Source organism: Streptomyces sp. NPDC001135 (genome assembly GCF_053598395.1).
The window spans coordinates 169185-261139 of the sequence record NZ_JBSFKD010000004.1 but is presented as its reverse complement, the minus strand read 5'-3'; the positions used below and the strand labels follow the sequence as shown (position 1 = coordinate 261139).

Sequence of the window (91955 nt, the reverse complement as noted above, 5' to 3'; positions counted from 1 at the left end):
CCTTGTCCGGCCCGGCGTCCCCTACCCGGGGGGGGGGGGGCGGGGCCCCCCCCCCGGCCCCCCCCACCGCGGTCTGGCGGGCGAACACGACGAAACGCGTCGCCGGTGGTCACCGGCGCGGGGCTGACGGGTGTGGTGGTGTGTCGTCTTCTTTCTTCCCGGTGACCCTCCGCGGGGTTGCCGGCTCGGGCAGGGTGCGCAGCAGCAGCCAGCTGAGCGCCGGCATCAGGACGAGCGGGGCGAGGGCGGTCCGCAGGGACGTGGCGTCGGCGAGCCGGCCGATGAGCGGGCTCACGAGACCGCCGACGCTGACGGCCAGACCGAGGGTGATTCCGCCGGCCGTGCCGACCCGTGTGGGCAGGTAGTCCTGGGCGAGGGTGACCTGGAGGGAGAACGGCACGTACAGACCGGCGGACGTGAGTGCCACGCACGCGTACAGAGCGGGGCCGGGGACGCACACCACGCCCGCGACCGCCGGTACCGAGACCAGGTACGACCAGCGGCACACCGTCACGCGGTCCCACCGCTCGGCCAGCGCACCGCCCAGCACGGAGCCCACCGCACCTCCGAGATAGAGCACGAACAGCGCGACGGTGCCGGATGCCCGGCTACCTCCCACACGGTGCGCGGCGTACAGGGGGAGAAACGTGCTCAACCCGATGAACACGACCGAGCGGCACACCACGGCCAGCGACAGCTTCACGAAGGACGCCGTGTCGTCGGCCCCGGCCATCGGTTCCGTACCGGCCTCGACGGACGGCCGTCGCCCAGGTGCGCGCAGGACGGCCGCACCCGACGCGGTCCCGATGAGGGCCGGCAGCACCAGCAGCGGCGTCCGGTGCAGCCCGCCCGTGCCCACGACGGCGCCGACCAGGAGCGGGGCCAGGGCGAAGCCCACGTTGCCGCCGAGCGAGAACCAGCCCATGGCGCTGTGTGCGCCCGCGGCCGCCTGCCGGGCGACCCGGGCGGACTCGGGATGGTAGGCGGCCACTCCGATCCCGGACAGCGCCGCGCACCCCAGGGTGAGGGCGTAGGCGCCGGCGAGCCCGCTCAGCGCGATACCGACGCCGGCCAGCAGCGTGCTGACCGGCAGCAGCCAGGGGACGGCCCGGCGGTCGGTGAGAGCCCCGAAGAACGGCTGCGCCACGGACGACAGCAGGGAGGCGGCGAGTACGACACCGGAGGCCGCGGCGTAGCCGTAGCCGCGCTCGGCGACGAGAAAGGGGATCAGGGACGCGACGGCGCCCTGGTAGACGTCGACGCAGGCGTGCCCGGCGGACAGCAGGGTGATCGATGTGTTCCTTCGCACCCCGCCATGCTCCGGCCAGGCCGGACTGTCGAACTTCCGATAATCTGCCAGGCGATGACGGAAATCCGCCACCATCCGACGGCTCCGACGCGCACCCGGCGCCTGGCGTCCCGTGCGGCGATCGGGGCCCACCGGCACGACGACCACCAGATCGTCTACGCGGGCCGGGGCGTTGTTGCCGTCACCACCGACGCGGGTTCCTGGGTCGCCCCGGCCACCCGTGCCATCTGGGTGCCGGCCGGCACGGTCCACGCCCACGAGGCGCATGGCGAGCTGGAGCTGCACCTGGTGGGGCTGCCGGCGACCGAGAACCCGCTGGCCCTGCACACGCCGACCGTCCTCGCCGTGGACCCCCTGCTGCGCGAGCTGATCATCGAGTACACCCGTGCGCCGGACGACGGCAGCGCCGAACGGGCCCGGTTGCGCGCGGTGTTGCTCGACCGGCTGAGGGCCTCGCCGCAGCAGCCCCTGCACCTGCCCACGCCCTCCTCCCCCCTGCTGCGCACGCTGTGCGACATCCTGCGCGCCGATCCGGCCGACGGCCGCACCCTGGCCGAGCTGGGCCGGGAGGTCGGGGCGAGCGACCGTACGCTGTCGCGGCTGTTCCGCGGCGACCTCGGCATGACGTTCCCGCAGTGGCGCACCCAGTTGCGGCTGCACCACGCGCTGGTCCTGCTGGCCGAGCAGACTCCGGTGACCACGGTGGCGCACCGGTGCGGCTGGTCCTCGGCCAGCGCCTTCATTGACGTCTTCCGCCGCACCTTCGGCCACACACCGGGCTTGCGCCCGAGGGGCACCGGCGGGTCGGTCGGCTGACGCCGGCGCGACGTCACAGGCATGACGAGGCCGCCGGACGCCGCTCGGTCCGGTGGCGGAGGCTGAGGCGGGCGGAGATCCCGCCGTGCGCGGCCCCGTGCCCCGGCCCGCGGCACAGCGCGCCGAAGGAGCACCGCGCACCGTTCATGGCGGAGACCCTCCCGTGGCCGTCTCCACCGTGCGCAGGTGCGCGGGCGCCGCTGCCCAGGGAGCCGCCCGCGTGGCGCGGGCCGCGCGGGAGCGGTGCGCGGGCGAGGATGGCGAAGGGGAACAGCCGGCTGGGAGGCGGATATGACGGTGAACCGTGTCGGCCTGGTGGTGCACGGCGGCCGCACCGAGGCCGTGGCCGCCGCACGCGCGGTGCGGGCGTGGTGCGCGGAGCACGCCGTGGGGTGTGCCGACATCGACGTGTGGCAGGAGGGAGCGCGGCACAGCGCCCGGGAGGAGGTCGACGCGGCGGGCGATCCGGACCTCATCGTCACCCTCGGCGGCGACGGCACGTTCCTGCGCGGTGCCCGGCTGGCGGCCGAGAACGACGCCCTGGTCCTGGGCGTCGACCTCGGCCGGGTCGGCTTCCTCACCGAGGTCCCGGCCCCGGCGGTGCGCGCGGCGCTGGACGCGGTCCTTGCCGGACGGATCAGTGTCGAGAGCCGGATGCTCCTCACCCTGCGGGCGTCGTGCCGGCTGGAGGTGCCCGCGCAGATGGAGGCGCTGCTGCGGTACGGCCGCGGGCCGATGCTGCCGCCGCCCCGGGTGCGGACGGAGTGCGTGGCGGGTGACGACTGGGGCGTCGCGCTGAACGTCACGGCGCTGAACGACGTCGTCGTGGAGAAGCTCGCCAGGGACCGGCAGGTGTCGGTCGGTGTCTATCTGGCCGGCCGGCTCCTGGCCTGCTACTCCGCCGACGCGCTCCTGGTGGCGACGCCCACGGGCTCGACCGCGTACAGTTTCGCCGCCGGCGGTCCGGTGGTCTCGCCGCGCGCGGAGGGGCTGGTGTTCACGCCGGTCGCCCCGCACATGGTGTTCAACCGCTCGGTCGTCGCCGCCCCCGACGAACCGATCGCCCTGCGGATCCTCGAACGGTCCGGCCAGGCCGCCGTCAGCATCGACGGCCAGCTGCGCGGGGTGCTGAGCCCCGGGGACTGGATCGGCGTGTATGCCGCGCCCCGCAGGCTGAAGGCGGTCCGGCTGGGCCCGACGGACTTCTACGGCCGGCTGCGCGAGCGTATGAACCTGACCGACGCGCCGGCCGCGCTCGCCGACGGCGAGGCCGCTCCCCTGTGGCCGGTCACCACGCCCCCACCGGACGACCTCGCCCACCTGGCGCTGCCTCCGACTCCCGGGAACGGCGCACGGCCGTCTTGAGGCCGATGGGTGTGTGCGGGCCTCTCGGACCACGTGGGCGCTGGAGAGAGCCCACGTCGCCGTGACCGGTCAACGGTGTCCGCACCGGGGCACGGGTGATCCGCGCCCTCGGACGCCGTGACAGGTCCAAGGGCGCGGACGAGCGCCGGTGGCAGGACCGCGCCCGCCCCGGCCACGCGGTGCTGCTGGGGCGGGCGTCCCCGGCGGCCTTCCGGCCGGGCCTGGACCCCAGCGGCCGGACGGCCGGACCTCCGTGCCCGCTCGGCTCAGTTCGTCGTGGACGACCCCCTGCGCGGGAGCTTCCAGTTCGGCCGCGGGAAGTGGCACGTGTAGCCATTGGGATAGCGCTCCAGGTAGTCCTGGTGCTCGGGTTCCGCCTCCCAGAAGTCACCCAGGGGTTCCACCTCCGTGACCACCTTTCCCGGCCACAGCCCGCTCGCCTCGACGTCCGCGATCGTGTCCACGGCGACGCGGTGCTGCTCTTCGTCGGCGTAGAAGATGGCGGACCGGTAGCTGCGCCCGATGTCGTTGCCCTGGCGGTCCCTGGTGGTGGGGTCGTGGATCTGGAAGAAGAACTCCAGGATGTCGCGGTAGCTGGTGGTCGTGGGATCGAAGAGGATCTCGATGGCCTCGGCGTGGTCGCCGTGATGGCGGTACGTCGCGTTCGGGGTGTCACCGCCGCTGTAGCCGACGCGCGTGGAGACCACGCCCGGCTGCTTCCGGATCAGATCCTGCATGCCCCAGAAACAACCCCCTGCGAGTACGGCCCGCTGGTTTTCCACGGTCATCGGTCACTCCTGACGCTCGAGCCCGGCACCGCTGTCGGCGCGCCGGTGTACACGATCACCCTAATACCGGCTGCGCACTTAGCTGGTCTAGTCCTCTTGACGAGGCGATGCGCGTCCAGGCCGGCGGTCCGCTGCATCCCCCAGGGCAACGGGCCGCACGCGTCGCTTCGCCGGGACCGGGCGTCGCGGATCAGCTGGTGTCCCGGGTCCGGTGTGCGTCAGGACGCCCGCCGGACCCGGGGTCGGGCAGATAGCTCGCCAGGCCGCGCAGGATGATCTCCAGGCCGACGTCGAACCTCTCGTCGGACGAGTCCGACACGATCAGCCCGGCCAGGGCACGCAGATGGGGGAATTCCGCCGCGGGCAGGGACGCGAAGTAGTCCCGCATCTCGTCGGCCATCTCACGCCAGTCGGGGCGGGCCAGGGAGGAGTCGGCACCGCCGTGCCGAGCGGCCCGGTCCTGCCACATGCCCTCCTCCAGGACGAACCCGTCGATGTAGGTGGAGATGAGGTCACCGGCCTCCGCCGCGATGTGGTCGGGCAGCCCCGCGGTGCGGAAGATGGCCAGCAACGCCTCGACGTGCGGCAGCAGTTCGGCCGTGAAGGGGACGTGGGCCATGGAGATCCGGGCCATGTCCCGGTGCGCCAGCAGGCGCCGCCGCCCCGAGCGGGCGTAGTCCCGCACCTGTTCCCGCCACCGTTCCGGGTCGGGTTCGGGCAGGGTGAAGCCGTCGAAGAGCCGCGTGTACATCAGCTCCAGGAGGTCGTCCTTGGAGCTGACGTGGACGTAGAGGGCGGAGACCGTGACGCCCAGCTCGGACGCCACCTGACGCATCGACAGGCCGTCGAGCCCCTGGCGGTCCAGCACGGTGAAGGCGGCCTCGACGACCCGTTCGCGCGACAGCGGCTCGCGCCTGCGCATCACGTGGGTGCGCGCCCGCCGCTCGCGGTCCCAGGGGGACGCCGGAGGGGAGTTGCGGGCGTCGGAGGCCTCGTCGGTCATGCGGCCAGTCTAGGTCTCGGGGAGAACAGTGTTCTCCGGCACTGAGCGGCGTTCAGTGCCAGACGCGATATAGCTTGTCGCTGCCCGCAGATTGCGCTATATCTTGATGAACGCCGTTCTCTCATTGAACACTGTTCTGCCCAGGGGGTTCCGATGTCCACCACCGGTGTCGCGTCCGTCGAGACGCCCGCCGACTCTCCAGCGCCCTACCGATGGCGCTGGGCTGCTCTCTTCGTCATCCTCGCGGCCGAGGTGATGGACCTCCTCGACGCCGTCGTCACGAACATCGCCGGCCCGTCCATGCGGGCCGACCTCGGCGGCGGCGCCTCCACACTGCAGTGGCTCGCCGCCGCGTACACGCTCTCGATGGCCGTCGGGCTCGTCACCGGCGGACGGCTCGGGGACATTCACGGGCGCCACCGGATGTTCCTGGTGGGAGCCGCCGGCTTCACCGTGGGATCGCTGCTGTGCGCGCTGTCCGTGTCACCCGAGATGCTGATCGCCGCACGCGTCGTACAGGGACTGTTCGGCGCGGTGATGCTGCCGCAGGGCCTCGGCATGATCAAGGAGATGTTCCCGCCGCAGGAGTCGCAGAAGGCCTTCGGCATGTTCGGCCCGGTCATGGGACTGTCCTCGGTGTGCGGGCCGGTCCTGGCGGGCTGGCTCGTGGACGCCGACTACCTCGGCACCGGCTGGCGGATGATCTTCCTGATCAACCTGCCGCTGGGCGTCGCCGCCTTCCTCGGTGCCCTGCGCTATCTGCCGAGGAGCCTGTCCGGCACCAAGCCGCGCCTCGACATCCCCGGCATGCTCCTGGTCTCCCTGGCCGCGCTGCTCATCATCTTCCCGCTGGTCCAAGGCCGTGAGTACGACTGGTCCGGGTGGACGTTCCTGATGATGGCCGCCTCGGTGGTCGTCTTCATCGCCTTCGGCGTCTACGAGGTACGCCGCAGCAAGGCGGGCCGGGACCCGCTGGTCGTCCCCGGCCTGTTCCGCAAGCGGGGTTTCAGCGGCGGCATGACCCTCGGGCTGGTGTTCTTCTCGACCATGCAGGGCTTCATGCTGGTGTTCAACCTCTACACCCAGATCGGTCTCGGTTACTCGCCGCTGAAGGCGGGACTCGTGATGGTGCCCTGCTCGGGCGGCATGATCGTCGGGTTCGGGGCCGCTCAGGGTGTCGCCCGGTTCGGACGGGCCGTCCTGCAGGCCGGCACGCTGGTCATGGCGGCCGGTGTGTTCGGGGTGTGGCTGACCCTCGACAGGGTGGGGTCCGACGTCGGCCCCTGGCAGCTCGTGCCGTCGCTGCTCGTCACCGGCGTCGGGATGGGCCTGCTCATGGCGCCGTTCTTCGACATCGTGCTCGCCAGCGTCGAGCAGCACGAGACGGGTTCGGCGTCCGGCACGATGACCGCGATGCAGCAGCTCGGCGGCGCTTTCGGGGTGGCCCTCCTCGGCACCGTGTTCTTCGGTCTGCTGGGCGGTGGGATCGCCACCGCCGTCGGCCACCACTCCGGCGCGCTGCGCGGACAGCTCGCCGCCGCGCACGTCACGCCCGCCGCTCAGGAGCGCCTCGTGGCCGACCTGCGCACATGCGCCTCGGACCGCGCCGTGGCCAAGGACCCCGCCACGGCCCCGGCGTCCTGCGCGCGCCTGGAGCGGGACACCCGCGCGGCCGTCACCTCACCCCAGGCCGCCGCCCGGATACCCGGCGCGCTGCGGACCACCACGTCGTCGGCCTTCCGGAGCGGTTTCGGCTCCGTCATGAAGACGGTGCTGTGGATCGTCGACGGCATGCTCGCCCTGACCTTCCTGCTCGCGTTCCTGCTGCCGCGCCACGCGCGCCCCGAAGGGTCCGCCGGGCACTGATGCGGGCCTGCCGGCACCGGATCCAACGGGGCGGGCGGGCCCCTGGGGAGAAACGCCGGGCCACCCCGGCTCCATGGGGTGGGGCCGGCCCGGTGTCCGCCCGCGTGAGGAGGGCCGACGGGCCGGCCCGTGCGCCGACGTCGGCCGTCGGACCGGGCCACGCCTCCGGGACCGTCCGGGGACACCGGTCCGCCCTCGGCGGGATACGGTGGCCGCCGCCGCGCGAACAGCGGAGCGTTCCGCCCGCTCCGGCCACGGCTCCGTGCACGGCCCGTTGCGCGGAAGGACCCCGGGCGGCACGCCGCGCTCGGGCACCCGCACGCCCGGCCCGCCGGCCACCTCGCACGCGACGCGCCGCCGTCACCTGCACCGGCGCGCCGGATACGACGGGCCCGGTACGGGCGGTCGCGTGCACGGAGGAGGATCGAGCTGCCTCCTGACACGCGGACTGACACGCGCGGAAGGCGGGGCGCCGCGTCAGCCCTTCAACGCCTCGGGGTTGGCGCAGTGGGCCAGTGGCGCGCCGCGGAGGAAACGGGCGGCGTCCGCGGCGACGATCCGGGCGGCCTTGTGGGCGACCTCACGGCTCGCGCCGGCGATGTGCGGGGTGAGGATCACGCCCGGGGTGGACAGCAGGCGCGAACCGGCCGGTACCGGTTCGACGGGGAACACGTCGAAGCCGGCGGCTGCCAGATGTCCCGAGTCGAGCGCGTCGCACACCGCGTCGTAGTCGACCAGGGCACCCCGGGCGCAGTTGACGAGGACGGAGCCGCGCGGCATCGCCGCGATCTGGGCCTGTCCGATCATGCCGCGGGTCTCGTCCGTCACGCGCGCGTGCAGGGAGACGATCCGGGAGCGGCTCAGCAGTTCGTCCAGGGACACGAGCCGTGCGACGCCCCGCACCGCCTCCGGCGGCACATAGGGGTCGTGGACGAGGACCGTGGCCCCCATCGCGGTCAGGACCCGGGCGACGCGCGAGCCGATGGCGCCGAAGCCCACCAGGCCCACGACCGAGCCGTCGATCTCGGCACCGCAGCGCGTGTAGTCGTAGTAGTCGCCACGCCAGGTGCCCTGCTTCAGGTCGGTGTGGACGTCGCCGATCCCGCGGGCCGCGGCGAGGACGAGCGCCAGGGTGTGCTCCGCCGTGGCGACGGCGTTGCGGCCCGGGGCGTAGCAGACGGCGACGCCGTGGCGGGTGGCGGCCTCCAGGTTGGCGTTGACCGGTCCGCCCCGGCTGACGCAGAACAGCTCCAGATCGGGGCAGGCGGCCAGCACCCGTTCGGTGAGCGGTGCCATCTGGGTGACACAGATCCGTACGCCGCGCAGCGCCTCGATCATCTCCTCCTCGGTTCCGGACGCCTCGTCGACCTCGGCGACCTGCACGAACGGGGTGTGCGGCCACGGCAGTTGGAGCTGCCGGATGTCCAGGTCGAGGCCGGCGGGCGCGGCGGCGCGCAGTTCCTGTGCGAGCAGCCCGGGCAGGACGAAGTGGTCGCCGGCGGCGAGGACGGTGGTGGGCACGGTGGTTCTCCCGGAGAGCGAGGGATCAGCGAACGGGGGCGTTGAGGCGGAGCAGGGACGCCTGGCCGTCGCGCAGCCGCAGTTCGGTCAGGGCGCCGTTGTGCAGGGCGGGGAAGACCTGGCGGTAGCGCGCGAGGGGAATGCCGAGCAGCCGGCACAGCACCAGGCGCAGCAGAGTGGAGTGGGCCACGACGAGGACACGCCCGTCGGGAAGCTTGTGCGCGGCCTCCTGAAGGCAGTCGACCGCACGGTCCGCCGCGGTGGCGGGGTGCTCTCCGCCGGGCAGATGGTGGGCGACCGGGTCGGCGAGGAAGGCGGCGAGTGCCTCGGGGAAGGCCTCGGCCATCTCGGCGCGGGTGAGACCGTCGCCGCGGCCGAAGTCCACCTCGTAGAGGCGCTCGTCGACCCAGGGCGTGAGGCCGAGGGCGGTCGCCGCGGGCTCGGCGGTCTGCCGGGCCCGGGACAGCGGTGAGCAGAGTACGGCGTCCAGGTGCTGTCCGGCGGCCCACATCCCCAGCTCGGCGGCCTGCCGGCGGCCGAGCTCGGTGAGCGGCACGTCGGTGCGGCCCGCGTAGCGGTTCTCCGCGTGCCAGACGGTCTCCCCATGGCGGACGAGGACGAAGTCGGTCACGGGAGGGCCCTTCCGCGCGCGTGGTCGGCCACGGCCGGTGCCAGCCAGCCGCGGCGGACCAGCGCGTCGACGAAATCGAGGTAGACGGGGAGCAGGCGGGCGGTACGGGCGGGGTCGGGGCGGAGTTCGTCGCGCAGCCGCACCATGGCGCCGGCGGCCTCCTCCAGCGTGGCACCCGAGGCGGTGGCGGCGAGCACCGCCATGCCGAGGGCGCTCTCGGCCTGCTCCGGCAGCCGGGCGGGGCGGCCGAGCACGTCGGCGCGCAGCTGCGCCCAGTAGCGGTTGCGGGCCCCGCCGCCGGTGAACGTGAGCGGGCCGTCGACCGGGGCGCCGAGGTGGTCGAGGTAGTCGAAGCAGAGCCGTTCGAGCAACGCCACGCCCAGCAGGCAGGCGTGGAACTCCTCCGCGTCGCCCGAGGGTTCGCCCAGGACGAAGGATTCGGCGCCGGGAGCGCGGAACGGGAAGCGCTCTCCGCCGGAGCCGACCAGCGGATAGACGACGGCGGTGGAGCCGGTCGCGGCGGCCCGCGCGGTCAGCGTGTCGAGGTCGGCGGGGCTCGCCGCGGGGAAGCGGTGCGCGAGGACGCCGGCGCCGCTGCTGGAGGCCCCGCCGGGCAGCCAGGTGCCGCCGGGGCCGCGGTGGCAGTACACCACACCACCGGGATCGCGGACGAGGTGGGGGCTCGCGCCCTTGCACACCAGGGTGGTGCCCAGCACGGAGTTCCAGGAGCCGGGGGTGAGCGCGCCGGCTCCGATCTGTGCCGCGCAGCCGTCGGTCATGCCCGCGGTGATGGGGGTGCCGGCGGGGATGCCGGTGGTCTCGGCGGCCTCGGTGCACACCGTGCCCAGGACCGTTCCGGGCCGTACGACGTCGGGCAGCAGGCCGCTCGGGACGCCGAGCGCGTCCAGTTCGGCGTCGGGCCACCGCTCGGCGACCAGGTCGTAGCCCGTCTTCAGGGCGTGGCTGGCGTCGCTGGGGACCTGGTGTCCGGCGAGGCGCCAGGTGATCAGATCGGCCTGGTGCAGCAGCCGGGCCCCTGCCGGGAGGCGCCGGTCGCCCCACCGGCTCGGGTCGTCCAGCAGCCAGAGCAGTTTGGGCAGTGCCCAGGACGGCTGCATGGCGCGGTAGCCGAGCTTCTCCCACACCCGCGCGCCGCGGGCGTTGACGCGGTCGGCGTACGCGTCGGCCCGGCGGTCGTCGTACATGAGGCCCGGGGTGAGGGGGATGCCCGCGGAGTCGGCCAGGAGCACGGTCCCGGACGTGGCGTCCACGGCCAGGCCCCGCACCCGGCGCGGTTCGATGCCGGTCAGGGCCTCGCGGCCGGCGGCGGCGAGTGCGGACCACCACTGCTCGGGGTCCTGCTCGTGGCGTACGCCGTCACGGCGGCCGGTCAGCGGTCGGGAGGCTGCCCCCAGCAGCCGGCCGGTGCCGTCCACGGCGACCGCGCGGGCGCTCTGGGTGCCGAGGTCGAGTCCGAGGTGGACGGCATCGGGTGACAGGGCGTCAGACATGCGGAGTCTCCGGGGTGCGGGCCGGGGAGGCGGCCGGTACGGCAGCGGGCGACGGGGCGGACACAGCCGCGGGCACGGGGGCCCAGCCGAGGGAGCGGGCGGCGTCGCGCCAGGTCAGGTATGTGTCGTAGAGGCCGTCGTAGAACGCGGCACGTCCGGGGTCCGGTTCCCAGCTCGCGCGCATGCGGACGTACTTGGCTGCGGCGCTGTGCATGCTGGTCTCCGCCCCCGTGAGGACGAGACCGGTCAGGAACGCGCCCTTGGCGCCCAGTTCGGTGTCGGCGCCGCGGGCCGTCGGCACGCCGGTGACGTCCGCGATGAGTCCGCACCAGGCGTCGCTGGCGGAGCCGCCGCCGCACAGGCGTAGTTCGTGGACGTCGGTCCCGGACGCGGCCAGGCAGTCGCGGACGACGAGGGACAGTCCCTCGAAGACGGCGCGGGCGACATGGGCGGGGGTGTGGTCGAGGGACAGGCCCCAGAAGGCGCCGCGGGCGTGCGGGTCCAGGAACGGGGCGCGCTCACCGGCGGGCGAGAGGTACGGCAGGAACGCCAGTCCGGCCGCCCCCGGTTCGGTGCCGAAGGCGAGCCTGCCGAGGGCGGCGGGGTCCTCGACGGCGAGGGTGCGGCAGGCCCAGTCGAGGACCTCGGTGCCGGAGAGGGTGGGGAAGGCGCGCAGGATGCGTTCGCGACCGCGATAGGCGATGTTGATGCCGCACGGCTCCCCGCTCGTGTCCGGCTCGCGGGTGACGATCTCGGTGCACAGGGTGGTGCCGAGGATGGCGCACGCCTGGCCGGGGTTGACGGCTCCGGCACCGCGGGCGGTGGCGGCGATGTCGTAGGGGGCCATGACGACGGGCAGCCCGGCGGGCAGGCCGAGTTCGGCGGCGGTGTGGTGGGTGATCTCGGCGATGCGCTCGTGCTCGCCGAGGATCCGTGGCAGCAGCGGCTCGGCCCACTTCATCGCGAAGAGGTCGAGGATCACGGGGTCGTACGCGCCGGTGGTGTGGTCGAGGAAGGGTGCCGAGGCGTCGGACTCGTCGATGGCGGTGACCCCGGTGAGCTTCAGGAACAGCCAGCCGGCCGCCGTCAGCGCGGTCCGGGAGCGCCGCAGTCTCTCCGGGTCGTGCTCGGCGAACCAGCTGAGCACCGCGTTCGGCATGCCGCCGCAGGTGAGCGAGCCGTTGCGGCGGAACGCCTGCTCCAGGACTCCGTCGGCCTGCCACCGGGTGAGCAGGTCGCCGGCGCGCCCGTCGGACCACAGGATCGCCGGGCCGGTGGGACGTCCGTCGCCGTCCACGAGCCAGCACCCGTCGCCCTGGGCGGTGAAGCTCACCAGCCAGACCGGGTCCTGGGCGGGGCCGGGCTGGGACAGGACGCCGCGCACGGTGTGCACGACCCCGTTCCACACCGCGTCCATGTCCTGCTCGGCCCAGCCGGGACGGGGCCGCAGCACCTCGGTGCCGATGCGGGAGACCGCCAGCTCCCGGCCCTGGTCGTCGAACACGACGGATTTGATGACCGAGGTTCCGACGTCGATGGTGAGAACCGACATGACTGCAATACCTGCCCCTTCGCAAAGGCCCGCGCCCGCGGAACGGATCTGTCGGATCGAACGGTCCGGCCCCGGGCGGCTCGCAGAAATCAGGAAACGCGGATCGGAAGAGGCCGTCAATCGGCACCGCGACTTATCCCGCGGCCGGCCCCGCGCGCCGTGTTAATTTCCCTGCCGGATCCGGCGCGCCACCCTGCGCGTACGCCGCTCACCGGGGCACCGCCCAGGCCAGGGCCCGCCCGGCCCGTGTTACGTTCATGTGGGAATCTCATGAGCCTCTTCGCAGGAAGGAGCCGCTGCCATGGCCGGTCCGGACGCCCGGACGGACGCCCAGGAGGGGCGTCGGAGCCAGATGCGCGAACTCGTCACGAGCAAGGGGTTCGTCCGCACCACCGACCTCGCGGCCGAGTTCGGCGTGAGCGTCATGACCATCCACCGTGATCTGGACGCCCTGCAGGCCCAGGGGTGGCTGCGCAAAGTGCGCGGCGGGGCGAGCTGTCTGCCCTCGACACAGTTCCACGGCAGCGCCGGCGAACGCCTGTCGACAATGGTGCACACCAAGCAGCTGCTGGCGCGCGCCGCCGCCGAGGAACTCGCGCCCGGCCAGGTCGTGATGATCGACGACTCCACGACCTGTCTGCACCTGGTCCGGCACCTGCCGGAGCACACCCCGATCACGGCGATCAGCAACTCGCTGCCGGCCATCTCGGCGCTGGCCCGCGAACCCGGCGTGGCACTGGTCGCGCTGGGCGGCACCTACTTCCCGGCCTACGACGCCTTCATGGGTGTGCACACCGCGCACAGCGTGGAGGCGTTCCGGGCGGACGTGCTGTTCATGTCCACGACGGCGGTGACCGGCGGCCGCTGCTACCACATGTCGCCCGAGACGGTGCAGGTCAAACGGGCCATGATGGCCGCCGCCTCGCGCCGGGTGCTGATCATCGACCACACCAAGTTCGCCAACCAGGGTCTGTACGCGCTCGCCCCGCTCACCGACTTCGACCTGGTCCTCGTCGACGACGCCGCTCCCGCGGGAGAGGTACGGCGACTGCGCGACAACGGAGTTCACGTCCGCACCGTCTCCCCGGCACCCGGAACACCCCGGCCGCACCTCGCCACGTGAACATCACACGGTTCTCACTCGGCGCACCACAGTCCGCGGCAGCCCGCACACCGTTCTGATCTGCGGCGACGCGCTCGGTCCCGGACTGTCCGCACAGCGACGGACGGGCGACTTAACACCACGGGTCACACGGCCGGCGAGGTCTTTCCGATGACGGATTGACCCCGCCCCGGACCGGACTTTTCATCGGTCCCACGCCGTACGGCACTCCGCTCTCCCCATTTCCCAAGAAGGTGGCCGCCGTGACCGTCCCCCTGAATTCCGCTGCCAGAGCCACAGAAAGCGGACCCCGCACATTCCTGGACCGAATAGGCATTCCGAAGGCCCTGTCCTGGGGTTTTCTCGGTGTTCTGATCTTCATGATCGGCGATGGTGTGGAATCGGGATTTCTCTCGCCCTATCTGCTGGACGAGGGCATCTCCAAGGAACGCGTGGCACTGCTGTTCACCGTCTACGGTGTCACGGCGAGCATCTCCGCCTGGTTCTCCGGGGCGCTCTCCGACCTGTGGGGCCCGCGCCGTGTGATGATGCTGGGCCTCGCCGTCTGGGCCGCGCTGCAGGTGGCCTTTCTCGGCCTCGCCGTCCCGACGCACCACTACTGGCTGCTGCTGACCACCTATGGTCTGCGCGGATTCGGGTATCCGCTGTTCGCCTACGGGTTCCTGGTCTGGGTGACGGCGGTGACGCCCCGGCACCGGCTCGGCTCCGCCGTGGGCTGGTTCTGGTTCGCCTTCACCGGCGGGCTGCCCACGCTCGGCTCACTGGTCGCCAGCTTCACGGTGCCGTGGATGGGCACGTACCGCACCCTGTGGTTCGCACTGGCCCTGGTGGTCGCGGGCGGTCTGATCACGCTGCTCCTGGTGCGCGAGCCGACGGGCGGGAACCGGCTGGCGCCCACCGGTGAGCGTCCGGTGGCCACGCTGCTCGGCTCGCTCTCCATCATCTGGCGCAACCCGCGCATCGGGGTCGGCGCGGTGGTGCGCACCGTCAACACCGCGGCACAGTTCGGGTTCCTGGTCTTCCTGCCCGTGTTCTTCACCGACACGCTGGGCTTCTCCCTGACCGAGTGGCTGCGGCTGCTGTCGGCGATGTTCGCCACCAACATCTTCTTCAACCTGCTCTTCGGTCTGGTCGGCGACCGCCTCGGCTGGCAGCGCACCGTCGCCTGGTTCGGCGGGGTGGGCTGCGCGGTCACCACGCTGCTGCTCTACTACGGCACCGTGGCCTCCGGCGACAGCTTCCCGCTGGCCATGGTCCTGGTGAGCCTCTTCGGCGCGACGCTCGCCGGTTACGTACCGCTGTCCGCGCTCATGCCCTCGCTGGCACCGGAGCACAAGGGGCAGGCGATGTCGGCACTCAACCTCGGCGCCGGGGCCAGCACGTTCGTCGGCCCGGCGGTGGTCGCCCTCTTCCTCGGGCCGCTCGGCGTCCAGGGGGTGATGTGGATCTTCGCCGGGCTCTATCTGGCGAGCGCCGGCATGACCCTCTTCCTCACCCTGCCCGGACAGTCTGCCGCGGCCGGCGCGTCCGTGGTGCCGGCACCGGGCGGTGCCGAGAGGGTGTAGCCGCCCGCCGACGCGCCGCTCCCCACAGCTGAGTGTGGGGAGCGGCGCGCGTGGAGGTCCTGCCCCGGGCGCCGCAGGTGCGGCGGGGCGGGACGCCGTGTCAGCGCAGGACCCTGGCCCACGCCCCCGGCGCCAGGTCCACGGTGGGCAGCACCGTCCGGGGCAGCGCCGTCGCCGAGTGGGACTCGGCGGGCGGGGTCGCCGGACACAGGGCGCGTACGACCTGGCGGTCGAGGGCGTCGTCGATCGGGCTGTCTTCAAACCCGGAACCGTCGGACTTGAGGCGCTCGTACTTCATGAGGTTCCAGCCCAGGGCCGCCTGGCGCCTGCCGTCCGGGCTGGAGAGGACGAGGGTGCCGGCGCCGAAGACCGCGCCGTCGTGACCCCAGAAGCGCCCGCAGCCAGGGAAGTCGACGCTGAAGATACCCAGACCGTAGTTCGTGCCGTCGCCCGTCGGGACGGTGCGCTGCATCTCCCGCAGGGCGGCCGGGCCGATCAGCTTGCCGCCCAGCAGGGCGCGGTAGAAACGGTTGAGGTCGTCGGTGGTGGAGACCAGCGCACCCGCGGTGTACGCCCAGGACATGTCGTAGTCGCTGTAGTCGCGCGGCGGGTTGATCAGGCCGTAGAACGACTCGTACATGCGGGCGTGCGGCCCCTGGATGTGGGGGGTGCGCGGGAACGAGGTGTGGCGCAGGCCGGCCCGGGCGATGACGTGGCGGGTGATGTAGGCCTCGGCGTCCTGGCCGGTCAGCTTCTCCAAGAGGAGCCCGGCGATGACGTAGTTGGTGTTGGAGTACGACCACTTCTCGCCGGGCTTGCCGGTGGCCGGGGCCTCGAGTCCGAGGCGGACCAGTTCCTCGGGACGGATGGAGCGGAAGCGGTCCTCGTCGAGGCTGGCCGTCGAACCGCGGGCGAGCGACGGGAAGGCGCCGACGATGTAGTCGCCGATGCCGCTCGTGTGGTTCAGGAGCATGCGGACCGTGATCTCGTGGCCGCGCTCGCCCGGGACCAGGTCGGGGAGGTAGTCGCCGATGGGCGCGTCGAGGCGCAGGCGGCCGCGCTCCACCTGCTGGAGGAGGGCGACGGACGTGAAGGCCTTGCTGACGCTGCCCACCCGGTGGAGCATGCCCGGCCGGACGGGGCGCCCGGTGTTCACGTCGGCGACGCCGGCCGCGCCGGTCCACCGCTGGGAGCCGTCACGTACGGAGGAGTAGATGCCGTACATGCCCGCGTCATGGACGGCGCGGAGGCCGGAGTCGAGCGCCGCGTCGTCCAACTTCCCGCTGCGTAAAGGGGATTCGGACGCCTTCGTGGCCGGTCTGGCGTCCGCCAGTGCGACCGGTGCCGTGGCGGTCAGCGCAAGTGTCGTACCCAGGACGGTTCCGACGAGCCGGACGATGCGCAAGGGGTGTCCCTTCCCTGCGGTCCGGACCCCGTGTCCGGACCTCGCCCGGTCATCGTCGTCGACCATGGGTGTGCCCTACATCCTTCCTGCGGAGGATCACGGGCAGCCCACCGTACGACTTGAGACGTGGTGCGACCGAGACTGCCGGGGATCAGCCGGCGGGCCGGAACCGGAGGGCCGACCAGGTGTCGTCGATGGCCACCTGCCGCACGGGCCGCACGCCCCGCTCGGAGAGCGCGGCGGCCAGGGTGTCGCGGTTCAGATCGGTGCCGAGCTTCCCGCCCTTCGGATAGGCCACCCAGGCGAGGGCATCGCGCTGCGCGGCGGCGAGCGCCGCCCGCGCACCCGCCCCGAGAAGGTCACCGGACGTGGTCACGAAGGCGAGCACCGCGTCGGCGGAAGCCGCGTCGTCCGTGGCCTCGACCTCCAGGTGGACGTCGCCGGGCCTGCCCAGTACCACGACACTCTGACCCGGCTTGATCTGCAGCTTGCTCACGAGGGACATCCCCTGATGCTCCCACCCGGGGTCCGGCTCGGCACACCGGAGTGGCCGACGAGTCGGTCCGGGTGGAAACAGAGTCGCATTCCGGCCGCATATCGGCGGACCTTCCCAACCGCTTTCCATAAGGCGTCCTTCACCAGCCTTCAACAAACGGTTATGCATGACCAGGTGAGTGTGATCACCGTCTCGGCGCTTGAAGGAACCGAAACGCTCCGCGATACATCCACGAGGCGTCAAACCCCTTGTACGCGTGGCCGGTTAACGCAAGTCCGTCCCGCATAGTGAGATATCCTGGTGCACCGGACGCCCCGTTCGTCATGGGCGCGCCGCATTTTCACACCCTCAGCGACACGGTCCACGCCCACCCTGGGTGACCGCCTCCGTCGCACCTCGCCGGTGCTGTGCCGTGCCGGCGGTCCACGCCTTTGAGCAGGAATTGATGCCCGTTCAACCTTTTGCGGAACTCATATGTTTCGCCCGCGCCCACTCGCCTTTCTACCGTGAGCTCTACTCCGGGCTGCCCGAGCACGTCACTCGGCTCACGGACCTTCCGGTGGTACCCCAGGCCGATTTCTGGCGGGCCAATTCGCCCCGTGACAACCGGCTGCTGACCGCCCCGCTGGACGAAGCGGTCGTCTTCCGCAGCGGCGGGACCACCGGGTCGCCGAAGTTCTCCTACTACACCCGCACGGAGTGGCGGGAGTTCACGACCGCCTTCGGTGCCGGGCTGGTCCGTGCGGGACTGCGCCCCGGTCACCGCGTGGCGGACCTCTTCTACGCGGGTGACCTGTACGCCAGCTTCAGCTTCGTCCTCGACTCGCTGCACCGCTCCCCCGTGGCCAACGTCCGCCTGCCCATCGGCGGCGCGGCACCCTGGGAGTCCACCGCGGCGACCCTGGAGGAGTTCCGGGTCCAGGTGGTCGCCGGTACCCCGACCACGCTGTGCTCGCTCGCCGAGCGCCTCGGCTCGGCCGGCCGGACACTGCCGGACGTGGAACTGCTGTTCTTCGGCGGGGAATGCCTCTTCGGCGACCAACTCCCCCTCCTGCGGGCCGCGTTCCCGAACGCACAGCCGCGCTCCCTCGGGTATGCGAGCGTGGACGCCGGGCTCCTCGGCGAGGCCGTGCCCGGCGACGACCCGCGCGTGCACCGCACGTTCACCCCGTACACGGTGGTCGAGATCCTCTGCGACGAGACCGACCGCCCCGTCGAGGCGAACGGTGTGCCCGGGCGGCTCGTCGTCACCGACCTGCGCAGGCGGCTCATGCCGGTGCTCCGCTACCCGGCGGGCGACCGGGCCGAGTGGGTCGACCGGGACGCCGGTGTCTTCCGCATCCTCGGCCGCGCCGAGGAGGGCGTGCGGGTCGGTCCCGTCTCCCTGTACACCGAGGACGTCCATCACGTCGTCACAGCCGCCGACCTCTCGGGCGAGGTGACCGGGCTGCAGCTCGTCGTGCGGCGGTGGGACGGCCGCGACGGGCTCGTCCTGCGGCTCGCGGTCGCCGATCCGGGCAAGGACCACACCGGGCTGGGCGAGTCCGTCGTGGCCGCGCTCCTCGCGCAACGCCCCCTGTACACGACCGCGACCGCCGCCGGTCACGTGAACCCGCTGACCGTCGAATGGGTGCGGCACCGGGACCTCGCGGTCAACTCCCGCTCGGGCAAGCTCATCCGCGTCGTCGACGAACGGCCGCACTCATGAGCCCGACCCCCACGCGTGTGCGGCGTCCGCCCCTCGTCCTGCGCAATCCGTCCTTCGGCAGGGTCTGGGCCGGTCAGCTCCTCACCCAGGCGGCGAGCAGAATGTTCCAGGTCGGCGCCGTCTGGTGGCTCGTCGGCTTCGCGGGCGGCGAGCACCGCGGCCTCGCCTCGGGCCTGTTCCTCATGGTGAGCACGCTGCCCGCGGTCGCGTTCGCTCCGGTGGTCGCGGGCATCGTGGCCCGCCGCGCACACCGCGCGGTGCTGGCCGGCGCGGCGGCCGTGGCGGGGGCGGTGGCGGGCACGGCGGCCGTCGTGGCGTACGCCGGACTGCTGCCCGTGGCGGCCGCCTACGCGGTCGGGCTGGCGCTGGCCGCCTGTCAGGCGGTGTTCGATCCGTGCCTGACCACCTCGGTACCGGAACTCGTCGAGGACGCCGACATCGAGTCGGCCACCGGATTCGAGCTGTCCACCCAGTCCGTCGCCGGGCTGTGCGGAGGACTGCTCGGCCCGCTCGTCGTCGACGCGGGCTCGCTGGCCGCCGTCGTCGCCGCTTGTGCCGCGGCGTACCTGCTCGCCGCCCTGCTGGTCGGCTCCACCCGCTTCCCGCGGACCGGGGCGGGGTCCGGAGAGGGAGACGAGGCCTCCGGAAGGCGGCGCACGCTGCGCCAGATCCTGGCCGGTCTGCCCTTCATCCGCCGGGTGCTGGTCTGTTTCGCCGCCGCCAACGTCTTCACCACCGCCGTCTACGTCGTCATGCCGCTGTACACCCGGGAGGTGCTGCACGCCACCGGCTCGACCGTGGCCTCCCTGGAGGCGGCCCTCGGCGCGGGCACCCTGGTCGGATCCTTCAGCGGCGGGCGACTGCCCGGTCGCCCGGTCGCCGTCGGCAGTGCGTGCCTCGCGGTCATGGCCACGGCCCTGGGCCTTCCGGGGCTGTTCGCCGGGCATGCGGCGGCGGTCGTCTCGATGGCCGTCGCCGGCTGGTGCGTCGGTGTGATCGGCGTGCGGTTCGTCGCGCTGTTCCAGCGGCTGGTGCCCGCCGCCGACAAGCCGGGGTTCTTCGCGGTCATGCAGGCGCTGCTCGGTGCCACCTTCCCCGTCTCCTCGCTCGTCTTCGGCGCGCTGGGCGACCATCTGGCCGCCCGCACCCTCTGCCTGGTCCAGGGCGCGGGTCTGGTGCCGGTGGCGCTGGCGCTGTGGTGGCTGGGCCGCCGGTCCGACGCCGAAGCCGAGCGGACTCCCGTCGTACAGGAGCCGGCGGGAGCGGCGTCGTGACCGCCGCCCTCTCCCCCGCCCGCGCCCAGGACATCGCCGAACTGCGGCAGTTGTACTTCGAGGTGTACGGGCACGGTTATCCGGTGCCGCTCGGCAGCGACCCGGTCGTCATGCGCCGGCTGATCACCGGCGGCACCGCGCACTGGCTCACCGCCCGCACCGCCGGCGGTGCCCTGGTGGGTTCCGCCGTCGTGGTGACCGACCCGGGCAGCCGCATCGGAAAGCTGGTCGGTCTCGCCGTGCACCCCGGCCATCGCGGCGGCGGGCTCGCCTCCCGGTTGACCGGGGCGGTCTGCGCCGAGGCCTTCGGCGCCGGCGGCCTCGACTCGGTGTACGCCACCGTCCGCCTGGTCACCGAGGGACCGCAACAGGTGGCCGTGCGCAACGGCTTCCGGCCCCTCGGCCTGCTGCCGAACGCCGTCGAGGTCGAGGGGTGCGAAACCCTGGCGCTGTTCGCCCGCTACGCCGACGGTGTGCTGGAACACCGCGAACCGGTGGCGAGCGTGCCCGAACGGCTGTCGCCGCTGCTGGCCGCCGTGTCCGCCGGCGTGGGCATCGACTGCGCCGGCATCCGGCGCGTCCCCTCCCGCCCCGCGGTGGACGCGGCCACCGGCGCCGAGCCGATCGAGCTGATCACCGCCCCGGCCTTCGTGCGGCGCCGCTTCCTGGAGCTGTTCCCGGAGGCCGGCGACCGCTTCTTCCCGCTGCACACACCCAACGCGGTCCTGGTCGCCGCCGACGGCAGCTTCGAGGCGTACGCGGACCTCGACGCCGTGGCGGGAAGCTGTGCCCTCGTCGCCGTCCATCCCCGGCCGGCCGCGGTGGCCGGCGCCCTGGAGGCGCTGATGGCCGCGGTCACCCGGGCCGGCGCGGACTACGCGGAGGCGTTGCTGCCGCTGGCCGACACCGAGGCCCTGGAGGTGTTCGTCGCGTCGGGGTTCGTGCCGAGCGCGGTCTACCCGGCGATGCGCCGCATCCGCGACCGCCTCCACGACTACGTGGTGCTGTCGCGGACCAGCCGTCAGATCGACTTCCGCACCACCGCGGTCAGCCCCCTGCTCCAGCCGTACCTCGGCGCCTACCTGAGTGCCTGGACCGCCACCTATCTGCCCCTTCACGAGGTGTCCCGATGAAACCCCATCTCGCTCCCGTCGAGGTTCCCGACCCGGCGGCGCTCGGCCATGTACAGCGGCTCTGCGACCTGACGGAGCCGTACGCCCACGGCCCCGCCGCCGACGAACTGTTCGCCGCCGCCATGGCGCAGACCCACGCCTGGCACGCGCGCCGCTCCTCCTTCTTCGCCGCCCTGCTCCAGGACCCGGCGGAGACACCCGCGCCCACCGTCGGCGACGGAGTGCGCGCCCCCCTGGTGCCCGCCGCCTTCTTCAAGCGTCACGAGGTCCTCTCGATCCCGCGCGAGGAGGTGTTCCTGCATCTGACCTCCTCGGGCACCACCGGCCAGAAGTCGCAGATGTTCTTCGACGAGTGGACCATCCGCTCGGCCCAGCGCATGGTGGCCCGGATCTTCGACCACTACGGCTGGATCACCCCCGAACAGCCGGTGAACTACCTGCTGTACAGCTACGAGCCGGCGCCGTCGCTGAAGCTGGGCACGTCCTTCACGGACAACTACCTGTGCGACTTCGCCCCGGCCCGGCACACCACGCACGCCCTGCGGCACACCGGCACCGGCCACGAGTTCGACGTGCACGGCTGCATCGCGGCCCTCCAGCGCTACGCCGAGGACGGCGTACCGGTCCGCATCCTGGGCTTCCCGGCGTTCCTCTACTTCACCCTGGAGCGGATGCGGGCGATGGGCCTGCCGCCGCTCACCCTGCCCGAGGGATCGCTGGTGGTGCTCGGCGGCGGCTGGAAGGGCCACGCCGACCGGCAGATCGCCAAGGAGGCGTTCTACGCCGAGGTCACCGAGCTTCTCGGTGTGCCGGGGGACCGCGTGCGCGACACCTTCGGCTCGGTCGAGCACTGTGTGCCGTACGTGGAGTGCGCGCACCACCGGCTGCACGTGCCCGTGTGGTCGCGGGCGGCTGTTCGCGACACCGGGACGCTGCGCCCCCTGCCGTACGGCGAACGCGGTTTTCTGCACCTGGTCAGTCCCTACATCACCTCCGTGCCCGCGCACAGCGTGGTGATGGGCGACCTCGCGTCGCTGCACCCGGGCGAGGAGTGTCCCTGCCCGCTGTCCACCGACTGGTTCACCGTGCACGGCCGGGCCGGGGTGAGCCGCAACCGCAGCTGTGCGGTGGCCGCCGCCGAACTGATGAAGGGAATGTCGTGACCGCCTCCGTACTCCACCCCGTACCCCACCCCGAACTCCACCTGTGGCAGGGCGAGTTCATCGACGAGGCCGAGGCCGGCCGGCGGCTCGCCGGGCTGCCGGAGCTGGCCGGGCGGGTCCTGACGCGTCCCCTGCCCACCGACGTGGTGCTCGGCGCCTGCGCCACGGTCGGCCGCGACCTGGCCGATCCGGCCTCCGCCCTGTACGGCCGCCTCGCCGGGCACCTGCCGGCCGACGAGGCCGCGGCCGTCCTGGCCGAGCTGGCCGCCGTGCTCTCCCGGGAGGCGCTGGAACGCAAGCTGCGGCGGGAACTGGGCGGCCTGCGCCCGGAGCGGCTGACCCGGCCGGACGCCCGCGAGACGGTGTACGAGGCGTGGGCGCCCGTCGGCCTGCTGGTGCACATCGCGCCGGGCAACGCCGCGGCCGTGGCACCGCTGAGCGTCGTGGAGGGACTGCTGGCGGGCAACGTGAACGTGCTCAAGACCAGCAGCTCGGATTCGGCTCTCGCCCTCGACCTGCTCGCCGCGATCGGTGCCGCCGACCCCTCGGGGCTGACCGCCGAACGCGTCATCGCCCTGCGCTTCCCGTCCTCGCGCCGCGACTGGCTGGAGGCACTGTGCGGGCAGGCCGACGCGATCGCGGTGTGGGGCGGCGAGGACGCGGTGCGCGCGGCGGGCGAACTGGCGCCGCCCGGCTGCCGGGTGGTCGAGTGGGGCCACCGCATCTCCTTCGCCTATCTGACCGGGCGGGCCGCGTCCGACGACGGTGTCCTCGACGCGCTCGCCGAGGACGTCTGCCGGCTCGAACAGCAGGCGTGTTCCAGCCCCCAGGTGGTGTACCTCGACACCGACGACAGCGAGGAGCTGTTCGCCGTCGCCGGACGGTTCGCCGAGCGGCTCGCGAAGGCGTCCGCCGCACGGCCGGCGTCCACCCCGCCCGGCACGGCCGAGCAGGCGGAGATCACCACCGTGGAGCGGCTCGCCCGGCTCGAACAACACCTGGGTCTGACCCGGGTGTTCCGCGCCGAGGACGGTTCCTGGCGGGTGCTGGCCGACACCCGGCCCGCGCTCGACGCCTCCCCGCTGCACCGCAGTGTCTGGGTCAAGCCCCTGCCCCGGCACGCGGTCACCGCGACCCTCCGTCCCATGCGCCGCTACCTGCAGACCGCGGCGGTCGGGGGCGACCGCGCGGACGTGGCCGTGCTGTCCCGCGCGCTGTTCGCGGCGGGCGTCACCCGCGTCACCCCGGTCGGCTCCATGCTGGAGGGCTACGAGGGGGAACCGCACGACGGTGTCTACGCGTTGCAGCGCTACAGCCGCCGGGTGAGCGTGCGCGCCGCTGACGCGCGGTTCGGTACGGTGGCCTGCCTGGACGACCTGGTGGCGCCACCGGTCCTGCCCCCGGCGCCGGACGCGCCGCTGCTCGGCAAGGAGGGCGTGCAGCGCGCACTCGCCGCCCTGGACCCACGCCATGCGCAGCTGTACTTCCGCAGCGGAGGCTCCACGGGCGCGCCCGCGCTGTCGGTGTTCACCTGCGACGACTACGACAACCAGATGCGCGCCGCGGCGGACGGACTGCTCACGGCCGGCTTCGACCCGGCCCGTGACCGGGCGGCCAACCTGTTCTACTGCGGCGGGATGTACGGCAGCTTCATCAGCTTCTTCTCCATCCTGGAACGGCTGAACGCCACCCAGCTCCCGATCGCCGCGGGCCCCGACCACGCCGCGGTGGCCGAGGCGCTGGTCACGCACCGGGCGGACACCGTCTTCGGTATGCCGTCCTACCTGTGGCAGCTCTTCCACGCCGAGGCGGACCGGTTCCGCGCCTACGGCGGCGTCCGGAAGGTCTTCTACGGCGGCGAGCACTTCACCACCGAGCAACGCAGGGTGCTGCGCGAGGAGTTCGGGGTCGAGGTGATCCGCTCCGCGGCGTACGGCAGCACCGACCTGGGGCCGTTGGGCTACCAGTGCGCGTCCGGCGACGGCTCGGTCCATCACGTGCTGACCGACCTGCACACGCTGGAGATCCTCGACCCGCACGAGGACCGGACGGTGGCGCCGGGCGAACCCGGACGGCTGGTGTTCACCTCCCTGGCGCGGTCCGGCCAGCGACTGGAGCGCTACGAGATCGGTGACCTGGGACGGGCGGTGCAGGGCCCGTGCGCGTGCGGCAGCCACGTGCCCCGCCTGGAACTGCTCGGACGCTACGGCGACGTCGTCCGCGTGGGCACGTACTTCGTCAACTACCGGCGCGTCGTGCGGGCACTGGAGGAACGGCTCGGCTATCACGGCGAAGCGCAGCTGGTGGTGGCGCCGGGTGCCGGCCGGGAGCGGCTGACGGTCCGGCTCGACGAGGAGTACGCGCCCGACCCCGAGGCCGCCCGGGCCGCCCTCACCGCCGAGGTGGCGGAACTCGCCTCGGCGGAGACGGAGGGACTGCTGTCGCTGTCCGTGCAGAACGCCCGGCGGGAGGAGTTCGAGCGCACGGCGACCAGCGGCAAACTGCGCACGGTCGTCGACCTGCGCTAGCGGCGATGCCCGCGGGCGGCGGCCCTGCGCGCCGCCGCCCCGCAGGGCCGCCGCCGTACTCACGACGTGAGTGGTGGTCAGTCGGCCGGCCAGGCTCCGCCGAGCCGGCTGAGCCTGGCCGCCGCGGTGATGGTGGCGTGGACATACCGCTGGGGGGCTTCCGGCATGACGTCGACGGGCTTGAGCAGCAGGACCGCCCCCCAGATGGCACCGTCCCAGATGACGGGGGCGGCGACGGAGTTCCACTTCGCCATGCACTCCTCGCGCCCGAGGGCGTAACCCTGGTCACGGATCTCGGCGAGTGAGGCGAGCAGCTCGTCGCCGTCCCGGATGACGCCGGGGCCCGCCTCCTGCGGGACCGGGTCGGCGGCGACGCGCTCCTGGATCCGGGCGGGCAGGTAGGCGAGGATCGTCCGGCCCGAGGCACCGGTGCGCAGCGACCGTGTGACGGACAGGACGTCGCGCGGTGTCATGCCGAGTTCGACCAGGTCGGAATCCCCCACCGCCATGTCCAGGCACTGCCTGCCCGCTATCCCGAACGGGGCTCTCATGTACAGGAAGACCAGACCGCTGTCGGTCGCCTCCCGCAGGCCCCGCAGCACGTGGGTGGCCTCGTCACCGGAGAGTTTGTCCTCGGAGAGCGCGTGGAGCCCCAGGTCGGCGACCGTGCTGCCGAGCTGGTACAGGCCTCGGTCGACCCGGACGAAGGTGCTGTTGTAGGTGCCGGCGGTCAGCATGCGGCCGGTGGTGGAGTCATCGAGATCGGCGGCCTTGGCGATCGCGGACAGCCGGTGGGCACCGGGCCCCAGAGTGATGAACGCCTGCTGCACTCGCATGAAACGGTCGGCGTAACCGGTCCCGCTGCCACGCTGCCCACTCATCGGCCGTACCCCCTTCGTCCCGCCCGCGCGCCCTTCCGTGGGCGCACCCGTACCGGTGCCGGTGTCACCCGTACACGCTGGGCACCAAGACTATGGTGTGACCGTATCGAGGCTGAACTTGCCCATGCCGGTCCTGTTGTTGAGCATGCTGTGCGCCTTGGCCGCGTCGGCCAGCGGGAAGGTGCCACCGCCGACGATCTTCAGCGTGCCGTTGCCGACGGCGTCGAAGAGCAGCCTCATGGACGCCGTCAGCGGGAGCGTCCGGTCGGTGTACAGGTGGGGGAGCCAGAACCCGGCGGCGGTGACGGACTTCTGGAGCAGTGTGTGCGCGGGGACGTCGGCCAGCTCTCCGCCGGCGAAGCCGTACACGGCGAGGCGGCCGCGCGGGGCCAGTACGTCGAGAGTCTGCTGCAGCGTCCTGCCGCCGGTCATCTCCAGCGCGGCGTGCACCGGCCCTCCTGCCGCGTCCAGGATCCGTTCCGCCAGCCCGTCCTCGTCGGAGGAGTCGACGGCTGCCGCCGCCCCGAGTTCCAGGGCCAGCCGACGCTTCTCGGCGGTGCTGGCGAGAGCCACGACGCGGGCGCCCGCGGCGTGCGCGAGCTGGACGGCCAGCGAGCCCACGCCCCCGGCCGCGGCGGGGATGACGACCGTCTCCCCCTTGGTGATCCCGGCGACGGTGAACAGGAGGTGGTACGCGCTGTTCCCCTGCAGAGCCAGGGGAACCGCCTGTTCGTCGGTGAGGTCGTCCGGGATCTCCCAGTGCAGCCTGCGGTGCACGGCGGCCTTCTCCGCATAGCCGCCGCCCTGCGTCAGCGCCACGACACGCCTGCCGTCCGGCGTGGTGCCGACCACCTCGTTGCCGGGGATGTACGGCAGTTCGACCGGCGCGAGGTAGGTATTTCCACGAACGTGGACATCCGCGTAATTAACACCCGCGAGTCTCACGTCGAGCAGGGTCTGTCCACGCGCGGGCTCGGGGTCGGGAACCTCTTCCAGCCGCAGAACCTCAGGGCCGCCGAATTCCCTCATGACAATCGCGCGCACGGTACTCCTATCAACACGGGCCGGATGCGTACGCCGACAGGCTAGGGCATCCGGGTGCCCATTCCGACCCCGGAACCATGCCCTGTACACATTTCTCACGAGCCGAGAAAGAGCCATTCTCTTCTCATTCACCGAGAAGATTTAACCTAGAACTTCTCGCGAGATGAGAAAGGGAATGGGCGAGTTGCATTCGCCCTTTCGAACAGAGATAGTGATGCCGCCCTCCTTCCTGCCGGCCCGTTTCCGACGGGGGATACGACGGTACGGCCGGCAGCACGGGGGAGGAGGGCAACTCATCGTCCGGTCAGGTGCCGCTGCAACCAGTCGGCGGCGGCACGGCGGAAGAGCCGCCGGTTGTCGGCCCGCAGAAAGTCATGTCCCTCGTCGCGCAGCGTGAGCACTTCGGCGGTCAGACCGCGCTCGCGTGCCGCCCGTACGAACTGTTCCGACTCCCCCGGCGGCACATTGGTGTCGTGCTCACCGTGCACGGCGAGGACCGGCACGCGCAGTGCGTCGATGCGGCTCATGGGTGACAGGGCGTGCAGCAGTTCGCGGTCGGCCACCGGGTGGCCGTACTTGTTGGCCGCCGACTGGGCGATCCAGGGTTCGGTGCCCTCGAAGAACGTCGCGAAGTCGGACATGCCGCACACCGCCACGCCGGTGCGGAACAGGTCCGGGTGCCAGACCAGAGAGGCGAAGGTGAGATAGCCGCCGTACGAGCGGCCCATGACCGCCAGCCGGGCGGGATCGGCCGGGCCGGCGAGCACCGCGTGGGCGGCGCAGTCCGCCACGTCGTCGAGCGCCGCGAACCGGCCCCTTCCCAGGTCGGCGTCGACGAACGACCGGCCGTATCCGGACGACCCGCGTACGTCGGGGGCGAAGACGTCCAGTCCTCGGCCGAGGATCTCGTGGTACAGCGGGGACAGGACCGGGCGCTCCTGCTCCTCGGGGCCGCCGTGCAGATGGATGACGCAGGGGGCCGGTTCGCCCGGGCCGCGCCCCGGTGCGCGGTAGTACCAGCCGTTCAGCTGCAGCCCGTCACGCGCGGTGGGCCGGAGCGGGACCGGCCGTACCGGCGGGCGGCCCGGGGGAACGGCGTCCTCGTCCCGGGACGACCACGGGGTGCGCACCGAGGTCACTCCCTCGGGAAACCACCAGATGCCGGGGCGCCGCCGCGACCCGGACAGGGCCAGCAGCAGCCCGGGGCCAGCGTTGGCGATGCGGGTGACCACTTCGTGGGGCAGGGGCACCGGCCGGGACGGACCGGTGGCGGCCCCGGCCGCACCGGACGGGTCCGTGTCGAGGACCTCCAGCTCGCTCAGGCCCCGGACGTTCCAGGCCAGCACGGCGGCACTGCCGTCGTGGGCGCAGCGCAGCAGCTCCAGGTCGCAGTCCTCGCGCGAAGCCCCGACGGACCAGCCGCACGGCTCCCCTTCCGCGTCGAGGCCGGCGGCGAGCAGGACCGCGAACTCCCGGTGGGCGTTGCTGCGCAGCCACAGGGTGTCCGCGCGGGGTGAGAAGCTGCCGATCCACGGGTCGCCGTCGGCCACCGGCACCACACAGGTCGTCACGTGGTCGGCGGTGCGCAGCACGACGGCCTCGCGCCGCCCGCGCGGTCCCCGGCGCAGCAGCGCCAGTCCGCCGTCACGGCTGAGATCGCACACGCGGAGCGTCGCCGCGTCCTGTTCGGTCGCGAGCAGGACGGCGGCGGCCACGCCGTCGGGGTCGATGAGATAGGCCGACAGTCCGTCGCCGAACCCGGCCGACGGGGCGATGTGCGCCTCCCCCGGAGCGCCCATGACCCGCGTCTCGACCGTCACGGGGGGTGACGCCAGTGCGAGCCCGGGGTCGGTGTGGGGCGCCGCACCGAGGAGTTCCGCATCTCCCATCCGCCCCTGCCAGTGCTCCGGCAGGCGACCGGCCGCCGGACCGGGGCCGGCCGTTCCGGGCTCCGCCGTGGTGTCCAGGGCGGGTACGGCGGTGGGGACCGCGACGGTGACCGCGACCGCCGATCCGTCGTGCGCCCAGCAGCCCAGGTGGGCGGAGCTGCCCGGCTCGGCTCCGGCCAGGATGTGCCGACCTGTGCCGTCGGGGCGTACGCACAGCACCCTCGTGTGCTCACCGCCGCCGGGGGCCGTCGTATAGGCGATCCAGCGGCCGTCGGGCGACCAGGACACCTCCCGGACGGGATCGGGTCCGTCGTCGAGCAGACGCACCGCGTCGCCGTCGACGGGGCCCGCCCACAGCTGGGGCACACCGCCTCGGTCGCAGATGAAGGCGACCTGTGTTCCGGCCGGGTCGGCCGAGGGGTACCAGCAGCCGTGCGCGATGAGCCGCGTCGTCGGGTCGCGCGGCCCGGAGGCGTCCGGCAGGGGGACGGGTGCGGGGGCGGCGAAGGCGCTGCCATGGCCGTCCGGGGCCGGCGGCGGCGAGTCGGCGGTCCGCGTCGGCTGCGTGGTGGCGGGCCGCTCGACAGCGGTGCCGTCCGTGTCGAACGTGCTCTCCGTGAGGGGTTCCCCGGTCAGATGCCGTGCGTCTGCAGCCATATCTCCAGCAAAGCCACTTGCCACAGCGCGTTCGCTCCGCGCTTGGTGCGGTGTCGGTCGGGGGCCGCCAGGAGTTCGGCGACGTAGGAGTCCTGGAAGAGCCCGCGCCGCTTGGCCTCCGGGGCGGTGAGTGCCTCGCGCACCCTTTCCAGGACCGGTCCGGCCAGGTGGGTGATCGCCGGCACCGGGAAGTAACCCTTGGGGCGGTCGACCACCTCGTGGGGCAGGAGTTTGCGGCCGGCCTCCTTCAGGACACCCTTGCCGCCGTCGGCCAGCTTGAGTTCCGGCGGGCACGCGGCCGCCAGCTCCACCAGCTCGTGGTCCAGGAACGGCACACGGGCCTCCAGGCCCGAGTCCATGGTCATGTTGTCGACCCGTTTGACCGGATCATCCACCAGCATGACATGCGTGTCGAGCCGCAGGGCGGCGTCCAGAGCGGTCTCGGCCCCCGGCACCGCCATGTGCTCCCGGACGAACCGCCCGGAGACGTCCTCCCGCGGCAGCATGTGCGGTTGCACCATCGCCGCGAGGTCGGCGTGCGGCCGGTCGAAGTACGTCTCGGCATACCTCTCCGGTTCCTCCTCGCGGGCCACGGCGGCGAGGCGGGGATACCAGTGGTAGCCGGCGAAGACCTCGTCGGCGCCCTGCCCGCTCTGGACGACCTTCACGTGCCGGGCCACCTCCTCGGACAGCAGATGGAACGCGACCACGTCGTGGCTCATCATCGGCTCGCTCATCGCCAGGACCGCCGCGTCCAGGGCCGTCGACACCCGCCGTGAGGGAACCACCAGCTGGTGGTGATCGGTGGCGAACTCCCTGGCGACCAGATCGGAGTAGCGGAACTCGTCCCCCTCGTCGCCGCCCTCCGACTCGAAGCCCACGCTGAACGTCGCCAGGTCCCGCTGTCCCTCGTCGGCCAGCAGTGCCACGATCAGGCTGGAATCCAGCCCGCCGGAGAGCAGGACACCGACCGGCACATCAGCCACCATCCGCCGGCGTACGGCGGTGCGCAGGGCGTCCAGCACCGCGTCCCGCCACTCGGTGGGGCCCATGCCCGCGTGCTCGGGGCGGCGCGTGTACGACGGCTGCCAGTAGCAGTGTTCCTCGCTGGTGCCGTCCGGCTCGACCACCCGCACGGTGGCCGGGGGGAGCTTGCGCACCCCGGCCAGGACGGTGCGGGGTGCGGCCACGGTGGCGTGCCAGCTGAGGTACTGGTGCACGGCGACCGGGTCCAGCGAGGTGTCGACGCCCCCGGCCGCGAGCAGGGCGGGAAGCGTGGAGGCGAAGCGCAGCCGTCCGGGGGCCTCGGCCAGGTACAGGGGCTTGATGCCGAGCCGGTCGCGTCCCAGGATCAGCCGGCCGGTCCGGTGCTCGACCAGGGCGAAGGCGAACATGCCGTAGAACCGGTCGACGCAGGCGGTCCCCCACTCCTGGTACGCCTTGAGGACGACCTCGGTGTCGGAAGTGGACCGGAACCGGTGGCCGAGGGCCTTGAGTTCCCGGCGCAGCTCCCCGTAGTTGTAGATGCACCCGTTGAAGACGCCGGTCAGCTGCTGCCGGCCGTCGGTCATCGGCTGCGCGCCGCGCTCGGAGAGGTCGATGATCTTCAGCCTGCGGTGCCCCAGGGCCACTGCCTCCCTCGACCAGGTCCCGTGGCCGTCGGGACCGCGGGCGGCGAGCCGTTCACTCATGCGCTCGACGGCCGCCAGGTCGGGCGGCGTGCCGTCGAAGCGCATCTCCCCGCTCAAGCCGCACATCCGCGACCACCTCCCCGCTGCGCGTACGGGTCGCGTGGGTCGCGCGGCGGTGCGGTGAGCGCGGGCCCGCCCGTCGGTGTGCCGGTCGGTATGTGCTCGGGGCTGGTGGACACGGTGCTGTTTCCTTCGCGACGAGAACGGTACGGGGGCGGGTCGGTGAGGCGGCTGAGGTCCTCGGCACGCCTCAGCGGCCGACGATGCGTGCCGGACGGGCCGGGGAGGATTCCGCGGCGGGCCGTCCCGGGGAGGTGACGTGCCGGGCGGGGGCGGCACCGGGCCGGGGAGTCGGGTGGTCGTCGCCTCTGGTTTCCGCGATCGCCAGATCCGTGCATGCCAGCAGGTCCTCCGCCACGGCCGTACGGCGCAGGCGGTGCGCGGCGCTGCCGGCCGCGAGTGCCCTGTCCGTCAGGTCCCGGACCGTGTGCCAGTCCCCAGCGGCCTCGAGCGCCGGGCGCGCCCGTGCCAGCAGGCTGCGGACCACCTGGGCCGCGGGCGCCTCGTGCAGGCTTGCGGGGTCGATCAGGTTTCCTTCCAGGCCCGAGCGTGCGGCCCGCCAGGCAGCGGCACGCAGCCACTCGTGTCGGCCGGCGCAGGCGGGGACGCCCCCCGCTTCCAGCCGCTCATGGGCTTCGGTCACCAGGGCGCGGAAGAGTCCGGCGATCAGCACGACCGTTTCCGCGCGGGGGCAGGCGTCGCAGATCCGCAGTTCAAGGGTCCGCTGGTGGTCGGAGGGCCGGATGTCGTAGTAGATCATTCCCGGGTCGCTGATGACGCCGGAGTCGACGAGGCACTGTACGGCCGCGTCGTACTCAGCGGCGCCGGCGAAGCATCCCGGAGGCCCCGCGGTGGGCCAGCGCTGCCACACCATGGTCCGCCAGCTGGCATAGCCGGTGTCGGCGCCCAGCCAGAAGGGAGAGCTGGCGGACAGGGCCAGCAGCACGTGCAGCCACGGCGACAGCTCGCACATGACGCGTACGGCCAGGTCACGGTCGACGGCGTCGACGTGGACGTGGGTTCCGCAGATCAGCTGCTCGTCGGCGATCATGCGGTACTCGTCGACCATGCGCCGGTAGCGGTGACCGGGAGTGGGGCGGATGTCCGCGGTGCGGGCCAGCGGCACCGTTCCGGCGGCCACCACGGCGAGCCCGTGCGCGGTCGCCGCGGTGTCGAGCCGTCGCCTGGTGCCGACGACATCGCCGTACACGCCGTCCAGAGACGTGTGCACCTCGCTGTTCGACTCCACCGTCGCCTGCTGCAACTCGGTCGTGAAGGTCCGTCCGGGCAGCTCCTTGAGCACGGTGTCGGCTCGGGGCACGAGCAGACCCGTCTCCACCTCGACGATGTGGAACTCCTCTTCCACTCCGATACGAAGGGTCACGGCACTCCTCAGGTGACGAGCGGGCACCCGCCCCACCGGTCCGCCGGCAGCGGGCTGTGCACCTCCGACTTCCCACCCTGCCCATTACTAAGCAGACGACGCTCTATAGAGCCACAGGTATCACAGATGAGCGTCGGCCACATCTGCAAGGATGCCGGACAGCCCAGGGAGGGCGCCGTTCGTCCGGGGCGTGCGCATGCCATGGATCCCGGCCCCGGTGGAACTGGCGGGACCTGGAGGGCCGGCACCTCACAGAGGGCGCCAACTCGGCCCGGAAGGGAGCGAGTCGGAGAGGCGCCGGCCGTTCCACCGTCGCGTGGGGCCGGTTCAGCAGGAAGCCCACTGGGTCACCCTGACCGTGGCGTCGTAGACGCCCGGTTCATAGGTGCCGTTCGCCGTCCAGGGTGAAGTCGGTCCAGGCCCGCGCGCTGAACGTGAGGCGGCCGTCCGCGTACAACCGCAGGTCCCCACCGGTCTGTTGACAGTCACCGACCTTCAGGTCCCCCAGCTGAACCACTTGTACGCGACGTCGGCGAGTCCGGGCCGGGACTCGGTCGACAGGCCCGAGCGGACGGCGGGGCTCGACCGCCCCGGCCGCGAGGGGAGCCCAACGCCTGGACGCCGGTGGGCGCGTCCCAGGTGGCGCCGACCCCGACCAGCGCCCACCCTCCGTCGGCACGGAAGCCCTGCCCGGCCGCCGTGACGTACGTGTAGCTTCCGCCGGCCGCTTGCGGGCTGCCGGGCACCGCGACGAGCAGCGCGAGCGCGAAGCCGGCCGCCAGCTGCCCACCCGCCAAATGGGCTATCGCTGAGTACGCGTACTCAGGCAGTGCCAGCCGGGTACCGACAGAATCTCCGCCATGAACAGACCTGTGAAGATCGGCATGGAGGACGGCACGTGCAGGTGACATATCGGCGCGCGGTGATACCGGCACTGCTCGGAGCCCTGCTGATCACACTGCTGCTGTGGTGGGCCGGGGCGAGCGCGCAGGCACTGCAACTGCGCGGCACCACGAGCGTGTTCGACGTTCAGTCCGTCAGCGAACTCCGGCACTGGCTCGCGCCCTGGTCGTACGACCCCGCGACGGTGCAGTTCTACGACGGGCCCGCGGACACGGGTACGACCGGGGACGCCGCCTTGAGCGCGGGCACCCAGTACGCCGATCTGTACCACACCGCGATGCAGATCAGGTTCGTGACGGTCTTCCTCTTCTTCCTGGCGGGCGCGCTGCTCCTGATCCGCAGGATCCCGCCGGCACAGAGGCGTACGCCGGCCACGCTGCTCGCGCTGTGGGCCTGGGGCCCCGTGGCCGCGACGCTCGCCGTGACGGTCTCCGCGCCGTGGCTGATCGCATCCCGGGGACACGGCAGTTACCGGGTCCTGCCGCAGCTCGCGGAGGTGATCGCGTCGAGCGGGCCTGTCGTGGTGGCCGTCGCCCTGGTGACCGCCCCGCTCACGGTGCTCGTGGCGCGTGTCAGCGCGAAGGACGCGGACCCGCTGCCCCGGCGCACTGTGCCGCCGCGCGCCGCCCGCTGGGCCGCGAGCGCCGGGACCGCGGTGATCGCGTTGTCGCTGGTGGTCCTTTCGTACGGATCGGTGGCGGCCAGGATCCAGACCTCGTTCAGCGGTTCAGGGCTCCTGTCCGAGCCCGGCGACCTGCTGCGGCAGTGGCTGCTGCTCGGCAGCTGGACGGGCCCGTCGACCATGCCGCTCGGCCACTGGCTGCTGTACCGGGCCGCCGACGTGGTCATGCTGGCGGTGGTCTGGTGGGCGCTGCGCCTGCTGCCCGGCCTGCTCACCCGGACCACGGTGCCGGCGATGGCGACAGGCGCGGTCTGCGCGACCGTACTGGGACTGCTGGCGAGCCAGGTGCTGAACATGACGATGGACGACACTGCCGGCATGTGGGGGCCGTTGGCCCTGTTCGCGAGGCTCGGCGACGGCGTCCCGGCCGCGCTCACCGTCGGTGTCGCCGCCGGGGTTGCGGCCCTGGTGACGCTGCGGCTGGCCGGAGGGCACGACGCCGTCACGCCACCCCGGTGACCGAACGCGCCGCGCCACCGCCGGAGTTCTTCCGGGGTGACGTCCATGGAGGGGTTCGGTGGCGGCGCGGCCCGCCGGACACGGCAGACGCCTCTGCTGCCCTGCTAAGATCACTGACACACGCGAGCCTTCTCGGTGCGGACTGCGATCCGCCGAGGAGGCTTTTTTCATGCCCGGGCACGCACGTCCCGACGCGAGTGGACCAACCACCGGTCCCCGGCCCCCGGCCCCAGCCCCCAAGAGGAGACCCTTCTCATGAGCCGACGAACGCCCCCTGCCGCAGCCGCCGGTACCTGGCGACTCGGTGATCTGCCCGTCAACCGCGTCGGGTTCGGCGCGATGCGTCTGACCGGTACCGCGCCCTTCGACCAGGGCGCACCGCGTGACCGCGAGCAGTCGATCGCCCTGCTTCGGCGGGCTGTCGAGCTGGGCGTGAACCACATCGACACCGCCGCGTTCTACTTCTCGGCGACGCGTTCCGCGAACGAGCTGATCAACCGGGCACTGGCACCGTACCCGGAGGATCTGGTCGTCACGACCAAGGTCTGGCCGGGCCGTGACCCCTCGGGTGCCTGGTGGTGGGCGACACCCGAACAGTTGCGCGGCCAGGTGGAGGAGAACCTGCGGCAACTCGGCCGGGACCACCTGGACGTGGTGAACCTGCGCGTGCCACCGAGCCGGCGGACGGGCTCGATCAGCGATCACTTCGGTGCGTTGGCCGAACTGCGCGATGCGGGAGTCATCCGTCACCTGGGCCTGTCCAACGTCACGTCCGGGCAGTTGACCGAGGCCCTCGCCATCGCCCCTGTCGTCTGCGTGCAGAACCCGTACGGAATCGGCGCGTCGAGCGAGGACCGGGCCCTTCTGCGCCGTTGCGGCGAACTCGGCATCGCCTTCGTTCCGTTCTACGCGATCGCCGGGTCCGGGCGCGAGGCGGGGCCGGCGGCCCAGGACAGCGAAGAGGTGCGTGCGGTCGCCCGCGCACACGGGGTTTCCACCGCACAAGTCCGTCTGGCCTGGACCTTGCACCAGGGACCGCATGTGCTGGGCATCCCAGGGACCGGCGATCCCGGCCACCTCGCGCAGAACATCGCGGCCGGCGCGCTGCGGCTCTCGGAACAGGAGAGGGCACTCCTCGCCTCGCGGGCGCCGGCGGTATGAGGACGGCACGAGAGCGCCTCGGAGATCCATCCTCTTGACCGTACCGATGGCGCGGACACCGCGGGGAACCACCCCGTGCTCTGGCTTCGCGCCCCGCTGGAGCACAGAGGGCCGGTTGCTGCAGGGGGACCCTCGGATGTCTCAGGTTCACGCCCGGCCGCCGGTGGACTTCACTGATCCCAGGAAGACAGCAACTCGACCTCACGGGGGTACACATGCACAGCAGGAAGCGCATCCTGGCAGCCGGCCTGGCCACCGCGGTCTCCGCCGTGGCGCTCACCGTCGCCGGTGTGGCGGTTCCGGCGCAGGCCGCCGCCCCGGGGACCGTCGACTGCGACGGCTGGGTGCACAACAACGATCCCAACGTCGGCATCGCGGGCTGCCAGAACAACACCGACCACACCGTCACCTTCCGGGCCGAGATCGTCTGCGGCTGGGCCCCGGACGTCTCGGGCAACTGGGTGACGCTGAACCCGGGGCAGTACGGCGAGTCCACGGGCTCCTGCGCGTTCTACAGCACCGGGGTCGGCAGCGTGGGCTGGACCATCCAGTGACACACAGGCGTCCGGGCGCCGTCGGCGTGGTCGGCCGAGACGCCCGGACCGCCGAGGTCCGGGGGCGTGAGGCTGCCGGGTGCGGCCACCGGGTCACCGTACCGTCCACGTCAGTGAAGTGGTCGTCGCGGCCCGGACCGCGGGGTCGCGTATCGCCGCCGTGTGGTCGGTCACCGTCGCCGTGACCTCGTGGCCGCGGCCCCGGACGCCCAGTTCGTGCGGCGTCACCGACAGGTCGCCCGTCGCCCACAGGACCTGTCTGCCGTCGACGTACCAGGTCAGTTCGGGGTCGGCCAGACCGGTCAGCGGCGCGAGACGTACCGTGATCCGGCACCCCTTCCCGATGGGCCGGGAGGTGGGGAGGGAGGAGGTCAGCGCGTCCGCGTCGGCGTAGAAACCGGCGATCATCGCCTCCCGGCCGACGTCGTTGAAGTCGGTCGAGGCCAGGGAGCGCATGATGGACGTCTCGGTCGGACGGTAGACGCCCGCCTCGTAGTACCCCCCGCCTTCGTACGTGCCGACGACCGAACCGGACGGGTCCTGGGCCCCGAGCCAGCGGTACCACTTCGTCGCGCCCGGGTCACGGTGGATGGTGAGGTTGGCGGCGGGCGGTTCCTCGGCGAAGGGGTAGGTGCCGTAGCCCGTGTACTGGTACTCGTCGGCCAAGTGGCCTATGGAGTGGCCCAGTTCGTGGGCGCCTATGAGGTACGACCTGTCGTTGCCGGACGACATGGTCGCCACCCCGTGGAAGGCCGAGCCCGACGGCAGGTCGGCGGCGGAGTAGCCCGCGCCGCCGTACTTGGCGGAGTGGGCGATGACGAAGACGATGTCGGCGCCCGGGGCCCGGTCGGCGTACTGGGCGACCTCGTCGGTGTCGACGCACAGGAGGCGCTCGACGCCGTCACAGAAGAAGGACGAGGAGAGCGCGGTGTCCTTCACCACGTCGGCCCCCGGGTCACCGGAGACGCCGGAGTCGTGGGAGACGGCGTCGACCAGCCAGATGTTGAACAGGCCCCGGTAGCTCCGGTACGGCTCGACACCGAAGATCGCGTCCAGCTTCTCCTCGGCGTCGGCGGCGAACTCGCGCTGTTCGCCGGCCGTGTAGCCGTCGCCCATCACCACCAGATCGAGCCGCCCGGACACCGGTCCGGTGCGCTGGAGCGCCTTCACCACCGGGGTGCCCGGCAGGTCCGGCGCCGGGCGGGCGTTCCGGCCGAGGGCGCTCAGCGGGACGGTCACCCGGCGCGGCTCGGCCGCGGGTCCGGGGAAGTACTCGAGGTGCTGGGTGCGCACCGGGGGGACGGACGCCTCGGCCGGCCCCGGGTTCACTCCCCCGGCCAGCGCCGCGACGGCGGCGAGGACGGCCAGGGCAGCGCTGGTCCAGCGCATACGCGGTCTTGCGGGATGCGGCACGGAAGCCCTCGCTTAAGTATCCAGTTAAGTGGATTTAATGTCGGGTTTAATGTAGGGTCCGACGCCTCAACCGGCAAGTACAGCGGCGCAGTTGACCGACTGTCGGCTCAGGTTCCCGGGGCGACCGTCCGACCCCACGCCGCATCCGTCAGGTCGCCACGCCCCGCACGATCAGTGGTCGGCCGGGACCTGAGCGACGGTGTCCGCCGGAACGACCTGCTCCGTCCAGATGATCTTTCCGGTCGCCGTGTAGCGAGTGCCCCACCGGTGGGCGAGCTGGGCCACGATCAGCAGGCCCCGCCCTCCCTCGTCGGTGGTCCGTGCGTGGCGCAGGCGCGGCGAGGTGCTGCTGGCGTCGGAGACCTCGCAGATCAGGCCACGGTCCCGGATCAGGCGGAGACAGACCGGTCCGGTCGCATGACGGATGGCGTTGGTGACCAGCTCGCTGACGATGAGCTCCGTGGTGAACGTCAGATCGGGCATGCCCCACTCCGTCAGCTGCCGGCCCGCGAGTGCGCGGGCGTGCGCGACGGCTGCCGGATCACTGGGCAGGTCCCAGGAGACGACCCGGTCGGGGGCCAGGACTCGGGTCCGGGACAGGAGCAGGGCCGCGTCGTCGGACGGCGGACCGGCCAGCAGGTCGTCGATCACGCCGCGGCCGGTCTCCTCCAGTGTCGGCCGGGGCACCGCGAGGGCGGTGCGCAGTCGGGAGAGTCCGGTGTCGATGTCCCGGTCGAAGGACTGGATGAGGCCGTCGGTGTAGAGCGCGATGAGGCTGCCCTCGGCCAGCTCCAGCTCGACGGACTGGAAGGGGAGGTAGCCGAGGCCGAGTGGTGGTCCGGCGGGCAGGTCCGGGATGTCGGCACCACCGCCCGGACCGACGATCACCGGTGGGAGGTGACCGGCCCGGGCCAGCGTGCATCGCCTGCTGACCGGGTCGTAGACGGCGTACAGGCAGGTGGCGCCCATGAACGCGGTACCCGCGGCCTCGTCCTGGGTCGCCGTCGAGGGGTCGTCGCCCTGCGGCCCCATGAGGCCGATGACCAGGTCGTCCAGATGGGCCAGCAGTTCGTCCGGGGAGAGATCGAGGTTGGCGAGCGTGCGTACGGCGGTGCGCAGGCGTCCCATGGTCGCCGCGGCGTTGATGCCGTGCCCGGCCACGTCCCCGACGACCAGCGCGACCCGTGCCCCGGACAGCGGGATCACGTCGAACCAGTCGCCGCCCACACCACTGGGGACGTCCGCCGGGAGGTACCACGACGCCACCGCCAGCGCGGAACCTCCCGTCAGGTCCTGCGGCAGCAGGTAACGCTGCATGGAACGGGCCGCGGTGCGCTCGCGGGTGAAACGACGCGCGTTGTCGATGCACACCGCCGCGCGGGAGACGAGTTCCTCGGCGAGGCGTACGTCGTCCTCCTCGAAGGGGACCCGCCGCCGGGAGCGCGCGAACGTCGCCGCGCCCAGGGTGACCCCACGCGCCCGCACCGGGAGCACCATCACCGAGCGGAAGTCGTAGTCGCGGAAGGAGGCGCCCACCGACTCGTCCTCGGTCACCCACGGGCTGGCGTCGCGGTCCAGGATCCGTTCCACCAGGGTCCTGCTCTCCAGCAGACAGCGGGTCACGGGCGACGAGGCGGCACGCCGGACCGTCTCCCCCACGGTCAGACTCCCCTCAGGGCAGCCCTCGCGCACCGACTGCTGCCCCGCGCGCCGGATGACGGGCGCCATGCCGACCGGCCCCGGCTCCGGCTCCTCACCCCTCATGACCGAGTCCAGCAGGTCCACGGCGACGAAGTCGGCGACGGACGGCACGGCGTCGTCGGCCAGTTCCTGGGCGGTCCGCGTCACGTCCAGGGTGCTGCCGATGCGGGTGGCGGCGTCGTTGAGCAGGGCCAGGCGTTCCTGGGCCCGCCAGCGTTCGGTGACGTCGATGACCATGTACCAGACGCCGACGATCCGGCCGTGGCGGTCCTTCATCGCGAAGAAGGACGCGGAGATCGCGCGGCCGGCGTCGGGGTCCCTGCGACCGAGGCCGCGGTATTCGTAGTCCATCACCGGGGTGCCGGTCTCCAGGACCCCGCGCATCTTCTCCTCGAAGGCCATGGCCTCCGCCTTCGGCAGCACGTCCGCCATCCGCCGGCCCAGCCTGCGTTCGAGGGGGACCCGGAGGGCCAGTGGTTCGTTCACCCAGACGTACCGCAGGTCCGTGTCGAGGACGGCGATACCGACCGGCGCGTGGGTGAGGAAGGGTGTGAGCATCAGCTGGCTCATCCCGCCGCCCGGCATCCGCCAGAAGGCCCGTTTCGGAGGCCGGCCGACGAACCTGCCGAAGACCAGTGCGGCGGCCGTGGCGACCAGGACGCCCGGGACCATCTCGTAGATGCCCGACTCGAAGGGACCGAGCAGCGGATTGATCCTCTTCCACAGCAGTACCGTGGCCGCGCCCGAGACGATCCCTGCCATGGCCCCGGCCCAGGTCATGCGCGGCCAGTACAGCGAGAGGAGGACGACCGGCCCGAACGCGGCTCCGAAGCCCGCCCAGGCGTAGGCGACGATGCCCAGCAGCCCGCCGCCCCGGAGCGCGATCGCGAAGGCCACCACGATCACGGCGACGACGGCGGCCCGACCGGCCCAGATCAGTGTCCTGTCCGAGGCGCGCCGGTTGAGGAACGCGCGGTAGAAGTCCTCCGTGAGGGCGACGGACGACACGAGGAGCTGGCTGTCCGCGGTCGAGATGATCGCGGCCAGTACGGCGATCAGCATGACGCCGGCGCCCCAGGGGTCGAGCAGTGTCCGGCTGAGACTGATGTACACCGTCTGCGGGTCGTGCAGCGGCGTGCCGGTGCGGGCGATGCCCACCAGGCCGACGAGGGTGGCACCGGCGAGTACGACGATGACCCATCCGGTTTCCAGACGGCGGGCGGCCGGGATGGCGTCGGTGCTGCGGATGCCCATGAAACGGGCCAGGATGTGGGGCTGACCGAAATAGCCCAGGCCCCAGGCGAGCAGCGAGACGATCGCGACGGCGCCGAGCGACCCGCCCGCCGACCACCGCCCGTCCGCGTAGCCGACCTTGGCACCCATGTCCAGCAGGTCGGGGGTCTTGCTGTCGAGGGCGTCGCGCAGTGCCCCGAAGCCGCCGAGCGCCCCGATACCGACGGCGGGGAGCACCAGCAGGGCGAGGAACATCAGCGTGGCCTGCATGACGTGGGTCAGACTCACGGCGAGGAAGCCGCCCAGGCACGAGTAGACGACGATCACCAGGGCGGTCAGGGTCACTCCGAGCCCGAAGCTGACGCCGAAGATGTGCCCGAACAGTACGCCGCCGGCCACCAGCCCGCTGGCGACGTAGACGGTGAAGAACACGAGGGTGACCGCCGCCGAGACCATCCGGAGCATCCGGGTGCGGTCCTCGAACCGTTCCTCCAGATAGGCGGACAGGCTGACGGCGTTCCCGGCGCGCTCGGTGTAGGTGCGCAGCCTCGGCGCGACGAACAGCCAGTTGAGGTACGTACCGACCACCAGACCGGCCGCGATCCAGCTGGCACCGACACCGGCCGCGTACACCGCTCCGGGAAGAGCGAGGAACAGCCAGCCGGACATGTCACTGGCTCCCGCGGACAGGGCGGCGACGAACGCGCTGAGCCTGCGGCCCCCCAGGGCGAAGTCGGCGAAGGTGTGAGTGCGGCGGTAGGCCCAGACCCCTGTTGCGACCATGACGGCCACGTACAGGAGGAAGGTGGCTACGATCGGCGCACTCAAGTCGATCATGTCGCCCTCGCCTGCCGGGTTCCCGCGGACTGGGCTCGGGCGATGAGCAGCGCGACGTCGTCCTCTCCACCGGGCGAACGCAGGGTTTCCAGGATGCGGTCGCAGGTGTCTTCCAGATCCTGGCCATGTGTCGCGCTGAAGGCGTCGAGGAGGGTGTCCAGGCGGGTGTCGATGGGTTCGCTCCGGATCTCGACCAGGCCGTCGGTGTAAAGGGCCAGCGCGTCGCCGGGGCGGAAGGGGATGGTGGTGGCCTCGAAGGGGACCCCGCCGACCCCCAGCGGTGCGCCGGTGGGGAGGTCGAGAAGCTGTGCCGGGTGGCCGCGACGCATCAGGGCCGGGGGCAGGTGGCCGGCGAGGCAGATCTCGCACTGTCCCCGGTGAGGGTCGTAGACGCAGTAGATGCAGGTGGTGATGGTCTGCTCGACCCCTTCCGTCAGATGGTCGAGGTGACGAAGGGCCTCGGCGGGGGCGAGGGCGAGTTCGGCGAAGGCGCGGGCAGCGCTGCGGAGTTGCCCCATGGTGGCGGCGGCTTTGATGCCGCTGCCCATGACGTCCCCGACGACCAGGGCGGTTCGGTCACCCCGGAGGGGTATGGCGTCGTACCAGTCACCGCCGATCTCGCTCGTGGCACCGGCAGGCTGGTACCGGCAGGCGACCTCCAGGCCCGGCAGGTGCGACGGGGGCTCGGGGAGCAGGCTGCGCTGGAGCGTGAGGGCCGCTTGGCGCTGGGCCTGGTACCCGCGGGCGTTGTCGATGCAGACTGCGGCTCGGGCGGCCAACTCCCAGGCCAGGAACGCGTCGTCGTCGTCGAAGGGTGCGGGGTTCCGGATGCGTTTCAGGTCGAGGGCACCGAGGACCTCACCCCGGGCCATGAGCGGTACGGCCAGGTAGGAGTGGACACCGGCCGCCGCGAGGAGGGCCGCGGCCTCGCCGTGCCGGGCGATGCGCTCCAGATCCCGACCGGTGGTGTGGGGCACCAGTACCGGCTGCCGGGTGCGCACGCACTGGGTGATCAGGCGGTCGTCGTCGTAGGAGGCGAGTCCCCCGGGCGGGTCGGCCGCGCGGACCGCTTCGGCGGAGCCGGCCGCGCGGACGGCGAGGGCGCGGAAGAGGGCCGGCCCCTCGGGCGGCGCCATCCGGCCGTCCAGGGCGCTGTCGAGCACGTCCACGGCCGCCACATCGGCCAGGACCGGTACGACCACGTCGGCGAGCTCACGCGCTGTCGTTTCCAGATCGAGGGTGGTGCCCACGGAGGCCGAAGCCCTGGCGATCAGTGTCAGCCGTTGCCGGGCCTGTGCCGCCTCGGCAGCGGCCTGATGCCGCTCGGTGACGTCGATGACGGAATAGGCGAGGCCCAGCACCCGCCCGGCGGAGTCCTCCAGCCGGTAGTACGAGACGGACCAGGCGTGCTCGTGGTCCGGATCGGCAGGGGGCCGGCAGACGATGTCCCGGTCCACCACCGACTCGCCCGTCTCCAGGACACGGCGCAGACGGGCCTCGGGGTCGGTGTCCAGGAAGCTGAGGACCTCGCCGGCCGACCGGCCGAGACGTTCGGCGGCGGACTGGCCGGTGATGCGTTCGAGAGCAGGATTCACGGTCAGATACCGCAGGTCAGGGCCCAGAATGGCCAGCCCGACCGGGGACTGGGACACCAGGCACATGGCCAGGGCGGCATCTCGCTCGACCCGCTCCACAGCGCCCTGGTCGGCGGCGAGGCCCAGGGCGTAGACGTCACCGAGCTCGTCCAGCAGCCGCATGTTGCGGAACTCCACCAGGCGGGTGCTGCCGTCCTTGTGCCGGACCGGGAACGCCCCTGCCCAGTCGGTGCCGGATTCCATGACCTCGGCGAACAGCTTCATCACCGCGTCCCGGTGCTCCTCGTGGACCGTCAGCCGGGCCGCGTGCTGACCCAGCGCCTCCGCCGCGGTGTAGCCGAACAGTTCCTCGGCCTTGGGGCTCCAGAAGACCACCTGCCCCTCCGCGTTCAGCACCACCGCGGCGACGCTGAGCAGATCGAGCAGGCCGCTGGGCGGCGCGGCGGGGCCCGTCACCGACCGGCCGTCGCCTGCTCTGGAGGAGTCCGTCGTGCCCATGCCTCATTTTCCTTCCCGCTCGGCGCCTTGGCACGTGCCGTACCGGCGGGCGTTTCGCCTTCCTCCATGGTCGGCCCAGACCGAGGCGGCACACACCTGGACCGGCTGGAGGACGGGGTCGTCGAACCGGCCGGGCCGAGCAGCGTGGCCGGCAGGCTGGGGCCCCTCCCCCCCGTCGGCACGAACCGGTGGCTCGGCGTGTCGAGGACGGGGGTGCCGGACGGCCGGTCCACGACGGGGAACAGCCGCCCGCCGGGCGGTAGGCGTGGACGCGGCGGCCGACGGCCCCGGCTCCGGCGGCGATGTGCTGCGCGGCGGGCCGTCCGGCCCCGTCCCGGGGGCGCGGCGCACCCGTCGGTGCCGGGGCCTCTCGCCGGGAGCGGACGCGACCGCTTCCAGCCCCCTACGCGGAGCGCTCTTGAACCCCGGGGCGCCTGCAGCGGACGGCGACGGCCGCGATGTCGTCGTCGAGCCGTCCGCCGCTGTAGTGGAGGAGGTCCCGGTGCAGCCGGTCGAGCAGCTCACGGGGCGGCGCCGGGCCGAGTTGCCGCATCCACTCCGGTAGCGGGAAGAACGTGCCGGCGCGGTCCCGGGTCTCCGTTACGCCGTCGGTGTAGAGCAGCATCTGGTCGCCCGAGGCGAAGGCGACGGTGTCGACGTTGTAGTCGTCCCCGAGGAGTGTCGCGAGGTTGAGGGGCGGCGAGGGGACGGTGGGCTCGAGGACACGGACCTCTCCGTTCCGCATCAGCAGGGGCGGCGGGTGTCCGCAGTTGAGGATCTTCACATACCCACCGCCGTACGGGATCTCGGCGATCAGGGCGGTGGCGAAGTGCTCCGGCTGCTCCGGGTCGAGGATCGCGACGCTGTAGCGGCACATGCTGGTCTCCAGGCGATGGATGATGCCCCGCAGGTCGGGCTGGTCGTACGCGTTCTCCCTGAAGCAGTTGATCACCGCCGACGCCGCCCCCACCGCCGACAGCCCCTTGCCGCGCACGTCACCGATCAGCAGCCGAACCCCGTACGGCGTATCGGCCACCTCGTAGAAGTCGCCTCCGATCCGGGCCTGTTCCTGGGCCGCGAGATACAGCGACTCGATGTCGACGTCCTGGACACGGCGCGGCAGCGGGCGCAGCAGGACCTGCTGCGCCGCGTCGGCCACCAGCCGGATCTGGAAGAGGGTCTCCTCTCGCTGGAGCCGGAGACGGCTCGTGTAGGCCGCCGCCAAAGTGACCGCGACGATCGCGGCCGCCGTGTAGGGCGTTCCCAGATCGGCGTAGACGAGGCTGAGCCCGATCATGACCAGCAGGCAGAACGCCCCCAGCAGGAGCGTCGGGAGCACGGGCCACATCGCGGCGGCGAGGGCGGGTGCGGCCGGCAGGAGACGGCTGAAGGCGATTTCCCTGGGGGTGGCGAAGGCCAGGCCGGTGATGACGACGGTGAGGATCACGGGGGACAGCAGTACGGTCTCGCGTCGGCCACCGTGGGGAGGGCGGTGGCGTCGAGGCCGTCCTGTCCTGATCACGAAATTTATCTTATCGGGGCATAACGGGCTTCGTTCCGTGAAAGCGGCAACCGCACCGCGGGCTTGGCCGGAGTTCGGCTTCCCCACAGTGGTGCTATCAAGGGTGTATGGAGGTATTTTCCGGGCGCCCCAGCAGCCCGGAACGTCAACCGCCCGTCGAACGCTCGCACCGACGCCGGGCCTCCCTGCTGGACCTGCGCAGTGCGGCCGGTCAGGTGTTCCTTCTGCAGGTCGTCCTCGTGGTCCTGCTGGTGGTGGCCGCGGTGGCGGCCATGGTGCTCCAGACGGCGCGTGACGCGGTGCAGCGTGGGCGTCGTGAGTCGGTCGTCGCTGCCCAGACGTTCGCCAGTGCGCGGAGCACGGCCGAGGCGCTGCGGAGCCGGGACCCGACGGCACTGCTCCAGCCGCAGACCGAGGCGGCGCGGAAGCGCGCGGGCTTGGACTTCGTCGTCGTCTTGAGCACGAAGGGGATTCGTTATACGTACCCCTATCCGCGGGAGATCGGGAAGAAGTTCGTCGGCACCCTCGCACCGGCGCTGAAGGGCCGTACCGTCGTCGAGCAGGCCGGCGGGCCGCCCCTGCCCGCGGGCAGGGGGACGGACGTGCAGGCAGTGGTCCCGGTGACCGACTCGCACGGCAAGGTGGTCGGCCTGGTCTCGGCCGGAATCACGGTCAAGAACGTGGCGGCGCTGTGGATGCCGCAGCTGCCGATCATCCTGGGCTCCGGCGCGGCCGCGCTGGCGCTGGCCGTGGCGGGGACGACGCTGGTGTCCCGGCGGCTGCGCAGGCAGACGCACGGCCTGGCCCCGGCGGAGCTGGCGCAGCTGTACGAGCACCACGACGCGGTCCTGCACGCGGTGCGGGAGGGAGTGCTGATCACCGGAGCGGACGGACGACTGCTGCTGGCCAACGACGAGGCGACGCGGCTGCTCGGACTGCCGGCGGACGTGCGGGACCGCCCGGTCGGGGAGCTGGGACTGACTGAGCCGATCACGCGTCTGCTGGCGTCACCGGAGCCGGTCAACGACGAGCTGCACCTCGCCGGGGACCGGCTGCTGCTGGTGAACAAACGGCCGACGTACCCGCACGCCGGGCAAGGGGGCAGCGTGGTGACCCTGCGGGACACCACGGAGCTGGCGGCGGTCTCGGGGCGGGCCGAGGTCGCGCGGGAGCGGCTGAAGCTGCTGTACGAGGCCGGGGTGGGGATCGGGACCATGCTGGACGTGGAGCGTACGGCCCAGGAGCTGGCCGACGTGGCGGCGCCCCAGTTCGCCGACCTGGTGACCGTGGACCTGCTCGAGGCGGTCCTGCGGGGATGGGAGCCCACGGCCGAGGGCTGGCGACAGCTGCGCCGGACGGCGATCGGCGGCGAACAGCGCATGATGCCGGTGTATCCGCTGGGCGAGACGATCAGGTTCTCGGCCCGGACCCCGCAGATGCGGACGCTGCAGGAGCGACGCGTCATGCTGGAGGCGGACCTGCGACAGGCGTCCGGCTGGCGGGAACAGGATCCGGAGCGCGCCCGCAAGGCCCTGGAGTGCGGGTTGCGCTCGCTGGTGACCGTGCCGCTGCGGGCACGGAACGTACCGCTGGGCGTGGTGAACTTCTACCGGACGGCGGGCTCCCCGGCGTTCGAGCCGGAGGATCTCACCTTCGCGGAGGAGCTGGCCGCGCGGGCGGCGGTGGCCATCGACAACGCCCGGAGATTCACCCGCGAGCACGCGATGGCGGTGACGCTGCAGCGCAGCCTGCTGCCACGGGGGCAGCCGGACCAGGACGCACTGGAGGTGGCCTGGCGGTATCTGCCCGCGGAGGCGGGGGTGGGCGGGGACTGGTTCGACATCATCCCGCTTCCGTGCGCTCGGGTGGCCCTGGTGATGGGGGACGTCGTCGGCCGCGGCTTGCACGCGGCGGCGACGATGGGCCGGCTGCGCACCGCGGTGCACAACTTCTCCACCCTCGACCTGCCCGTGGACGAGGTGCTCGGGAACCTGGACGACCTGGTCGTCCGCATGGACAACGAGGAGAACACCGGCGATGCCACGGGGGGCCACGAGGGGGAGGGGGTGACCGGGGCGACCTGTCTGTACGCGGTCTACGACCCGGTGACGGGGGTCTGCACGATGGCCCGTGCGGGACACCCGGAACCGGTGGTGGTGCGCCCGGACGGCACGGTCGCCTGTGCCGGTGTGCCGGCTTCGACGCCGCTCGGCCTGGGCGGCTACCCGTTCGAGACCACCGAGCTGTCCCTGCCGGAGGGCTCCCAACTGGTGCTGTACACCGACGGCCTCGTGGAGGACCGCACCCACGACATCGACATGGGGATGGAGAGGCTGCGCCGGGCGTTGGACGGATCCGGGGGCCGCACCCCGGAGGAGACGTGTCAGGCGGTGATCGACACGCTGAAGCCGTCGCACTCCCGCGACGACATCGCGCTGCTGACGGCCCGCACCCTGCGGTTCCCGCCCTCGCGCGTGGCCGAGTGGGACGTGCCGCAGGACCCGGCGCTGGTGCCCTCGGTACGGGCGCGCTGCAGGCGGACGTTGCGCGAGTGGGGGCTGACGGAGACCGGGTTCGCCACGGAGCTGATCCTCAGCGAGCTGGTCACGAACGCGATCCGGTACGGCTCGCCGCCGGTCAGGGTGCGGCTGCTGCACGGACGCTGTCTGATCTGCGAGGTCGCGGACGGCAGCGGGACCTCACCGCGCCTGAGGCGGGCGGCGACCACGGACGAGGGCGGACGGGGGCTGTTCCTGGTGGCGCAGTTCGCCCAGCGATGGGGAACGCGGTACACGACCCGCGGCAAGGTCATCTGGGCGGAGCAGCGTCTCGACGACGGCACCGCCGCCACGGGCCACACACCGGTCGACTTCCTCCTCGACCAGTTCGATGATCCCGACGTGTGAGCCCGCGGACCTCCGGGCGCCGCGGGCATGCCGCCGCAGGCACGGAAGGCGCGCACCCACCGGCGGGAACGGCGCCCCGTGCGCAGGGGCAGCCGGCCCGCTCCGGGCCCCTGGCGGGCGTTCCGGCGTCGTTCAGTGCCGGGCGCGGGCCAGGAGGAGGGCGACGTCGTCGCCGGCCCGCGGCCGGAGGGTCTCCAGCACCCGGTCGCACGTCTCTCCCAGTTCCCGGGCGGCCGTCGCGGTCAGGGCGTCGCGGAGGACGCCGAGGCGGGCGTCGATCGGGTCGCCGCGCGTTTCGACCAGGCCGTCGGTGTAGAGAGCGAGTTGGTCGCCGGGCCGGAAGGGGAAGACCGACGTCTCGAAGGCCCAGCCGCCGACGCCCAGCGGCACACCGGAGGGGATATCGAGGAGCTCCGCCGACCGGCCGGAGCGGACCAGGGCCGGGGGCAGATGACCGGCCAGGCTGATACGGCACTCGTCCCGCTCCGGGTCGTACCGGCAGTAGACGCAGGTGGCGATGGTGTGCTCGACGTCCTCGGTCAGGCGGTCGAGGTGGCGGAGAACCTCTGCCGGGTCGAGGTCCAGCTCGGCGAAGGCACGGGTGGCGCTGCGCAGTTGGCCCATGCTGGCGGCGGCGTTGATACCGCTGCCCATCACGTCCCCGACGACCAGAGCGGTCCTGTCGCCCGGCAGGCGCATGGCGTCGAACCAGTCTCCGCCGATCTCGCTGACGGCTCCGGCCGGCCGGTAGCGGCAGGCGATCTCCAGTCCGGGCAGCCGGGACGGCAGCTCGGGAAGCAGGCGGCGCTGGAGGGTGAGGGCGGTGTCGCGCACGCTCTGGTACCAGCGGGCGTTGTCGACGCAGGTCGCGGCGCGGCCGGCCAGTTCACAGGCGAGGAGCGTGTCGTCCTCGTCGAAAGGAGCGGGCGTGCGGACGCGTTCGAGGCTGAGCGCTCCCAGGACCTCCCCGCGGGCCAGGAGCGGCACCGCGAGGTAGGAGTGCACACCGGCCGCCTCCAGCAGGGCGGCGGCCTCGCCGGTGCGGGCGATGTGCCGCAGGTCCCCGCTCGTGGTCTCGGCCACCAGCACCGGCCGGCGGGTGCGCACACACCGGGTGATCAGACGGTCGCTGTCGTACGTCGTGAGGCCTCCGGGCACGTCGGCCGCCGCCTGTGCCGCTTCGCAGGAGGGCGCCGCGGCGACGGCTGTGACACGGAAGCGGGCAGGGCCGGTGTCCGGCGGGGTGCGTCCGCGCAGCACGCTGTCGAGCACATGGATCGAGGCCACGTCGGCCAGGTCGGGTACGACGACACCGGCCAGCTCGCGCGCCGTCCGCTCCACGTCGAGGGTCGTACCGATGGAGGCGGAGGCGTGGGCTATCAGGGCCAGGCGGTTCCGGGCGCGTGTCGCCGCCAGGGTGGCCTCGTGGCGTTCGGTGATGTCGATGACGGACGTGGCCAGACCGATCACCCGGCCGGTGGCGTCGTCCAGCCGGTGGTACGACACGGACCATGCGGACTCGCGGTCCTGGTCGGCGGTGGTGCGGCCGACGACGTACCGGTCGGACACCGGCCGGCCGGTCTCCAGGACCTGGCGCATACGGGCCTCGATGGCCTCGGCGTCCAGAAAGGTCAGGACCTCGCGGACGCGCCGGCCCAGGTGCTCGGCGGCGGAGATGCCGTGGATGCGTTCCAGTGCCGGGTTCACGGTCACGTAGCGCAGGTCGGGGTCGAGGATGGCCAGGCCGATCGGGGACTGGGAGACCAGTCGTGCCGACAGGGCCACGCCCCGCTCGACCCGTGCCACGGTCGCCTGGTCCACGGCCAGGCCCAGGGCGTAGGTGTCCCCGAGATCGTCGAGCAGCCGCATGTTGCGGAACTCCACCAGCCGTTCGGTGCCGTCCTTGTGCCGGACCGGAAAGGCCCCGGCCCAGTCGGTGCCGGAATCCATGACCTGGGCGAACAGCGCGATCACCTGGTCCCAGTGCTCCTCGTGGACCAGCAGCCGCGCCGCGAACCGGCCCAGTGCCTCCTGCGCGCTGTAGCCGAACAATTCCTCCGCCTGGGGGCTCCAGAACACCACGCGCCCCTGCGCGTCCAGTACCACCGCGGCGACGCTCAGCAGGTCGAGCAGGCCGGTGGGCGACGAGCCCGCACCGGGCAGGGGCCGGCCCGGGGCACCGGACTGCGAGGGGCCCGTGCTGCCCATACGCCGTTCTCCTCTCCCACTCGGCGGGAGCGCGCGCCGCGTCGGCGCCCTGCTGCCTCTTCCTTCATAGTCACCGCGTTCAAGGCGGTGTGCCTCCCAGCGGGACGGGACGGGCACGACCGCTCACAAGCCCGTCGGACAGCGGGATCAGGGGGGTCCCTTGTCTCCTACGGCCGGCGGCGGAGGCTCGCCGAAGCGGACGTCGATCTTCTCGAAGCCCTTGAAGGACTCCGTGGTCGCGTACGAGCGGTAGGCGCGCAGGTCACCCGTGGCGAGGTGGACGCGATCGGTGAAGGGGGTCAGCAGGCTGCGCGGCCACAGCCGCAGGCAGCGTACGGCGATGATCTCCGCTGTGGTCAGGTACACCGCGGCGGCGAGGTAGATCCAGGCGAGCAGGCCGAGCACGATGCCGAACATGCCGTAGGTCGCCGTGGCGCCCCGCAGCACGTGCCCGACGTAGTAGGAGCCGCCCCACTGCAGGGCCTGCCAGGCGCATGCGGCTCCCAGGGCCGGCCCGTACGTCACGCGCAGCGGCAGCTTGCGTCTGGTCATCAGCCGGTAGCTCAGCAGGAGGAGGGCGGCGTCGAGGCCGACGGCCACGACTCCGACGGTGATCCTGATGCCTGTGGCGAGGCGGGTTCCGAAGAGGGTGACCGCGGATTCAGCGGTGGACAGCGCCGTCGTCAGGCAGAGGCCGGCCGCGAGCAGGAGCAGGAAGTACAGGCTCCTCACCCGTGAGCGCAGCGGGTCGGGACGGGCATGCCGCGGCACCGCGAAGATCTTGTTCAGTGCGTGCTGGACCGCCTGGGCGATTCCGAGGGCGCCGTACACGCTGCCGGTGACACCCACCGCGACGGCGGCGCCGCTGCCGCGGAACGAGTGGATGTTGTGGCCGAGTTGGTCGCCGATCACCGGAAACTCGCTGAGCGCCGAGTGCAGCATCGAGTGCTGCAGCTGCGGATTGCCGTGCAGGGCGGCACTGAGGACCGCGACCAGGAACAGCAGCAGCGGGAAGAGGGAGACGAAGCCGTAGTAGGCCATCAGTGCGGCCAGGTAGGTGGCCTGGTCGTCGAAGAACTTGTACACGACCGCGAGCGGCATCCCCGCCCACCGGTGCCGTCTCTGATACCGGTCCAGCCGGGCCAGCACGTCCATGTGCCCTCCGACACCCTCCGGGTGCGAGTCCGCGCGTCAGCGGAACGCCTCAGCATTCCGGTGCCCCGCCCGGGGCCTCCCACACAGCCCCTGCCACCAGACGCCGGCTCGCAGGGCCGCCCAGGTGGCGGGGCCCACGACGCCGTCGGGGGTGAGCCCGGCATGCTGTTGGACCACGATGACCGCACGTTCGGTCTGCGGGCCGTAGATGCCGTCGACGGGGAGGGGCGGGCGGTAGCTGGTGCGGGTGTCGATCAGGCACTGCACTTCGGCCACCCGCCGGTCCGGATAGGTCCTGCCGGACTGGACCGGTCCGATGCCGGAGTAGTAGGCGCAGGTGGCGAGGCTCCTGGTCGCTGGGGCGGACGTGCGGGCCAGCGCGGCCGCGGATGACTCCGCGGTGGCGACCCCGCCGACGACAAGCAACACGGTCGAGGTCAACAGGGCACGGCGCGGGGAGGCCATGATCCGACTCCTGTCCTGAGGTCTGGGGGTGTGACGGCACGGCGGACCGCGCGACGGTCGTACGCCGCAACCGGCCGTGGCCGCAGGAAGCGGACACGGCGGCCCGGCACGGGCGCATCGCCGTTCCGCGCCTGCGACGGGCACGGGCGCGGGCAGGGTGCACGCGATGCCGGAACGGGGCCGCACACGCCGCAGCCGACGGCAGGGCCGCGGCGGTCCGTCGACGCTGGTCCCGGGCGGCGAGCGCCGGGCCGGAGCGCTGTCGGCTTCCGGCCCGGCAGCCGGTCACTTGTGGCAGTCGATGTCGTTCAGCCACCACCGGTCGAGCGCGGACCAGGTGTTCGGGCCGATGATGCCGTCGGCGCTGAGGCCGGCGCACTGCTGGAAGGCGATGGTGGCGCTCTTGGTGCCCGAGCCGAAGATCCCGTCCACGCCGACCCGGCGGTCCAGGACGCTGTTGAGCTGGCACTGGGCCTGCTTGACGGCGGCACCCGTGGAGCCGACCGAGAGTTGGGGCTCGGCAGTGGTGTAGGTGCAGGTGAAGTGGTGGGGCAGGGCCGGGGCGGCGGTGGCCGCCGGGGCGGTGGCGATCAGGCCGCCACCGCCCAGAAGGACCGCGCTGGTGAGCAGTGCGGCGCGGGAGCGCAACGACAGCATGCGTACCTCCGATGGGAAGGGGCCGGGCGCCCGGGCACGGCGGGCGTCGGGGCCCGGACGGAAACGGGCGTGGACGGCCGGCGTCGCCCCCCGAAGCAGTGTCCGTCGCCGGCCGGGCACCACGTTTCCGGCTCGCCCGGTTGGTGCGCACCCTCGTTCCACCGCGTGCAACACATCCCGACGACGGCCGACCACAGCGGGCGTTGGCTGAAAACTGCAGGTCAGAAGGCTTGTAGTCGCCTGAAGCGCGCGCGTAGGTTGTGGCCCGCCGCGATGTGTCGACGGGGAGACGAGGCAGGAAATGGGCCGTCGTGAAAGCGAACTGGACCCGGCGTCAGGCCCGGCCCACGCCTTCGCCTTCGAGTTACGCAAGCTGCGCCGGGAAACGGGAGGCCTCACCTACCGAGCCATGGCGCAGCGCACGTCGTACTCGGCGGCCACGCTGTCACGGGCGGCCGCCGGAGAGCAGCTGCCGTCCCTCGCGGTGGCCCTGGCCTATGCCCGGGCGTGCGGCGCGGACGCCGCGGAGTGGGAACAGCGCTGGCACGCGGCGGCCAGGGACCTGGCCGCCGGTGCGGAGCACGGCGACGACACGCAGTCGCCGTACCGGGGTCTGGCCCGCTTCGAGACAGGCGACCGGGACGTGTTCTTCGGCCGGGACCAGCTCACCGCCCAGCTCGCCGAGCGGGTGCACGCCCACCGCCTGGTCGCCGTGGTGGGCCCCTCGGGCAGTGGCAAGTCCTCGCTGCTGCGCGCGGGGCTGATCCCCCTCCTGCAGAACGAGGAGTCCCCGGGCCGTCGGCCGGCGGCCATCCGCATCCTCACCCCCGGCCCCCGGCCCATGGCCGCCCACTCCGCGGTGATGAGGGCGAGCCGGGGCCCCGGGGACACCATCGTCGTGGTCGACCAGTGGGAGGAACTGTTCACCCTGTGCGCCGACCCGGCCGAGCGCGAGGCCTGCATCGACCTGCTCCTGACCGCGCTGGATCCCGAGCGCGGAATGAGGGTCCTGCTCGCGGTGCGGGCCGACTTCTTCGGCCGCTGCGCGGAACACCCCGCACTGGCCGCGGCGTTGCGCGAGGCCACCGTGCTCGTCGGTCCCATGAGCCCGGCCGAACTACGACAGGCCATCGTCAAGCCGGCGATGACCGCGGGTTTGATCGTCGAGCGGGAACTGACCACGAGGATCGTCGAGGAGGTCACGGAGAAACCCGGCGGACTGCCCTTGATGTCCCACGCCCTGCTGGAGACCTGGCGCCGTCGCAGAGGCCGCGCGCTGACCCTGTACGCCTACGAGGCGGCGGGCGGCGTCCACGGTGCCCTCTCCCGTACGGCAGAGGAGCTCTATGCCCGGCTGCCCGCGCACCAGGCCGTCCGCGCCCAGAGGATCCTGCTGCGCCTGATCACTCCGGGTGAAGGGGCCCAGGACACGCGGCGCCCGGCAGACCGTGCGGAACTGGACGCCGACGGCTCCGCGTACGCCGACGACACGCTGGAGCGGCTCGTGGGAGCACGGCTGGTCACGGTCGACGGCGACACCGTCCACCTGGCGCACGAGGCCCTCATCACCGCCTGGCCCAGGCTGCGGAACTGGATCGACGACGCCCGTGAGCGCCTGCGGGTGCACCGGCGGCTCACCGAAGCCGCCCGCACCTGGCACGCCCTGGACCGCGACCCGGGCGCCCTGTACCGCGGCGTCCGCCTCGCCACGGCGGAGGAAGTGTTCGGCAACCCGGACGCGGCCGAGGAACTGACGTGCTGGGAACGGGACTTTCTCACCAGCAGTACGACGGCCCGCGACCGCGAACATCGCGCGGCTGCCCTCACCACCCGCCGTCTGCGCCGGCTCACCGCCATGCTGTCCGCCCTGCTCGTGGTGGCCGTCACCGCGGGGCTGGTCGCGTGGAACCAGTACCGGACGAGCGAGCACCGGCGTCAGGAGGCGTTCCTCGCACAGCGGACCGCCCTGTCCCGCCAACTGGCCTCGCAGTCGGCGGCCCTCCTGGGCGACGATCCCGATCTGGCCTCGCTGCTGGCCGTCCAGGCGTACCGGATCCGCCCCACGGCAGAGGCCACCTCCAGCCTGTACGCGGCGGCGGCCCTCCCGTTGCGGCACCGTTTGGCCGGACACACCGATCCGGTGCAGACGGTGGTGTTCAGCCCGGACGGCCGCACGGTGGCCGCCGGCCACGCGGACGGCACGGCGCAGCTCTGGGACGCGCACACGGGCGCACCGCGCGGAGCGTTCCCCAGCTCCGCCAAAGGCGCGACCACGATCGCCTACCGGCCGGACGGCGATCTGCTGGCCGCTGACGACAGCAAGGGGACCTTGCGCGTGAGGAACGTGTCGAGCGGCAAGGCCTGGACCGCCACGGACTGCGGGGAGAGCGCGGTGCCGATGGCGTTCAGTCCCGACGGCCGCGCCCTGGCCGTCGGCTGCTCCGACGGCCGGGTCAGACTGCGCGACGTGGCCACCGGCGCGGTCCGTACGACCTTCCGTGTCCCGGCCGCCCGGGTGGGCACCCTTGCCTACAGTCCGGACAGCCGTCTCCTGGGGGTCGGTGACGCCCACGGCGGGCTGTGGGTGCGTGATCTGCGCGGCGGCACGATGCGAACGGTCCGCCCCAGGGGGCTGGGGCCGGTGACGTCGATGGCCTTCAGCCCGGACGGCCGCCTGCTGGCCGCCGGTGATCTCGGGGGCCTGGTGGGGTTGTCGGACACCGTGACAGGCGCACCACGGTCCCGCCTCGCCGGTCATCACGGACCCGTACGTGCGGTGGCGTTCAGCCCGGACGGTCGCGTGGCGGCCACCGGAAGCGACGACGACACGGCGCGGCTGTGGGACGTGGCCACCGGCAAGAACCGGGCCGTCCTCACCGGGCACTCCGACAGTGTGTCGTCCGTGTCGTTCAGCCCCGACGGGAGCACCCTGGCCTCCGGTGGCCGTGACCGTACGGTCCGCCTGTGGGACGCCTCCGGGGGGCGGGCCGAGGTGGCCGGGGTGGAGACGGAGACCGTGTCGGCGATGGTGTTCACGGCTGACGGGCGCACGGTGGAAGTGGGGGACGTCGGTGGAGCCGTGCGGGCCTGGGACGCGGACGGCGAACGGGCCGGTGGTGCGCGCACCGTGGGACCGGGCGCGGTGACCTCGCTGGGTCTTCGCGCAGACCGCCATGTGATGTCCGTCCTGACCAGCGCCGACGGTTCCGCCGTGCGGGTGTGGGACCTGACCGACCGCACGCTCCGGAGGACGGTACGCTGCCGGCCTCGGGCCGACACCTGCGTGACCGCGGCCGTGAGCCCCGACGGCCGGCTCCTGGCCACGGGAGGCACCGGTACGACCGTGGGGCTGTGGGACGTGGACACCGGCAGGCGCCGGGCCGTTCTTTCGGGGCACACGGACGTCGTCGTCGCGCTCGCGTTCGGCTCCGACGGGCACACACTCGTGTCCGCCGGCGCCGATGGCACACTGCGGCTGTGGAACACGGCCACCGGGAAGGGCGGCGCCATCCTCACGGACATGGCCTCGGCGGTGGCGTTGAGCCCGGACGGCCGCACTCTCGCCGCCGGCCACGACAACGGCACGGTCCGTCTCTGGGACCTGTCCACGCGCACGGTCCGCGGCACTCTCGTCGGACGTCAGTCATCCGTGCACGCACTCGCCTTCGACCCCGGCCAACGGACCCTGGTCGCAAGCGGTGAAGACGGCACGGTCCAACGATGGAGACTGACTCTGCCCGGTCCGGCGGGAGCGATCGACATGATCTGCCGAGCCGTTGACCGGGACTTCACGCAGCAGGAACGCCACCAGTACCTGCAGGGCCCGCCAATTGGCGGGTAACGGGGACTCAGGACAGATTGTCCGCTCAACTATCGCCTGCCCGAGCAGCTCTTCGCCGATCGGCGTATTCTTGACATGCGAAATCTCCGGCCCGAACGGAGGAGCCTTTCATGAGTACCAAAGGCATCGACGTGTCATCGGTCCAGCCGGACAGATACGACGTCTCAGGGCTCGACTTCGTGTTCATAAAGATCACAGAGGGCCATACCTACACGAATCCCAAGTGGGTCGCCCAGCGGCAGACCGCTCGGAAGGCCGGACTGGTCACCGGCTTCTACCACTTCGCCCGCCCCGGGCCGTACGAGGTTCAGGCCGACTTCTTCCTTTCGAAGATCAATCTCGCGGACGGTGACATCCTTGCCCTGGACTGGGAGGATCCGGCACTGTCGGGAGCGTGGAAGGACGCATGGATCAAACGGGTCCAGCAGAAAGCGCCCGGCCACAAGGTGATCCTGTATTGCAACCGCGATTTCTGGGTGCACCGCGACACGACCTCGTTCGCCGGTGACGGCCTGTGGATCGCTCAATACAACGGCCACCCCGGAAAGCCCGACATCCAGCACCCCTGGGTCTTCCACCAGTACACCGACAAGCCCTTGGACAGGGATCTCGGGAATTTCAAGGACAAGGCGGAGCTGGTCGCTTGGTGCTGACCGCCGGCTCCCACTGATCACTCGCCGCTCTGCGGCGGCACGACGTGCACGACCCGCGAGGCCGTGTTGGAAATGCCCTTGATCCCGAAATAGGCGGTGGTCATGCTGGTCACCGCGGTGAAGGCGCTGCTGAGAATCGCCACCGAGTCATGCGCGTCAGGCGTCCACCAGATGCCGATGACCGCCGCGACCGTGATGGCCAGGTCCCCGACCAGCACGGCGACACACCCCGTCAAGGACCGGGTCCTCTCCACCTTTTCGCTGAGCACGCCGGCCGAAGCCGTCGAAGGCATCATGACCCCCAGGGTGTGGCGAATCCGGCCGGAGTTTCCGCGCGAGCTGATTGTCAGGCGATCGCAGAACGAATCATCACCGGAGCCCACCCGACGGCCGAACGGACGCGCCGTACCCGTAGCCCGCTTGGCCGCCGAGAACCCGGCTCGCCGCGTAAGCCGCTGAGACGGGTCTCAGGCGGGTTCGCGGACTGGCGCGTCAGGAACCTTCCTGGGGGAAAGCACGAAGCCCGGGCGGGCGGCAGCGAGGCCGGCCACTGTCTCGGGTACGACGAGGACCAGCAGCAGGAGAAGCGGGATGTGCCATCCGCCGGTGGTGGTGCGGAGCAGGCCGACACCGAGCGGGCCCGTGGCCGCGAGGAGGTAGCCACAGGTCCGGGCCATGCCGGACAGCCGCGCGGCAGCTCGTCCTTGAGGGTTCTGTAGCGCGTCGGCATACCCGCGTTGACGGCGAGGATCTTCGCGCGCGCGTCAGTGACGGAAACCGCACCCGCAACAGGTGCGGCGCCGGCCGGCGGTGAGGAGAGAGTGCTCAGGAGTGCTGTCGTCCCGACGGCTGTCGCGCCGCCGACAAAGGCTCTGCGAGATGTCACTGAGCTCTTTCAGCGTTGCCGCTCCAGGGTCAGGACCGCGGCCGCGATTGACGACATTCGATTTGGGCTGCAGCGCGCGTGATGGTAGATCCGCCAGGACTTCAGGCGGGCCACGCCTCGCTCGTGCCCGTGTTGCCGACAGTGCGCGGTTGACGGTGAGCTGGGTCGGTGACAGGTCACGACCGTATGGGCGTCTGACCGGTGTTGTCACCCAGGGGCCGGCTCCAAGGTAGGCGCGGTCGGCGAGGACCGGGACGCCCTGGCGTTCACAGATCCGGATGATCCGGTGGGTGCGGGCCGCGGTCAGGTCGTGGGTCCGGCCTGGCAGGGCGGGTGAAAACCACAGAGCCCGGCCGGCTGGGTCGGTCACGAGGGTGCCGTCGAGCAGGACGAAGTCCGGGTCGGCTTCACGCAGGACCTTGAGCAGGCCAGGTGCCCGGGCCGCGAGCAGGTCGAAGCCGGCGGCTTGCAGCGACGGTCACCCTCACGGGTGACGATGAGCATGGTGCGTTGCGGGTCCCGCCGCCGTGAGGAGAGCGGTCTGTCAACACCCTGACGCGGCGGCACTTCTGTCACCGGCTGCTGCGGAGGGTACGTGACAGGCCCGGCAGCTCATTGGATCAGGTCGGTGTGCGGATGCTCGGGGGAGGCCGGGCAGACGTAGATCTGCATGTTGTCGGTGCTGCCGACTTCGACCTTGGTCGGCTGCGAGGGGTCCTGGCCACAGCAATGACCAGTGGTGTTGGCGGCGTAGGCGGCGGCCTGTTCTTCGTGAGGTGCCCAGCTGTGTCCCTCACCGCCGCCCCATTCGTAGGAGGCGATGGTAAGCAGTGGGACCATCTGCGCATCACAGACAGTGCAGTATCGGGGGTTGGGGTCGGTGCGGCCCCATGGAGGCCAGCCGCCGACCTTCCATCCGGGCGCGTCTGCCAGATGGATGTCATAGAAGTCCCGCGGATAATCCGCATAGGAGCTGTCCACCTCGGCGCCGGCTGCTTGCCATCTGCTCCAGTCCTCCAGCATCAGCCGCATCTGCGGGCTCAGATCGAGGCTGTCGGGGTAGTCGGTGATTGCTTCCGGTGCCAGCGCGCACGGCTCCGGCACATAGCCCTCGCAGTTCACCTCGTACGGCTCCGGCGGTGTGGCGAGGATGTCGACGACCGCGGCGGCGGACCGCCAGAACAGCGCGGTCGACGGCTTGTAATCCGGATCGTGGTCGTAGGGACACCAGAGGACCTGGAGCAGATCGGCCTGTCCGGGCGGCTGCAGCAGGGGTATGTCGCGCAGATACAGCTGGGCCACGGGCAGCATGGGGACCGGGCAGTCCGCGGGCGGAGGGCCGGCGTCGAGCCGCTCCGCGAGCCTCTCGGCGTTCCGCTCCTTGATCGCCTCCTCCTCGGGCGTCATCCCACCACGACCGTCGTGATCACGGTGCCACCGGGCCTGCCTGCGCCTCATGAGCCGCGCGGCGGCAGGCGACTGGCGGAACCCGCTGTCCACGTGCAGGTGCGAGGCTTCGCAGTGCGGCCATGGCTCCTCCGCCGGCCACAGCAACGGCCCCCCGACCGAGCTCTCCCTGGCCGAAGGCGACCCGGGACGAGGGTGCAGGCGAATCGCAGGACGTGCCAACGGCGCCAGCTCGGGAAAGGCCGCGGCCACGTCCACGGGCCGCGGCGGAGTAGTACGTACGAAAACCATGTCAGTGATCCTGCCACCAGCCACTGACATCCCCTGGCCGCCTCAACCAGCTTCGGTGACATCGGTGATCAGCCGGTCAAGTCCAGCGCACGCAGCCTCGGCGACATCGACAGTAAGCCCGCCCATGTGGCAACCAGCGTGCTTCGGCCCAGCCATCACTCGATCAGTGGTCACTCTGAAAAAGCTCACTGCGTGCCTTTCCCCCGTAAGGGTGCTGTTCTTGTGAATCGCGCCCGACGCAGAGGACGCTACAGCCCCAACTGGCATGAAACCAACGGAAGAAGGGCGCGGCCGTAAGGCCGGTGCCTTACTTCAGATCGGAAACGGACGGGACCACCACGCCGTAGAGTTCCGTGATCGTCGCGAGGGCGCCGTCGTGGATCTGCTGGGCGGTCAGCGTGGTACCGGCCGCCTTCATCGTGGAAAGCGAGCGGGTCGCGCAGGCGCCGGCGACGACAGTCGGACGGTCGCCCCGCAGGAATGCGCCCTGGGCGGTGAACAGGACACACATGTTGGTCATGAATCCGGCGAGGATGACGTTCTTGCGGCCCGTTTTCTCGACCAGCTCTCCGAGGTCGGTGGTGCGGTAGGCGTCGGGGGCACTCTTGACGACAACCGCCTCCCCCTCGATCGGCGCGACGCCCGGGTGGATCCGGCCACCCTCGGAGGAGGTGCCGTAGCCCGCGTCCTGGACGTGGATGACCGGGGCGCCCGCCTCACGGGCGGCGGCGAGGAGCTTCTCCCCTTCGGCGATCGCCTCGGCGTAGCCGTCCAGTTCCATGACGCCGCCGGTGTAGGTGTTCTGGTAGTCGATCAGGATCACCGTGGCGTCGGCCAGTGAGGCAGGCGTCTCGTCGAAGCCGTTCAGCTCGCGCAGGGTCGTCGTACCCATGGGGGAACCACCTTCAAGTTCGGACTGGTTGTCGCGCCGTGCAGTGAGGAGCGCGCACCCCCGGCGGACCGACGGGTACTGCCCCCAGACGTTGACGACGCTAACACACTTCGTAAGCAACATTAACAGGAATCCGCACCTCCGCCACCTGGCGACGGGGATCGCCGCAGGTCAAGCGTGTAAACAACGCTTTCCTCAGCTGTTAACATGCACGCATGACGACGGCACGAGAGCGCATCCTGGAAGCCACCACGGAACTACTCGCCGGCAAGGACGCGCTGGCGATCTCGACCCGTGCCATCTGCGAACGGGCCAAGGTCGGCGGCCCCGAGATCTACCGCCAGTTCGGAGACAAGCAGGGGCTGCTCGCCGCGGTGGCCGACATCGGCTTCGAACGCTTCCTCGCCAGCAAGCGGCGCAATCCGCGCACCGCTGATCCGGTGGCGGACCTGCGTACGGCCTGGGACAGTCATGTCACGTTCGCCCTGGCCAACCCGCACCTGTACCGGCTGATGTTCACGCCCACGGGAGAGCCCAGGCCGCAGGCGGTCAAGGAAGCGCAGGCCCTGCTCCTGGCGGCCCTGCGGCGATGCGGCGACGCCGGGCGACTTCGTATGCCCCCCGAGCTGGCAGGCCAGTCGATCCTGGCCGCCAACGTGGGGGTGTGCCTGATGATGCTGTCCTTCCCCGAGCAGTTCGGGGGGCTGGACATCTCCACGTCGGTGCGTGACGCCGTGATCGGAAAGGTCACCGGCGACGAGCAGGAGGACACCCGGATCAGCGCCGCGACCGTCCTGGCCCGCGCCCTGGCCGGCACCCTCACCGGTACGGCGCCCGTGGACAGCGCCACCATCGACAGCGTGGCCCGCGCACTGCGGTCACAGCGGCCGTAGGCCCTGCTCCACGGCTCCGTCACAGCGAACCAGTTCGCCTCCCGTCCCCACCCGACGGCCGGCCTTGGCGAAGCCCGTGCCGTCGCTCCCACCCTGCCGGGCCGGACCGGGGCAGGAGGGAATACTCCGAGCAGAGGCGGGGCTGACCTGATCATGAATGAGGTTCTTGTGACGGGCGCGACCGGCAATGTGGGCCGGCACGTCGTAGTCGAGCTCCTGGCCGCGGGCAGCGCTGTGCGTGCCGTGGCGCGTGATCCCGAAACGGCCGGACTACCGGAACACGTCACGGTCGTGGGCGGGGACCTGTCCCAGCCCGAGACGCTGGAGGGGGCGCTGAAGGGGACCACCACGGTGTTCCTGGTCTGGCCCTTCCTTACGACCGAGGGCGCGCCCGCCGTGCTGGAGGCGATTGCGCGGCATGCCCACCGCATCGTCTATCTCTCCTCGTCAGGGGTGGACGAGGGCGCCGAACGGCAGACGGACCCGATCAACCAGCTCCACGCCGACATGGAGCGCCTGATCGAAAGGTCCGGCCTGGAATGGACGGTGCTGCGCGCGACCACCGTCGCCTCCAACGCCCGGGCGTGGGCCGGGCAGATCCGCACCGCGCACGTGGTCCGCGGTCCCGCCATGGCGGCTTCGGCGGTGGTCCACGAGCGTGACATCGCTCAGGTGGCGGCACGGGTACTGACCGGTGAGGGGTATGCGGGCGCGAAGTACGTCCTGACCGGTCCGCAGGTACTGACCAGAGCCCAGCAGGTTCATACGATCGGGGAGGCGATCGGCCACCCGGTGTCCTTCGAGGAGGTCCCCGTACAGGTCGCGCGCCGGCGGATGCTCGCCGACGGCAGGCCACCCGCTCTCGTCGAGGCCCTCTTGGCCAGCGCGCAGACGCGGCCCGCGTCGAACCTGGTCACCTCCACGGTGGAGGAGATCACCGGAGCGCCGGCGCGCACGTTCCGCGCTTGGGCGCAGGAACACGCGGAGGAGTTCCGCTAGGTGGGCCGTTCGTCCGCCTCGCCCTGTTGTGGTGGGTCCTGGTGAGTGCCGGCCCGAGCGGCTTCCGGGTGGGACGGGTTCCAGAGCCGGTCGGCCTCACCGCGGGCGACGTGGTCCTCGTAGATCCTCACCTTGTTCCGCATCACGTCCAAGGCCTCTTGCAGGTCCCGGATCTGCGCCTCCACATGGCTTTCGTGCCGGCGCAGCAACTCCAGCCGCTCGTGTTCGTTGCCCGGGCCCTGGCGGGCCAGCTCGATGTATCGCCGGATCGTCGCCAGTGACATACCGGATGAGCGCAGCTTCGTGCAGATCGCCAGCCACTCCAGATCTTCCTCGTGGTAGATCCGCCGGCCGTTGGACAGGCGGCGCACCGGGTTGGCGAACAGGCCCTCCCGCTCGTAGAACCGCAGGGCGTGAACGCTCAGCCCACTGCGTTCCGCCACCTCACCGATGCTCAGGTCCATGAGCGACCCCCGTCAGACAGCTCTTGATCTAGACCCGACTCTAGCTTCTAGCGTCGAGCTGTCGGCCGATCGGCGGTCGGAACGAGGGAGAACGATGAGCGTTTGGTTGGTCACCGGTGCATCGCGCGGGCTCGGCGCGGAGATCACCCGTGAGGCGTTGGACCGAGGGCACAGTGTGATCGCCACGGCGAGGGACGTGTCGGCGGTGCTCCGGGCGTACCCGGAGAAGCCGGACGGGTTGCTGGCGGTGAACGCGGACGTGACCGAGCCGGGGCAGTTGAACGCCGCTGTGGAGGCCGGGCTGGCGGAGTTCGGCCGGATCGACGTCGTCGTCAACAACGCCGGTTACGGCCTCGTGGGCGCGATCGAGGAGGTGTCCGACAAGGCAGTCCGGGATCTCTTCGACGTCAACGTGTTCGGCGTGCTCAACACGTTGCGGGCGACCCTGCCGACGTTGCGTGCCCAGCGATCCGGACATGTCTTGAACATCGGCTCCGTGGGCGGTTTCGCCACCGCTCCGGCCGTGGGCCTGTACGGCGCGTCGAAGTTCGCCCTCGAGGGCATCTCCGAGGCACTGCACGGCGAGCTGGCACCGCTCGGCGTCCGTGTCACGGTCGTCGAGCCGGGCGGATTTCGCACCGACTTCCTCAACAGCTCGAGCCTCCGGGTCGAACCGGCCTCCCTCGTGGACTACGCCGCGGGCGCGGGTCCGGTGCGCGAGGCACTGGCCGGGAACGCCGGGCGTCAGCCAGGAGATCCGGTCAAGGCGGCCAAAGCCGTCGTCGACGTCACCGAGGCCGCCGAACCCCCGCTGCGCCTGCAGTTGGGTGCGGACGCGGTCGAGCGTGTCGAGGCGAAGCTGGATCTGGTGCGGCGTGAACTCGACGGATGGCGGCACGTGGCGCTCTCCACCGCCATCTGAGTCTCAGGGCGCCGGTGCGGGCTGTCAGGGCGCCGGCATCGGTATCCCGCATCCGGCGAAGAAGCCACGCGGCGGCTCCTACCGGCGTGCGCACACGACCGGTCCGGAGCCAGTGCGGCACCGGCACCGCCGACCAGAGGCTTCATGCCTGCCGGCTGTCGGGCATCACGTCGTCGAGCGCCCCTGACCGACCGGCCAGATGACGAAGCGCGGGAAGGCGAGCCGGCGGGGCCGGTCGCCGATCTCGTCGAGTGCGGCGCGGATTTCCCGCAGGTGACCGGTGGTCATCTGGAGCGGCGGCTCGTCGGGCTGGTAGGTGGTGCGGACCGGGTAGTCCACGCCCGGTTCCGTGGTCATCTCGATGTGGCAGCCCAGGACGTGGGTGACCGGTCGGCGTCCGGAGAACTCGATCAGACGGTCGATGGTTCGGGCGAAGGCGGACCAGTCCTGGACGTAGAGCCGGCCGGGGTAGACCGTGTCACCGGTCAGCAGGAAGCCGGCCCACGGGTCGTAGAAGGTGACCGCTGCCTCGTGGTGCCCCGGGGTCGCGAGGCACTCGAGCACGCGGCCTCCCAGATCGACCCGTGCCACGGAGGCGGGGTCCTCGTCGAATCCGAAGTACCGCCAGGCGGTGGCGAGGTCGGCCCCGACCACCGTGGTGTGGGGGCGGTCGGCGAACTGGCCGTCGCCCGCGATGTGGTCGCCGTGGGGATGGGTGTGCAGCACCAGCAGGTGATAGCCCTGCCGGGGGTTTCTGGTGAGCCAGTCGTCGATGAGCTCGTCGACGACCCGGCGCAAGGGGAAGAACTCGGCGGAAGCGGTGGCGCCGGTGTCCAGCAACACCGCCCGGGCGTTTCCGAACAGCAGGAACAGGAACGGCGCCTCGTAGTCGACCGCCATGTTCTGCCGCAGGATGAACGTGTGCTCGTCGTACGCGTGGACCTGGATGTCCGGGTCGGTGTTGTGCTTGGCCGACGGCGAGCCGTGGATCCAGCGGACGTCCAGCTCCCGGGGCCGGGGTACGTGGCCGGCGACATCGAGGAAGGGTCCGCCTGCGTCCATGACGCCTCCTGGGGTGCGTCGTCTTGGCGGGCCGGGTACGGCGCACATCTCGTCCGGGGCAGGCACCTGTGAGCCTCCGCGGCGACGCTACCACGGCGCTGACCGGCTGCTCTGTGGGAGGCCGACGGGCGCACCCGTCGCGTGGCGGTGCGACGACCGGTGCAACCCTCCGGAAGGTGAATACGGAAGGTGGATGGGTCCCCGGCAGCCAACGGCTGTTTGACCGGTTTTCACCGACAGTCACCTGAAGGCCCCGACCGCCCGGCTCTAGTCTCCTACCGCCTGATCAGAAAGGACCTGATCAGTGGACAACCTCGCCGCTCTCCGCCCACTCAGGAGGTCCACCGTGTCCTTGCTGTCCTGCATCAAGCGCTCGCGCCGGGCGTTCTCCCTCGTCACCGCCCTCCCCGCCGCCCTGGTCGGGGTGTGGGTGGCCGCGCCGGCCGCGCAGGCCGCCGCACTTCCCGCACCCGACCACGTGGTCGTGGTGGTGTTCGAGAACCACTCCTACGAACAGGTCATCGGCGGCACGAGCGCCCCGTACCTGAACAACACGCTGAAGGCCGGCGGCGGCAACCTCACCAACTCCTTCGCCATCACCCACCCCAGCCAGCCCAACTACCTGGACCTGTTCTCCGGAAACAACCAGGGCATCACCAACGACAACTGCTACACCCCGCAGTTCAGCAGCGCCGCGAACCTCGGCTCCGAGCTCATCGCCGCCGGCAGGACCTGGGGCAGCTACAACGAGGGCCTGCCCTCCCAGGGCTCCACGGTGTGCACCAACTCCGCCACCAAGTACGCCCGCAAGCACAACCCCTGGTTCGCCTTCAGCAACGTTCCCCTGAACACGGCGCACACGTTCACGCAGTTCCCGACGGACTTCACGACCCTGCCGAAGATCTCCTTCGTCACCCCGAACCTGTGCAACGACATGCACGACTGCTCCATCACGACGGGCGACACGTGGCTGAAGAACAACCTCAGTGCCTACGCCACCTGGGCCCAGACGCACAACAGCATCCTGGCGGTCACCTTCGACGAGGACGACAGCTCGCACAGCAACCACATCGCCACCGTGTTCTACGGTGCCCACGTCGCACCGGGCAGCTCCACCTCGACGCACTACAACCACTACGACACGCTGCGCACCCTTGAGGACCTGGCCGGCCTGACGACCCACGCCGGGGCCGCGGCCACCGCCTCCGACATCGCCGGCATCTGGAACTGACCTCGGGGCGGACCCCGCGCCAAGCCGACCGCCGGCCGTGACACAGCCAGGACCGCCGCCTCCCGGGAGGCGGCGGTCGTGTTCGTCCGGGACGGCCGCCGATCAGGCGGTGCGTCGGTGCGTCAGAGGACGTTGACCGCGCTCCAGGCCGCGGCCACGGTGGCGTACTCGGGGCTGGTGGCGCCGTAGAGGTCCTTCGCCGCGTTCAGAGTCGCGGTGCGGGCGCCCTTGTAGTCCGTGGTGGAGGTCATGTAGACGGTCAGCGCCCGGTACCAGATGGCGGAGGCCTTCTGGTTGCCGATGCCGGTGACGGTGGAGCCGTTGCAGGTGGGGCTGTTGTAGGAGACGCCGTTGACGTTCTTGGCGCCGCTCCCCTCGCTCGCGAGGTAGAACCAGTGGTTGCCGACGCCCGAGGAGTAGTGCACGTCGAGGCGGCCGACCGACTTCGACCAGCAGTCGGCGGAACGGCCGTCCAGGGACGGCTTGTCGAAGCGGCGCAGCCACGGCGGGGTGGACTGGTCGCTGAAGAGGTAGTCGGGGGTGTCGACCGGGTTGTCGGCGTACCACTCGACCATGGTGCCGAGGATGTCGCTGGTGGCCTCGTTCAGGCCGCCGGACTCACCGCTGTAGCGCAGGTTGGCGGTGGCCGAGGTGACGCCGTGGGTCATCTCGTGGCCCATGGTGTCGAGGTCGACCTGCTCGGGGTCGGTGGTGCCGTTGCCGTCGCCGGTCATCATGCAGAAGCAGGAGTCCGACCACTGGGCGTTGTCCCAGTTGGTGCCGACGTGGACGAAGACGGTGGCACCGCGGCCGTCGTTCTTGATGCCGTTGCGGCCGAAGGTCGTCTTGTAGTAGTCGAACGTCTCCGCGGTGTTGGCGTGCGCGTCGACGGCGGCCGTGGCGCGGTCGGCGGAGAACTTCCTGCCGTCGCCCCAGATGTCGTCGGCGTCGGTGAACAGGGTGCCGGAGGAGCTTTTCAGGGACGAGGACGAGAGGTTGTGCGCGTCCTTGGTGATGTGGCCGCGCACCGGATCGATCAGGGCGAAGGTGCCGTCGGCCTGCTGGGTGGTGTCGATGCGGACGTCACCGGTGTACTCGGAGTGGCCGGTGCCGGTCGCCTCGTGCTCGGCGTCGTAGTTCTCGATCGCCGCGCCGGTGGTGGCGTCGGTGACGAAGACCTCGCCGTGCGGCTGGCCCTTGTCACCCAGGCCCTGCACGGTGGTGCGCCAGGCCAGGCGCGGGGTGCCGTCGGCGGCCCACACGATCAGCTCGGGGGTGGTCCTGGCGTTGCGTACCAAACCGTGCGAGCGCTTCAGGGCGCCGGCCGCGGTGCCTCTGGCGTCGACGGTGGGGGTGACGGACTTGAGCGCCACCTCGTGGGCCTTGGCGCGGGTGGATCCCCGGAGCGAGCCGTCGGCTCTCTGGTGGACGACGAAGTCGCCGCCGACGACGGGGAGGCCACGGTAGGTCCGCTCGAAGCGGACGTGCTGGGTGCCGTCGTTGTCGATCACGACGTCCTTCACGTGGAGGGTCTGGCCGGGGCCGAATCCGAAGGTGCCGGAATGCCGGGTCACGTTCGCCTTGGCCTGGGATATCGCCGTGTCGCGGACGGATGTTCCGCGCTGTACCGCATGGGTCTGCGAGTGCGCCGGTACGGCCAGGGCTCCTGTGGTGACGACTCCGGCTGCGACCATCGCGGAAAGAGCAAGAAGGGGACGGGTCATGACGGGGTGAATCCTTCGCTCGTCGTGGGGTGACGACGTCCTTGGACGTTGACGCGAAGTGTTCAACAAATGGCATGTCCCTGACGTGACTTCATCTGGGATACAACTCGGGAGCTATAGGTGTGCGCAGTCGTGGGCCCGGCCGGTCACCCGCGCTCGCCCAGGGCGAACTCCTCGCCCCCGTCCTCCCACCAGGCCATGTACTGCGGCCGCTGCCGCACCAGCGACAGGTAGGCGGCCAGCAGACGCTCGCACGCGGCGTCGACGAGCCCGGGCGGAACCGAGTCGGTGTTCCAGGCCAGCAGCAGGCGCCGGTGGAACGGGACGTCCACGAGCGGCCGCTGCACGGTCCCCTGGGGCGAGACATCGGCGGTCGGCCATACGCCGCAGACGGCGCGCCGGCCGGCGACCAGGATCTGCGCCACGGAAAGGTCCGGCGTCACGTGGGCGATGCGCGGAGTGAACCCGGCTGCCTGGCAGGTGAGATGCAGGTACGCGTGGACACCGCTCTCGTCGGCCTCCGGCATGACCCAGTCCTCCCCCGCCAGCTCATGGAGACCGACCGTTTCCTGGTACGCCAGCGGGTGGTCCTCGGCGAGCAGGACGAAGACCGGTTCGCGCAGCAGTGTGCGCGTCGCCACCGACTCGCCGACCGGCAGGGGGAAGCCGGGGAACTCACCGAACACCGCGATGTCGCATTTCGACAGACTCAGCGATTTCATCAGGGTGTGCACGGAACGGCGGGCATCTATGGTGAGCCGTCGTTCCGGAACGAGTTCGAAGAGGGCGGAGACCAGCAGGGACACCAGGGGGGCGGCGGTTCCGCCCGCCCTGAGCGGGGCGGTGGCCTGCCTGTCCGCCTCGGCCGCCGATCGCGCGTGCTCGCGCAGCCGGTCGAAGCCGACGACGAGGTCACGGGCGCAGCGCAGGACGTACTGCCCGTTCTCGTTCGGCTTCACACCGTCGGCGCCGCGGATGAAGAGGGGTCCGCCCAGCTCGTGTTCGATCCGCTTCAGCTGGGCGCTCGTGGCCGGCTGGGAGAGTTGCAGCCGTGCGGCGGCCTTCCGGATGCTGCCGGCCTCGGCGACCGTGAGCAGGATACGGAGGTGCCGGAACTCGAGGTGCATGACCCTTCCCCGCTCAGCGCGTGGGGATCTCTGCACCCCCCGTGACCAGCAGAACCCATTGCCCGACGGCATGGTGACCAAGAGTCCGACGGGCCCGCGGGGGTGGCAAGCACGGGATGGCAAAACCACCGCGAGGTGACTGAAGTCACATGGCCAGCTTCACTGACCCGCCGCCCCCCTCTTTGATCGTCGTGCACGACGTCGTGGAGGACGACGGACGGCCGTGCATCGTCATGGAGTACGTCCCCGGCCACACGCTCGGCGACCTCCTCAAAGGAGGCGGCACCCTCCTCCGGCCGTCATGGCTGTCCCGAAGTCCGTGAGGACCACGCGGCCCTCGGCGCCGAGCAGCACGTTGCCCGGCTTGACGTCACGGTGGGACGTCGACACTGACCCGGGCCGGCGAGATGATCGGGTCCATCGCCTACATGGCCCCGGAACGCGGACGGCGGCCGGGGCCGGAGTCCGACCTGTGGGCGCTGGGCGCGACGCTGGAGCAGACGATCGAGGGACGGCCACCGTTCCGCCGGGAGACGGCGATGGAGAGCGCGTACGCCATCCCCATGGACCGCTGGGACCGGCGACCCGAGCCGGACGGCTGACGCCCCTCATCGAGTCGCTGCTCGCCAAGGATCCCGGGGAGCGGCCCTCCGCGCAGAAGACGCAACGAGTCCTGGAGGCAGCGCGGGGGGCGGGACCACGGTCGTCTCGCCTTCGGCTCACGCGATCCCGCCGGCCGGCGTGAGCGGGCTGGTACCAGGGCACGAACCCGCTCCGGCCACGGTCCGCGAACCGTCGTCTCCCACGCCCACCCGGACCGGCCGCCGCCCTTCCGGGGCCGCGGCCGCCTCTTCCGCGCCATCGACCTCGGCTACGGCCGCGAGGGCGACCGAGAGTACGACATCCACCTCTCCGCGCCCGACTCCGCATGGGACACCTACCGCCCCGTCTTCGACGAGGTCACCCACGGATTCACCACATCCACTCCCTGACCGGTCTCACCGAGGCGCACGGCGGTGGCCCCGGCGGGGAGCGGGAGGGAAGTCCTCAGCCCGCATTCCTGGTCTTGATGAGCGGCGCGTCCCGCGTGAACTCCCGGAACCCGACGCTGCAGTACAGCCCGCGCGCCTGGGGATGCCCCGGCGCACCCAGGCAGGCGACCGTCATACGAGTGGCCCCGGCCGCCCGCGCCAGATGCATCCCGTGCAGAAGCATCGCCCGCGCCAGCCCCAGACGCCGGTAGCCCGGATGCGTCCCGACCGGCTCGAACTCAGCGGTCCTGTTCGCTTCGTCGAGCCACATGATCGTCGAGGATGCCATCGTTCCGTCCGGCGCCTCCACCAGGAGGTGCAGGTCGCCGCAGTACCCCGCCGTCTGCCGGACCCCCTGGTAGCCCTCGGCCGTGTACGTCGACGGAGCCCATGCGTCCAGATGGGCCTGTACCGCGCCCTCCGGCCCGGCCTCGTCGGCGGTGCGGAACCGGAATCCGTCGGGCAGTACCGGCTCTTCCACGTCGGTGAGGTCCCGCTCGTTGAGCTGGGTCCAGGACCCGGTGTCGCCGAGGGCGGACGGGTCGGTCCCATAGCCGTGCGCCGACCATCGCCGCAGGGCGAACTCATCGGCGGCGCACGGCATCACGCTGCGCTCCACGCCCGCCGCCGCACCGTCGTACCAGTCGATCACCTCGTCGACCAGCCCCGCGTGGTCCGGATGGACCTGATAGGCCAGATAGGCGCCGGTGACGTCCTTCACCGACCCGTCGCTCCGCCCCACCCGGTGCGGAAGGTGGAGCCAGCCCCACGCCACCAGGTCCCCGCCGGAGAACCACAGCCGGCGCCGCCAGCTCGCGCCCTCGCCGGCGTGCCCCTTGCCCCAGTTCCAGGCCAGCTCCCCGAACGACGCGTCGCTGTTCACCAGGTCCGGGCGGACGGCCGTGACACGCTGCGCCAGGCCCTGCATGAGCTGTACGTCCGCAGCGGTCACCAGCTCGGAGTTCGCCATGGTGCGCCACTGTGCCAGGGCCCCGTCGAACGGTCGAACCGTTTTTCCGGGGTCCCCGATCGCGCCATCCACCGGGCAACGAACATACTCACCCCGTCCTGACGCTGACTCAGTCGCTGCGGTGGGCCCCGCGGGCTCAGTGGAGGCAGAGGCAGAACGGATGACCGGCCGGGTCCGCGTAGATCCGCCAGTTGGCCTCCGGGCGGAGCTGGTCCGTCCGCTCCAGCACGGTCGCGCCGAGGGCGAGCGCCCGCTTCTCCTCGCCGTCGAGGTCGTCCACGTCGAAGTCCAGGTGGAGCTGCTGCGGGCGCTGCTGGCCCGGCCATTCGGGCGGCCGGTAGCCGTCCACCCGCTGGCAGGCCAGCGGCGTCCCCTCGAACCCGTGCACCTCGACCCAGTCGGGATCCTCGGAGTCCGCGACCACCCGGCCGCCGAGCAGATCCGCGTAGAACTCCGCGAGCCGTACCGGATCGGCGCAGTCCAGCGCGACCGCCTGCAGCTTTCGAATCACTTGCGACACTCCTCGCTCGTCGGCCGCTTCCGCGACACCCCCGTACGGACGAAGTCGTACCCACCGCCGCGGCGGGCATGCGCGGCGGTGGGTACGGCGACCAGCCGCTGGGTCAAGCGTTCCTGCACCTCTCCGGTCAGCTGAGCTTGAGGTGGGCGCCGATCTCCGCGGCGACCTCGGGGTGGGAGAGGTACTCCGCGATGCTGTGCGCCTGGTCGCGGGCGTTGATGACGGCGTCGTCAGTCACCGTGCCCGCCCATGTGCCGGCCAGTGGGCACCCGATGGTCACCGCGTCGGACGGGTACCACGCGTTCAGCCAGTCCGTCACCGCGTCGGGACGCTTCGGACCACCGATGAGCAGCCTCTTGTACACGCTGTCCAGCCCCAACGGGCTGCCCGCCGTGGTGAGGTGGATCGTACGCGGCCCGGGCGAGAGCCGTGTGGTGAGGTCCATGCCGACCACCGTGCCGAGGCTGTGGCTGACGAACACCACCTCCCCGTCTTCCGGGAACGTCTCCAGGACACAGTCCAGAACCGCGTCCCTGACGCGGCGGTCGTCGAGATACGCGGCCACGTCATGGAGGACCAGGGCGATGGTCCACGCGTCGAGGTCGCTCCTCGCGGCCAGCCAGCGCAGCTGCCGGTGAAGGTCCCCGACGATGTCGCCCACGGCGATCCGCTCGAGGTCCGGCTGTCTCTCCTGCGGGATGTTCCACCGGACGGCGGCCTCGCCGATCATCTCCTCGTACACCGCCCGGGCCGTGGGCGACGCGGGAAGCACCGCCTCCGCCGGGGAGAGACTGGTGGTCTCGGCGGCACGTGGCACGGCCTCCTGCGCCGGGAGCGCCTGCACCAGTCGATCGCCGTAGTAGGGGAACCAGGCGTCGGCCGGGTCGACCGGCGGGAGTCCCGCGCGGACGAGTCCCTGGTTGAGTCCGGCCGTCCACTCGCGGCGCAGGTTCTCCGGGTCCTTGCCCTGCTGGGAGCGCCCGTGCAGGAAGACCAGGTGGCGTTCGCCACCGAACGCGCCTTCCCGGGCCCGCAGCCCCGTGTGCGTGACCGCCGGCGCGGCGGCCGGTGACGGTAGGGCGCCTGCGGACGGCAGGACGGGCGCGGCGGACTCCGCCGGCACCGGACCCAGACCCGACTCGGCGCCCATGTCCGCCAGCGGGCCCGGCCGGGCGTCGGGCGGCAGCTGTGCGAGGTACCGCAGGATGGAGCTGACGCGCACCCCCTCGTTGGCGACCCAGTCGACCGCGTCGTCACCGTCACCCGGCTGCCACTCCTGCCCGTCGGCGCGCAGGACGCGTCCCTGGTCGTCGGTCCTCGGCACCCCGCTGTGGTGGAGGGCGACGACCTCCCACTGGTCGTTGAAGACCGGGGATCCGGAATTGCCGGGTTCGGTGTCCGTCTTGTAGTGGAGGAAGTCGTCGAGCCGGACCTGCAGCATGTTGTCGCGGACGGCGATCTCCTTCAGGCGCCCCATCGGATGGCCGACCACGTTCACCGGTTCGCCGACGACCAGCTTGCCCGGTTGGGCACTGAGCCGGTTCCAGCCGAACGTCTCGCCCGGCGGTCGGCCGGCCGGGTCCGGGGCGACCAGCACCAGGGCGAAGTCCAGGCGCTCGTCGGCCACGAAACACGCGTCCGGGTCCAGCTCCAGCCGCGTGGACGGCTGCGGGGTGTTGTCGACGGTGACCTGGGCGTCGAACTCGACGAAGCACTGCCGGGCCGCCTCGGCGTCGGCGAGCACATGATGGTTGGTCATCAGCAGGCTCGGTGACACCAGGAAACCGGTGCCCAGCGGCAGTTCGCGGCCGTTCTCCCGTACCGATATCCGGGCGACGGTGCGCGCCGCCCGGGCCCCTCGCGGCAGGAAGCTCCACGACTGCAGTTCCTTGGACACCCCGAGGATGCGCTCGTAGGCGTCGGGCGTGGTCAGCGGTTCCTTGCGCACGGCCTCCACGGCCATGGCGGCGGGCACCGCGTGCCGGTCCAGCAGGCGCATGGCGCGCGCGGCGAGCGCCTGTGGCGAGTCGGGGAACGGTACGCCGGCCTCCAACTGCCGCTCCACGGCATCGCGCTCGTCGCTGGTCGCGTGGTACCGGTCGGCGGCCGCGGCGACTTGGCGTGCGCGCTGCTGATCCGTCCGTTGGGTCGCACGCATCTCAGGTGTTCCTCGGCGCGGTGCTGTGCCACGGCACGAAGGCGTTGGTCAGCCCGGAGAGGGCCGTACGCAGCTCGGGGTGGTGGCGCAGCAGGACGGTGACCATGCTGTTGTCCTCGATCCAGGCCATGCCGGCCTTGGAGTAGACCTCCGGGGTGTAGTGGGTGGTGAAGAACCGGTCGCTGTTCAGCCGGCGCGAGGCCATGAGGATGAAGATGCGGAACGCCGTGTCGCTGAAGGCGAATCCGGCCGGCAGTTTCTCCGCGTACAAGCCGACCGTCAGGTCGACCTTCTCGATGTCGCCGCCGTACAGCCGCTCGATCTGCTCGGCCCACGCCGGATCGTGCGCCAGCTCCGTGAAGCTCTCCGCGGGCTTGAGCCGCAGCAGCCGCCGGAACTCGTTGTAGCGGGGAACCCCCAGTTCCCGGGAGCGCAGGATGTCGGTGGCGGCGAGGTCCTGCAGCAGCCCGTCCGGCCGCTCGAACTCCTGCAGGAACCTGGGGAAGTTGTGCAGGGTGACCAGTCCGGGATGCAGCGTGCCGAAGCTGTAGAGCAGGTCGGCCATCTCCGTGGTCTCCAGGAACTTCAGCGCCCCCGGGCCGGAGATGTCGCGCAGGGTGCAGTGGCGCAGGGTCGTGTCGTCGGCCACGGCCCGCAGATGCCATTCGTCGCGGATCAGCGGGTGCATGCGGTACACCGCCACGAACTCCTCGGTGAGCGCGTACGGGACGCCGTAGTGATCCGTCTCACCGCCGGGGATGCCGCTGATGACCTCGCTGCCGCTGATGCGTCCGAACAGGTTGTGGAGGCGCTCGCCCGCGATGCCCCACCAGTTGGCGCGCAGGGCCTTGACGGTGGTGGGGTGGCTGATCACGGCCGGTGTCCACTCCACGGTGTGGATCTTCGCGAGGAGCGCGGAGTTGACGAGCCGGGCGCGCTGGAACAGCTCCTCGTCGCTCCAGGACGGGTAGGCGCCGTGCAGGTGGTCGCAGATCGCGTTGTGCTCCCGGGTGAACAGGTCCTGCATCATGGCGAGGCCCAGCCAGAAGCCGGGGACGCGTGTGGGGTCCTGCGAGGGGTCGGCCGGGACGGGGGCCTGCTCGTCGTCCCACAGATGCAGTCTGCCCTGCTCTCCGGTGCGCAGCTGCTGCTGTTCGGCCTCGTTCTTGCCGTAGATCTGGGACGCGTCCCACCAGTGGGAGGACACGTTGACGCGGGTGTCGGGCGTACCGGGAGGTGCCTTCGGGTCGCGTGTCGGGTCGTCCGGGACCCGCATGATCTTCATGGGGTGTTCCGGCCAGGGGTCGTCGTCCACCAGGGGAACCACCCAGGGCCGGTCCGTGGGGCTCGTGCCGTGGCTGAACCAGTCGCGGATCATGAACTGGAGCCAGGCGGCGACCAGGGAGTTGACGGTTTCGGCCGGGACGAGTCCGTCGCGGGTGAGCAGGGTGCGGCTGACCTCGCGGGGACTGGGCTCGGACAGTACGTCCTCGGGCGCCGTCGGGGCAATGGCCTCCAGCGGGATGTTCCGGCCGAAGCGGGTGCCGGCCATGCCCATGCGCGGCGCGCCGAGGTCGTTGTGGCTGCCGTCGGCGGTCCGGTTGACCTGGTGGCTCGCGGACGGGGGCGCGGGCTCGGGCTGGTTGGTCGCGGGCAGCCCGTCGGTGTCGTACAGGTTCTTCTGCCGGAGCCTGACACGCAGCCCGAAGAGTGTCAGCAGACCTGCCGGTACGGGCAGTTTGTCCCAGCCGATGCGGCGATCGACGTACTGAGCGGCGCTGGTGATGATCCGCCAGGGGAGCGAGCTGCGGTATCCGGGCGGGATGCGCCATAGGGCGCGTCGGTGCGTGCTCATCGCGGTACTCCTTGGGTGGCTCCTGGTCGTCTCGTTCGGGGACGGCGTGGTCGGGTGGGTCAGGCGTGGGCGGCGTCTGCGAGAATCACGTCGCTCGCCTTCTCGCTGATCATGTAGATGGGGGCGGCGACGAAGAAGCCGGGAATCCGGGGGAAGACCGAGGCGTCGACGATCCGCAGACGGCCCACTCCAAGGACGCGGAACGCGCTGTCGACCACCGCCGAGGGGTCGTCGGCGCGTCCCATCCGGCAGGTGCACGACGCGTGGTGGCCCCATGCCTCGTCCTGGACGAAACGGCGCAGGGCGTTGCGGTCGTCGACCTCTTCGCCCGGCCACAGCTCCCTGAGGACGACGGTGTCGGCCCTGCGGTTCATCCCGCGTACGAACTCCACCGCGTCGACCATCGCTTCGAGGTCCAGGCCCTCCTTGTCCGTGCCCTCGGTGAAATAGTGGAAGTCGACCAGTGGGGTGTCGCGCGGGTCCGCCGAGCGCAGCCGGACGCGGCCTCCCGTGTTGTGGGTACGGCTCTTGAGAATGGCCCAGGTGAAGCGGTCCTTGTGGTGGGTCAGGTCGAGGGAGTAGCCGGGGCGGTACCCGCGGAAGTCGAAGGGTCCGCCGAAGATGAACAGGTCGGGGGCATCCAGGTCCGGGCGGGACTTGCGGGTGATGCCCACGACCGCGCCGTTCGTGGTGTAGAGGCCCTTGCCCTGCTGCCACGCCCGGTAGCAGCGGTCCGGTTCGGTCCCCGGCTTCGGGGCGTGGAAGTCGCACTCCTTGATGAGTGGGAACTCGCGGTGCATCTGGCTGACCACGCCGACTTCGTACCGGTCCTGGAGGTGTGCGCCCACCCCGTGCAGGCCGACGCGCACGGGGATGCCATGGCGCCCCAGTTCCTCGGGCGGTCCGATTCCCGAAAGCATCAGCAGCTGGGGCGTGTTGAAGGCGCCGGCGGCCAGGATCACCTCACGGGAGGCGAGGACCCGGCGCAGCACTGCCGGTCCGGAGTCCGGCCGGGTGCCGGGATCGGCCCGGTAGGCGTGCGCCTCGTCCAGGTAGTCGACGCCGGTCACCGCGTTTCCCTCGTCCAGCACGATCCGGGCGGCCAGCGCGTGGGTGCGGACCACCAGGTGGTCCGGGTGACCGCGCTGTACGGCCCGGACGCGTTCGCGTACGGCGCTGCGGCGGCCGCCGGCCGTGGACACGGGGATCTGCCACAGCCCTTGCAGCGCCTCGGTCTGCACCCGCCAGTCGTTGGGGTCGACAAAGGAGCCGAACCCCTCGAGGGGGGACAGCGGCCGGTCGAGGAAGCCGGCGAGCGTGTCCTCCGCGGCGGAGAGGATGACCTTGAGCAACTCTTCGTCCTGCACGGCGAGTCGGGGATCGGCCAGGGCGGTGGGAAGCCAGCCGTCGAACCCGTGGCGGGCGTCGTTGCGGTACCGGTCGGCCACGACGGGCAGGTTCCGGAGCACCGCGGCCAGGAGCGGGTTGTGGGGCGGACGCTTGGGTTTCGGCAGGTAGGAGCAGCGCTCCAGCCGCTCGAAGTACCGGCGCATGGCCGTGCTGTGCCAGGTGGCGTCGCCGGTCTCCGCCGCGATGGCGTCCCAGTCGCGGTTGTACGGATAGACGGTGATCAGAGCATGGTGCGCGGTGCACCCGCCGATCGTCCCGGCGCGCGGGTAGAGGACGCCCTTGCCCGGTACGAACTTGCCGTCGCGCCGTTGCTGCTGCTCGTCGGCGTAGTGCCGTACGTAGTAGTTCCAGCACTGCACGGGGTCCTCGGAGGCGTCGGCGTGGAACGCGGGCACGAGGTAGCTGTCGTTGTCCTCGGCACCGCCGGCGTCCAGCAGCAGGGTCCGCATGCCGGCGGCGGCGAGGTTGGCCGCGAGCGGACCACCACCCGCGCCGGCGCCGACGACGACGTAGTCGAAGCCCGTCTCGGTGGGGGGAGCGGCCCCGGACGCGGTCGTCATGCCGGCTTGTCCTTCGCGGAGTTGGCGAGCGAGGCAGTGGCGCTGACGGACAGGGCGGTGTTGACGGCCGAGATGAGGGTGGTCAGTACGGCGGTGCGGGGCGGGGCGTGCCCGTGCAAGCCGACCGTGGCCGCCGTCGCGGTGTCACTGCCGTGGATCAGGATGGCCTCGCGCAGGTCGTCCCGCAGCCGTTCGCCGCTGTGGGTCAGCAGATCGAGGCCCAGCAGGACCGTGCGGATACCGAAGAGGCGAAAGGCGTAGACCGCTGCCGGGCTCGGTGGATCGCGGTCGGGATCGAACCGTCGGATGAGCAACTCCGGTGCCAGCAGACCGGCGGCTCCGTTGAGAATTCTGATGCCGGCGAGGAGGTATACCGAGACAGGGCGGCTGGAGGCCGTGGCCATGATGTCTCCTGGGTGTGGTAATTCGTGATGACGGGACGGTCCGCCGAACCCCACGGAAAGGCCGAACCCCGTGGAAGGGGAGAGGAACACCCTGGACGCACTGTTGGTGACCACGCTAGGGGACCGTCTGCTCAACGGCATCTCGGGGAGGTGAGGCCCAACCTGAGCAGGCACGCTGAAGGGTTGAATTCGCAATGGTCGAACGGGCAAATAGCCGGGCCTGACTGTGACGCACCCTCTCTTCGCGGGACCGCGAACCGGCGTATCGTGAGGGATGAGCCGCTCATGGCACGTTCCCGCCGCAGAGAAACCTCATCGCTCATTTCGGCCGTGCGTGGAACTGGACGTACTCGATGGTCGCGCCACCTGGGTGCCGTACGGTCAGATTCCGGCCGGTGGGCACCTCGTTGGGACCGTCGATGACCTTTCCGCCGTGCTGCTCGGTCATGCGCAGGACCCGGTCGATGGACTCGACGATCGCGGTGGCGTGCGTGCCTCGGTAGGGAGCGAGGGCTTCCTGCGACCCTGCCAGAAGCAGATAGCCGCCGATGCTCGCGAGTTCCAGATCGCGGTAGGTGAACCTCAGCCGCGGCTGCTCTCCGGTGAGTGCGACGAAGGTCGGCAGGGCCACGTCCAGGTTGTCGACGTAGACACGGGCGAGGGTGGCGAGCACGGTCACGGCCATCTCCTAGATCATTTCGACTTTCCCGAAACGAGGAAGTGATCTGCATACTAGCGGTGTCACGTGGACGAAGACGAGGAGTGCCGGTGGGACAGCCCGACCACGCGGATGCGGACCTGGCCGCGGTGCTCCATGCGCTGGGCGATCCGGTGCGGTTGGCACTGGTCCGCCGGATGGCCGACGACGGTGAGTGCGCGTGCAGCCCGGCCGGCGTGGACGTGCCCAGGTCGACGCTGTCCAACCATTGGCGGATCCTGCGCGAAGCGGGAATCACCCGGACCCGGCGGGTCGGGAAGGCCCGGCTGATGGCTCTGCGTCGCGCCGATCTCGATGCCCGCTTCCCGGGTCTCCTCGCCGCGGTGCTGGCCGAAGGCAGGCAATGAGCACCAGGGCCACCGCCCCGCCCAGGACGGGCGGTCCCGCACGGGTCGGACGCCCCGGGCCGGCCACCCGAACCGGGTAGGCCTCGGACCCCGCACCCGAGTGCCCGGGCCTCAGGAGCGGGGGCCGCGTCACAGATCCCGCCCCCGGCCGCCTCCGCGAGGCGGGCCGCACAGCGATGGGCAGCACCTCGCAGCGGCTCGCTCCTGGCCGCCAAGTCGGTCCGCGCATGCGCCGGCCACAGATCATCGACGAGCTGGTCGACTGGCGCGTTCTTGGTCTCCGCCCGGTGCGCGGCTGACTCCTGCACCTCCAGCTGCCGAGTGCTCGCTCGTGACACGAGGTACTGCCCGAACAGCGAGCCGCCCGCACCGAGCGCGACACCTGCCAGTGACAACGACGCCGGCCCCAAGGTCCCCCAAGGTCCCATGACTGGAGTCTTCCGACGTCGTGGCCCTCGCACTCAGGCCTGGGTCGCCGGCCGCTTCGGCAGAAGGAAGACGACGATGCCCGCGATGACGGCGAAGACCAGCACCGCGAAGGACGCGACGGCGAAGGCGTGGCCGGCGGCGGCGACCCTGCCGACCGCCGCGGGATGGAACGAGCTGAAGAAGACCGCTCCGACAGCGGCAACGCCCAGCGCCCCGCCCACCTGCTGGGTGGTGGACAAGACCCCTGACGCGACACCGGCCGACTCCGGCTTGACGCGGCTCAGCACCGTGTTGAGCGCCGGCGTGATGACCAGTCCGCCACCGACGCTCTGCAGAACGAGGGTGGGGATCACGAGCAGCGGAGTGATCCGCGGGCCGGACACCAGCAAGAGGCCGGTCGCCAGGTAGCCGATCGCCAGTGTGATCGCCCCGACCTCGAGGACACGTCGCCCGTATCTCGGGATGATCCGGCTCGCCACCATGCTGAACACGAAGAATGCCGTGGCTGCCGGCGCCTGGACCAGGCCCGCGCCGAGCGCTGACATGTCGAGGCCTTGCTGCATCGTCACCGACAGGGCCAGGTAGTACGAGTAGATCAGCGCGTACAGGGCGAGGACGAGAATGATCCCGAGCGAGAAGGAGCGCTGCCTGAACAGCGTCAGCGGGACCAGCGGATCCCCGCCCCGCCGTTCCAGGCCCCGCTCGATCGCGACGAAGAGGCCGAACCCGACCGCGCTGCCCGCGAAGCAGGCCCAGACCCACCAGGGCCATCCTGCCTCCTGCCCCTGGATCAGCGGGAGCACCAGGAGGAACAGGGCCGCGCTGAGCACCAGGACCCCGGGCATGTCCAGCTTGCGGGTGGCGGCTCGGCCCGTCTTCGGCACGTATCGCACAGCGAGCAGGAACAGCGCGATTCCGATCGGCACGTTCACCCAGAACACCATGCGCCAGCCGGAGGCGAACAGGTTGGCGCCGATCAGCAGTCCGCCGACGACCTGCCCGCCGATGGTAGCCATGCCCATGACAATGCCGACCGCGCCGTAGACGCTGTGCCGCCGCGCCGCCGGCACCAGGACCGTGACGAACGCGAACACCTGGGGAACCATCAGGGCGGCCCCCAGCCCCTGGATGACCCGCGCGGCGATCAGGCTGCCCGCGTTCGGTGACAGCGCACAAGCGACTGACGACAGGGTGAACAGAGCCACCCCGAGAAGGAAGATCCGCTTGCGGCCGTACAGGTCGGCCAGGCGGGTGGCGGTGATGATGAAGACCGCGTAACTCAGCTGATAACCCGCCAGAACCCACTGGACGTCGCTGTCGGAGGCATGCAGGTCCGCCACGATCGAGGGGTCGGCGACCACGACGATGAACGAGTCAAGGACCGCCATGAACAGGGCGGCCAGGACAATCGACATCGTCGTCCACGGAATGGCGTCGGCTTTCGCGGCCATCGCTGGCCGACCGACTGCCTGCTGACTACTTGCCACGGGAGAAGACCTCTTTGTTCGTCGGGGTCCGGCAATGCCAGGACCCGGGAAGATCGGCTGGCGCGTTTCGCCGGGCGGCGGTCAGGACCGGCGCCCGGATCGCGCCGGTGGGGTGCGCCCCAGGGAACCGGCCAGCCTCTTGACCACCTCGGCCGCCATGACGGCCTGGCCCGAGGCCGAGAAGTGGATGCGATCCTCGCTGAGCAGGTTGCCGCGGTCGTTGACCGGGTGATCCCACATGTCCACCACGACGGCGTCGTATGCGGAAGCCAGCCCGCGCACGATCTCGTTGACCGCGGTGATCCGCTCCGGCCAGTCGGGGAAGGCCGGGACGACATACGCCCTGCCGAGCGTGAAAGTGGTCAGCAACGCGCCGGTGCCCTTCGCCAGGTCGTACATCCGCCGAAGGGTTCGCTCGATCTCGCCGAAGTCCGGCCTGCGCCGCACGATGTCGTTGGCCCCGCACGGCACGTGGAGCAGGTCCGGGGAGAACTCAGCCATGCGGGCCGCCTGGTTCTCGAGCGTCTGGGCGGTTGTCGCCCCGGTCTCGGAGACGTTGAGGTACTCCAGATCCGGCCGGACAGCCCGCAGGACACCGGCAACCCGGTCCGACCAGCCCAGGTCCTGGTAGCCCGGGGTGGGATCGCCGGTTCCCGCCGAAAGGCTGTCTCCGATCACGCCGTACCTGCCCCACGGGGCCCCACTCAGCAATGCCGTGGCATCCGCCCGGTCCAGGCAGAACGGGTCGGTTGCCTCGGTGAATACGGGTTGCTCCATACCGAAGAGAGTACAGTCGACCGTATGTATTCTCAAGCAGCCGCCGTCCGGCCGGCCGCCGGTGCCCGCCCTGCCCGAATTGCCCGACTGCGACTCGATGACGCCCGTGCTCGGCGCGGTCGTCCCGGCCCGCCCCACTCGGCGTCGGTCATGTCCGGCGGATACCGTCGAACACGGACGCGGTCGTCACCGAACCGGTGAACCGGCCTTCCGGGGGCCGCCCCACCCCTGCCGGCCTTCCCGGAATCGTCGTCGCCGGGCCGGCTCAGCCATGGAACTGGTTCGCCGGGACCGGGAGCCCGTAGTGCTCACGCAGGGTCGTGCCCTCGTACTCCTCGCGGAACAGCCCCTTGCCGCGCAGGATCGGCAGCACCTGCTCGACGAAGGTCGCGAGGCCCGACGGCAGGGCGGGCGCCATGATGTTGAACCCGTCCGCGGCACCGCCCTCGAACCAGGCGATGATCGTGTCCGCGACCTGCTCGGGTGTGCCGATGAACTCGAAGTGACCGCGTCCGCCGCCGAGCCGGGAGATGACCTGCCGCACCGTCAGTCTCTCCCGCACTGCGAGCTCGGTGATCAGGTCGGCACGGCTCTGTGAACCTTCCAGCTTCGGCCGCGCCAGGACGAAGTCCGGTAGCGGCCCGTCCAGTTCGAAGACCGACGGTTCGGTTTCGAAGACCGCGGCCAGCTGGCGCAGGCCGTACCCCGGGATACGCAGGTCGTCGAACCGCCGTGCCAGCGCACGGGCTTCCGCCTCCGTCGACCCGATGTACGGGACGATGCCCGGCAGAACGATCACACCGTCCGGGTCGCGCCCCGCGGCCCTGGTCCGCGCCTTGATGTCGGCGTAGAAGGCGGCCGCGCGCTCATACGTCGTGTGCGCTGTGAAGATCGCCTCCGCGTGGCGGGCCGCGAAGTCCTTGCCGTCCTCGGAGGAACCGGCCTGGACGAGCAGCGGGTAGCCCTGCGGGGGACGCTCGACATTGAGCGGGCCGGCCACCTTGAAGTACCGGCCCCGGTGGTCGAGGCGGTGCAGACGCGCGGGGTCGGCGTAGCGTCCCGTGGTCCTGTCCGCGATGACGGCCTCGGACTCCCAGCTGTCCCACAGCGACTTGGCGACCTTCAGGAACTCGTCGGCGCGGGCGTAGCGTTCGGCGTGGCCGGGGCGGTCGTCCAGGCCGAAGTTGGCGGCCTCGTCGGCCCCTGCCGAGGTGACGATGTTCCAGCCCGCCCGGCCCCCGCTGACATGGTCGACGGACGCGAGCCGACGAGCGAGGTTGTACGGCTCGTTGTAGGTCGACGACACGGTCGCGATGAGGCCGATCCTGCTGGTCGCCTGGGACAGCGCGGTCAGCAGGGTCAGCGGTTCGAGCTGGCCCGGCGGCCGGAACTCGCCGGTGCCGATGAGGGCCGGGCCGTCCGCGAGGAACAGCGAGTCGAACTTGGCGCTCTCGGCCAGCCGCGCCAGCTCGATCCAGTGCCGCAGGTCGAAGTCCGCCCGGGGATTGCTGTGCGGGAGCCGCCACGCTGCCTCGTGGTGGCCCGCCTCCATGAGGAAGGCGTTGAGATGGAGCCGACGCCGTCTCGTGCTCATGAGGTGACCTTCAGCTTGGAGCTGTCGTAGCCGGCCGGCAGGAGGTTGTTGGTGATCGACTTGACGTCGACCTTCTTGGTGATCTGCCCCGCCTCCAGGAAGGCGTCGGCGAGCTTCTGCTCCAGCTCGATGTCCGACTGCTCCACCGGGGTCACCCGGTTCGAGTAGGCGGCCAGGGACGCCTTGGCGTCGGCCAGCGGGATGCCCTGCTCCTTCGAGAGCGCCTGCGCGTACTGGTCGGGGTTCTTGACGGCCCAGGCGAACTCCCGCGAGAGCCTCTTCAGGACGTCCGTGAGAGCCGCACGCCTGGTCTTGTCCTTCAGCGACTTGTCGGTCGCGACGTAGTAGCTGCTCGTCTGGTCGATCGGCGGGAGACCCTTCACCAGGACCCGCGCACCGTTCTTGACCGCGATCGCGGACTGGGGGTTCCAGATCGACCAGGCGTCCACCTTGCCGGAGTTGAACGCCGTCGCACCGGCCGCCGGGTCGAGGAACGTCAGCTTCACATCCTTGGGGGTGAGGCCGACGCTGCGCAGCGCGTTCAGGGCCAGGCCGTGAGCCGAACTGCCCTGCGGAACAGCGATCTTCTTGCCTCTGAGGTCGGCGGCCGTCCTCAGCTTCGAGCCCTTCGGCACGATGATGTTCTCCACCGCCTGGTCGGGCGTGAGCGAGCGGTTGACGGCGACGACCTTGAAGCCGTACTCCTTCGCGGCGCCGGTGATCGGTGGCACGTCGCCGACGCTGCCGAGGTCGATGTCGCCCGAGGCCGCGGCCTGCACGAGCGGCGGGCCGTAGGTGAACCGGGCGAACTTCACCTTGTACGGCGCGTTGTCGAACACGCCGGTGATCTTCGCCAGCTCCTGGCTGCCGTCACCGCCGTTGTCGCCGACGGTGAAGGTGTACTTGCTCCACTCGGGGTGCTTGGCGTCGCTCGCCTCACCGGCGTTGCTCAGCGGCGCGGCGCTGTTCGAAGACGACGATCCGCAGGCGACGAGGGCGCCCGCGAGGGCGAGCGAGCCGATGGCGCCGATGAGTCTGGTGGTTCTCTTTCGCATGGTTGTCGTGCTTTCTGTGCTGGGGTGAGGGTGTTCGGGGAGGTCAGTGCTGGCCGGCGAGGCCGAGGTCTTCCAGCAGCCGTGCGCGGAGTTCCTCGCGTGCGACGCTCGATTCCCGGTCCGCGGCGGAGAGGCGGACCTCGCGCGAGGTTCCGATGCGGCCGTCGCTCATGACGACGATGCGGTCCGCCAGGGCGATCGCCTCGTCGACGTCGTGGGTGACGAGCAGCATCGCGGCGTGGTGCCTGGTCCGCAGCGCCCGTACGAGGTCGTGCATGCGCAGCCGGGTGATCGCGTCGAGGGCCGCGAACGGCTCGTCGAGCAGCACGAGTTCGGGCTCCGAGACCAGTGCCCGCGCGAGGGACACCCGCTGGGCCTCCCCGCCGGAGAGCTCCTTGGGCCATGCCCTCTCGCGGCCCGCGAGTCCGACCTCGGCGAGCACGTCGCGGGCCCGCTGTTCCGCGTCGGTCCCGTACAGGCCGAGCGTCACGTTGCGCAGTACCCGCTGCCACGGCAGCAGCCGGTCGGCCTGGAACACGACCGCTCGCTTCACCGGGACCTCCACCCGCCCCCCGTCGGGCCGGTCCAGTCCGGCGAGCAGGCGCAGCAGGGTGCTCTTGCCGCAGCCCGAGGGGCCGAGCAGGATCACCAACTCCTCGTCGCCGATGGTGAGGTCGAGGTGGTCGAGCACCACCCGGTCGCCGAACCGACGGACCACCTGCTCGACGACGACCCCGGTCCGCCGGCGAAGCTCGGTCGCTACTGCGCTGCTCATGACGCCTCATAACTGGGACGCCACCGCAGCAGCACCCGCTCGAGAATCCGGACGAACTGGTCGGCGAGCAGACCGAGGAGCGAGTAGATCACCAGCCCCACGAAGACCTGGTTGGTCTGCAGATACGTCTGCCCCTGGGTGATGAGGAAGCCGAGTCCCTTGTCGGCGTTGACCGTTTCGGCGGCGACGAGGCCCAGCACGCTGTACGCGAGGGAGAACCGGAGCCCGACCAGGAAACCCGGCAGGGCTCCCGGGACCAGTACCCGCGTGACCAGGCGCCAGGTACCCGCGCCCGTCGTGCGCGCCATCTCGATCAGACGCTGGTCGATGCCCCTGATCGCGGCGAACAGGTTGAGATACATCGGGACCCCGGCGCCGAACGAGATCAGCAGCACCTTGGTGAGCTCGTCGATGCCGAACCACACGATCATCAGCGGCAGCACCGCCAGCAGCGGGATCGTGTTGAGGACCTGCACGAGTCCATTGAACAGATACTCGCCGCTGCGCAGCAGACCGCCGAGCACCCCGGTGGCGATGCCCACGGTCAGACCGATCAGGAGGCCGATCCCGGCCCGTTGCAGCGAGATGGCCAGGTCCGGGCCGAGTACGCCCTGCTGCCACAGATCGGCGGCGGACTTCACGATGGAGGTCGGCGCCGGAGCGTAGGTCTTCGCCAGCACGCCGGCCCTGGCGAGCGCCTCCCAGGCGACCAGGATCACGACCGGTGTCGTATAGATCCCCAGCGGCCAGCGGAGGCGGTCGCGGAGCGTGCTGAACGGTGTCCGGTGGCGGGCATCGCGTGGCTGGAAGACCTCACGTTCCCGCACGCTCGCCGGCTCGGTGCCGGCGGCGGAGGTCTTGGTGACGGCCGGCGCCGTGAGGCGGATCCCGGTCATGCGACCGCCTCCAGGACCCCGGTGTAGTGCGAGGCGTCGCCCACGAGTTGCCGGCTGCGGCGGCCGTCGACGCCGACCGGCACCTCTCCGGCGACCGTCACCCGGTTGAGGCGCCGCGGGTGGTCGTCGTAGTTGTCCACTCCGTAGTGCTGGGTGATCCGGTTGTCGAAGATCAGTAGCTGGCCGGGCTTCCAGGCCCAGCGCAGGATGTTCTCCGGGCGCGTCACGTACGACTGCAGGACGCGCAGCAGATCGGTCGAGTCGCTGCTCGGCAGGCCGACGACGCGCTGGGCGAACCCGCCGATGAACAGGCCGCGTTCACCCGTGAGCGGATGCACCCGTACGACCGGGTGCTCGGCCTCGTAGGGCGTCGAGACGAAGATCCGGTCGTACTCCTGACGCTGTGCCGTCGTGGCCGAGGGGCGGGCGTAGTCGTACTGGTTGGTGTGCACGACGCGCAGCGAGTCCGCGAGGACGCGCAGCGGTTCGGGCAGGTCGCGGTAGGCCGCGGCCGCGTTCGCGACGAGTGTCTCGCCGCCGTACGGCGGGATCACGAGGGACCGGAGGGTGGTGAGCTGCGGCGGGTTGACCACGAAGGTGACGTCCGTGTGCCACTCGTCGGCCTTGGACGTCTCGCTGTCGACGGCGAGGACGTTCGTCGTGCCGTCGGCGGCCGGCACGTTCGGGTGGGCGGTGGTGAGTTCGCCGAACCACGCGGCCACGCGCTCCTGACCCGCGTTGTCCAGGTTCACCTGGTCGAAGACGATGGCCTTGTGTTCGTCGAGGGCGTGGCGGAGTGCCGTCACCGTGGAGGGGTCGGGCGGCGCCGTGAGGTCGACGCCCTCGACGACCGCGCCGATGCGGCCGGTCAGCTTGCGGAGGGACGGGGGCATACGGAGGTCCTTCTCGGGGAGGCGGGGCGCACCACAGGGTGCGGAGAGGCGAAGGGTCGAGAGTGAGGGGGCGACTCGTGCGACGGTCCACCACGGATGCGGTGGTGGTCGGGTCGCCGTACCAGAGGGACGGAACGGCCGCGCTCAGCGCACCTGATGCGGATCAGGCCACCAGGAGGCGGGTACGGCTCCGGCCGGACCACTGACACGTCGCGTCATGGGGACGTGGACAAAGAGCCGGTTGAAAGTGTCGTTCAGGAGACGGCTACGACGGCCGCACAGCGCGGCGCCGCATGACGACGTGCCGCTTCAGCGACAACAGAACGCGCTGGAGACGTGCGCCAGATCGATGTGGCGCCGCCGAGTGAGGTCCACGCGCGGGTTCATGGGACCGGAGTTCAGCAGAGGTCCGCCCACCGGTCAAGAAGTTCCCGGACGGGTCTTGCATCGCGGACACGGACAGCCGGCGCATGTCCGGGAGCCGGGCCGCTGCCGAGGCACCACCGAGCACTGCGCGGCCGGCTCCCCTCCCCCACCGGACGGGGTATCACCGAGCACTACGGCCGGTGCCCCTCCCCCACCCGGACACGGTGATCGCCGGGCTCGGCCGACCCCCTCCCGTGGGGCCGGGCGCACGCTTCGCAGAACCGTCATGCCCCCGTAACGCTGGTCCATTGACCGGGTCTGCGGTGCTTGTCAGCATCGGGGCGTGACGGCCGACTCCGGACAGAGGATCACCGATGCCGCCAGTGCTCATCGCGACGCCTGGTCCGCGTCCTGTCCCCGGCCGGCTCGACGGCGCGGCCGCCGTGCTGCGGGCCGTCCCGCACCGGGGCCGCCGGCCCGCACCGCGATCATCGGGGAGACGGGGCTCAGTGCGGCCGCCGTTTCGCGGCACGCGGCCGAACCGCTCGCGAGGGGACTGGTCCGGCAACCGCCGGAGGACGGGCGGCGGCCCCGGCCGGGACGCCCCCACATCCCGCTCGGCATCGACAGGAGCTGTACCGCTCCAGGCTCCGGATGGCCGCGCGCGGTACGGCCGATGCTGGAGGGCCCCAACTCCGACGCGGGCGAGGCCGACACCTGCCAGGCCATCGCCGACAGCGGCATCCCGGCCACCTCGGTCAGCTGGCATGCCGCCGAGAGCGCCCGCACCACCGCCGGCATCAACGCGGTCGACGCGGTCTTCGAGGCCGGCGCCGCCCAGGGCCTCGGCTTCTTCGCGGCCTCCGGCGACGACGGCTCGGACGACGCGGGCGACACGGGCGACACGGGCCACGGCGGCACCTCCGTCGACTACCCGGCCAGCGACCCGTACGTCACCGTGTCGGCGGCACCAAGCTGACCGTCACCTCGTGGGTGACGGGACGCTCCATGCGCTCGCCGTCGACGGTGATGTCGACCGCCTCGTTGGAGAAGGCGAGCAGCCCCCTGATCGGCCCGACCGCGGGCAGCGGGTCCGGGTAGCTCCACACGAGGTGGGGTGGCACGTCGGCCGCACCGCGCCACGACCAGTACTCGGCGGTGCCCTTGTAGGGGCAGCCGGTGTGGTGGCCGGTGGGTTCGAGCAGGCCGAGGCGGACGTCCTCGCGTGGAACGTAGTAGCGCGTGGGCAGGCCGGTCTCGAAAAGCAGGACAGGGCGGTGGGTGTCGGCGACGACCGTGCCGTCGACCGAGACCTGGACGTGCCGGCTGCTGGGGATGGCGTCCACCCTCTTGTGCGGGTCGCGGGGATGGATGAAGATCTCTTCCTCCTCCTCGTACCAGTGGTCCAGGCCCCGTCCCACCCGCCGGAACCACTCGAAGGCGATGTGGCCGGCCAGGTCGGCGGACGGGAAGGTCCAGGCGGCGTTCTCCAGCAGCTCACCGTCGATGTCGAGGTCGTAGAAGATCCGCGAGCCGGTGTGCCGGTCCGTCGGCGGGTTCTTCGCGGGGCGCAGCAGTTCCTCGCGCACCTCCGCGCGGGGGAACGCGTACAGCGGAACGGGGACGCCCGGCTCCCAGACCAGTACAGGGTGCCGGCTGTCGACGACCGTGACCTCGCCCTTACGGCCGCGCACCCAGCGTTCGCTGGGCTCCCACAGAAGGCCCTCGGGGGTGGTCCGCACCGCTTGCAGCGTGGGGGGTGTGGTCATGAGCGGCTCTCCTCTCCGTCGGTGCTCGCGCGGATACCTCGGCGACATGGGGGGCGGCTCTGCCGGCCCGGCCGCAACCTGCTCGGGGCAGCCGAACACCCTCAGATCCTCCTCCAGGGTGCCACTGACCCGCTGTGCGAGCTCAGAGTTGCGCACCTCCGCACAGGACGTCTGATCAGGTCAGTCCCACCAAAACCCCCAATGGGTCTCGCCGACCAGGGATTCGGCATGGTCCTGGAAGGACTCGCTGCACTGGAACACGGCGTCCGGACAGACCACCAGGTGTTCGGCAGCCACATGCAGCGCATGCTCCATGGTCGCCGGCGGAGCACTCACGCTCATATAGAGCGTGGACGGCTTGAGCGCGATCACTCTGGCGCCGAAGCGGTCCTCCCAGCCCCGCGCCATCGCGGCGAACGGAGTGATGTCACTGACATCCGACGGTGTCCATCCCAGCCTGAGCAGCGCTTCACTGCTCGAGCGGCAGGGAACCAGTGCCAAGCGCGGCTCCCCCAGCCAATCGTTCGCGAGCATGTGCGCAAGGTTCGCGTCCGCTACGGCTGTCGGGTCCGCGAGCGGCGCTCCGGCAGGAGCCAGGCCCGGCCAGGATGCCCCCGCCGGGGCCAGAGCCGAAACCCGTTCCTCGGGTTCCCAGTCTTCGTCGGCCTCGTTGTCCGCGATGATCTCGGCCCATTCCGCGACGGCCCAGGCGTCCAGGTCCTCGGCGGTTGTGGCCTTGTCCACGGGCCCACCGAGGTGCCCGCTCAGATCCGGGTGCAGGTCAGCAGCGACACGGAACGGATCATCGCCAAGGAGCACCGGCCACAGCCCGGTCCGGGGATGCGCCGCGCGGAGCCGTTCCACGAGTCCGGTCTCCGGAGCGGTGGCGCCGAACCAGAACCATGGGGTTTCCTCCCGATCCACCACCACTTCACCCGCCGGAAGCGCCAACCCCAGGGACTCGCCGGTCGCGTCGTGGAACAGTGCGGCGATCGCGCTTCCACCAGCGTCATTCGGAGACATGCAGGGAGCATAGATCCCGCCGCCAACCTGCGATCACATGACCTGACGCAAGCCGCTGAATCCCCTTTTGACCACGCGAGCCGAGCAGGCTCCGCCCCCAGTAAAGCCTTCGCGTGTGCCACCGTCCGGATGGTGAGGTGGCACGGTGACCCATCGTGATGAGGCAGCGAGCGTCCGACCGCTGACGCTGGCTTGGGTGAGCCGGCACCTGGAGGCCGGCGAACGGGTCGTCAGAGTCGAGGCACTGCACGGCGGTATCACTGCCGAAGTGCGGAGGCTGACCATGGGAACGCGGGACGGAGACACCCGTCACCTGGTGCTGCGGAGTTTCGTCGACCCGTTCTCCGTGGAGTGCGCCGAGGACCGGCTGAACAGGGAGGCAGGCGCCCTGACCCTGCTCGCGGGGACCGGCGTGCCGGCTCCTGGACTGGTCGCGGTCGATCCGACCGCCGCGCATTGCGCGTATCCGTCGCTCCTCATGACACATCTGGCGGGCCGGGCCGTCCTCGACGATGAGGGGTTGGAGGCGCGCGTTCCTCTGCTGGCCCGTCAACTCGTGGCGATCCACGCGTTGCGACCCGCCGAGCGGCCCCGGGACTATGTGGCGCTGACGACCGCCGACACGGTCGTGACTCCGAGGGGCGCCGACGCGGCGGCGTGGGCCGCGGCGATCGACGTGATCCGCCAGCCCGCGCCGTCCTGTGAAGGGCGATTCCTGCACCGGGACTTCCACCCCGGCAACGTGTTGTTCGACGTGCGGCCCCCAAGGCCGGCAGGTGCCCGGATCACCGGCGTCGTCGACTGGGCGGCGGCTTCCTGGGGCCCGGCGGATCTCGATGTGGCGCACTGCTCCACCAATCTCGCGTTGCTGCACGGCCCGGTGTGGGGTCTGCGGTTCGCTGAGGCGTATGAGGAGGCCGGTGGAACGCTGGCCGCGACCACGAGGGAGCGGCTGTACTGGCGGGTGCGGGACGGGCTGGCGTGCTCAGAGGAAGTGCAGTTGGTGGCGCAGGCTGGCGGGAGGCAGGGAGGACCGAACTGACGACGCGAGCCGTGGAGGAGCGGCTGGACGCCTATGTCACCGCCCTGATGGACGCGCCGGACTGAGCCCAGGCGGCCCGGGGCACGGAACCGACCTTGTCATTCACTGATCAACCAAGTGGGCGCGGGCCCGGGGCGTGCAGCCGTACGGCTTGTCCGCAGCCGGGACAGGGGCCCAGAGCTCGGCCTCCGGTTACGTGCGGGGCTGCGGACAGGGGCGTCGGTCGCAGACGGTGCGGCGCAAGGCAGGCCGGTGATCTTGAAGAGCGTGCAGGGTTGCGACACCTCATGCGGACGAGAGCGACGGAATGGCCCCGCGCTCGCGCACGTGCAGATGCCCTTCCAACGGATGCGGCGGGCGAGGTGGGAGGACAGCCTCAAGGGCATATCCCGTCTTCTCGGCGACCCGGCATGAGGCCGGATTGCCGACGTTGTGGGTCAGTTCCAGGCGGGCCAGACCTTCCCCCTCATCGGTGTCGAAGGCCCAGGCCGTCACCATCTCGACCGCCCGGGAGGCGAGGCCGAGGCCACGCGCGGGAGCACCGGTCCAGTAGCCGATCCCGGCCACGGTGCCCGCGCCACCCGGCCGTCTGAGCACGATGTGACCCGCCACCCGCCCGTGCGCGAGCACCGCGAAGCTGAGCCGCTCCCGGGTCTCCCAGCCCACTCCCTGTGCGGCGATCCAGCGCGCCGCGTCCTCCTGGTCGGCCACCCGATGTGACGTCCAGCGACGCAGTTCCTCGTCATCGGCCAGCGCCGCCAGGGCGGTGGCATCACAGGCCTCCCAGGGACGCAGCACCAGATCTCCCGAGCTCAACACCACGGTCATCGCCATCCCCGGCCCCTCCTGCTCATCAGGCTATTCGATCGCACGAAGCCGTACCTGACGCGGGTCCATGACAACGGAGGTTGACCTTCACGGCAGGCCGGTGCCGGTTGAGCCGACGGTCCGCCGGTTCTTCCGCGATGCCCCAACGGGCCAACGACGCACGCCTGTTGAGCAGGTCGACGAGCGGGCGGGCCCCTGCCGGCGTGCCGGCTCCGGCCGCGTGGTCCGTGGTCGGCGGCTGCCGCTCACCCTGCGGGGCCGGTTCATCCGACGACCAGGGGGGCGGCCCGGGGGTGCGACACCTGACAGATGAACCGGATGAGGTGAAACGTGTCCCACATACC

At 71.3% G+C, this 91955-nt stretch carries 71 protein-coding genes, 2 pseudogenes and 1 riboswitch; of the genes and pseudogenes, 25 read left to right on the top strand and 48 right to left on the bottom strand.

Going from position 1 to position 91955, the window contains the following annotated elements:
- Positions 1-109: 109 nt before the first annotated feature.
- On the bottom strand, positions 110-1309 hold the full coding sequence (locus ACWC94_RS08205) for an MFS transporter (protein ID WP_450795574.1): 1200 nt from the start codon (positions 1307-1309) through the stop codon (positions 110-112).
- A gap of 54 nt (positions 1310-1363) precedes the next feature.
- Here ACWC94_RS08205 and ACWC94_RS08200 point away from each other — a divergent pair, with 54 nt between their 5' ends.
- Both ACWC94_RS08200 and ACWC94_RS08195 read left to right on the top strand, forming a co-directional pair.
- A complete protein-coding gene (locus ACWC94_RS08200; RefSeq protein WP_450795573.1) occupies positions 1364-2125 on the top strand; it encodes an AraC family transcriptional regulator in 762 nt (253 codons plus the stop codon).
- A 291-nt stretch (positions 2126-2416) separates the two neighbouring features.
- Positions 2417-3490: an NAD(+)/NADH kinase gene (locus ACWC94_RS08195; protein ID WP_450795572.1), complete on the top strand. Its 1074-nt coding sequence runs from the start codon at positions 2417-2419 to the stop codon at positions 3488-3490.
- Between the two features lie 266 nt (positions 3491-3756).
- On the opposite strand, the gene msrA is transcribed toward ACWC94_RS08195, so the two are convergent.
- On the bottom strand, positions 3757-4278 hold the full coding sequence (gene msrA, locus ACWC94_RS08190; RefSeq protein WP_450795571.1) for a peptide-methionine (S)-S-oxide reductase MsrA: 522 nt from the start codon (positions 4276-4278) through the stop codon (positions 3757-3759).
- A gap of 190 nt (positions 4279-4468) precedes the next feature.
- On the bottom strand, positions 4469-5281 hold the full coding sequence (locus tag ACWC94_RS08185) for a TetR/AcrR family transcriptional regulator (RefSeq protein ID WP_450795570.1): 813 nt from the start codon (positions 5279-5281) through the stop codon (positions 4469-4471).
- Positions 5282-5434: 153 nt separating this feature from the next.
- On the opposite strand from ACWC94_RS08185, the gene ACWC94_RS08180 reads away from it, so the two are divergent.
- On the top strand, positions 5435-7147 hold the full coding sequence (locus ACWC94_RS08180; RefSeq protein ID WP_450795569.1) for an MFS transporter: 1713 nt from the start codon (positions 5435-5437) through the stop codon (positions 7145-7147).
- Between the two features lie 477 nt (positions 7148-7624).
- On the opposite strand, the gene ACWC94_RS08175 is transcribed toward ACWC94_RS08180, so the two are convergent.
- The 4 genes from ACWC94_RS08175 to ACWC94_RS08160 are packed head-to-tail and all read right to left on the bottom strand — an operon-like array spanning position 7625 to position 12362.
- Positions 7625-8668 carry a 2-hydroxyacid dehydrogenase gene (locus ACWC94_RS08175; protein WP_450795568.1) on the bottom strand — a complete coding sequence of 348 codons (1044 nt, stop codon included), beginning with the start codon at positions 8666-8668 and terminating at the stop codon, positions 7625-7627.
- A 25-nt stretch (positions 8669-8693) separates the two neighbouring features.
- Positions 8694-9299, bottom strand: coding sequence for a histidine phosphatase family protein (locus tag ACWC94_RS08170; protein WP_450795567.1), 606 nt, complete (start codon positions 9297-9299; stop codon positions 8694-8696).
- Positions 9296-10810, bottom strand: coding sequence for an FGGY-family carbohydrate kinase (locus tag ACWC94_RS08165; protein WP_450795566.1), 1515 nt, complete (start codon positions 10808-10810; stop codon positions 9296-9298). The genes ACWC94_RS08170 and ACWC94_RS08165 overlap by 4 nt, the downstream gene beginning before the upstream one ends.
- Positions 10803-12362, bottom strand: a complete 1560-nt coding sequence (locus ACWC94_RS08160) for an FGGY family carbohydrate kinase (RefSeq protein ID WP_450795565.1) — start codon at positions 12360-12362, stop codon at positions 10803-10805. The genes ACWC94_RS08165 and ACWC94_RS08160 overlap by 8 nt, the downstream gene beginning before the upstream one ends.
- A 301-nt stretch (positions 12363-12663) precedes the next feature.
- On the opposite strand from ACWC94_RS08160, the gene ACWC94_RS08155 reads away from it, so the two are divergent.
- Entirely contained in the window at positions 12664-13485 is an 822-nt protein-coding gene (locus ACWC94_RS08155) for a DeoR/GlpR family DNA-binding transcription regulator (RefSeq protein ID WP_450795564.1), read from the top strand.
- A 233-nt stretch (positions 13486-13718) separates the two neighbouring features.
- Complete coding sequence (locus ACWC94_RS08150) at positions 13719-15050, top strand: MFS transporter (RefSeq protein ID WP_450795661.1); 1332 nt, start codon at positions 13719-13721, stop codon at positions 15048-15050.
- A gap of 100 nt (positions 15051-15150) precedes the next feature.
- Here the strand turns inward: ACWC94_RS08150 and ACWC94_RS08145 are convergent, their stop codons facing one another.
- Together ACWC94_RS08145 and ACWC94_RS08140 are read right to left on the bottom strand one after the other, a co-directional pair.
- Positions 15151-16455, bottom strand: coding sequence for a serine hydrolase domain-containing protein (locus tag ACWC94_RS08145; protein ID WP_450795563.1), 1305 nt, complete (start codon positions 16453-16455; stop codon positions 15151-15153).
- A 151-nt stretch (positions 16456-16606) separates the two neighbouring features.
- Entirely contained in the window at positions 16607-16951 is a 345-nt protein-coding gene (locus tag ACWC94_RS08140) for a hypothetical protein (RefSeq protein ID WP_450795562.1), read from the bottom strand.
- 445 nt (positions 16952-17396) lie between these two features.
- Between ACWC94_RS08140 and ACWC94_RS08135 the strand changes: the two genes are divergently transcribed.
- From ACWC94_RS08135 to ACWC94_RS08115, 5 genes are read left to right on the top strand one after another with little or no spacing between them, the layout of a single operon-like run.
- Entirely contained in the window at positions 17397-18659 is a 1263-nt protein-coding gene (locus ACWC94_RS08135) for a phenylacetate--CoA ligase family protein (protein WP_450795561.1), read from the top strand.
- A complete protein-coding gene (locus tag ACWC94_RS08130) occupies positions 18656-19933 on the top strand; it encodes an MFS transporter (RefSeq protein WP_450795559.1) in 1278 nt (425 codons plus the stop codon). The genes ACWC94_RS08135 and ACWC94_RS08130 overlap by 4 nt, the downstream gene beginning before the upstream one ends.
- Positions 19930-21066 carry a GNAT family N-acetyltransferase gene (locus ACWC94_RS08125; protein WP_450795558.1) on the top strand — a complete coding sequence of 379 codons (1137 nt, stop codon included), beginning with the start codon at positions 19930-19932 and terminating at the stop codon, positions 21064-21066. Before ACWC94_RS08130 ends, ACWC94_RS08125 begins: the two co-directional genes overlap by 4 nt.
- A complete protein-coding gene (locus ACWC94_RS08120) occupies positions 21063-22229 on the top strand; it encodes a LuxE/PaaK family acyltransferase (RefSeq protein WP_450795557.1) in 1167 nt (388 codons plus the stop codon). The genes ACWC94_RS08125 and ACWC94_RS08120 overlap by 4 nt, the downstream gene beginning before the upstream one ends.
- Entirely contained in the window at positions 22226-24757 is a 2532-nt protein-coding gene (locus ACWC94_RS08115) for an acyl-CoA reductase (RefSeq protein WP_450795556.1), read from the top strand. The genes ACWC94_RS08120 and ACWC94_RS08115 overlap by 4 nt, the downstream gene beginning before the upstream one ends.
- A 77-nt stretch (positions 24758-24834) precedes the next feature.
- On the opposite strand, the gene ACWC94_RS08110 is transcribed toward ACWC94_RS08115, so the two are convergent.
- From ACWC94_RS08110 to ACWC94_RS08090, 5 genes are all read right to left on the bottom strand, one after another.
- A complete protein-coding gene (locus ACWC94_RS08110) occupies positions 24835-25638 on the bottom strand; it encodes an IclR family transcriptional regulator domain-containing protein (protein WP_450795555.1) in 804 nt (267 codons plus the stop codon).
- 90 nt (positions 25639-25728) lie between these two features.
- A complete protein-coding gene (locus ACWC94_RS08105; protein WP_450795554.1) occupies positions 25729-26682 on the bottom strand; it encodes a quinone oxidoreductase family protein in 954 nt (317 codons plus the stop codon).
- Positions 26683-26975: 293 nt separating this feature from the next.
- Positions 26976-29228, bottom strand: a complete 2253-nt coding sequence (locus ACWC94_RS08100; protein ID WP_450795553.1) for a prolyl oligopeptidase family serine peptidase — start codon at positions 29226-29228, stop codon at positions 26976-26978.
- The gene (locus tag ACWC94_RS08095) at positions 29204-30985 is read right to left on the bottom strand and encodes an N-acetylglutaminylglutamine amidotransferase (protein WP_450795551.1); all 1782 of its coding nucleotides are present in this window, start codon (positions 30983-30985) and stop codon (positions 29204-29206) included. The genes ACWC94_RS08100 and ACWC94_RS08095 overlap by 25 nt, the downstream gene beginning before the upstream one ends.
- A 184-nt stretch (positions 30986-31169) precedes the next feature.
- A complete protein-coding gene (locus tag ACWC94_RS08090; protein ID WP_450795550.1) occupies positions 31170-32363 on the bottom strand; it encodes a carboxylate-amine ligase in 1194 nt (397 codons plus the stop codon).
- 904 nt (positions 32364-33267) lie between these two features.
- Here ACWC94_RS08090 and ACWC94_RS08085 point away from each other — a divergent pair.
- The 3 genes from ACWC94_RS08085 to ACWC94_RS08075 all read left to right on the top strand — a co-directional run bounded on the left by ACWC94_RS08085 (position 33268) and on the right by ACWC94_RS08075 (position 36122).
- On the top strand, positions 33268-34407 hold the full coding sequence (locus tag ACWC94_RS08085) for a hypothetical protein (protein WP_450795660.1): 1140 nt from the start codon (positions 33268-33270) through the stop codon (positions 34405-34407).
- 255 nt (positions 34408-34662) lie between these two features.
- The gene (locus ACWC94_RS08080; RefSeq protein ID WP_450795549.1) at positions 34663-35568 is read left to right on the top strand and encodes an aldo/keto reductase; all 906 of its coding nucleotides are present in this window, start codon (positions 34663-34665) and stop codon (positions 35566-35568) included.
- 215 nt (positions 35569-35783) lie between these two features.
- A complete protein-coding gene (locus tag ACWC94_RS08075; protein WP_450795548.1) occupies positions 35784-36122 on the top strand; it encodes a hypothetical protein in 339 nt (112 codons plus the stop codon).
- 93 nt (positions 36123-36215) lie between these two features.
- On the opposite strand, the gene ACWC94_RS08070 is transcribed toward ACWC94_RS08075, so the two are convergent.
- From ACWC94_RS08070 to ACWC94_RS08055, 4 genes are all read right to left on the bottom strand, one after another.
- On the bottom strand, positions 36216-37511 hold the full coding sequence (locus ACWC94_RS08070) for a M64 family metallopeptidase (RefSeq protein ID WP_450795547.1): 1296 nt from the start codon (positions 37509-37511) through the stop codon (positions 36216-36218).
- Positions 37512-37706: 195 nt separating this feature from the next.
- On the bottom strand, positions 37707-41306 hold the full coding sequence (gene putP / locus ACWC94_RS08065; protein ID WP_450795546.1) for a sodium/proline symporter PutP: 3600 nt from the start codon (positions 41304-41306) through the stop codon (positions 37707-37709).
- A complete protein-coding gene (locus tag ACWC94_RS08060) occupies positions 41303-43399 on the bottom strand; it encodes a SpoIIE family protein phosphatase (protein ID WP_450795545.1) in 2097 nt (698 codons plus the stop codon). The genes putP and ACWC94_RS08060 overlap by 4 nt, the downstream gene beginning before the upstream one ends.
- A gap of 403 nt (positions 43400-43802) precedes the next feature.
- The gene (locus tag ACWC94_RS08055; protein ID WP_450795544.1) at positions 43803-44921 is read right to left on the bottom strand and encodes a PP2C family protein-serine/threonine phosphatase; all 1119 of its coding nucleotides are present in this window, start codon (positions 44919-44921) and stop codon (positions 43803-43805) included.
- 107 nt (positions 44922-45028) lie between these two features.
- Here ACWC94_RS08055 and ACWC94_RS08050 point away from each other — a divergent pair, with 107 nt between their 5' ends.
- Entirely contained in the window at positions 45029-47827 is a 2799-nt protein-coding gene (locus tag ACWC94_RS08050; protein ID WP_450795543.1) for a SpoIIE family protein phosphatase, read from the top strand.
- A gap of 132 nt (positions 47828-47959) precedes the next feature.
- On the opposite strand, the gene ACWC94_RS08045 is transcribed toward ACWC94_RS08050, so the two are convergent.
- The 4 genes from ACWC94_RS08045 to ACWC94_RS08030 form a co-directional block, all read right to left on the bottom strand.
- Complete coding sequence (locus tag ACWC94_RS08045; RefSeq protein WP_450795542.1) at positions 47960-50035, bottom strand: SpoIIE family protein phosphatase; 2076 nt, start codon at positions 50033-50035, stop codon at positions 47960-47962.
- A gap of 147 nt (positions 50036-50182) precedes the next feature.
- Entirely contained in the window at positions 50183-51190 is a 1008-nt protein-coding gene (locus ACWC94_RS08040; RefSeq protein WP_450795541.1) for a YihY/virulence factor BrkB family protein, read from the bottom strand.
- Positions 51191-51226: 36 nt separating this feature from the next.
- Positions 51227-51655 carry a peptidoglycan-binding domain-containing protein gene (locus ACWC94_RS08035; RefSeq protein WP_450795540.1) on the bottom strand — a complete coding sequence of 143 codons (429 nt, stop codon included), beginning with the start codon at positions 51653-51655 and terminating at the stop codon, positions 51227-51229.
- Between the two features lie 285 nt (positions 51656-51940).
- Positions 51941-52312, bottom strand: a complete 372-nt coding sequence (locus tag ACWC94_RS08030) for a peptidoglycan-binding domain-containing protein (protein ID WP_450795539.1) — start codon at positions 52310-52312, stop codon at positions 51941-51943.
- 301 nt (positions 52313-52613) lie between these two features.
- Here ACWC94_RS08030 and ACWC94_RS08025 point away from each other — a divergent pair, with 301 nt between their 5' ends.
- Together ACWC94_RS08025 and ACWC94_RS08020 are read left to right on the top strand one after the other, a co-directional pair.
- Entirely contained in the window at positions 52614-56153 is a 3540-nt protein-coding gene (locus ACWC94_RS08025; protein WP_450795538.1) for an nSTAND1 domain-containing NTPase, read from the top strand.
- A gap of 110 nt (positions 56154-56263) precedes the next feature.
- Positions 56264-56806 (top strand): glycoside hydrolase family 25 protein, encoded by a 543-nt coding sequence (locus tag ACWC94_RS08020; RefSeq protein ID WP_450795537.1) that lies wholly within the window; start codon positions 56264-56266, stop codon positions 56804-56806.
- A gap of 17 nt (positions 56807-56823) precedes the next feature.
- On the opposite strand, the gene ACWC94_RS08015 is transcribed toward ACWC94_RS08020, so the two are convergent.
- From ACWC94_RS08015 to ACWC94_RS07995, 5 genes and pseudogenes are all read right to left on the bottom strand, one after another.
- Positions 56824-57024, bottom strand: coding sequence for a hypothetical protein (locus ACWC94_RS08015; protein WP_450795536.1), 201 nt, complete (start codon positions 57022-57024; stop codon positions 56824-56826).
- A 249-nt stretch (positions 57025-57273) separates the two neighbouring features.
- Positions 57274-57483, bottom strand: coding sequence for a hypothetical protein (locus tag ACWC94_RS08010; protein WP_450795535.1), 210 nt, complete (start codon positions 57481-57483; stop codon positions 57274-57276).
- A gap of 218 nt (positions 57484-57701) precedes the next feature.
- Positions 57702-58196, bottom strand: a pseudogene (locus ACWC94_RS08005) (transposase family protein).
- 108 nt (positions 58197-58304) lie between these two features.
- Positions 58305-59390: a hypothetical protein gene (locus ACWC94_RS08000; RefSeq protein WP_450795659.1), complete on the bottom strand. Its 1086-nt coding sequence runs from the start codon at positions 59388-59390 to the stop codon at positions 58305-58307.
- Positions 59391-59697: 307 nt separating this feature from the next.
- On the bottom strand, positions 59698-60282 hold the full coding sequence (locus tag ACWC94_RS07995) for a cysteine hydrolase family protein (RefSeq protein ID WP_450795534.1): 585 nt from the start codon (positions 60280-60282) through the stop codon (positions 59698-59700).
- 215 nt (positions 60283-60497) lie between these two features.
- Here ACWC94_RS07995 and ACWC94_RS07990 point away from each other — a divergent pair, with 215 nt between their 5' ends.
- Both ACWC94_RS07990 and ACWC94_RS07985 read left to right on the top strand, forming a co-directional pair.
- Positions 60498-61175: a TetR/AcrR family transcriptional regulator gene (locus ACWC94_RS07990; protein WP_450795533.1), complete on the top strand. Its 678-nt coding sequence runs from the start codon at positions 60498-60500 to the stop codon at positions 61173-61175.
- 168 nt (positions 61176-61343) lie between these two features.
- The gene (locus ACWC94_RS07985; RefSeq protein WP_450795532.1) at positions 61344-62174 is read left to right on the top strand and encodes an NAD(P)H-binding protein; all 831 of its coding nucleotides are present in this window, start codon (positions 61344-61346) and stop codon (positions 62172-62174) included.
- On the opposite strand, the gene ACWC94_RS07980 is transcribed toward ACWC94_RS07985, so the two are convergent.
- Positions 62171-62638, bottom strand: coding sequence for a MerR family transcriptional regulator (locus tag ACWC94_RS07980; RefSeq protein ID WP_450795531.1), 468 nt, complete (start codon positions 62636-62638; stop codon positions 62171-62173). The genes ACWC94_RS07985 and ACWC94_RS07980 overlap by 4 nt on opposite strands.
- A 94-nt stretch (positions 62639-62732) precedes the next feature.
- Between ACWC94_RS07980 and ACWC94_RS07975 the strand changes: the two genes are divergently transcribed.
- Positions 62733-63560, top strand: coding sequence for an oxidoreductase (locus ACWC94_RS07975; RefSeq protein ID WP_450795530.1), 828 nt, complete (start codon positions 62733-62735; stop codon positions 63558-63560).
- A gap of 165 nt (positions 63561-63725) precedes the next feature.
- Here ACWC94_RS07975 and ACWC94_RS07970 read toward each other — a convergent pair whose 3' ends face one another.
- The gene (locus ACWC94_RS07970; RefSeq protein ID WP_450795529.1) at positions 63726-64622 is read right to left on the bottom strand and encodes an MBL fold metallo-hydrolase; all 897 of its coding nucleotides are present in this window, start codon (positions 64620-64622) and stop codon (positions 63726-63728) included.
- A gap of 12 nt (positions 64623-64634) precedes the next feature.
- A riboswitch (guanidine-III (ykkC-III) riboswitch) is annotated at positions 64635-64702 on the bottom strand.
- Positions 64703-64968: 266 nt separating this feature from the next.
- Between ACWC94_RS07970 and ACWC94_RS07965 the strand changes: the two genes are divergently transcribed.
- On the top strand, positions 64969-65853 hold the full coding sequence (locus ACWC94_RS07965) for an alkaline phosphatase family protein (RefSeq protein ID WP_450795527.1): 885 nt from the start codon (positions 64969-64971) through the stop codon (positions 65851-65853).
- Positions 65854-65975: 122 nt separating this feature from the next.
- On the opposite strand, the gene ACWC94_RS07960 is transcribed toward ACWC94_RS07965, so the two are convergent.
- Both ACWC94_RS07960 and ACWC94_RS07955 read right to left on the bottom strand, forming a co-directional pair.
- Positions 65976-67577, bottom strand: coding sequence for a M4 family metallopeptidase (locus ACWC94_RS07960; protein WP_450795526.1), 1602 nt, complete (start codon positions 67575-67577; stop codon positions 65976-65978).
- 146 nt (positions 67578-67723) lie between these two features.
- A complete protein-coding gene (locus ACWC94_RS07955; protein ID WP_450795525.1) occupies positions 67724-68704 on the bottom strand; it encodes a LysR family transcriptional regulator in 981 nt (326 codons plus the stop codon).
- Positions 68705-68853: 149 nt separating this feature from the next.
- On the opposite strand from ACWC94_RS07955, the gene ACWC94_RS07950 reads away from it, so the two are divergent.
- Together ACWC94_RS07950 and ACWC94_RS07945 are read left to right on the top strand one after the other, a co-directional pair.
- The gene (locus ACWC94_RS07950; RefSeq protein WP_450795670.1) at positions 68854-69027 is read left to right on the top strand and encodes a hypothetical protein; all 174 of its coding nucleotides are present in this window, start codon (positions 68854-68856) and stop codon (positions 69025-69027) included.
- Positions 69028-69111: 84 nt separating this feature from the next.
- Complete coding sequence (locus tag ACWC94_RS07945; RefSeq protein WP_450795523.1) at positions 69112-69306, top strand: hypothetical protein; 195 nt, start codon at positions 69112-69114, stop codon at positions 69304-69306.
- 445 nt (positions 69307-69751) lie between these two features.
- On the opposite strand, the gene ACWC94_RS07940 is transcribed toward ACWC94_RS07945, so the two are convergent.
- From ACWC94_RS07940 to ACWC94_RS07910, 7 genes are all read right to left on the bottom strand, one after another.
- On the bottom strand, positions 69752-70705 hold the full coding sequence (locus ACWC94_RS07940) for a GNAT family N-acetyltransferase (RefSeq protein ID WP_450795522.1): 954 nt from the start codon (positions 70703-70705) through the stop codon (positions 69752-69754).
- 136 nt (positions 70706-70841) lie between these two features.
- On the bottom strand, positions 70842-71216 hold the full coding sequence (locus ACWC94_RS07935) for a VOC family protein (RefSeq protein WP_450795520.1): 375 nt from the start codon (positions 71214-71216) through the stop codon (positions 70842-70844).
- A gap of 136 nt (positions 71217-71352) precedes the next feature.
- A complete protein-coding gene (locus ACWC94_RS07930) occupies positions 71353-73383 on the bottom strand; it encodes a trypsin-like serine peptidase (RefSeq protein ID WP_450795519.1) in 2031 nt (676 codons plus the stop codon).
- A gap of 1 nt (position 73384) precedes the next feature.
- Positions 73385-75238 (bottom strand): peroxidase family protein, encoded by a 1854-nt coding sequence (locus tag ACWC94_RS07925; protein WP_450795518.1) that lies wholly within the window; start codon positions 75236-75238, stop codon positions 73385-73387.
- Between the two features lie 59 nt (positions 75239-75297).
- Positions 75298-77208: a GMC family oxidoreductase gene (locus ACWC94_RS07920; protein WP_450795517.1), complete on the bottom strand. Its 1911-nt coding sequence runs from the start codon at positions 77206-77208 to the stop codon at positions 75298-75300.
- The gene (locus ACWC94_RS07915; RefSeq protein WP_450795516.1) at positions 77205-77612 is read right to left on the bottom strand and encodes a hypothetical protein; all 408 of its coding nucleotides are present in this window, start codon (positions 77610-77612) and stop codon (positions 77205-77207) included. Before ACWC94_RS07915 ends, ACWC94_RS07920 begins: the two co-directional genes overlap by 4 nt.
- A gap of 319 nt (positions 77613-77931) precedes the next feature.
- On the bottom strand, positions 77932-78297 hold the full coding sequence (locus tag ACWC94_RS07910; RefSeq protein ID WP_450795515.1) for a VOC family protein: 366 nt from the start codon (positions 78295-78297) through the stop codon (positions 77932-77934).
- Positions 78298-78380: 83 nt separating this feature from the next.
- On the opposite strand from ACWC94_RS07910, the gene ACWC94_RS07905 reads away from it, so the two are divergent.
- Positions 78381-78677, top strand: a complete 297-nt coding sequence (locus tag ACWC94_RS07905) for an ArsR/SmtB family transcription factor (RefSeq protein ID WP_450795514.1) — start codon at positions 78381-78383, stop codon at positions 78675-78677.
- A 461-nt stretch (positions 78678-79138) separates the two neighbouring features.
- On the opposite strand, the gene ACWC94_RS07900 is transcribed toward ACWC94_RS07905, so the two are convergent.
- The 7 genes from ACWC94_RS07900 to ACWC94_RS07870 form a co-directional block, all read right to left on the bottom strand.
- On the bottom strand, positions 79139-80521 hold the full coding sequence (locus ACWC94_RS07900) for an MFS transporter (protein WP_450795513.1): 1383 nt from the start codon (positions 80519-80521) through the stop codon (positions 79139-79141).
- Between the two features lie 153 nt (positions 80522-80674).
- Positions 80675-81370 carry an SGNH/GDSL hydrolase family protein gene (locus tag ACWC94_RS07895; protein WP_450795512.1) on the bottom strand — a complete coding sequence of 232 codons (696 nt, stop codon included), beginning with the start codon at positions 81368-81370 and terminating at the stop codon, positions 80675-80677.
- 265 nt (positions 81371-81635) lie between these two features.
- Positions 81636-82964 carry an LLM class flavin-dependent oxidoreductase gene (locus tag ACWC94_RS07890; protein WP_450795511.1) on the bottom strand — a complete coding sequence of 443 codons (1329 nt, stop codon included), beginning with the start codon at positions 82962-82964 and terminating at the stop codon, positions 81636-81638.
- A complete protein-coding gene (locus ACWC94_RS07885; protein WP_450795510.1) occupies positions 82961-84019 on the bottom strand; it encodes an aliphatic sulfonate ABC transporter substrate-binding protein in 1059 nt (352 codons plus the stop codon). The genes ACWC94_RS07890 and ACWC94_RS07885 overlap by 4 nt, the downstream gene beginning before the upstream one ends.
- 43 nt (positions 84020-84062) lie before the next feature.
- Positions 84063-84794, bottom strand: a complete 732-nt coding sequence (locus ACWC94_RS07880) for an ABC transporter ATP-binding protein (RefSeq protein WP_450795509.1) — start codon at positions 84792-84794, stop codon at positions 84063-84065.
- On the bottom strand, positions 84791-85690 hold the full coding sequence (locus ACWC94_RS07875) for an ABC transporter permease (protein WP_450795508.1): 900 nt from the start codon (positions 85688-85690) through the stop codon (positions 84791-84793). The genes ACWC94_RS07880 and ACWC94_RS07875 overlap by 4 nt, the downstream gene beginning before the upstream one ends.
- Positions 85687-86583: a TauD/TfdA dioxygenase family protein gene (locus ACWC94_RS07870; RefSeq protein ID WP_450795506.1), complete on the bottom strand. Its 897-nt coding sequence runs from the start codon at positions 86581-86583 to the stop codon at positions 85687-85689. The genes ACWC94_RS07875 and ACWC94_RS07870 overlap by 4 nt, the downstream gene beginning before the upstream one ends.
- Positions 86584-87625: 1042 nt before the next feature.
- On the opposite strand from ACWC94_RS07870, the gene ACWC94_RS07865 reads away from it, so the two are divergent.
- Complete coding sequence (locus ACWC94_RS07865; protein ID WP_450795505.1) at positions 87626-87928, top strand: hypothetical protein; 303 nt, start codon at positions 87626-87628, stop codon at positions 87926-87928.
- Here ACWC94_RS07865 and ACWC94_RS07860 read toward each other — a convergent pair.
- Positions 87903-88718 carry a DUF427 domain-containing protein gene (locus ACWC94_RS07860; RefSeq protein ID WP_450795504.1) on the bottom strand — a complete coding sequence of 272 codons (816 nt, stop codon included), beginning with the start codon at positions 88716-88718 and terminating at the stop codon, positions 87903-87905. The two genes, ACWC94_RS07865 and ACWC94_RS07860, sit on opposite strands and share 26 nt — an antisense overlap.
- Positions 88719-88898: 180 nt before the next feature.
- Positions 88899-89741 (bottom strand): DUF4253 domain-containing protein, encoded by an 843-nt coding sequence (locus ACWC94_RS07855; RefSeq protein WP_450795503.1) that lies wholly within the window; start codon positions 89739-89741, stop codon positions 88899-88901.
- Between the two features lie 145 nt (positions 89742-89886).
- Here ACWC94_RS07855 and ACWC94_RS07850 point away from each other — a divergent pair.
- A pseudogene (locus tag ACWC94_RS07850) lies at positions 89887-90848 on the top strand (phosphotransferase family protein).
- A 220-nt stretch (positions 90849-91068) separates the two neighbouring features.
- On the opposite strand, the gene ACWC94_RS07845 reads toward ACWC94_RS07850, so the two are convergent.
- Positions 91069-91617 carry a GNAT family N-acetyltransferase gene (locus tag ACWC94_RS07845; protein WP_450795502.1) on the bottom strand — a complete coding sequence of 183 codons (549 nt, stop codon included), beginning with the start codon at positions 91615-91617 and terminating at the stop codon, positions 91069-91071.
- Positions 91618-91955 lie beyond the last annotated feature (338 nt).

What these genes read in the sequence shown, in the direction of transcription:
- ACWC94_RS08200 (WP_450795573.1), top strand. Translation starts at nt 1,364, where the DNA reads ATGACGGAAATCCGCCACCATCCGACGGCTCCGACGCGCACCCGGCGC.
- ACWC94_RS08195 (WP_450795572.1), top strand. Translation starts at nt 2,417, where the DNA reads ATGACGGTGAACCGTGTCGGCCTGGTGGTGCACGGCGGCCGCACCGAG.
- msrA (WP_450795571.1), bottom strand. Translation starts at nt 4,278, where the DNA reads ATGACCGTGGAAAACCAGCGGGCCGTACTCGCAGGGGGTTGTTTCTGG.
- ACWC94_RS08185 (WP_450795570.1), bottom strand. Translation starts at nt 5,281, where the DNA reads ATGACCGACGAGGCCTCCGACGCCCGCAACTCCCCTCCGGCGTCCCCC.
- ACWC94_RS08180 (WP_450795569.1), top strand. Translation starts at nt 5,435, where the DNA reads ATGTCCACCACCGGTGTCGCGTCCGTCGAGACGCCCGCCGACTCTCCA.
- ACWC94_RS08165 (WP_450795566.1), bottom strand. Translation starts at nt 10,810, where the DNA reads ATGTCTGACGCCCTGTCACCCGATGCCGTCCACCTCGGACTCGACCTC.
- ACWC94_RS08160 (WP_450795565.1), bottom strand. Translation starts at nt 12,362, where the DNA reads ATGTCGGTTCTCACCATCGACGTCGGAACCTCGGTCATCAAATCCGTC.
- ACWC94_RS08155 (WP_450795564.1), top strand. Translation starts at nt 12,664, where the DNA reads ATGGCCGGTCCGGACGCCCGGACGGACGCCCAGGAGGGGCGTCGGAGC.
- ACWC94_RS08135 (WP_450795561.1), top strand. Translation starts at nt 17,397, where the DNA reads ATGCCCGTTCAACCTTTTGCGGAACTCATATGTTTCGCCCGCGCCCAC.
- ACWC94_RS08130 (WP_450795559.1), top strand. Translation starts at nt 18,656, where the DNA reads ATGAGCCCGACCCCCACGCGTGTGCGGCGTCCGCCCCTCGTCCTGCGC.
- ACWC94_RS08120 (WP_450795557.1), top strand. Translation starts at nt 21,063, where the DNA reads ATGAAACCCCATCTCGCTCCCGTCGAGGTTCCCGACCCGGCGGCGCTC.
- ACWC94_RS08110 (WP_450795555.1), bottom strand. Translation starts at nt 25,638, where the DNA reads ATGAGTGGGCAGCGTGGCAGCGGGACCGGTTACGCCGACCGTTTCATG.
- ACWC94_RS08100 (WP_450795553.1), bottom strand. Translation starts at nt 29,228, where the DNA reads ATGGCTGCAGACGCACGGCATCTGACCGGGGAACCCCTCACGGAGAGC.
- ACWC94_RS08095 (WP_450795551.1), bottom strand. Translation starts at nt 30,985, where the DNA reads ATGTGCGGCTTGAGCGGGGAGATGCGCTTCGACGGCACGCCGCCCGAC.
- ACWC94_RS08080 (WP_450795549.1), top strand. Translation starts at nt 34,663, where the DNA reads ATGAGCCGACGAACGCCCCCTGCCGCAGCCGCCGGTACCTGGCGACTC.
- ACWC94_RS08075 (WP_450795548.1), top strand. Translation starts at nt 35,784, where the DNA reads ATGCACAGCAGGAAGCGCATCCTGGCAGCCGGCCTGGCCACCGCGGTC.
- ACWC94_RS08070 (WP_450795547.1), bottom strand. Translation starts at nt 37,511, where the DNA reads ATGCGCTGGACCAGCGCTGCCCTGGCCGTCCTCGCCGCCGTCGCGGCG.
- putP (WP_450795546.1), bottom strand. Translation starts at nt 41,306, where the DNA reads ATGATCGACTTGAGTGCGCCGATCGTAGCCACCTTCCTCCTGTACGTG.
- ACWC94_RS08060 (WP_450795545.1), bottom strand. Translation starts at nt 43,399, where the DNA reads ATGGGCACGACGGACTCCTCCAGAGCAGGCGACGGCCGGTCGGTGACG.
- ACWC94_RS08050 (WP_450795543.1), top strand. Translation starts at nt 45,029, where the DNA reads ATGGAGGTATTTTCCGGGCGCCCCAGCAGCCCGGAACGTCAACCGCCC.
- ACWC94_RS08045 (WP_450795542.1), bottom strand. Translation starts at nt 50,035, where the DNA reads ATGGGCAGCACGGGCCCCTCGCAGTCCGGTGCCCCGGGCCGGCCCCTG.
- ACWC94_RS08040 (WP_450795541.1), bottom strand. Translation starts at nt 51,190, where the DNA reads ATGGACGTGCTGGCCCGGCTGGACCGGTATCAGAGACGGCACCGGTGG.
- ACWC94_RS08035 (WP_450795540.1), bottom strand. Translation starts at nt 51,655, where the DNA reads ATGGCCTCCCCGCGCCGTGCCCTGTTGACCTCGACCGTGTTGCTTGTC.
- ACWC94_RS08030 (WP_450795539.1), bottom strand. Translation starts at nt 52,312, where the DNA reads ATGCTGTCGTTGCGCTCCCGCGCCGCACTGCTCACCAGCGCGGTCCTT.
- ACWC94_RS08025 (WP_450795538.1), top strand. Translation starts at nt 52,614, where the DNA reads ATGGGCCGTCGTGAAAGCGAACTGGACCCGGCGTCAGGCCCGGCCCAC.
- ACWC94_RS08020 (WP_450795537.1), top strand. Translation starts at nt 56,264, where the DNA reads ATGAGTACCAAAGGCATCGACGTGTCATCGGTCCAGCCGGACAGATAC.
- ACWC94_RS08010 (WP_450795535.1), bottom strand. Translation starts at nt 57,483, where the DNA reads ATGGCCCGGACCTGTGGCTACCTCCTCGCGGCCACGGGCCCGCTCGGT.
- ACWC94_RS08000 (WP_450795659.1), bottom strand. Translation starts at nt 59,390, where the DNA reads ATGGTTTTCGTACGTACTACTCCGCCGCGGCCCGTGGACGTGGCCGCG.
- ACWC94_RS07995 (WP_450795534.1), bottom strand. Translation starts at nt 60,282, where the DNA reads ATGGGTACGACGACCCTGCGCGAGCTGAACGGCTTCGACGAGACGCCT.
- ACWC94_RS07990 (WP_450795533.1), top strand. Translation starts at nt 60,498, where the DNA reads ATGACGACGGCACGAGAGCGCATCCTGGAAGCCACCACGGAACTACTC.
- ACWC94_RS07980 (WP_450795531.1), bottom strand. Translation starts at nt 62,638, where the DNA reads ATGGACCTGAGCATCGGTGAGGTGGCGGAACGCAGTGGGCTGAGCGTT.
- ACWC94_RS07975 (WP_450795530.1), top strand. Translation starts at nt 62,733, where the DNA reads ATGAGCGTTTGGTTGGTCACCGGTGCATCGCGCGGGCTCGGCGCGGAG.
- ACWC94_RS07970 (WP_450795529.1), bottom strand. Translation starts at nt 64,622, where the DNA reads ATGGACGCAGGCGGACCCTTCCTCGATGTCGCCGGCCACGTACCCCGG.
- ACWC94_RS07960 (WP_450795526.1), bottom strand. Translation starts at nt 67,577, where the DNA reads ATGACCCGTCCCCTTCTTGCTCTTTCCGCGATGGTCGCAGCCGGAGTC.
- ACWC94_RS07955 (WP_450795525.1), bottom strand. Translation starts at nt 68,704, where the DNA reads ATGCACCTCGAGTTCCGGCACCTCCGTATCCTGCTCACGGTCGCCGAG.
- ACWC94_RS07950 (WP_450795670.1), top strand. Translation starts at nt 68,854, where the DNA reads ATGGCCAGCTTCACTGACCCGCCGCCCCCCTCTTTGATCGTCGTGCAC.
- ACWC94_RS07945 (WP_450795523.1), top strand. Translation starts at nt 69,112, where the DNA reads ATGATCGGGTCCATCGCCTACATGGCCCCGGAACGCGGACGGCGGCCG.
- ACWC94_RS07940 (WP_450795522.1), bottom strand. Translation starts at nt 70,705, where the DNA reads ATGGCGAACTCCGAGCTGGTGACCGCTGCGGACGTACAGCTCATGCAG.
- ACWC94_RS07930 (WP_450795519.1), bottom strand. Translation starts at nt 73,383, where the DNA reads ATGCGTGCGACCCAACGGACGGATCAGCAGCGCGCACGCCAAGTCGCC.
- ACWC94_RS07925 (WP_450795518.1), bottom strand. Translation starts at nt 75,238, where the DNA reads ATGAGCACGCACCGACGCGCCCTATGGCGCATCCCGCCCGGATACCGC.
- ACWC94_RS07920 (WP_450795517.1), bottom strand. Translation starts at nt 77,208, where the DNA reads ATGACGACCGCGTCCGGGGCCGCTCCCCCCACCGAGACGGGCTTCGAC.
- ACWC94_RS07915 (WP_450795516.1), bottom strand. Translation starts at nt 77,612, where the DNA reads ATGGCCACGGCCTCCAGCCGCCCTGTCTCGGTATACCTCCTCGCCGGC.
- ACWC94_RS07910 (WP_450795515.1), bottom strand. Translation starts at nt 78,297, where the DNA reads ATGGCCGTGACCGTGCTCGCCACCCTCGCCCGTGTCTACGTCGACAAC.
- ACWC94_RS07900 (WP_450795513.1), bottom strand. Translation starts at nt 80,521, where the DNA reads ATGTCGATTGTCCTGGCCGCCCTGTTCATGGCGGTCCTTGACTCGTTC.
- ACWC94_RS07895 (WP_450795512.1), bottom strand. Translation starts at nt 81,370, where the DNA reads ATGGAGCAACCCGTATTCACCGAGGCAACCGACCCGTTCTGCCTGGAC.
- ACWC94_RS07890 (WP_450795511.1), bottom strand. Translation starts at nt 82,964, where the DNA reads ATGAGCACGAGACGGCGTCGGCTCCATCTCAACGCCTTCCTCATGGAG.
- ACWC94_RS07885 (WP_450795510.1), bottom strand. Translation starts at nt 84,019, where the DNA reads ATGCGAAAGAGAACCACCAGACTCATCGGCGCCATCGGCTCGCTCGCC.
- ACWC94_RS07880 (WP_450795509.1), bottom strand. Translation starts at nt 84,794, where the DNA reads ATGAGCAGCGCAGTAGCGACCGAGCTTCGCCGGCGGACCGGGGTCGTC.
- ACWC94_RS07875 (WP_450795508.1), bottom strand. Translation starts at nt 85,690, where the DNA reads ATGACCGGGATCCGCCTCACGGCGCCGGCCGTCACCAAGACCTCCGCC.
- ACWC94_RS07870 (WP_450795506.1), bottom strand. Translation starts at nt 86,583, where the DNA reads ATGCCCCCGTCCCTCCGCAAGCTGACCGGCCGCATCGGCGCGGTCGTC.
- ACWC94_RS07865 (WP_450795505.1), top strand. Translation starts at nt 87,626, where the DNA reads ATGCTGGAGGGCCCCAACTCCGACGCGGGCGAGGCCGACACCTGCCAG.
- ACWC94_RS07860 (WP_450795504.1), bottom strand. Translation starts at nt 88,718, where the DNA reads ATGACCACACCCCCCACGCTGCAAGCGGTGCGGACCACCCCCGAGGGC.
- ACWC94_RS07855 (WP_450795503.1), bottom strand. Translation starts at nt 89,741, where the DNA reads ATGTCTCCGAATGACGCTGGTGGAAGCGCGATCGCCGCACTGTTCCAC.
- ACWC94_RS07845 (WP_450795502.1), bottom strand. Translation starts at nt 91,617, where the DNA reads ATGGCGATGACCGTGGTGTTGAGCTCGGGAGATCTGGTGCTGCGTCCC.